The sequence below is a fragment of the Pseudomonas hygromyciniae genome (assembly GCF_016925675.1).
Taxonomy (GTDB): Bacteria; Pseudomonadota; Gammaproteobacteria; order Pseudomonadales; family Pseudomonadaceae; genus Aquipseudomonas; species Aquipseudomonas hygromyciniae.
In genome coordinates this window covers 3,910,913-4,021,621 of the sequence record NZ_CP070506.1, presented here as the reverse complement: position 1 = coordinate 4,021,621, position 110,709 = coordinate 3,910,913, and the positions used below count along the sequence as shown (strand labels likewise).

Annotated in this window: 109 protein-coding genes, 10 tRNA genes and 9 pseudogenes (1 of these 128 running past the window's edge); 78 read left to right on the top strand and 50 right to left on the bottom strand. The window is 59.5% G+C overall.

The features are described from left to right. Nucleotides 1-1,136, top strand: the 3' portion of a protein-coding gene (locus JTY93_RS17860; protein WP_205478237.1) for a CaiB/BaiF CoA transferase family protein. The gene continues 97 nt to the left of window position 1, outside the view; only the last 1,136 of its 1,233 coding nucleotides appear in the window; its start codon lies off the left edge, out of view; the stop codon is at nt 1,134-1,136. 15 nt (nt 1,137-1,151) lie between these two features. Here the strand turns inward: JTY93_RS17860 and JTY93_RS17855 are convergent, their stop codons facing one another. Next, on the bottom strand, nt 1,152-1,820 hold the full coding sequence (locus JTY93_RS17855; protein WP_205478238.1) for a hypothetical protein: 669 nt from the start codon (nt 1,818-1,820) through the stop codon (nt 1,152-1,154). Nucleotides 1,821-1,857: 37 nt separating this feature from the next. Then, a tRNA-Asn gene (locus JTY93_RS17850) sits at nt 1,858-1,933 on the bottom strand. Nucleotides 1,934-2,065: 132 nt separating this feature from the next. Between JTY93_RS17850 and JTY93_RS17845 the strand changes: the two genes are divergently transcribed. Further along, nucleotides 2,066-2,560, top strand: coding sequence for a hypothetical protein (locus JTY93_RS17845; RefSeq protein WP_205478239.1), 495 nt, complete (start codon nt 2,066-2,068; stop codon nt 2,558-2,560). Here JTY93_RS17845 and mug read toward each other — a convergent pair. Beyond that, the gene (mug, locus tag JTY93_RS17840) at nt 2,476-3,048 is read right to left on the bottom strand and encodes a G/U mismatch-specific DNA glycosylase (RefSeq protein ID WP_205478240.1); all 573 of its coding nucleotides are present in this window, start codon (nt 3,046-3,048) and stop codon (nt 2,476-2,478) included. The two genes, JTY93_RS17845 and mug, sit on opposite strands and share 85 nt — an antisense overlap. 87 nt (nt 3,049-3,135) lie before the next feature. Here mug and JTY93_RS17835 point away from each other — a divergent pair. Beyond that, nucleotides 3,136-3,222: pseudogene (locus JTY93_RS17835) on the top strand (agmatine deiminase family protein); the annotation flags it as partial. Here the strand turns inward: JTY93_RS17835 and JTY93_RS17830 are convergent. From JTY93_RS17830 to JTY93_RS17820, 3 genes are all read right to left on the bottom strand, one after another. Beyond that, entirely contained in the window at nt 3,219-4,280 is a 1,062-nt protein-coding gene (locus JTY93_RS17830) for a YkvI family membrane protein (RefSeq protein ID WP_205478241.1), read from the bottom strand. The pseudogene JTY93_RS17835 and the gene JTY93_RS17830 sit on opposite strands and share 4 nt — an antisense overlap. 101 nt (nt 4,281-4,381) lie before the next feature. Next, nucleotides 4,382-4,768 carry a RidA family protein gene (locus JTY93_RS17825; RefSeq protein WP_205478242.1) on the bottom strand — a complete coding sequence of 129 codons (387 nt, stop codon included), beginning with the start codon at nt 4,766-4,768 and terminating at the stop codon, nt 4,382-4,384. Between the two features lie 27 nt (nt 4,769-4,795). After that, nucleotides 4,796-5,932 (bottom strand): NAD(P)/FAD-dependent oxidoreductase, encoded by a 1,137-nt coding sequence (locus JTY93_RS17820; RefSeq protein ID WP_205478243.1) that lies wholly within the window; start codon nt 5,930-5,932, stop codon nt 4,796-4,798. A 159-nt stretch (nt 5,933-6,091) separates the two neighbouring features. Here JTY93_RS17820 and JTY93_RS17815 point away from each other — a divergent pair, with 159 nt between their 5' ends. Beyond that, nucleotides 6,092-6,709 carry a helix-turn-helix domain-containing protein gene (locus JTY93_RS17815; protein WP_169992400.1) on the top strand — a complete coding sequence of 206 codons (618 nt, stop codon included), beginning with the start codon at nt 6,092-6,094 and terminating at the stop codon, nt 6,707-6,709. Here JTY93_RS17815 and JTY93_RS17810 read toward each other — a convergent pair. Then, nucleotides 6,703-7,140 carry an N-acetyltransferase gene (locus tag JTY93_RS17810; RefSeq protein ID WP_205478244.1) on the bottom strand — a complete coding sequence of 146 codons (438 nt, stop codon included), beginning with the start codon at nt 7,138-7,140 and terminating at the stop codon, nt 6,703-6,705. The genes JTY93_RS17815 and JTY93_RS17810 overlap by 7 nt on opposite strands. 20 nt (nt 7,141-7,160) lie before the next feature. Next, a complete protein-coding gene (locus JTY93_RS17805; protein WP_205478245.1) occupies nt 7,161-7,823 on the bottom strand; it encodes an ArsR/SmtB family transcription factor in 663 nt (220 codons plus the stop codon). Between the two features lie 164 nt (nt 7,824-7,987). Between JTY93_RS17805 and JTY93_RS17800 the strand changes: the two genes are divergently transcribed. After that, nucleotides 7,988-8,434: a DUF2938 domain-containing protein gene (locus tag JTY93_RS17800; protein ID WP_205478259.1), complete on the top strand. Its 447-nt coding sequence runs from the start codon at nt 7,988-7,990 to the stop codon at nt 8,432-8,434. On the opposite strand, the gene JTY93_RS17795 is transcribed toward JTY93_RS17800, so the two are convergent. From JTY93_RS17795 to soxR, 4 genes are all read right to left on the bottom strand, one after another. Continuing rightward, nucleotides 8,415-10,274: a DUF3857 domain-containing transglutaminase family protein gene (locus JTY93_RS17795; RefSeq protein WP_205478246.1), complete on the bottom strand. Its 1,860-nt coding sequence runs from the start codon at nt 10,272-10,274 to the stop codon at nt 8,415-8,417. The genes JTY93_RS17800 and JTY93_RS17795 overlap by 20 nt on opposite strands. A gap of 137 nt (nt 10,275-10,411) precedes the next feature. Then, nucleotides 10,412-11,302: a bestrophin family protein gene (locus JTY93_RS17790; protein ID WP_205478247.1), complete on the bottom strand. Its 891-nt coding sequence runs from the start codon at nt 11,300-11,302 to the stop codon at nt 10,412-10,414. Nucleotides 11,303-11,447: 145 nt separating this feature from the next. Next, the gene (locus JTY93_RS17785; RefSeq protein WP_205478248.1) at nt 11,448-12,746 is read right to left on the bottom strand and encodes an MFS transporter; all 1,299 of its coding nucleotides are present in this window, start codon (nt 12,744-12,746) and stop codon (nt 11,448-11,450) included. A 248-nt stretch (nt 12,747-12,994) separates the two neighbouring features. Further along, on the bottom strand, nt 12,995-13,468 hold the full coding sequence (gene soxR, locus JTY93_RS17780) for a redox-sensitive transcriptional activator SoxR (RefSeq protein ID WP_205478249.1): 474 nt from the start codon (nt 13,466-13,468) through the stop codon (nt 12,995-12,997). Between the two features lie 122 nt (nt 13,469-13,590). Between soxR and JTY93_RS17775 the strand changes: the two genes are divergently transcribed. The 5 genes from JTY93_RS17775 to JTY93_RS17755 are packed head-to-tail and all read left to right on the top strand — an operon-like array spanning nt 13,591 to nt 20,298. After that, nucleotides 13,591-14,685: an efflux RND transporter periplasmic adaptor subunit gene (locus tag JTY93_RS17775; protein ID WP_205478250.1), complete on the top strand. Its 1,095-nt coding sequence runs from the start codon at nt 13,591-13,593 to the stop codon at nt 14,683-14,685. Continuing rightward, on the top strand, nt 14,682-17,783 hold the full coding sequence (locus tag JTY93_RS17770) for a MexW/MexI family multidrug efflux RND transporter permease subunit (RefSeq protein ID WP_205478251.1): 3,102 nt from the start codon (nt 14,682-14,684) through the stop codon (nt 17,781-17,783). Before JTY93_RS17775 ends, JTY93_RS17770 begins: the two co-directional genes overlap by 4 nt. After that, nucleotides 17,780-19,237, top strand: coding sequence for an efflux transporter outer membrane subunit (locus JTY93_RS17765; RefSeq protein WP_205478252.1), 1,458 nt, complete (start codon nt 17,780-17,782; stop codon nt 19,235-19,237). Before JTY93_RS17770 ends, JTY93_RS17765 begins: the two co-directional genes overlap by 4 nt. Continuing rightward, a complete protein-coding gene (locus tag JTY93_RS17760) occupies nt 19,234-19,944 on the top strand; it encodes a tRNA (adenine(22)-N(1))-methyltransferase (RefSeq protein WP_240344490.1) in 711 nt (236 codons plus the stop codon). The genes JTY93_RS17765 and JTY93_RS17760 overlap by 4 nt, the downstream gene beginning before the upstream one ends. Before the next feature lie 57 nt (nt 19,945-20,001). Then, the gene (locus JTY93_RS17755) at nt 20,002-20,298 is read left to right on the top strand and encodes a DUF3144 domain-containing protein (RefSeq protein ID WP_205478253.1); all 297 of its coding nucleotides are present in this window, start codon (nt 20,002-20,004) and stop codon (nt 20,296-20,298) included. A 40-nt stretch (nt 20,299-20,338) separates the two neighbouring features. Here JTY93_RS17755 and JTY93_RS17750 read toward each other — a convergent pair whose 3' ends face one another. From JTY93_RS17750 to JTY93_RS17730, 6 genes and pseudogenes are all read right to left on the bottom strand, one after another. Further along, nucleotides 20,339-20,965, bottom strand: a complete 627-nt coding sequence (locus tag JTY93_RS17750; RefSeq protein WP_205478254.1) for a glutathione S-transferase family protein — start codon at nt 20,963-20,965, stop codon at nt 20,339-20,341. A gap of 69 nt (nt 20,966-21,034) precedes the next feature. Then, on the bottom strand, nt 21,035-21,202 hold the full coding sequence (locus JTY93_RS17745; protein WP_205478255.1) for a DUF2986 domain-containing protein: 168 nt from the start codon (nt 21,200-21,202) through the stop codon (nt 21,035-21,037). Nucleotides 21,203-21,537: 335 nt separating this feature from the next. Beyond that, on the bottom strand, nt 21,538-22,797 hold the full coding sequence (locus JTY93_RS17740) for a hypothetical protein (protein ID WP_205478256.1): 1,260 nt from the start codon (nt 22,795-22,797) through the stop codon (nt 21,538-21,540). A gap of 59 nt (nt 22,798-22,856) precedes the next feature. Then, nucleotides 22,857-23,213, bottom strand: a pseudogene (locus tag JTY93_RS17735) (MOSC domain-containing protein); the annotation flags it as partial. Nucleotides 23,214-23,341: 128 nt separating this feature from the next. Beyond that, nucleotides 23,342-23,500: pseudogene (locus JTY93_RS29175) on the bottom strand (FAD-binding oxidoreductase); the annotation flags it as partial. 127 nt (nt 23,501-23,627) lie between these two features. Then, entirely contained in the window at nt 23,628-24,512 is an 885-nt protein-coding gene (locus JTY93_RS17730; protein WP_205478258.1) for a LysR family transcriptional regulator, read from the bottom strand. A gap of 114 nt (nt 24,513-24,626) precedes the next feature. Here JTY93_RS17730 and argC point away from each other — a divergent pair, with 114 nt between their 5' ends. Then, nucleotides 24,627-25,556, top strand: coding sequence for an N-acetyl-gamma-glutamyl-phosphate reductase (gene argC, locus JTY93_RS17725; protein WP_169992361.1), 930 nt, complete (start codon nt 24,627-24,629; stop codon nt 25,554-25,556). A 260-nt stretch (nt 25,557-25,816) separates the two neighbouring features. Here the strand turns inward: argC and JTY93_RS17720 are convergent, their stop codons facing one another. Then, entirely contained in the window at nt 25,817-26,473 is a 657-nt protein-coding gene (locus JTY93_RS17720; RefSeq protein ID WP_240357224.1) for a hypothetical protein, read from the bottom strand. A 1-nt stretch (nt 26,474) separates the two neighbouring features. Between JTY93_RS17720 and JTY93_RS17715 the strand changes: the two genes are divergently transcribed. Then, complete coding sequence (locus JTY93_RS17715; protein ID WP_011711660.1) at nt 26,475-27,503, top strand: IS30-like element ISShes10 family transposase; 1,029 nt, start codon at nt 26,475-26,477, stop codon at nt 27,501-27,503. Nucleotides 27,504-27,514: 11 nt separating this feature from the next. Here the strand turns inward: JTY93_RS17715 and JTY93_RS17710 are convergent, their stop codons facing one another. The 4 genes from JTY93_RS17710 to JTY93_RS17695 form a co-directional block, all read right to left on the bottom strand. Beyond that, complete coding sequence (locus tag JTY93_RS17710; protein ID WP_205480954.1) at nt 27,515-27,748, bottom strand: hypothetical protein; 234 nt, start codon at nt 27,746-27,748, stop codon at nt 27,515-27,517. Between the two features lie 69 nt (nt 27,749-27,817). Beyond that, nucleotides 27,818-28,267 (bottom strand): hypothetical protein, encoded by a 450-nt coding sequence (locus tag JTY93_RS17705; protein ID WP_205480952.1) that lies wholly within the window; start codon nt 28,265-28,267, stop codon nt 27,818-27,820. Nucleotides 28,268-28,795: 528 nt separating this feature from the next. Continuing rightward, nucleotides 28,796-29,365, bottom strand: coding sequence for a DJ-1/PfpI family protein (locus JTY93_RS17700; protein ID WP_205518890.1), 570 nt, complete (start codon nt 29,363-29,365; stop codon nt 28,796-28,798). 348 nt (nt 29,366-29,713) lie between these two features. Next, on the bottom strand, nt 29,714-30,322 hold the full coding sequence (locus JTY93_RS17695; protein WP_205477111.1) for a hypothetical protein: 609 nt from the start codon (nt 30,320-30,322) through the stop codon (nt 29,714-29,716). A 304-nt stretch (nt 30,323-30,626) separates the two neighbouring features. Between JTY93_RS17695 and JTY93_RS17690 the strand changes: the two genes are divergently transcribed. Continuing rightward, nucleotides 30,627-30,860 (top strand): hypothetical protein, encoded by a 234-nt coding sequence (locus tag JTY93_RS17690; protein WP_169877465.1) that lies wholly within the window; start codon nt 30,627-30,629, stop codon nt 30,858-30,860. Between the two features lie 15 nt (nt 30,861-30,875). On the opposite strand, the gene chrA is transcribed toward JTY93_RS17690, so the two are convergent. From chrA to JTY93_RS17675, 3 genes are all read right to left on the bottom strand, one after another. After that, the gene (gene chrA / locus JTY93_RS17685) at nt 30,876-32,066 is read right to left on the bottom strand and encodes a chromate efflux transporter (protein WP_205477110.1); all 1,191 of its coding nucleotides are present in this window, start codon (nt 32,064-32,066) and stop codon (nt 30,876-30,878) included. Between the two features lie 52 nt (nt 32,067-32,118). After that, nucleotides 32,119-32,982, bottom strand: coding sequence for a sensor domain-containing diguanylate cyclase (locus tag JTY93_RS17680; RefSeq protein ID WP_205477109.1), 864 nt, complete (start codon nt 32,980-32,982; stop codon nt 32,119-32,121). Nucleotides 32,983-33,064: 82 nt separating this feature from the next. After that, nucleotides 33,065-34,456 (bottom strand): aldehyde dehydrogenase family protein, encoded by a 1,392-nt coding sequence (locus JTY93_RS17675; protein ID WP_205477108.1) that lies wholly within the window; start codon nt 34,454-34,456, stop codon nt 33,065-33,067. Nucleotides 34,457-34,560: 104 nt separating this feature from the next. Between JTY93_RS17675 and ptrR the strand changes: the two genes are divergently transcribed. Then, nucleotides 34,561-35,475 carry a putrescine utilization regulator PtrR gene (ptrR, locus tag JTY93_RS17670; protein ID WP_205477107.1) on the top strand — a complete coding sequence of 305 codons (915 nt, stop codon included), beginning with the start codon at nt 34,561-34,563 and terminating at the stop codon, nt 35,473-35,475. Nucleotides 35,476-35,776: 301 nt separating this feature from the next. Here ptrR and JTY93_RS17665 read toward each other — a convergent pair whose 3' ends face one another. Continuing rightward, nucleotides 35,777-35,986 (bottom strand): hypothetical protein, encoded by a 210-nt coding sequence (locus tag JTY93_RS17665; RefSeq protein ID WP_038442076.1) that lies wholly within the window; start codon nt 35,984-35,986, stop codon nt 35,777-35,779. Between the two features lie 148 nt (nt 35,987-36,134). After that, entirely contained in the window at nt 36,135-37,331 is a 1,197-nt protein-coding gene (locus JTY93_RS17660) for an amino acid aminotransferase (protein WP_205477106.1), read from the bottom strand. A 343-nt stretch (nt 37,332-37,674) separates the two neighbouring features. Between JTY93_RS17660 and uvrB the strand changes: the two genes are divergently transcribed. Further along, nucleotides 37,675-39,690, top strand: a complete 2,016-nt coding sequence (gene uvrB, locus JTY93_RS17655; RefSeq protein ID WP_205477105.1) for an excinuclease ABC subunit UvrB — start codon at nt 37,675-37,677, stop codon at nt 39,688-39,690. 268 nt (nt 39,691-39,958) lie between these two features. On the opposite strand, the gene JTY93_RS17650 is transcribed toward uvrB, so the two are convergent. Together JTY93_RS17650 and JTY93_RS17645 are read right to left on the bottom strand one after the other, a co-directional pair. Further along, nucleotides 39,959-41,509, bottom strand: a complete 1,551-nt coding sequence (locus JTY93_RS17650; protein ID WP_240344674.1) for an MDR family MFS transporter — start codon at nt 41,507-41,509, stop codon at nt 39,959-39,961. Beyond that, entirely contained in the window at nt 41,499-42,545 is a 1,047-nt protein-coding gene (locus JTY93_RS17645; RefSeq protein ID WP_205480843.1) for an HlyD family secretion protein, read from the bottom strand. Before JTY93_RS17645 ends, JTY93_RS17650 begins: the two co-directional genes overlap by 11 nt. 198 nt (nt 42,546-42,743) lie before the next feature. Here JTY93_RS17645 and gltX point away from each other — a divergent pair, with 198 nt between their 5' ends. From gltX to JTY93_RS17580, 13 genes are all read left to right on the top strand, one after another. Beyond that, complete coding sequence (gene gltX / locus JTY93_RS17640) at nt 42,744-44,225, top strand: glutamate--tRNA ligase (RefSeq protein ID WP_205480845.1); 1,482 nt, start codon at nt 42,744-42,746, stop codon at nt 44,223-44,225. 147 nt (nt 44,226-44,372) lie between these two features. After that, a tRNA-Ala gene (locus tag JTY93_RS17635) sits at nt 44,373-44,448 on the top strand. Between the two features lie 78 nt (nt 44,449-44,526). Further along, nucleotides 44,527-44,602 (top strand) — tRNA-Glu (locus JTY93_RS17630). A gap of 50 nt (nt 44,603-44,652) precedes the next feature. After that, nucleotides 44,653-44,728, top strand: a tRNA-Ala gene (locus JTY93_RS17625). A gap of 78 nt (nt 44,729-44,806) precedes the next feature. Next, nucleotides 44,807-44,882 (top strand) — tRNA-Glu (locus tag JTY93_RS17620). Between the two features lie 181 nt (nt 44,883-45,063). Continuing rightward, the gene (locus JTY93_RS17615; protein ID WP_205476630.1) at nt 45,064-45,603 is read left to right on the top strand and encodes a TetR/AcrR family transcriptional regulator; all 540 of its coding nucleotides are present in this window, start codon (nt 45,064-45,066) and stop codon (nt 45,601-45,603) included. A 30-nt stretch (nt 45,604-45,633) separates the two neighbouring features. Continuing rightward, the gene (locus tag JTY93_RS17610) at nt 45,634-46,467 is read left to right on the top strand and encodes an alpha/beta hydrolase (RefSeq protein WP_205476631.1); all 834 of its coding nucleotides are present in this window, start codon (nt 45,634-45,636) and stop codon (nt 46,465-46,467) included. Nucleotides 46,468-46,522: 55 nt separating this feature from the next. After that, nucleotides 46,523-46,963, top strand: coding sequence for an acyl-CoA thioesterase (locus JTY93_RS17605; protein WP_205476632.1), 441 nt, complete (start codon nt 46,523-46,525; stop codon nt 46,961-46,963). A gap of 166 nt (nt 46,964-47,129) precedes the next feature. Beyond that, complete coding sequence (locus JTY93_RS17600) at nt 47,130-48,089, top strand: tRNA dihydrouridine synthase (protein ID WP_205518889.1); 960 nt, start codon at nt 47,130-47,132, stop codon at nt 48,087-48,089. A gap of 117 nt (nt 48,090-48,206) precedes the next feature. Next, nucleotides 48,207-48,656, top strand: a complete 450-nt coding sequence (locus tag JTY93_RS17595) for an Hsp20 family protein (protein WP_169992325.1) — start codon at nt 48,207-48,209, stop codon at nt 48,654-48,656. A 567-nt stretch (nt 48,657-49,223) separates the two neighbouring features. Continuing rightward, entirely contained in the window at nt 49,224-50,123 is a 900-nt protein-coding gene (locus JTY93_RS17590; RefSeq protein ID WP_169992323.1) for a hypothetical protein, read from the top strand. A 338-nt stretch (nt 50,124-50,461) separates the two neighbouring features. Further along, the gene (locus JTY93_RS17585; RefSeq protein ID WP_311136318.1) at nt 50,462-51,178 is read left to right on the top strand and encodes a hypothetical protein; all 717 of its coding nucleotides are present in this window, start codon (nt 50,462-50,464) and stop codon (nt 51,176-51,178) included. 178 nt (nt 51,179-51,356) lie between these two features. Further along, nucleotides 51,357-52,676, top strand: coding sequence for a hypothetical protein (locus JTY93_RS17580; protein ID WP_205476634.1), 1,320 nt, complete (start codon nt 51,357-51,359; stop codon nt 52,674-52,676). Nucleotides 52,677-52,689: 13 nt separating this feature from the next. Here the strand turns inward: JTY93_RS17580 and JTY93_RS17575 are convergent. Both JTY93_RS17575 and JTY93_RS17570 read right to left on the bottom strand, forming a co-directional pair. Continuing rightward, nucleotides 52,690-55,985 (bottom strand): annotated as a pseudogene (locus JTY93_RS17575) (EAL domain-containing protein). 63 nt (nt 55,986-56,048) lie between these two features. Further along, nucleotides 56,049-56,939, bottom strand: coding sequence for a LysR family transcriptional regulator (locus JTY93_RS17570; protein WP_169992317.1), 891 nt, complete (start codon nt 56,937-56,939; stop codon nt 56,049-56,051). A gap of 147 nt (nt 56,940-57,086) precedes the next feature. Here JTY93_RS17570 and leuC point away from each other — a divergent pair, with 147 nt between their 5' ends. The 19 genes from leuC to JTY93_RS17475 all read left to right on the top strand — a co-directional run bounded on the left by leuC (nt 57,087) and on the right by JTY93_RS17475 (nt 76,099). After that, nucleotides 57,087-58,505, top strand: coding sequence for a 3-isopropylmalate dehydratase large subunit (gene leuC / locus JTY93_RS17565; RefSeq protein WP_029294130.1), 1,419 nt, complete (start codon nt 57,087-57,089; stop codon nt 58,503-58,505). 10 nt (nt 58,506-58,515) lie between these two features. Continuing rightward, on the top strand, nt 58,516-59,160 hold the full coding sequence (gene leuD / locus JTY93_RS17560; RefSeq protein ID WP_003192559.1) for a 3-isopropylmalate dehydratase small subunit: 645 nt from the start codon (nt 58,516-58,518) through the stop codon (nt 59,158-59,160). A gap of 146 nt (nt 59,161-59,306) precedes the next feature. Next, nucleotides 59,307-60,071: a class I SAM-dependent methyltransferase gene (locus tag JTY93_RS17555; protein ID WP_205476636.1), complete on the top strand. Its 765-nt coding sequence runs from the start codon at nt 59,307-59,309 to the stop codon at nt 60,069-60,071. 50 nt (nt 60,072-60,121) lie between these two features. Continuing rightward, nucleotides 60,122-61,204: a 3-isopropylmalate dehydrogenase gene (gene leuB, locus JTY93_RS17550; protein WP_021491199.1), complete on the top strand. Its 1,083-nt coding sequence runs from the start codon at nt 60,122-60,124 to the stop codon at nt 61,202-61,204. 64 nt (nt 61,205-61,268) lie between these two features. After that, nucleotides 61,269-62,381, top strand: coding sequence for an aspartate-semialdehyde dehydrogenase (gene asd / locus JTY93_RS17545; RefSeq protein WP_029294136.1), 1,113 nt, complete (start codon nt 61,269-61,271; stop codon nt 62,379-62,381). Between the two features lie 239 nt (nt 62,382-62,620). Then, complete coding sequence (locus JTY93_RS17540) at nt 62,621-63,631, top strand: aspartate-semialdehyde dehydrogenase (RefSeq protein ID WP_205476637.1); 1,011 nt, start codon at nt 62,621-62,623, stop codon at nt 63,629-63,631. A gap of 162 nt (nt 63,632-63,793) precedes the next feature. After that, nucleotides 63,794-66,358 carry a FimV/HubP family polar landmark protein gene (locus JTY93_RS17535; protein WP_205476638.1) on the top strand — a complete coding sequence of 855 codons (2,565 nt, stop codon included), beginning with the start codon at nt 63,794-63,796 and terminating at the stop codon, nt 66,356-66,358. Between the two features lie 205 nt (nt 66,359-66,563). Further along, nucleotides 66,564-67,388: a tRNA pseudouridine(38-40) synthase TruA gene (gene truA, locus JTY93_RS17530; protein WP_205476672.1), complete on the top strand. Its 825-nt coding sequence runs from the start codon at nt 66,564-66,566 to the stop codon at nt 67,386-67,388. A gap of 64 nt (nt 67,389-67,452) precedes the next feature. Then, on the top strand, nt 67,453-68,085 hold the full coding sequence (locus JTY93_RS17525) for a phosphoribosylanthranilate isomerase (protein WP_169992302.1): 633 nt from the start codon (nt 67,453-67,455) through the stop codon (nt 68,083-68,085). 244 nt (nt 68,086-68,329) lie between these two features. Further along, nucleotides 68,330-69,250: an acetyl-CoA carboxylase, carboxyltransferase subunit beta gene (gene accD / locus JTY93_RS17520; RefSeq protein WP_169992300.1), complete on the top strand. Its 921-nt coding sequence runs from the start codon at nt 68,330-68,332 to the stop codon at nt 69,248-69,250. Beyond that, complete coding sequence (gene folC, locus JTY93_RS17515) at nt 69,247-70,554, top strand: bifunctional tetrahydrofolate synthase/dihydrofolate synthase (RefSeq protein ID WP_205476639.1); 1,308 nt, start codon at nt 69,247-69,249, stop codon at nt 70,552-70,554. The genes accD and folC overlap by 4 nt, the downstream gene beginning before the upstream one ends. Further along, a complete protein-coding gene (locus JTY93_RS17510; RefSeq protein ID WP_169992295.1) occupies nt 70,538-71,191 on the top strand; it encodes an SPOR domain-containing protein in 654 nt (217 codons plus the stop codon). The genes folC and JTY93_RS17510 overlap by 17 nt, the downstream gene beginning before the upstream one ends. 252 nt (nt 71,192-71,443) lie before the next feature. Next, nucleotides 71,444-72,001 carry a CvpA family protein gene (locus tag JTY93_RS17505; protein ID WP_070995080.1) on the top strand — a complete coding sequence of 186 codons (558 nt, stop codon included), beginning with the start codon at nt 71,444-71,446 and terminating at the stop codon, nt 71,999-72,001. 41 nt (nt 72,002-72,042) lie between these two features. Next, nucleotides 72,043-73,548 (top strand): amidophosphoribosyltransferase, encoded by a 1,506-nt coding sequence (gene purF, locus JTY93_RS17500; protein WP_169874346.1) that lies wholly within the window; start codon nt 72,043-72,045, stop codon nt 73,546-73,548. A gap of 66 nt (nt 73,549-73,614) precedes the next feature. Beyond that, on the top strand, nt 73,615-74,826 hold the full coding sequence (locus tag JTY93_RS17495) for an O-succinylhomoserine sulfhydrylase (protein WP_205476640.1): 1,212 nt from the start codon (nt 73,615-73,617) through the stop codon (nt 74,824-74,826). 11 nt (nt 74,827-74,837) lie between these two features. Beyond that, complete coding sequence (locus JTY93_RS17490; RefSeq protein WP_205476673.1) at nt 74,838-75,602, top strand: SDR family oxidoreductase; 765 nt, start codon at nt 74,838-74,840, stop codon at nt 75,600-75,602. 107 nt (nt 75,603-75,709) lie between these two features. Next, a tRNA-Val gene (locus JTY93_RS17485) sits at nt 75,710-75,785 on the top strand. A 55-nt stretch (nt 75,786-75,840) separates the two neighbouring features. Further along, nucleotides 75,841-75,917, top strand: a tRNA-Asp gene (locus tag JTY93_RS17480). Nucleotides 75,918-76,022: 105 nt separating this feature from the next. Beyond that, a tRNA-Asp gene (locus tag JTY93_RS17475) sits at nt 76,023-76,099 on the top strand. A gap of 202 nt (nt 76,100-76,301) precedes the next feature. On the opposite strand, the pseudogene JTY93_RS17470 reads toward JTY93_RS17475, so the two are convergent. Beyond that, a pseudogene (locus JTY93_RS17470) lies at nt 76,302-77,586 on the bottom strand (NAD(P)/FAD-dependent oxidoreductase). A 186-nt stretch (nt 77,587-77,772) separates the two neighbouring features. Between JTY93_RS17470 and JTY93_RS17465 the strand changes: the two are divergent. Next, nucleotides 77,773-77,850 (top strand) — tRNA-Val (locus JTY93_RS17465). Nucleotides 77,851-77,937: 87 nt separating this feature from the next. Here the strand turns inward: JTY93_RS17465 and JTY93_RS30010 are convergent. Continuing rightward, nucleotides 77,938-78,099, bottom strand: coding sequence for a hypothetical protein (locus JTY93_RS30010; protein WP_205476642.1), 162 nt, complete (start codon nt 78,097-78,099; stop codon nt 77,938-77,940). Nucleotides 78,100-78,284: 185 nt separating this feature from the next. Here JTY93_RS30010 and JTY93_RS17455 point away from each other — a divergent pair, with 185 nt between their 5' ends. The 4 genes from JTY93_RS17455 to JTY93_RS17440 all read left to right on the top strand — a co-directional run bounded on the left by JTY93_RS17455 (nt 78,285) and on the right by JTY93_RS17440 (nt 81,382). Continuing rightward, the gene (locus JTY93_RS17455; protein ID WP_169998022.1) at nt 78,285-79,010 is read left to right on the top strand and encodes a DUF969 domain-containing protein; all 726 of its coding nucleotides are present in this window, start codon (nt 78,285-78,287) and stop codon (nt 79,008-79,010) included. Next, nucleotides 79,007-79,957 carry a DUF979 domain-containing protein gene (locus JTY93_RS17450; protein WP_092231387.1) on the top strand — a complete coding sequence of 317 codons (951 nt, stop codon included), beginning with the start codon at nt 79,007-79,009 and terminating at the stop codon, nt 79,955-79,957. Before JTY93_RS17455 ends, JTY93_RS17450 begins: the two co-directional genes overlap by 4 nt. Nucleotides 79,958-79,964: 7 nt before the next feature. Next, complete coding sequence (gene pcp / locus JTY93_RS17445) at nt 79,965-80,603, top strand: pyroglutamyl-peptidase I (protein WP_205476643.1); 639 nt, start codon at nt 79,965-79,967, stop codon at nt 80,601-80,603. Between the two features lie 155 nt (nt 80,604-80,758). Then, entirely contained in the window at nt 80,759-81,382 is a 624-nt protein-coding gene (locus JTY93_RS17440; RefSeq protein WP_240344271.1) for an HAD-IA family hydrolase, read from the top strand. Here the strand turns inward: JTY93_RS17440 and JTY93_RS17435 are convergent. From JTY93_RS17435 to csrA, 3 genes are all read right to left on the bottom strand, one after another. Then, nucleotides 81,369-81,620 (bottom strand): hypothetical protein, encoded by a 252-nt coding sequence (locus JTY93_RS17435; protein ID WP_169998028.1) that lies wholly within the window; start codon nt 81,618-81,620, stop codon nt 81,369-81,371. The two genes, JTY93_RS17440 and JTY93_RS17435, sit on opposite strands and share 14 nt — an antisense overlap. 90 nt (nt 81,621-81,710) lie before the next feature. Then, complete coding sequence (locus tag JTY93_RS17430) at nt 81,711-81,977, bottom strand: hypothetical protein (RefSeq protein ID WP_205476645.1); 267 nt, start codon at nt 81,975-81,977, stop codon at nt 81,711-81,713. Between the two features lie 208 nt (nt 81,978-82,185). Continuing rightward, the gene (gene csrA / locus JTY93_RS17425) at nt 82,186-82,380 is read right to left on the bottom strand and encodes a carbon storage regulator CsrA (RefSeq protein WP_007920550.1); all 195 of its coding nucleotides are present in this window, start codon (nt 82,378-82,380) and stop codon (nt 82,186-82,188) included. Between the two features lie 247 nt (nt 82,381-82,627). Between csrA and JTY93_RS17420 the strand changes: the two genes are divergently transcribed. Beyond that, a complete protein-coding gene (locus JTY93_RS17420) occupies nt 82,628-83,002 on the top strand; it encodes an SPOR domain-containing protein (RefSeq protein ID WP_240357223.1) in 375 nt (124 codons plus the stop codon). Between the two features lie 37 nt (nt 83,003-83,039). Here JTY93_RS17420 and JTY93_RS17415 read toward each other — a convergent pair whose 3' ends face one another. From JTY93_RS17415 to JTY93_RS17405, 3 genes and pseudogenes are all read right to left on the bottom strand, one after another. Continuing rightward, the gene (locus JTY93_RS17415) at nt 83,040-83,729 is read right to left on the bottom strand and encodes an endonuclease (RefSeq protein ID WP_169905322.1); all 690 of its coding nucleotides are present in this window, start codon (nt 83,727-83,729) and stop codon (nt 83,040-83,042) included. A gap of 4 nt (nt 83,730-83,733) precedes the next feature. Then, a complete protein-coding gene (locus JTY93_RS17410; protein ID WP_169998034.1) occupies nt 83,734-83,985 on the bottom strand; it encodes a DUF1654 domain-containing protein in 252 nt (83 codons plus the stop codon). A 206-nt stretch (nt 83,986-84,191) separates the two neighbouring features. Further along, nucleotides 84,192-85,281 (bottom strand): annotated as a pseudogene (locus JTY93_RS17405) (asparaginase). Between the two features lie 517 nt (nt 85,282-85,798). On the opposite strand from JTY93_RS17405, the gene JTY93_RS17400 reads away from it, so the two are divergent. The 7 genes from JTY93_RS17400 to JTY93_RS17370 are packed head-to-tail and all read left to right on the top strand — an operon-like array spanning nt 85,799 to nt 92,765. Continuing rightward, on the top strand, nt 85,799-86,758 hold the full coding sequence (locus JTY93_RS17400) for a sugar ABC transporter substrate-binding protein (protein ID WP_205476647.1): 960 nt from the start codon (nt 85,799-85,801) through the stop codon (nt 86,756-86,758). A 58-nt stretch (nt 86,759-86,816) separates the two neighbouring features. Then, nucleotides 86,817-88,370 carry a sugar ABC transporter ATP-binding protein gene (locus JTY93_RS17395; protein ID WP_205476648.1) on the top strand — a complete coding sequence of 518 codons (1,554 nt, stop codon included), beginning with the start codon at nt 86,817-86,819 and terminating at the stop codon, nt 88,368-88,370. Then, entirely contained in the window at nt 88,367-89,344 is a 978-nt protein-coding gene (locus tag JTY93_RS17390; RefSeq protein WP_205476649.1) for an ABC transporter permease, read from the top strand. The genes JTY93_RS17395 and JTY93_RS17390 overlap by 4 nt, the downstream gene beginning before the upstream one ends. Before the next feature lie 3 nt (nt 89,345-89,347). Then, a complete protein-coding gene (locus tag JTY93_RS17385) occupies nt 89,348-90,370 on the top strand; it encodes a LacI family DNA-binding transcriptional regulator (protein ID WP_205476650.1) in 1,023 nt (340 codons plus the stop codon). 22 nt (nt 90,371-90,392) lie between these two features. Further along, a complete protein-coding gene (gene rbsK / locus JTY93_RS17380; RefSeq protein WP_205476651.1) occupies nt 90,393-91,310 on the top strand; it encodes a ribokinase in 918 nt (305 codons plus the stop codon). Continuing rightward, a complete protein-coding gene (gene rbsD, locus JTY93_RS17375) occupies nt 91,307-91,708 on the top strand; it encodes a D-ribose pyranase (RefSeq protein WP_169998051.1) in 402 nt (133 codons plus the stop codon). The genes rbsK and rbsD overlap by 4 nt, the downstream gene beginning before the upstream one ends. A 28-nt stretch (nt 91,709-91,736) precedes the next feature. After that, nucleotides 91,737-92,765: a nucleoside hydrolase gene (locus JTY93_RS17370; RefSeq protein WP_205476652.1), complete on the top strand. Its 1,029-nt coding sequence runs from the start codon at nt 91,737-91,739 to the stop codon at nt 92,763-92,765. Nucleotides 92,766-92,784: 19 nt separating this feature from the next. Here the strand turns inward: JTY93_RS17370 and JTY93_RS17365 are convergent, their stop codons facing one another. Beyond that, nucleotides 92,785-92,997, bottom strand: coding sequence for a hypothetical protein (locus tag JTY93_RS17365; RefSeq protein ID WP_205476653.1), 213 nt, complete (start codon nt 92,995-92,997; stop codon nt 92,785-92,787). Between the two features lie 136 nt (nt 92,998-93,133). Here JTY93_RS17365 and JTY93_RS17360 point away from each other — a divergent pair, with 136 nt between their 5' ends. Further along, complete coding sequence (locus JTY93_RS17360) at nt 93,134-93,439, top strand: hypothetical protein (RefSeq protein ID WP_205476654.1); 306 nt, start codon at nt 93,134-93,136, stop codon at nt 93,437-93,439. Between the two features lie 149 nt (nt 93,440-93,588). Then, the gene (locus JTY93_RS17355) at nt 93,589-93,909 is read left to right on the top strand and encodes an I78 family peptidase inhibitor (protein ID WP_169998057.1); all 321 of its coding nucleotides are present in this window, start codon (nt 93,589-93,591) and stop codon (nt 93,907-93,909) included. A gap of 72 nt (nt 93,910-93,981) precedes the next feature. On the opposite strand, the gene JTY93_RS17350 is transcribed toward JTY93_RS17355, so the two are convergent. Further along, nucleotides 93,982-94,194 (bottom strand): cold-shock protein, encoded by a 213-nt coding sequence (locus JTY93_RS17350; RefSeq protein ID WP_007905882.1) that lies wholly within the window; start codon nt 94,192-94,194, stop codon nt 93,982-93,984. A 289-nt stretch (nt 94,195-94,483) separates the two neighbouring features. Continuing rightward, nucleotides 94,484-94,795, bottom strand: a complete 312-nt coding sequence (locus JTY93_RS17345) for a hypothetical protein (protein WP_205476655.1) — start codon at nt 94,793-94,795, stop codon at nt 94,484-94,486. Between the two features lie 351 nt (nt 94,796-95,146). Here JTY93_RS17345 and thrS point away from each other — a divergent pair, with 351 nt between their 5' ends. The 9 genes from thrS to JTY93_RS17300 all read left to right on the top strand — a co-directional run bounded on the left by thrS (nt 95,147) and on the right by JTY93_RS17300 (nt 102,601). Beyond that, nucleotides 95,147-97,069, top strand: coding sequence for a threonine--tRNA ligase (gene thrS / locus JTY93_RS17340; protein WP_205476656.1), 1,923 nt, complete (start codon nt 95,147-95,149; stop codon nt 97,067-97,069). Further along, nucleotides 97,069-97,620: a translation initiation factor IF-3 gene (gene infC, locus JTY93_RS17335; RefSeq protein ID WP_169960276.1), complete on the top strand. Its 552-nt coding sequence runs from the start codon at nt 97,069-97,071 to the stop codon at nt 97,618-97,620. Before thrS ends, infC begins: the two co-directional genes overlap by 1 nt. Before the next feature lie 60 nt (nt 97,621-97,680). Further along, complete coding sequence (gene rpmI, locus JTY93_RS17330) at nt 97,681-97,875, top strand: 50S ribosomal protein L35 (RefSeq protein WP_002553160.1); 195 nt, start codon at nt 97,681-97,683, stop codon at nt 97,873-97,875. Between the two features lie 29 nt (nt 97,876-97,904). Beyond that, nucleotides 97,905-98,261 (top strand): 50S ribosomal protein L20, encoded by a 357-nt coding sequence (gene rplT, locus JTY93_RS17325; protein ID WP_003174975.1) that lies wholly within the window; start codon nt 97,905-97,907, stop codon nt 98,259-98,261. 108 nt (nt 98,262-98,369) lie between these two features. Further along, a complete protein-coding gene (gene pheS, locus JTY93_RS17320) occupies nt 98,370-99,386 on the top strand; it encodes a phenylalanine--tRNA ligase subunit alpha (protein WP_003203624.1) in 1,017 nt (338 codons plus the stop codon). A 26-nt stretch (nt 99,387-99,412) separates the two neighbouring features. After that, nucleotides 99,413-101,791 (top strand): phenylalanine--tRNA ligase subunit beta, encoded by a 2,379-nt coding sequence (gene pheT, locus JTY93_RS17315; protein WP_205476657.1) that lies wholly within the window; start codon nt 99,413-99,415, stop codon nt 101,789-101,791. A 3-nt stretch (nt 101,792-101,794) separates the two neighbouring features. Continuing rightward, nucleotides 101,795-102,097 carry an integration host factor subunit alpha gene (gene ihfA, locus JTY93_RS17310; RefSeq protein WP_002553164.1) on the top strand — a complete coding sequence of 101 codons (303 nt, stop codon included), beginning with the start codon at nt 101,795-101,797 and terminating at the stop codon, nt 102,095-102,097. After that, nucleotides 102,078-102,434, top strand: coding sequence for a MerR family transcriptional regulator (locus JTY93_RS17305; protein ID WP_003174972.1), 357 nt, complete (start codon nt 102,078-102,080; stop codon nt 102,432-102,434). Before ihfA ends, JTY93_RS17305 begins: the two co-directional genes overlap by 20 nt. Before the next feature lie 90 nt (nt 102,435-102,524). Continuing rightward, nucleotides 102,525-102,601, top strand: a tRNA-Pro gene (locus JTY93_RS17300). 78 nt (nt 102,602-102,679) lie between these two features. Here the strand turns inward: JTY93_RS17300 and JTY93_RS17295 are convergent. The 3 genes and pseudogenes from JTY93_RS17295 to JTY93_RS17285 form a co-directional block, all read right to left on the bottom strand. Continuing rightward, nucleotides 102,680-103,791: pseudogene (locus tag JTY93_RS17295) on the bottom strand (phage integrase Arm DNA-binding domain-containing protein). Then, entirely contained in the window at nt 103,791-104,003 is a 213-nt protein-coding gene (locus JTY93_RS17290; RefSeq protein ID WP_205476658.1) for a hypothetical protein, read from the bottom strand. The pseudogene JTY93_RS17295 and the gene JTY93_RS17290 overlap by 1 nt, the downstream one beginning before the upstream one ends. Nucleotides 104,004-104,268: 265 nt before the next feature. Further along, nucleotides 104,269-104,532 carry a hypothetical protein gene (locus JTY93_RS17285; protein ID WP_205476659.1) on the bottom strand — a complete coding sequence of 88 codons (264 nt, stop codon included), beginning with the start codon at nt 104,530-104,532 and terminating at the stop codon, nt 104,269-104,271. Nucleotides 104,533-104,656: 124 nt separating this feature from the next. Between JTY93_RS17285 and JTY93_RS17280 the strand changes: the two are divergent. Continuing rightward, nucleotides 104,657-104,779, top strand: a pseudogene (locus JTY93_RS17280) (DUF2514 family protein); the annotation flags it as partial. Between the two features lie 57 nt (nt 104,780-104,836). On the opposite strand, the gene JTY93_RS29625 reads toward JTY93_RS17280, so the two are convergent. Further along, the gene (locus JTY93_RS29625) at nt 104,837-104,962 is read right to left on the bottom strand and encodes a hypothetical protein (RefSeq protein ID WP_275899054.1); all 126 of its coding nucleotides are present in this window, start codon (nt 104,960-104,962) and stop codon (nt 104,837-104,839) included. A 608-nt stretch (nt 104,963-105,570) separates the two neighbouring features. Here JTY93_RS29625 and JTY93_RS17275 point away from each other — a divergent pair. Further along, the gene (locus JTY93_RS17275; RefSeq protein WP_205476660.1) at nt 105,571-106,416 is read left to right on the top strand and encodes an MrpH family fimbial adhesin; all 846 of its coding nucleotides are present in this window, start codon (nt 105,571-105,573) and stop codon (nt 106,414-106,416) included. Between the two features lie 283 nt (nt 106,417-106,699). Here the strand turns inward: JTY93_RS17275 and JTY93_RS17270 are convergent. Together JTY93_RS17270 and JTY93_RS17265 are read right to left on the bottom strand one after the other, a co-directional pair. After that, a pseudogene (locus JTY93_RS17270) lies at nt 106,700-106,945 on the bottom strand (type II toxin-antitoxin system Phd/YefM family antitoxin); the annotation flags it as partial. Nucleotides 106,946-107,097: 152 nt separating this feature from the next. Further along, nucleotides 107,098-107,556, bottom strand: coding sequence for a hypothetical protein (locus JTY93_RS17265; RefSeq protein ID WP_205476661.1), 459 nt, complete (start codon nt 107,554-107,556; stop codon nt 107,098-107,100). A gap of 243 nt (nt 107,557-107,799) precedes the next feature. Here JTY93_RS17265 and JTY93_RS29160 point away from each other — a divergent pair, with 243 nt between their 5' ends. The 5 genes from JTY93_RS29160 (at nt 107,800) to JTY93_RS17245 (ending at nt 109,245) form a co-directional block, all read left to right on the top strand. After that, nucleotides 107,800-108,000 carry a hypothetical protein gene (locus JTY93_RS29160; protein ID WP_240344269.1) on the top strand — a complete coding sequence of 67 codons (201 nt, stop codon included), beginning with the start codon at nt 107,800-107,802 and terminating at the stop codon, nt 107,998-108,000. 70 nt (nt 108,001-108,070) lie between these two features. Then, nucleotides 108,071-108,397 carry a DUF2388 domain-containing protein gene (locus tag JTY93_RS17260; RefSeq protein WP_205476662.1) on the top strand — a complete coding sequence of 109 codons (327 nt, stop codon included), beginning with the start codon at nt 108,071-108,073 and terminating at the stop codon, nt 108,395-108,397. Nucleotides 108,398-108,422: 25 nt separating this feature from the next. Then, nucleotides 108,423-108,749: an oxidoreductase dimerization domain-containing protein gene (locus JTY93_RS30005; protein ID WP_375373141.1), complete on the top strand. Its 327-nt coding sequence runs from the start codon at nt 108,423-108,425 to the stop codon at nt 108,747-108,749. A gap of 11 nt (nt 108,750-108,760) precedes the next feature. Then, the gene (locus JTY93_RS17250; protein WP_167362655.1) at nt 108,761-108,922 is read left to right on the top strand and encodes a hypothetical protein; all 162 of its coding nucleotides are present in this window, start codon (nt 108,761-108,763) and stop codon (nt 108,920-108,922) included. 5 nt (nt 108,923-108,927) lie between these two features. Continuing rightward, a complete protein-coding gene (locus JTY93_RS17245) occupies nt 108,928-109,245 on the top strand; it encodes a hypothetical protein (RefSeq protein ID WP_205476674.1) in 318 nt (105 codons plus the stop codon). Nucleotides 109,246-109,445: 200 nt separating this feature from the next. On the opposite strand, the gene JTY93_RS17240 is transcribed toward JTY93_RS17245, so the two are convergent. Then, nucleotides 109,446-110,519, bottom strand: a complete 1,074-nt coding sequence (locus JTY93_RS17240) for an L-dopachrome tautomerase-related protein (protein ID WP_240344270.1) — start codon at nt 110,517-110,519, stop codon at nt 109,446-109,448. Nucleotides 110,520-110,709 lie beyond the last annotated feature (190 nt).

Here is a 110,709-nt window from a genome sequence, read left to right as displayed (position 1 = left end):
TCAAGATCGAGCGCCCGCACAGTGGCGATGACACGCGCGGCTGGGGGCCGCCGTGGATGCAGACCGCCGCTGGCGAGTCATCCGGGCAGGCTTCGTATTACCAGTCCACCAACCGCGGCAAGTTGTCGGTGGCCATCGATCTGGCCAGCGCCGAAGGCCAGGAACTGGTGCGGGCGCTGGCGGCCAGTTCCGATGTGCTGATCGAGAACTACAAGGCCGGTTCCTTGGCACGTTACGGCCTGGATTACGCGACCCTGGCCGAGATCAACCCGCGTTTGGTGTATTGCTCCATCACCGGCTTCGGCCAGACCGGCCCGCGTGCCGAAGAGCCTGGCTACGACTTCATCATCCAGGGCATTGGCGGCCTGATGAGCATCACCGGCGAGCGCGATGACTTACCAGGGGGCGGCCCGCAGAAAGTCGGCGTGGCCTTTTCCGACCTGATGACCGGGCTGTATTCCACCGTGGCGATCCAGGCCGCGCTGCTCAGCCGTGAACGCACGGGCGTCGGCCAGCATATCGATATGGCCCTGCTGGATGTGCAAGTCGCGACCCTGGCCAACCAGAGCATGAACTACCTAGCTTCCGGCAAAGTGCCCCAGCGCTTTGGCAATGCCCACGCCAATATCGTGCCGTACCAGGTGTTCCGTGCGGCAGACCGCGACTTCATCATCGCCTGCGGCAACGACAGCCAGTTCATCGCCTTATGCCAGAGCATTGGCCTGCCACATCTGCCGGACGACCCGCGTTTTCGGCGCAATGCCGACCGCGTTGCGCATCGGGCTGAAATCGTCGAGTTGCTGTCGGCGCATTTCCTCGGCCGCACGGCAGACGAATGGGTCAGCTGCATCCACGCCTCGAAAGTGCCAGTGGGCGCGATCAACAACATCGCGCAATCACTGGAAGAACCACAGGTAATCGCCCGCGAACTGATGGTGAAGATTCCCCACCCGCAAAACCCGGATTTCGCCATGGTCGGCAGCCCGATCAAGATGTCCGGTACCCCGGTGGAGTATGTGCGGCCGGCGCCCATGTTGGGCGAGCATACGGATCAGGTATTGGCTGGGCGGTTGGGGTTGTCCAGTGAGCAGTTGGGGCAGTTGAAGCGTAGTGGGGTGATTGAGCAGTTGCCGTAACGAGGGGCCTTTTGGTCAGCGCTGTAATATTTTGCCCAACGCGCCCATGTTCATGGCCTCATTCATGCTCAACGGGCCGGAAAAGGTGAAGGGTTCCTTGTAGAGCGATTCATAGTGCATCTCTACAAATACGTCATTCCTTTGCAGGAAAAAGCTCATTTGCAGCAGGCACAAGGGGCCGAACTGTGTGCTTTTAGTCGGCTCCAGAATCGCGATGTCATTACCAGGCCTGACCGCAGCGCCTTCGGTGGGCCAGCCTTTGGCGAAGCACTCGGGATTCAATCGCGCCTTCTCCAGCACGGCGGGCCAGCGGCTGTCCCCAAGCCCGTTGAACTGCTCGTCGCCGACGCGAACAGTGAACGAGGTGATGATGCCCGGCCCGATCCCTTCGTTGGACAAATACAGCCCGCTTTTTTCCGCCGTCAAATGCGGTGTAATCCCCAGGTAGGGCCGTACGGAGAGGCGGTTGTGCTCGCGCATCAGGTCCAGTTGCCAGAAGGAAATCGACGCGGCGGCAATGGAAATCACCACCGCTGCCAGTGACAGGAGCGTACCGGAGGAAAACCTGGGCTTTTTCGGTGTCAGTGTGGCGGTGGGGCGGCGTGGTTTGAAAAAGGGATGATCATGCTGTTTTTTCACGGGTCGACTCCCTGTCGATAGGGTTGCACGGGAAATTTCGGGCAAAAAAAAGCCTGCATTTCTGCAGGCTTCTTCTAGTGTCTGGCTCCACGACCTGGACTCGAACCAGGGACCCAATGATTAACAGTCATTTGCTCTACCAACTGAGCTATCGCGGAATGCGGCGTATCTTACTGATTGAAAAGGATAAGTCAATCGCTTTGTGTGATTTTCAGCCGGCGTGTGGCAGGGTGTGGCGTTGTTTACCCTTCACCGTAATGCCGGGCCTAGCGGGCGTTTAAGGAAAAACCATGAATATCAATTGGGTGGAGCTAGCGTTCGGTGCAATGGTGGTTATCGCCCAGGGCCTGTCGTTTTGGTTTATGTACTGGCTGTTCAAGAAGCTGCGCACACCCAAGTCGGTTGCCCCCGCCTATGCGCCCGGCACGGGCCTTGAAGGCCGTGCGATTCCAGTCCTGGCCACCTTTACCGGGTTGCGCAGGGTGCCGTGGGCGGCATTGGCCACCAATAGTCTGAACCCGGTGTTTCGTCTTGATGGTCAGCAGATGATTTACCGGGTTTTACGCCAGAAACAAAGACCGTTAGGCGATGTGTCACGGGTGGATATGCGCAGCGCTTATGGCAACTTCAATCTGGTGTTTGAGTTCTCTGACTCGCCATTCACATTGATCGTGAACCTGGGGAGTGCTTCGCGCAGGGCTTATGTGCTGTCGTTGCTGCCTCCCGACATGCAGCTGTCCGAGCGGGCACAAACCGCGCGACTGGCGGGGAATGCTGCGCAATAAAGTTGGCCGTAGACCTTCACCAATTGCTCCTGCGTAAACGCCAGATTGCGCCCGCTGGGGTTGGGCAGGACCCACACCGTGGCATCCCCCAGTGTCTGCGGCTGCAGCCCCCATGCCACCTCCCGTTGGCCCGATAGCGCGCAATAACCCGCCTTGCCCAAAAACGCCACATAGCGCGGAGCATAACGGCGGATCTTGTTTTCAAAACCCTCAGCCGCAGCCTTGAATTCCTCCTGTGACAATTGATCCGCCCGCGCCGTCGGCCGCTCTACGACCGTTGTCAGCCCGCAGTGGTGCTGCAAGAGCGTCCGGTCATCCTCGGGCGGCACTTGATGCGGGGTAAACCCGGCCAGGTGCAAGGTGCGCCAGAAGCGGTTGCCGCGCCCAGCAAAGTGATGGCCCTGGGCGGCGGCGAGCAGGCCCGGATTGATCCCGCAAAAAATCACTGCCAGCCGCTCGGCCAGGATGTCTTCAAGTCCTTCATTCATACAGGGCACCCTGCGCCAGGTTGTCCCGATGATACCGAAGAACTGGCTGGGCTTGCGCAAGATCATCTGGTTGCTGGGCATCAGGGACGCAAGGTGGTGCCACTGGATATCGACGCCATCGCCGCAGGCGGCGGTGGCATTCACTGCGTGACCAGCCACCAGCCCTGGATTTAGCCCGTTGCCCCGGCAAGGCGCCCGAGGCGCAACCAGCCAATCAACACGGCGGCGATCAGCAAGAAACCCAGGTAGCCAAACAGCGGGTATACCTGGCCGACCAGGCTGATAAAGCCGATCAGGCTGCCGGCAAAAGCCAGCGCAGCAAAGGCCGCCGACCCCACACGGAATTTACGGGTGCCGGGTGGCAGCAGGCGCGCCGAGAAGGAGTACAAGGTGCCGACGGCGGTGTTGAGGATCATCAGGAAGATAATCACTGCCATCAGCAGCCCGAGGGCGGGCGAGACTTCGCTGGCGATGGACAGCATTGGCATCGGCAGGTCTGCCACGCTGTCCAGGCGAGACAACAGTCCCAGGCTCATGACCAGCATCAGCAGGCCTAATAGGGCTCCGCCGAGAATCCCGCCCCAGACCGCCTGTTTTTCGCTTTTCGCCGCGCCGCCCATGATCGCCAGGATCGGTACGCCGGCCACGATGTTATAGGACACGTACAGCAATGCACCGAGCAGCCAATGGCTGGCGCCGGCACTCTGGCGGCTGGCCAGTTGATCCAGTTCAGCGAAGCTCAGGCCCCGGGTGGCAGCGCCGTAGAGCGCGACGCCGACGGCAGTGAGGATCAAAAACGGCGTGACCGAGCCGATCAGGCCGATGACTTTGTGTACGTCCAGGCACACGATAACGATCACCACCAGGGTGACCACCACGCTGCCCAGTGTGGCCGGGATACCGAACTGCTGCTCCAGCAACGCACCGCCGCCCGCCAGCATGACCACGGTGACCGCAAACATGAAAAAGGTGATCATCAGGTCGACCAACACCCCCAGGTGCCGCCCGCACAATGCGTACACCACGTCTTTATGGGAGGTGGCGCGCAGGCGGTTGCCCATGCCCGCCAGCGCCATGCCGAGGAAGGTGAACAGTGCGGCGCTGAGCACCGCACCGAGCAACCCCCATACGCCGAAATCGACGAACATCAGCAACAGTTCCCGGCCCGAGGCGAACCCCGCACCGACGATCACACCGACAAATGCACCGGCAATCTTCAGACTTTCTTTCATGACGACTTCCCTTGAATTGTTGTTGTTAAGGGGCGTGCGAGCGTGTTTGCGAAAAACCGCAACGATAACGCGCTGTCCTTGAACGAACGCGTTGCTTCGAATCAGCGGGTTGGCGGGCCAACCCAAGCCTGGACTTCGATTTCTACATCGACCCCCAGCGCCAGTTGCGTGCCACCGACGGTGGAGCGCACCGGAAAGCCCTGCTTGAAGTAGCGTGCGTACACTTCGTTGAAACCGGCGAAGTGCTGCATGTCCGACAGCCACACAGTGGCCTTGACCACGTGGTCAAACCCCACGCCGCATTCGGCCAGGGTTTCGCCGATGCGGCTCATGACAGCTTCGGTTTGCTGCTGGATATCACCGCGTACCACTTCGCCTTTTGGGTCCATGGGCACTTGCCCGGAGAGGTACAGCAAATCGCCCACCCGAATGGCTTTGGAGAACGGGTAGGGCAGGTGGCTGGGATAACGCTGGATACTTTCTGACATGACAGGGAACCTCGGCAGAGTGAAGGGTCAGCGCAAACGGGCGGGAGCCAGGCGCTGTGGTTCGACGCCCTGGCGCTGCAGCGCTTGGGGCAAGGGTTGATCGAGCAATAGGGCACAGGCCAGCTGCGAGACACCGGCCGCCGACTGGATGCCATAACCGCCTTGGGCGGCGAGCCAGAAGAAGCCGTCACACTGTTCGTCCCAACCGACCACCAGGTCGCCATCGGCCACGAACGAGCGCAGGCCGGCCCAGCTGTGGCGTGGCCGCCGAATGCTCAGGGAGGTGGCGGCTTCGATGTGATAAATCCCCGTGGCGATGTCCAGCTCTTCGGGCATCACGTCCTGTGGCGGAACCGGATCGGCGTTGGCCGGTGAGCCCAGCAGTTGGCCGGCATCGGGTTTGAAGTAAAAGCTTTCATCGATGCCGATAACGGCGGGCCAGTTTGCAAAGTCCAGGCCTTCGGGACCGTCGAAGGTAAAGGCGGTACGCCGACAGGGTTGCAGGCCGATCGGTGCTACGCCGCATTGCTGTGCCACCTCATCGGCCCAGGCGCCAGCGGCGTTGACCAGGTTGCGCGCGCGCAGTTGTCGGCCGTTGGCCAGTGTCAGTAGCCAATGACGGTCTTGGCGCAGGGCAGTGCTCAACTGCGCGTCACACTGCAAGACCCCTCCGGCACGACGCATGGCCCGTAGGAAACCCTGGTGCAGCGCATGTACATCGAGGTCGCGGGCCTCGGTTTCAAGCATGGCGCCGGCGATGACTTCCGGGCGCAGGCAAGGCACCAATGCCAACGCCTGTTCGCGATCAATCAGCGCGACATTGGCCGCGCTGGCCTGATGGCTGTCGAAGGTTTTGTGTAGCAACGCTTGCTGCTCGTGACTGGCCACATACAGGCAGCCGCGTGGCTCGAGCAGCGCGTGCTCGGTAAAGCCTGCCGGTGGTTGCTCGTAGAAGGCCCGACTGGCGCGGGTCAGCGCTTGAATCTGCGACGTGCCGTAGGTTTCCATGAACATGGCGGCAGAGCGTCCGGTGGCGTGATACCCCGGCTGGCTCTCACGTTCGAGCACCACCACACGGGCTTCGCCGGCCAGGCGATAGGCCAGGGACGCCCCCGCAATGCCGCCGCCGATGATGGCGAAATCGAAACAGTCACTGTCCTGCATGCCGAAGTCCTTTCTGTGTGCGAATGAGGTTTTTCTCGTTTTTGATAATTCTCACATAAGAGAAATGTAGGATATGAGAATTTCCCAGTCAAGCCTTCGTCGTGGGTTAATATTCCGGCCCTAGCCCTCACCCCGTTTTTTGTGCGACAGAGAGTCCGTATGAGTTCCGATCAGACAGCGTCAGCTTCGTGTTCCACGACCCATCCGCTGATAGATCGCAGCCAGGTAGGCGCCCGCTTACGGGGTATCCGCAAAAACCAGCAACTGACGCTCAAGCAGCTGTCCGAGCGTTCGGGTGTGGCACTGTCGACCCTGTCGAAGATGGAGCTGGCACAGGTCTCGGTGAGCTACGAAAAACTGGCGGCGGCGGCGCGGGCGCTGGGCGTGGATATTGCGCAGTTATTCAGCCCCGTGAAGACCGCGCCGAACCTGGTCCAGCCCACGGTGGTCAGCACCGCCATTGATAGTGCGGCGGGCTACAGCACGGGCAATTACGATTACCACCCGATGGCCGGGGATTTCCCTGGGCGGCGCATGACACCGATGTATGCGCGCATTTTCGCCCGGGAGCTGACCCAGTTTGACGACTACATCCGCCACCCCGGCCAGGAGTTTGCGGTGGTGCTGTCCGGGCGGGTGCGGATTCAATTCGAGACGGGCGAGTCCATCAGCATTGGCTGCCGCGAAACCGCCTATTTCAACAGCGGCATCGGTCATATCTACCTGGCCGAAAGCGAGGCGGACGCTGAAGTGATGGTGGTGATGACGGATTACTGAGGCGCGCTGGCGTCACTGCTCATCCAGTACTCCGCCTGGCCGCTGTGTTCATCGACCTGTTCATGGGTCACCACAAACCCTTGCGACAGATAGAACTGGCAACTGGCGGTGTTTTTTTTATACACCGCCAGGGTCAGCACGGGCCGCTGCGCCCTGGCATGAGCCATCAAGCGTTTACCGATGCCCTGGCCCTGGCAATCGGGGGCGACAAACAGCGCGGCCATCTGGTTGTCGAGCAACGAGTAGAAACCCACGACCCTTGAGTCGCGTTCCATGACGTAGGTTTCCGAGGCCGGTATATACCGGTTGCGCATGTTCTCGACCTGCGACTGCCAGAAGGCGGCGTCGATAAAGTTGTGGGCGATGAGCGAGGCATCCAGCCAGATCTGCAGGACGCAATCGAGGTCTTTGGGTTCCAGGAGTCTGATCATTTTTCCAGTCTTGTGATGGTTTATTCGACGCTCAGGCCAGCCGCTTTCCAGTCGTCAAACCCGGCGCGCAGCCGGCGAGCAGGCAAGCCATGGGCGTGCAATGTGTTGATGGCGTCGGTGGACAGCACGCAATAAGGTCCACGGCAGTAGGCGATCACTTGCTTGCCTTTGGGCAGCTCGGCCAAGCGCTGCTGCAGTGCATCGGCCGGGATATTGAGCGCGCCGGGCAAGTGCCCTGAAGCGAACTCATCTTCGGGGCGCACATCGAGCAGCACCACGCTCTGGCTTTGCATCTGCAGCAACAGTTCCTCGATGGATATGCCTTCCAACCGCTCACGTCGCGAGAGGCTATCGAGGGCGACCTCGCGTATCTCGGCGTGCTGGTACGCCAGATAACCGCGCAATGCCTCCAGCAAGGGCGCCAGCGGGCCCGCTCCCAGGCTGTACAGCACGCGTTTGCCATCGCGGCGCGTTTGCACGATGCCCGCACGCTTGAGTTGCTGCAAATGCTGCGAAGCATTGGCGACAGACACCCCGGACAGTTGCGCCAGTTGTTCGACAGAGCGTTCTTCCTGGGCAATGTGTTCAAGCAGGGCCAGGCGATGGGCATGGCCCAGGGTCCGGGCAATGTCGGCCAGGGCGGTGAAATGATCGGCGGGGAATACGGGGCTTGACGTTTTCATGGCAAAGATCCTAGCATCGGCCAAACATTCAATCAATTAATTGAATGTTTTCTTGGGGCGCCTAAGCCTCTGTGTTGCTGTCACCGCCAACGATCAAAAGGAGTAGGGACGTGCTTGAGTTTCTTGGGTATTCGTTGGTTATCGGGGCCGGTGCGACCTTGGTGATGGACCTTTGGGCGTTGTTGCTCAAGCGCTGCCTGGGCGTGCCCTCCCTGGATTTCACTATGGTGGGCCGTTGGATCGGCCATCTGCCACGTGGGCGCTGGATGCATGCCGGTATCGCCAAATCGCCTCCCGTGCCGGGGGAGCGTCTGTTGGGGTGGGTCACCCATTACCTGATCGGGATGTTCTTTGCGGCCTTGCTACTGCTGATGGTGGGAATTGAGTGGGCGCGGCAGCCGACGTTGCTGCCGGCCTTGAGCTTTGGCGTGCTGTCTGTGGTCGCCCCGTTCTTTGTCTTGCAACCGGCGATGGGGGCAGGCATTGCCGCGTCCAGAACGCCCCAGCCCAACACTGCGCGGTTGCGCAGCATTGTGGCCCATGGGGTGTTTGGGATAGGGCTGTACCTGGCCGCTTGGGCGTTGCTTCTGATTACAGGGTCTGCACGATGATCTGGCTCTTCAGGTCGCTGACCATGCTTTCGATCACCGGCTTCATCGCCTTGAAGTCCTCGGGGCTACACACGGTGTTGGCATGGGCAAACTTGAAGTAGCGGGTGATCAGGACCGTATTGCCTTCCTTGGCGTAGGTGGCCTGGTAGTCAAAGCCGGCCTGTTGCAGGGACTGCGGCTTGGGCACGGCGAGGATCGTGACTTCCTTGGGGAACTCGAAGCGGGCCTGCTCCTGGGTTTCTCCCGAGAGGCAACCGAAGCCTTGGGTGCGGTCTTTTTCCGAGGCGAAGGCAAATACGTTCTGCGCAATGCCGCCCACTAGGCTGCTGAGCGCCGGCACGCCGGTGGGGCCTGGCAGGTTGACCAGGTTGTCGGTGCGCCCTTCAAGGGTGTTCTTGAACGGGTTGACTTCATCCTGCAGGGAATCGCTTTTGAACGTGCCCTGGCCCGTTTGCCCGTACCAGCCGAGGACATTGCGGACCATCGAGTCGCGGTCCGCTGGTTTCATGGCATTGAGCAGGTAGCGATTGAACTCCGAGCCCCAGCCTTGCACGGTGGTGGCATGTACAAAGTCCGCCGCACCGTTGCTGTCGACCTTGAACAGCAAGTCGTTGCTGACCTTGCCGGTTTGCGCGGCCGGGGTCTTGGCCAGTTCGCCGGACTGCGTCAACAGCACCGGTTTGCCCAGCACCGGAATCGGCAGGTAGCCCGCAGCGATGGCCGCGGCAGTCGAGTCCAGGTACAGATCCAGGGCCGGCACGTAGGTGATCGCATGGTTGAGCACACCCAGGGTAGGCACTTTGGCCAGGGTGTAGCTGTTGCCCTGGTTGACCAGCACCGGTGAGCTTTCGATCGCCACCGCGCGCAGCATGGCTTCAAGCAGGGCCACGTGGTCCTTGCAGTCGCCATAGCGGTTATCCAGCACGGCCTGGGCCGGATGCGGCACGACGCCGCCCGCGCCGACATACACCGCTACATAACGAATGTTCTTGCGCACCCAGTCGCTCAGGGCCAGGGCTTTGCTGCGCGGGGTGGTCAGGTTGGCCGTGAGTTGCTTGGCCAGGGCGGCAATGGCCGGTGTCACTTCTACCTGGGCCCTGGCCTCATAGGCCTGGGCAAAGTCCTTGTAGCTGGCGAAGGTCGAGACCGCGAGGAATTGCCCGTAATCGACATAGGACACGGCGCCGTTTTCAATGCGCGCCTTGGCCTGCGGTACGTAGTCCCAACGGTACACCTTGCGCCCAGCGGCGGCGGCCGGGGTACTGGCCTTGAAGCCCCGGGCGTCGACAAACAGCGGCTTGTCGGCCGGCAAGTCGTAGCTCAGGCTCAACTGCTCGGCGTCATAGAAGTCCGGCACGAAGAAGTCTTCGAATTGCTCGGGGAACAGCGCCGTGGTGCGCTGGCGCTGGTAACGCAGGACCAGTCGGTCACCGGTCGCCACCTCCGGGAAAATCACTACCTTGACCCGCGAGTCCTGGAACATCGGCGCCTCTGAAGAGGCTGTCTCCTGCTGCTCCTTGATCTGCTCGGTGCCCACCTTGACCTTGCGGCCATCGGGTTTCTGGGTGAAGGCTTCAAGTACGTCGAGGGTTTCCAGAGAGCGGTTGTAGCTCAATGAACGTTGCGCGTTGCTCTTGATCGCCCGCTCTTCATTGATCCGCGTAACCAGTTCAATGGTCTGGACGAAACTGCCATCGGCATTGATCACGTAGGACTGTTGATTTTTTTCGAAGGTGGCCGAGTGGTCGGTTTCATCGGTGGCGGCCTGGGCCGTCAGTGAACAAGCCGCCAAAAACAGTACGCCCAGCAGGCGCAGGGAGGGCAGGTAAAAGCCTTGCATAGAGATCCTTCTGACTAATGCGACGCTCACCCGGCGAGGGCGAGCGCATTGCGATAAACAAAGTGTTTAATGCGACGCATTATTATATAGATGCTCGGACAATGCAGGCTTTTTAATGGCAACCACGTGGCAGCGGGTCAGCGGTTGTGCACATCCCCTAACGAATCACGCTGCATCGATTGCAGGTTTTTCTCGATGGTTTCGCAGATGGCTTCGGTCTGGATCTGGTGTTCGCTGGAGCGAAACGGGCTTTGCAGGTCGGTGCCGATCCGTTCGATGGCCAGCAGCATAAAGCCCACCACCGTCGATGCCAGCGGGGTAAACCAACCCAGGGACTCCACCAGTCCCACCGGCACAATCAGGCAGAACAACGAAATAAACAGCCGTGGAAAATACACATAGGGGTAGGGTAGTGGCGTATTGGCGATGCGTTCCATGCCGCCTTGGCTGTTGGACAGGTCGACCATGGTGGATTCGAGCCGCGCCAGGCGAATGCTGTCCAGGCGCCCGGCCTTGTACTCCCGGGCTAGCAGGGCGGCGGAGCCAGTAAGGATGTCGTTGGCAAAGTTGTTGGTGGCACCGTTGCGTGCGAACTCGTCCGTGGGAATAAACGCCCGTACTTCCTCAGGGCACGGCTCGCCCCGCAGGTGCGCCGCCAGGCAATTCACATACGCCACATGACGGCGCAGCAGGGTCGATTTGATCGGGTTGACCTCGTTGTCGGGGTCATCCAGCAACGTCAGCACCTGGCGTGCAAAGCTGCGCGAATTATTCACCATCGCGCCCCACAGCGTGCGTGCTTCCCACCAGCGGTTATAGGCGCTGGTGTTACGAAAACTGATCAGCACCACCAGCGCCGAACCGAGCAGCGTCAGGGGCATCAGCGGCAGGTTGATCTTGGCGTTGAGGAACAGCATGAAGTCCACGGTGACCGCAATATCCCAAAGCAGCAGCCAGAACAATGCCCAGCCTACATAACCCATGGTCTTGATAATCAGGCGGTACTTTTTGACGATGGCAGCTTTCAAACACAAACCTCCGAGCGGGCGAAAAGCATCAATGCCCTAGCTCGGACGGTATATGTGCAAGAAAGGTTCGCTGGGGGCTGCCTTAGTGAGCACAGCGTTGCTGTGCCACTACCCGCTCTTTTACGGCCGCTCTCTACAGCCAAACTCAGGCGTCGTGCAGGGAGATGCGCGAGGTTTCCGGCAGGGCCAGGCCACCGGCCAGGGCCAGCAAGGCCACGGCAATCAGGTAAAACGCTGGCGACAGGTTGCTGCCGGTGGTGCTGATCAACCACGTGGCCACCAGTGGCGCAGTGCCGCCAAAGATCGTGTAGGCCATGTTGTAGGTAATCGCCGAAGCCGTGTAACGCGTGCGGGTCGGGAAGGTTTCCGAGAGCAGGGCCGCCGTGACCACGCCACACAACACCGCACCCACCGCCAGCAGCATCACGCCAACGATGGATGCGGCGAACGAGCCGGAACTGGCCATCAAAAACGATGGATACACCACCACCATCAACAGCCCGCAGGCGGTCATCACCGTGACGCGTCGTCCGACGCGGTCGGAGTACCAGCCCGCCGCCGGGCACATCGCCGCGGCGAAGATCAGCGCAATCAGCGACACCAGCAATGCCGTCGCCCGGCTCAGGCCGCCGGCCACTTGCAGGTACGTCGCAAAGTAGGTGGTGAACATATAAAACGACAGCGCCGTCAGCGACACAAAGGCGCCCAGGCAGCAGATCGCCGCGCCATGGTTGCGTAGGGTTTCCTTGAGCGGCGAGTGGGCCACGGTGTGCTCTTGCTTTACCGCCTGGAACGCCGGGGTTTCATCCAGCCGCCAGCGCAGGTACAGCCCCACCAAACCCAGCGGCGCGGCGATCAGGAACGGTAGGCGCCAGCCCCAACTGCCCATGGCCTCGGCTGACAGCGAGGCTTCCAGCGCATAGGCCACCACCGCCGCCGAGGCGAAGGCGGCAAAGGTCGACACGGGGATAAAGCTGCCGTACCACGCCCGTTTGTCGCTGGGCGCATGCTCCATCAGATAGGCACAGGCCCCGGCGTATTCACCGCCGGCGGAAAAGCCCTGGGCGCAGCGGATCAGCGACAACAGGATCGGCGCCGTAACGCCAATCGCAGCATAGGTGGGCAACAAGCCGATCAACGTAGTCGCACCCGCCATCAGCAAAATCGTCATTGCCAGGGTGCGCTTGCGGCCGATGCGATCGCCCAGCATGCCGAAAAAAATCCCGCCCAGGGGCCGAAAGGCAAAGGCCACGGCAAACACCGCGAACGTCTTGAGCAAAGCCGCGCTGGCATCGCCACTGGGGAAAAACTGCTGGGCGATGGTGGTCGCGAGAAAGCCATACACGGCGAAGTCGAACCACTCGACAAAATTGCCGATACCGGCGGCGACGATGACTTTTCTCAGGGTTTGCGGCGGGACCTGTTCGGTGGATGCTCGCGTCATGGCGGGGCCTCGGCATTTCGTCAGTAAGTCCTCGATTATCGGGAAAGCGTCCGAGGCGGCTTACTTCAAAAGTGTCATCGGCGTAGTCAGCACCGACCTGCCAAGGCAATGAAGATCAAATGTGGGAGCTGGCTTGCCGGCGATAGCGACAGGTCAGCCAACATCAATCCCAGCAATGCCGCCGCCATCGCAGCCTCGCAGGGCGAGACAGCTCCCACCTTGATCTTCAGGGATTGGAAGATTGCATTTCAGATCCGCTGGCTGGCGCGTTCGAGGATCCTCGGCCCCGGTCCTTCCTGGCCCAGGCTGTCGCCGGGGTTGCGCAACGGACAGTCGTTGAGTGACAGACAGCCACAGCCAATGCAGTTGTCCAGGCTGTCACGCAGGGCTTCCAGGGTGCGGATGCGTTCGTTGAGGTTGTCGCGCCAGGCTGAGGACATTTCTCCCCATTGCGCGGCCGTCAGTTTGCTGTTCGGTGGATAGCGGCCCATGGCGCGCTTGATCTCTTCGAGGGGGATGCCGGTGCGTTGCGCCACCTTGATGATCGCGATGCTGCGCAGCACCAGCGACGGGAAGCGCCGTTGGTTGCCAGCGTTGCGCGTGCTGGCGATCAAGCCCTTGGATTCGTAGAAGTGCAGGGTGGAGATCGGTACGCCGCTGCGCCTGGCAACCTCGCCGATGGTGAGGGAGCGCACACCGTCGGGGTTCTTTTCTGCTGCCATGGGTGTTGCCCTCAAGTTAAGTTGAGGTTTTATAGTCCTGCCCGATCTTTGCTGCAACCGCTTTCCATCGCCAGTGCGGGGTGGGGCGGTAGCGAACACACCACAAATGAGCGGAGCAGGGCATGGGCACAAGGATGCTAGTGGGCGGGGGCGTGGCAGCGGTAGCTGCGCTGGCCCTGGTTATCACGTTGTTGGGCAATCAACCCTCGACCCAGGCCGCAGCGGCGTGGCCGGTGGCCAAGGTGGCGCTGGCCAAGGTGCGCCAGGGTGAGGCACCTCGCCAGGCCTTTGCCGCCGGGGAACTGGAGGCGGCCAACCAGGTACAGGTGGCGGCGGAAACCGCTGGGCGTGTCACGCGGATCGCCTTCGAATCCGGGCAAGCGGTCAAGGCCGGGCAGTTGTTGGTCCAACTCAATGACGCCCCCGAACAGGCCGACCGTTTGCGCCTGCGCGCCCAACTGCGCAATGCCCAGACGCTGTTCCTGCGCATTCAAAAGCTTGCGGCCGTGAATGTCGCGACCCAGGAGCAACTGGACAACGCTACCGCCGCCCTGGACATGGCCAAGGGCGAGCTGCAACAGGTCGACGCGCGGATCGCGCAAAAGGCCATCCGTGCGCCGTTCGCCGGGCAGGTGGGTATCCGCCGTGTGCATCAAGGCCAGTACCTGCAGACCGGCGAAACCATCGCCAGCCTGGTGGATGCCCAGCGCCTGCGTGTGAATTTCGCCTTGAGTGAACAGGCGTCCCCTGGCTTGCGCGTCGGCCAGATCGCCCAGCTCACGGTGGATGCCTTGCCGGGCGAGCATTTCTCGGCGCAGATCAACGCTATCGACCCGCTGATCGGCCAGTCGCGCTCGGTGCGGGTGCAAGCCACCCTGGCCAATCCGGGCGGGCAGTTGCAGGCCGGCATGTACGCCAGCGTGCGTCTGTCGGCGGTGCAGTCACCCACGGTGCTGGTGGTGCCGGAAACCGCCATTACCTACACCGCCTACGGGCAGACCGTGTTTATCGCCAGCGCCGATCCCGCCGGTGCCTTGAGTGTGCGCCGCGTCCAGGTGACTACCGGGGAGCGCTGGCAGGGCCTGGTGGAAATTACCTCGGGCCTGGCACTGGGCGACCAGGTGGTGGTTTCCGGGCAGCTCAAGCTCAGCGACGGCATGCCCGTCGAAGCGGTCGAGCAAAACACGTTGGACGTTGAAGGGAATCGCGCCTCATGAGCTTCACCGACAGTTTTGTGCGGCGCCCGGTACTGGCTCTGGTCGTCAGCAGCCTGATCGTCCTCGCCGGCCTGTTTGCCCTCGGCAAATTACCGGTGCGCCAGTACCCGTTGCTGGAAAGCTCGACCATCACCGTCAGCACCCAATACCCCGGTGCCTCGGCCGAATTGATGCAAGGTTTTGTCACCCAACCGCTCACCCAGGCCGTGTCGTCGGTGGAGGGTATCGATTACCTGGCGTCGTCGTCGGTCCAGGGCCGTAGCGTGATCACCCTGCGCATGACCCTCAACCGCGACTCGACCCAGGCATTGGCCGAGACCATGGCCAAGGTCAATCAAGTGCGTTACCGCTTACCCGACGATGCCTACGACCCGGTGGTCGAACTGTCGGCCGGCGACTCCACCGCCGTGGCGTACGTAGGGTTTGCCAGTGACACGCTGTCGATTCCCGAGCTTAGCGACTACCTGTCGCGGGTGGTCGAACCGCAGTTGTCCGGGATCGACGGGGTCGCCAAGGTGCAAACCTTCGGCGGCCAGAATCTGGCAATGCGCCTGTGGCTGGACAGCGATCGCATGGCCGGGCGCGGGGTGACCGCCGCCGATGTGGCACAAGCGGTGCGCCGCAATAACTACCAGGCCACCCCGGGGCAGATCCGTGGCCAGTTCGTGCTGGCCGATATCCATATCGACACCGACCTGACCAGCGTCGAGGCCTTCCGCGACCTAGTGATCCGCAATGACGGCACGGCCCTGGTGCGCCTGCGCGATGTGGGCACCGTGGAGCTGGGCGCAGCGGCGACCCAGACCAGCGCCACCATGAATGGCCGTCCGGCCGTGCATCTGGGGCTGTTTCCCACACCGTCGGGCAACCCCCTGGTGATCGTCGATGGGATTCGCCAACTGCTGCCGCAAATCCAGCAGACGCTGCCACCTGGGGTCAACGTCGCCCTGGCCTACGAAACCGCACGGTTTATCGAGGCGTCCATCGAGGAAGTGCTGCACACCCTGCTGGAGGCCATGCTGATCGTGGTGCTGGTGATCTGGCTGTGCCTGGGTTCACTGCGCAGCGTGGCGATTCCGGTGCTGGCGATTCCGTTGTCGATGCTCGGGGCGGCGGCCTTGATGCTGTTCTTCGGCTTCAGCCTCAACCTGCTGACCCTGCTGGCGATGGTGTTGGCCATCGGCCTGGTGGTGGACGACGCCATTGTGGTGGTGGAAAACGTCCACCGGCATATCGAAGAAGGCCTGACCCCGGTGGCCGCGGCGTTGGTTGGCGCCCGCGAAATCGCCGGGCCGGTGATTGCCATGACCCTGACGCTGGCGGCGGTGTATGCGCCCATCGGCCTGATCGGCGGCCTGACCGGCACGTTGTTCCGCGAATTCGCCCTGACCCTGGCGGGAGCGGTGATGGTCTCGGGCGTGGTCGCCTTGACCTTGTCGCCGGTGATGAGCTCGCTGCTGCTCAAGCCTGGGCAACAAGAAGGGCGCATGGCCAAGTGGGCGGAACGAGTGTTTGGCGGGCTGGCCGCGACCTATGGCCGGGTGCTGGGTTACTCCCTGGCGCGGCGCTGGATCAGCGGCGGCGTTGCCTTGCTGGTGTGCCTGAGCCTGCCGTGGTTGTACACGTTGCCGCAACGCGAGCTGGCGCCTCCCGAGGACCAGGCGGCGATCTTGACCGCCATCAAGGCCCCGCAATACGCCAGCCTCGACTACGCGGAACGTTTTGCGAGCAAGCTCAACCGCATCATGGAGAGCCTGCCAGAAACCACCGACACCTGGATCATCAATGGCACCGACGGGCCGGCGGCCAGTTTCGGCGGGATCAACCTCAGTGCCTGGCAGGCCCGCGAGCGTTCGGCCGAGCAGGTCCAGGCCCAGTTGCAGCAGGCCGTGGGCGAGGTCGAAGGCAGCAGCATCTTTGCCTTCCAGGTCGCTTCGCTACCCGGTTCCAGCGGTGGCCTGCCGGTGCAGATGGTGCTGCGCAGCGCCCAGGATTACCCGGTGCTGTACCAGACCATGGAAACCCTCAAGCAGCGCGCCCGTGACAGCGGCCTGTTTGCCGTGGTCGACAGCGACCTGGACTACAACAACCCGGTAGTCAAAGTCAGCGTCGATCGCGCCAAGGCGGCGAGCCTGGGCATTGGCATGCGCGATATCGGCGACTCGCTGGCGGTGCTGGTGGGCGAGCAGTACATCAACCGCTTCGCCTTGTATGGGCGCTCTTATGATGTGATTACGCAAAGCACTGAAGAACAGCGCCTGACTCCCCAGGCCCTGGCCCGCCAGTATGTGCGTACCGAAGGCGGCCAGTTGATCCCGCTGTCGACGCTGGTGCATCTGGATATCACGGTGGCGCCGAACCGCCTGTTGCAGTTCGATCAGCAGAACGCCAGCACCCTGCAGGCCATCCCGGCGCCCGGCGTTTCCCAGGGGCAGGCGGTGGCGCTGCTGGAGCAACTGGCCGCTGAACTGCCGCCGGGGTTCAGCCATGACTGGCAGTCCGAGTCACGCCAATACGTGCAGGAGGGCAGTGCACTGGTATGGGCGTTTCTCGCCGCCATGGTGGTGATCTATCTGGTGCTCGCGGCGCAGTACGAAAGCCTGGTCGATCCGTTGATCATTCTGGTCACCGTGCCGTTGTCCATTTGCGGTGCGCTGATCCCCCTGGCGCTGGGCTGGGCCACGTTGAATATCTACACGCAGATCGGGCTCGTGACCTTGATTGGCCTGATCAGCAAACACGGAATCCTGATGGTGGAGTTCGCCAATGAGATCCAGGTGCGCGAGCACCTCGACCGCGCCGAAGCAATCATCCGCGCCGCGCAGATCCGCTTGCGGCCGGTGCTGATGACCACGGCGGCGATGACCTTCGGCGTATTGCCGCTGCTGTTCGCCGACGGTGCTGGGGCCAATAGTCGCTTTGGCCTGGGCGTGGTGATCGTCTGCGGGATGCTGGTTGGCACGCTGTTTACGCTGTTTGTCCTTCCCACTGTCTATGCCTGGCTGGCACGCGATCATCGGGTGCAGGGCCTGCGTCAGCAGCAACTGGCCGACGCCGAGCACTACCTGGCGCCGGGGCATGTCGAGGTGCAGCCATGAACACATTTATCCATTACCCGCTGTTACTGGGTGCGCTGGCCAGCCTCGGCGCTTGCTCGGTGGGGCCGCAATACCACGCGCCTGAGATCGCGCCGATTCACTTGGCCAGCCCGCAGGTCGAGGACTTCGCCCAGCGGACGGCGCAGCCGGTGGACGCCTGGTGGACCTTCTTTGACGACGTCCAATTGGCGCGCTTGATCGACACCGCTGTGGCCCACAACCACGATGTGCGCCAGGCGCGTTCGAGCTTGCTGCTGGCGCGGGCGTTTGTCGATGAGCAAGCGTTGCAGCGCCTGCCGATTGTCAGCAGTACGGCGGCGTACCAGCGCAGCCTGGAGCAGCAGGCGGTGACGGGCGCGCGGCCGAGCCGCAGCTTGTCCGAGTCCTGGCGCACCGGCCTGGACCTGCAATGGGAGCTGGACCTGTTTGGCCGTCTCGACCATTTGAATCGCGCCGCGCAATCACGGGCCGAGGCCTCGCAGGCCGACCTTGAACAGGTGCAACTGAGCATCGCCGCACAAGTGGCCCATGCCTATTACGCGGCGCAGGGCCAGCACCAGCAACTGCAACTGGCACAAGATGCGGTGCGCAGTTGGCAAGTGACCGTGGGCCTGACCGAGGCGCAAAACCAGGCCGGTAGTGGCCTGCCTGAAGCGTTGGAGAGCGCCCGGGGCAATGCGCTGCGCGCCCAGGCGGCGATTGCGCCGTTGCAGGGGCAGTTGCAACGCAGCCTTTACCGGCTGCAAGTGTTGTCGGGGCAACGTCCGGGCAGTTTCAGCGTCGACCTCGACCCCTTGGCGCCGGGTCCACTGGCGCGGCAATTGCCGTTGGGGGATGTCGACCGGTTGATCCGCAATCGACCGGATGTGCTGCAGGCCGAGCGGCTGCTGGCGGCCCGCGTCGAGGACGTGGGCGCGGCCACCGCCGACTTGTATCCGCGCTTGAACCTGGGTGGGTTTATCGGCTTCTTCGCCTTGCGTGACGGGGATCTGGGCAGCGCGTCCCGGGCATTCGAATTGACCCCGGGCTTGACCTGGCCGGCACTCAACCTGGGCACCGTGCGCGCACGCCTGCGCGGCGCCCAAGCCCTATCGCAACGAGAGACCGCGCACTTCGAACAGGTGCTGTTGGTGGCCGTGGAAGAAGTGGAGGGCGCCATTACCCAACTGGCCGAGCATCAGCGGCATCTGCTCAACCTGGTGCAATCGGCACGGCATGCCGAGGCGGCGCTGGATATCGCGCAGCGGCGTTACAGCGCAGGTTCCGGTAGTTACTTGTCGGTGCAGCAGAGCCAGCGCGATCTGCTCAGCCTGCGTCAGGAGATTGCCCAGGCGCAGGCTGCGTCCTATGGCAATGCGGTGGACCTGTACAAGGCGCTGGCCTGGCGGGCGCCGAGGCTTTACCCTGCGGCCCTCAATGAGGCCAACGGTGCCTTGAAAAGGAACAGCAGTTGAACCCAAACACATTGTCCATGCGCCTGGAATGCGTGGCAGCGCAAGTACCGGCCGGCGCGCGTCTGGCCGATATCGGTTCGGATCACGCCTACCTGCCGGTGGCGTTGATCAACCGTGGCGCGATTGTCGCGGCAGTCGCCGGCGAAGTGGCGTTGACCCCGTTCCGCGCCGCCTACCGCACGGTGTGCGACAACGGTCAGCAGTTGCAGATCCAGGTGCGCCTGGCTGATGGCCTGGCGGCCATCGAGCCGGCAGACCGGATCGATACCGTCAGTATCTGCGGCATGGGCGGCGAGACCATCCGCGACATCCTCGAGCGCGGCAAGCTGTACCTCAGAGGCCAGGAGCGCCTTATCCTGCAACCCAACGGCGGCGAACAACCGCTGCGCCTGTGGCTGATGGACAACGGCTACCGCATCCTCAGCGAGGAGCTGCTACGGGAAAATCGCTTCGACTATGAAATCATCGTCGCCGAGCGCAGCGGGCCGGTGAGCTACAGCGCCGAGCAACTGTACTTCGGCCCGTTGCAGATGCAGGCCCGCAGCGAGGCGTTCCTGGCCAAGTGGCAGCGCCTGCTGCGCTACAAGCAACGGACCCTGGACCAATTGGCCGAGGCGCGACAGGCGCTACCTGAGCAGAAGGTTGTGGAGCTGACGCAGGAGGTGCGCTGGATTACCCAGTTGCTGGAGGCAACGAACGTGATCTAGGGCCTTGCCTGCCGCGAATGCTTCAATGACTCCCTTATCCAACCCAGGTGTTCCACCATGCCAGACGCTACAGACCAAGCCTTCTACGACCGCGCCGACGCGCATATCGAGCTGTCGAACGAGCAACTGAAAACCCTCGAGAACCTTGGCCAGGTCAGCGCCTCGATGATGTTCGGCACGACACGTTTCAATGCCTGGGCGAGTGCGCGCAACTTCAAGACCGGCGCCGAAATGGCCGAGTCGCGCGAAGCGCTGCTGAAGTACTTCTGTGAGCAGTACCGGATGATGCTCGAAGACAATCTGGATGATCACATCAACAACTTCAGCCAGTACATGACGGCCCCCGGCGGCTGACCGTCATTTAAGGGTGGGCGTTTACTCAATTCCCGTCTGCTTACTTGGCAAACGCATATTCCCCACCCTGTTCCAGCGCCTTGCGATAGGCAGGCCGGGCCTGGAACCGCTGGACCCACGCCGCGAGGTTCGGGTACGCCTGCAACTTGCCCTGGGCCTTGGCGATTTCGCCAATAAAGCTCATCTGGATATCGGCGCCGCTCAGTTCCTCACCCAGCAGGTAGGGCGACTGCGCCAGGGCGTTGTTCAGGTAACCCAGGTAATTGGCCAGTTCCGACTCGATCCGCGGATGCAATGGCGCACCGGCTTCACCCAGGCGGCCGACATACAGGTTGAGCATCAGCGGCAGCATTGCCGAGCCTTCGGCGAAGTGCAGCCATTGTACGTAGGTGTCGTAGGCGTCTGTGCTGGGGTCTGGTTGCAGGCGACCCTGGCCATGGCGACGGATCAGGTAGTCGACAATGGCGCCGGACTCGATCACCACACGTGAGCCATCTTCAAGCACCGGCGATTTGCCCAGCGCATTGATCGCCTTGAGCTCGGGTGGTGCAAGGTTGGTTTTCGGGTCGCGCTGGTAGCACTTGAGCGCGTAGGGCAGGCCGAGTTCTTCTAGCAGCCAGAGAATGCGCTGCGAACGTGAGTTGTTGAGGTGGTGAACAATCATCATGGGAAGCTCCGCCGGGCGAGAATGGGGTGTCTGGGAACAGACTGCTGCGCTGGCGTAGAGTGCCCTGAATCAGCTTGGCGTGTCAGGGGAAATCGGTGTGTCCTGGGCAGGTTCGGCTTCCAGTTTCAAACGGTCGGCCTTGCTGATGTACTTGTCCTTGCTCTTGGGGGCCAATTTGGCATTGGCCTTTTTGGCGTTGGCTTTCAAAATCTGATTGAGTTTCTTACGACGGTTCATGCTTTCTACTCAGCGCGTTAATGCCTGGATGATATCAGTATGGCGAGCGGGCTCGCGCTGCCATTTATCAGGCTCTGTGGCGAGCGGGCTTGCCCTAATGCCGTTCAGTTAAGCGGATTCTGCTTTCTGTAGGAGCGAGGGGGACGCCTAGTTCTGCTCGCGAAGGACGTCAACGATAACGCGTGTTTGCTAGGTAAACGCGGCGCTCTCAAGTTCTTCGCGAGCAAGAACTAGGCGTCCCCCTCGCTCCTACAAAAAGGCTTAACTGAACGGCATTAGGGCAAGCCCGCTCGCCACAGGTCATCACCCTAGCTACAGATCGGTTGGGCTCTGGGTTAACGCACGACATCCAGCGCGGTGTATTCATACACGTAATGGATTTTGTCCGACGTTGACTCCAAGGTCATGGCAAGCCCCAAGTCCTCGATAAACGCGCGCGTGGTTTTATAGTCGCCCTGGTCGCACTCCAGTTTGATCGCGTCGCCCGTCAAGCTGGCAAACACCTGCCGCGCTGGAAAGCGTTGGCCCACCACGCAGTTCAAGGGCGTGATGCGGGATGTGTCGGTCGGCTTGGCCGGCACATCAGCCATGGTCATGCGTGCGCTCAGCGTTTGGCCTGGGGTCCAGGTTGGCGGAATATCCAGTGCGATTTCGTGGGTCAGCAGTACGCGCCCATCGCCTATGCCATTCATCTTCGACTTCAACTGGATCAGGTCGGCCTGGGTGAGGCGGTCGACGTTGAAGCGCTCGCTGTAGATCTCCTTCTTCTTCAGCAAGCCACCCTGGGCGGTGAACGTCTCGGAAACCGGGCTATCCTTGCTGCCGTCATCCTTGGTGGACTGGGACGTGTAGGTCAGCGTCTTGAACTTCGGTTGCAGCAGCGGCGAATCAAGGCGTTGGAGCACGCTGGTCGGCACCTGGACATCGTCGATATGAGTTTCGGCCACGGTTCGAGGATAGTCAGCCGGCGCGATGTCCGGACGCAAACGGGCGAGCAATGCTCCGTCCACGCCACCCTGCAGCGAACAACTGACCCGCGACTGCGTGCCTTGCTTGCCTTCCGGCTCGACCAGCAGCACCCGCTCTACCCGCCGCGTGCCGGGCGCGGAGCCGGGTTGGGGCGCCATGGCCTGCCACTGGTCGCCGACCTTGAGCTCGCTGCGAACATACACTGGGCTGTTTTTTTGCAACGCCCCAGGTTGTTCCAGCAGCGGCGCGATGTGCTTGGCCACCTCCTCGACACCGCCTTCAACCACAAAGCCCCAGTAATAGTAGAGCCCCAATTTGCCGAGGTCGGTGCTCTCGTCGAAGTAGGACAACAGCTTCAAGCCGGCAATCGGCGGTGCGCTGACGAGCACTGAATTTTCCTCGCCGCTGGCGCGATTTTTAACCGCGATCCACGTGCTGTTCTTCTCCCGCACCAGCGGCGCATAGGCCTGCCAGGCGTCGCCGTGGGCGTGCAAGCTATTGAAGAAACGGGCGTCACAGTGGGTGAACGCCTTGAGCGTGTCGGTCAAGGCGGCGTCGTTGGCATGGGCCAGTGACGGCAGCAGCAGGGTAGAGGCGAGCAGCAGCGTAGACGTGGGCAACTTCATTGGCAGGGATGTCCTTATCGGCGTAGGGGCGGGGCATTATCCAGATATTTATTGGCCAGGGACACCTCGAGCAATGCCGTACCGACCTGAATCCGATCGCCCAGGCAGACGTCATGCTCGCTCCAGCCGGTGGTCCTGAAGTTCTCGCCAAAGGCCCCTGGCTGCCTCAGCAAGGGATGAGCGCCCAATTCGTCGGCCCAACGGGCGTAGTGCTCAAGCGGGTAGTGGTGAATGGCTTTTTCCACCCCGCCATGCACGCGCAGGTCGCCCTGTTCGTCGCCGTGAAGGCCCAGGGTGGAGACCTTCAGTTGGCCCTGTTGCGGCTGTTTATCGATGGCGCTCTGGGAGCCTGGGCGGGTGAATGGCTGCACGCGACCGGTGAGCAAGGTGTCGAGGCGGATAGTGGGCAGACTCATGCAGGGACCTCCGGTGTTTGATGTTCACGACAGATCAACGCGGGTGGCGAGCGCCGGCTGCTTGAAAGCGGCCCGGAAGGCGTTCGCGTGCTGCACAGCGAACTGATCTTCAAGAATGCCGTGTTGCCCTAGGTGGCAGGGCAACGGACAAATCGATCAGGACGGCATGGACCAAGCGCAGAGGGTGCCTTGCCGTCGATGATCTCTTCGCTGGCAAGACGTCCCACCACCGCCGCCAACATCACCCCGGGGTGCATGGCACACACGTACACACCGCCCACCTGTGGGCGCCTGCAATGCCGAGCGCGGTCGCTGGGTTTCTCCGTCTAGCGTGCCGATGCCCGTGGGGTTTTACCCATCGGTCATAGTCAATACTTCACCAGCTCATACAACTGCCTGAGCGACAACATTGCTCTAGCCCGCACTCAACCCCCACAACACATCCAGCACATGTTGCGTCGGCCGCTCGACGTCCCCACCACGGTGGGCAATACCGAGTTCACGCCACAACAAGGGCTGTAATGGCCGCATGACGATCCTGGTATCGGGCAATGGCGTGGAGGCTTCATGGGGCAACAGCGTCGCGCCATAACCGGCCGCTACCAGGCTTTTGATCGCATCGTTGTAGTTCAGTTGGATGCGCGGCGTGGGCTGTCGTCCATCACTGGCGAACCACTCCGAGGTCAAGCGCGAAAGCCGAGTGGTGTTGTCATTCAGAATCAATGGCTGAGCGGCCAGCCAACCCGGGTTCACCACATCCGGGCAATCCCAGCGTGCCGGCAAGAAAGCCATGACCGGGTCCCGCCGCCAGGGCTCGATCCGCAATCCCTTCACCGGGGTCTGTGGCAGCGCGACCAGACCGATCTCCAAAGAGCCCTCGGCAAGCTTCTTCAATGTTTCCTGCGACGTGAGCACCGCGACCTGCACATCGATAGCGGGATGGCGTTGGCTCAATGTCTCCAACGCTTGCGGCATCAACTGTGCGATCGCCCCGGTGGAGGCACCCAGCCGCACACGCCCGGCCAAGCCCTGCACCTGACGCTCCACGTCCTCAAGTGCTTGCTCTGCATCCGCCAACAGGCGCCGCGCGCGCTCTACCAGTGTTTCTCCAATCGCCGACGGCTGAATGCGCCCACGCGTGCGCGACAACAGCTTGCCGCCAACCCGCGACTCGAGGTCGGCGATATGCAAACTGACCGTGGGCGGCGCGAGGTGTAGCACACGGGCCGCCTCGGCAAACGAACCCAGGTCGGCAATGGCCACCAATGTGCGCAGGCGGTCCAGGCTGATTTCGCGCATGAATCATTCCTTGTTCAGAAAAACTGAATTTCATCGTTTGGAAATTCAACTTTTCCTATCTTAGCCTCGGATGGAAGATCGGAGCTCCTGATTTCCTATGTGCGAGAGCATTCCATGGCAAGCCCCCTTGTATTCATCGACGGCGACCAAGGCACCACCGGGTTGCAAATCCATCAACGTTTAAGAGGCAGGACCGATCTGCGGCTCATCACGCTCAGCCCCGAACACCGCAAGGATCCGCAACGTCGTGCCGAAATCATCAACGCCTGCGACATCGCGATTCTCTGCTTGCCCGACCAAGCTGCACGCGACGCTGTAGCGAGCATCGAAAACCCCGCGGTTCGGGTGATCGATGCGAGTTCGGCGCACCGCACTCATCCAGACTGGACCTATGGTTTTGCCGAGATGGACGCGCAACAGGCCCAACGCATCGCCACGGCGCGGCGGGTCAGCAATCCCGGTTGCTATCCCACGGGGGCGATAGGGCTGCTGCGCCCATTGCTGGAAGCCGGGTTACTACCCAGGGATTTCCCGACGAACATTCATGCGGTGTCGGGCTATTCCGGAAAAGGGCGCGCTGGAGTGCAAGAGCATGAGGGCGAGGGCGCATCACAGGCACCGGCGTTTCAGGTGTACGGTCTGGGGCTGGCACACAAACATATTCCGGAGATTCAGCAGCAAAGCGGCTTGATGGAACGGCCGATGTTTGTGCCGGCCTATGGGGCTTTTCGGCAGGGGATCGTGCTGACCATACCGTTGCAACTTCGGTTATTGGCGCCGGGCGTGGATGCGGCGCGGCTGCATGCGTGCCTTTCGCAGCACTACATCGATGCAGACCATGTACAGGTGATGTCGATGCAGGAGGCGAAAGGGCTGACGCACCTTGATCCTCAGGCGCTTAACGGGACTGATAGTTTGCGATTGGTGGTGTGTGCAAATGATGAAACGGGGCAGGTTGTGTTGGCTGCAGTGTTTGACAATCTCGGGAAGGGAGCCGCTGGAGCGGCGGTGCAGAATCTGGATCTGATGGTTGCAGGAACATGACGCCGACTACCCACCGGTTCTCGAGTCTACGGCTCGAATGTTCGAGCGGTTGTTCCTCTCTGCCCAGGGGCTGGCATTGACGGCATTAAACCCATAGAAAAGCAGTGCGCAATCGAATCAAGCTAGGGGTTGAATGGTCGTTCATGACGGGTGGCAATCGGCCATTAGCCGACATTCACGAAAGACGGCTTTCGACCCAGAGTGTGTAAAAACGCTTCGTCATTGATCCGTGCAGCGACACATTGGTTGCTTTGGACTGGTCAGATCGTCGAAAGAGCAGTCGCTTTTTCTAAGACGGCTTGTAACATCTGCTCCGGTGATTGTTCCTTGTTGAAGAAGCTCGGGGACAATTTATCAGAGTCGTTTTCAGTCGATTGCCTGAGCAGGGCGAGCGGCCCCGATTGACCTAACTGCTCTTGGTAAAGACTTTTTATACTGTCCCTAAAGCCATCAGGGTATGCCGCTTTCTCGACCCCTGGAAGATCATCGAAATAGTCCATGATGCCTTTGAAGATTTCACTATTGTCACCGCCGTTCGTTATATTGGCGTACAACTTGGAAAAATATGTTTCATCCTGCTTACTAAGCTCCCCATAAGCGGCATATCGTTCTGCATCCGTATAGGTTCCTGAATCATCATAAACAATATTGCTTAGCCCGTTTCGGGCCATACCTTCAAATGGGTTTGGAAGTTTTTCTGGGGGGAGCTTAGACAGCCCAACTGCGTAATCTAGTGACTGCTGACCTAACGCCAAACGGGCAGAGTCGTCTGTTTTGGGAAGTAGATCCTCATTATTAAAATTTCCACCAGCAATCCGCTGCCCGAAATTGTACATATCGCTCTGACCTTTCGCATATTGTCCGGCGGCCGCAAAAACTGAGTGCAACACCTGACCTTTCCGGTACGGTGCTGCCACTATGTCCTATCACGAACTCAGTATCCCCGAACGTGCGACCCTTCAACTCGGCCTTGCCCAAGGTTTCAGCCAGCGGCGAATTGCCCGGATGCTCGGCCGCTCCCCCTCGACCATCAGCCGGGAGCTGCGCCGCAACCGGGCCCCTGGCACCCGCTACCAGGCCTGTGCTGCCCAGCAGCAGATGCAGGTCCGCCGCCAGGTCTGCAGGCCTCAGTGCAAGCTGCTGCCGGGCAGTGAGCGCTTCGAGCTGGTCGTCCATATGCTGCGTGAGGGTTTGTCTCCCGAGCAGATTGCCGGCAAGCTGCGCAGCATGAACATACCCAGCCTCAGAGAGGCCTACGTCTGCCGCGAGACGATCTATAACGCGATCTACGCCCTGCCGGTCGGTGGCCTGCGCAAGGAGCTGATCATCTGCCTGCGCCAGGGCAAGACGAGTCGCAGGCCGCGCTCTGGCGGCGTCGATCGGCGCGGCCAGATCCCTGAAATGCTCAGCATCCACGTGCGCCCGCCGGAGGTCGAAGACCGGCTGATGCCAGGCCATTGGGAGGGCGACCTGATCAAGGGCAAGGCCAATGCCTCGGCGGTGGGCACCTTGGTGGAGCGTACCAGCGGCTACCTGATGCTGATCAAGATGGCCGACGCGACGGCGACCTCGGCGCTGGAGGGCTTCAGTGCGGCGCTCAATGGCATGCCGCTGGCGGTGCGCAAGAGCATGACCTACGACCAGGGCCGGGAGATGGCGCGGCACGCCGAGATCACCCAGCGGACCGGGGTGGCGATCTACTTCTGCGACCCGCACAGCCCCTGGCAACGCGGCAGCAATGAGAACATCAATGGACTGATCCGCCAGTACCTGCCCAAGGGCACGGACTTGTCGGTGCATAGTCAGGAAGCCCTGGACGCCATCGCTTTGCAACTGAATATGCGACCGCGCAAACGCTTCGACTTCAAATGCCCGATCGAGGTGATGGGCGAAGTGATGCAAGAAGCCGTGGTGATGCGGCATGATGCTCCCGCTTCAATTCAATAACCGTGTTGCACTCAGATCCTGCAACCGCCTCCTTTTAAATCCCTATTGGACATAGAGGCTTGTTTGTCATCAGCATTACTTAATGCGTACAGTGCCCGTGCAGAATCGGAGATTGTGACGGTCTCGGTCGTCTTGAGGGCGGCATCCCCTGAAGGTAAATGTACAGGGTTGGACGAAGGAAGCTTCTCTTGTGTAGAAAGCTTTGCCTGTGTACTTGCTTGATACGATTTGATCGAAATATCCATGGTGATACTCCATGCGCTGAAGATAGCTCGAGAGCTATCTTCAGCTAGGGTGCCTATACAAATGTCGGATTATTTTATTTCAAATTCGACAGTGTAGTTATAGGGAGGCGCCGATTGAATTGCTGTGATATTGGCATTGCAAGTAGCCTTATCGGAACCAGTGCTAGTGCCCATTTTAGTCCAGCTAGGAGCTTTAGTCGTTGGATTGACCTGGTGGCTTGCTGCAAAACGACATTTCTTATTACCTGAAGTATAGACGAATCGCATTCCTGAAACCGTATCCGCGACACTGGTCAGGGCAAATGTCGTCGTTGCAGAAGGCAGAATCGTACTTGGGGTGGGGGCTACACTCCCAGAAAAGTACTCGAAAGTGTACGCGGCTGGACCGGTCGTAGAGTTCTTCACCTTCACGGTGACGATTGTGCCTGCTTGGACAGATGCAATCATAGAGGCGAATAAAGTTGCTGCCCCGAACAGTTTAGCGAATCTCATAAATATCCATTTAATTTTGATAGTCACTATAACTCTTGTCCTTCCGCATCGTCTTGTATAGAAAAAACAGCAAGACTCAACCTTTATAGCGGCAGGTAACCAGAATTCTTTAAGCCGAGGGTTGCTGTTTTTAACACATCGGATGAGTAAAGATTTCACAACCTGCAGGAACTAACACATATCCAGCCTGCAACCCTTCAATTTCAATAGCTTGCGCAGTGGTCCTTGTTGCCGCTACCGGTTATCTACACAGGTTGAGTTACTAATTTTCGCCATTACCCGTCGGCACACTATGCTCGGCTCGTTTCGTTAGAAAGATGACCGCCTGTCGACGCGCAGAGGTTGCTGGCACGATTCAGCCAATGATTTCTATGTCTTCGGTCTCCCACCAGCGCTGACGTGCCTAAAACACTTTCCAATGTGTGATAGTGAGAAGAGGCCAGTCGGATAGGCCAGCGGTCTGGACCCAAAGCTGACGGCGGTGAAAGGCAGGAATCGGCCATGAGCGGCCACTCGAACACATCACCTAACCGGCTGTTTTGTAGGACGACGCAGTCACCGATGTTCCGCTGCCAACATTGTTCTGAATTGAGAAGTGGCCTCGGAAGATAGCCCGGCGGCTTCGAACACTGCGCAGGTGAAGCTAACGGGTGCAGGGCCTGGAGCAGTTATGATGCGGTCTGCAACCACAGCTACTGGGCTGCTTCGATAGAGCGTGCGCCCGTCATAACCCATGGCATTCTGTTGCAGGAAGTCGGCGCTGTTCGATGTATGAGGAACGGTGTCGAGAAGGCTGGCCCTGGCAAGTGCCAGCGTTCCCCCACAGATACCGGCAACTGTCGCTCCACTTGCACGACTAGCATGAAGAAACTCCCGAATATCAGGTGCTTCTGCACCTTCCCAGACCATTCCTCCAATCACGACTACAACGTCCGGTTTCCAGTCCAGACATTGTTGCAAACTGCTCTCGACCGTTACCGCCAATCCACCCTGCGAGCGAAACTGCCCCGTAGCAGAAGCGAAAAACCTGACATCGATCCCGTAAAACGGAGACGCAGTTCCAGCAATGAAAGCGTATTCCCAGTCCGCAAAACCGGGTGTCAGTATCAATCCCACACGTGCCATCAGTCAGAATCCTCCATGAATGCCAATAACATATGGCGACAACACACATACATCAAGGGCAGCTATGGGTCGATTGCTGCCGGTCAAGCGCAAGGTCAACGGCTTTATCGGTGATGGATTGGAACTACTAATCCTGCAGGCCTTGTATTGATTAACCTACAGAGCCAACCTGAAACCTGCGTACCACTTTCGTACCAACACTGCTCCATGCAGTGACGCCCCCGTCACGATAGGCGGCAATCGGCCAAAAACAGACGTTCAGACGAGGGCCGCCTCCAGCCAATAACCGTCATTGTGGAGGTCTTTAATCAACGCAAAGCTGACACCTCGTGCGGGGCCAAGATTTCGTTAAAGTTTCAATTTGCTTAGAGGCAGAATTTTCGTTTGATCATCGTTTAAGTCCCATAAAGTACAGAAAATGGCTTCGCCTTGGACTGAGATGATGTGGCGTTTCAAAAAGGTTTTCAAATCGTCTAGGTCTTTCCACAATATTGCGGTCTTTTCAGCACCGAAAGCCTCCGAACCGCCGTAAATATATGGATTCGCCTCATGAAGCCAAGCATGTAGCCGTTGGTAAACTTCAGCAATTTGATCGTGACTGAGGCGATTCACAGGTATGCCTTCGACGACAATCGCGAGCCCATCTGCGCGCTCTTGCTCGGTTGCCGAACGGATTTCGCTTGGGCTTGGAAGAGTATCAAATCCCTTAGATTTCAGATTCTTGAATATCTTTTCAGCGTTCCACTGTTTTTTGGCATCGCGAGGTATCTGCTGAGCGCCGTGCTCAATTGCGATAAGGCACGCATACGCAATCCCTTCGACTATTTTTCGTCCCTGGAACGCGGCTGATTCTGCGCGGGTGAAATACTCGCCTTCCGAGATACGAAGTAGATCTATAACGTCAAATCGAGCGCGTATCCGCTGCATCAGGTTGTGATACATCTGAACCGAGTTCATCTGTTCTCCGCATTTTTGATTAATCAGCCGATTTTGCTAGGTTATCACCGTGCCCGATAGGACCATGCTGCAGTAGTTCGTGCGACATTGAGATTTACCCCCCCTGCATGTCCGCTCCTGGCCGATTACTGCCGGTGACAACCAACTGAAAAATCACCAAAAGCTGCCCCCTCATCCCCATACCGGTCTACCATGCCACCCCGACAGTGGCCAAACACGCTATCGGCTCCCAAGCCCTCATGGTATCGCCAATGACCACGTTATCGCGCAACACCCCATCCCCAACCTTATTTGAGGTATCGCAATGAGCATCGACCAGATCAGCCTGCCCAAAGGCGTAGGCCCGCATGCAGCCAAGTTGCTGGATGCAATCACCGGTGCCAGCACCCTTGAAGACCTGAACCGCGCAGGCGGTAAGGCTGAGGGGTTTGTGTTGGGGCTGGAGTCCACCAAGGCTATTAAAAGCCCAATCGCCGAGTCGTTGTATGTGGCTTACGACGATGCGGCGAGTCATCGGGCGGGTGAGTTGAAGGGCTAACGGTGGCTGTGCTTTTTACATCGTCAGGCTAAATAGCCATCCCAGTACGCCGCTTCCTATCACCACCAGCCACGGCGGCAGCTTCCAGAGCATCAGCGCCAGCAGGGCAATCAACGCCAGGCCCAGGTCTTGTACGCTGAATATCGCACTGGTCCATACCGGTCGGTACAGCGCCGCCAGCAGCAACCCCACCACGGCAGCATTCACACCGGCCAGCGCGGCCTGTGTGCGTGGGCTTTGGCGTAGGTTTTCCCAGAAGGGCAAGACGCCCAATACCAGTAAAAACGACGGTGTGAAGATCGCCAGCAAGGCGATCAGGCCACCCCACCATGAGTTGATGGCGGCGCCGAGGAAGGCGGCGAAGGTGAACAGCGGGCCGGGCACGGCTTGAGCGGCGCCGTAGCCGGCGAGAAATACGTCGTTGCTCACCCATTGACGCGGCACCACTTCGGCCTGCAGCAACGGCAGTACCACGTGGCCTCCGCCGAATACCAGCGAGCCAGTGCGGTAGAACGCGTCTATCAGGGCCAGGTCGGGCAGTGCCTGGGCGAGGAGCGGTAGGCCTGCCAGTAATATCAGGAACAATGTCAGCCACATCGCGCCGGTGCTACGGCGGATCGGGATGGGCAGGGGGTCGTGGGCGCTGCCGCACACAGGTTTGAAGAGCAACAGGCCAACCACACCTGCGCAGGCAATGATGGCCACCTGGGCCCAGGCAAAGGGAAGCAGCAGGGTGGCGGCGGTCGCCAGTAGCATCAGGCTGATGCGGCCCGCGCTGCGGCACAGGTTGCGCGCCATGCCCCATACCGCCTGGGCGACCACGGCCACGGCCACCACTTTGAGGCCGTGCAGCGCGCCAGCCGGGATGGCTGAGCTGTGCTGGGTAAGGCCCAGGGCAAACAGAATCAAGAGCAAGGCCGACGGCAAGGTAAAACCGACCCAGGCCGCTACTGCGCCGCCGTAGCCCGCGCGTGCCAGGCCCAGGGCGATGCCGACCTGGCTGCTGGCCGGGCCGGGGAGGAATTGGCAGAGGGCGACCAGATCCCCATAGCTGCGCTCGCTCAGCCAGCGGCGTCGGGTGACGAACTCGTCGCGAAAGTAACCCAGGTGCGCAATAGGGCCGCCGAAGGAGGTTAGGCCCAGGCGCAGGAAGATCAGGAAAACTGACCAGATGCTGCTGCGATGATCACTTGGAGGGTGGGCCAAGGTTGCGTTCTCTGGGGCGGATGAGCGGGGGGCAAGGTTCGGGGCTTTCGCCTCAGCTCGCCGCGCGGTGGAGTTTTTTCACCCGGTACATATCGCCATCGGCATGGCTGAGCAGGGTGTCTGCATCTTCCCCGTCGACCGGGTACCGGGCCACGCCGATACTGCACGATGGCATCTTCACCGCGCCAAATTCGGCCCCCAGAGGCTCGGCCATGATGGCAAGGATCTGTTGCACTTTCTCGGCCACGGCATCTTCTGAATGAAGGTCGGTCAACAACACCGTGAACTCATCCCCGCCCATTCGCGCCACCGTGTCGGTCTCACGCACGCAGCTTTCCAGGCGTCGCGCAATGGTGCACAGCACGCGATCACCCGCGACGTGCCCGTGCACATCGTTGATGCCCTTGAAATCATTGATGTCCAGGAACAGCAAGGCCAGGGTGCTGTTCTGTCGGCGTGCATTACGCAGGGCCGAGTCCAGCCGATCATTGAACAGTAAGCGGTTGGTCAGGGCGGTCAGCGGGTCGTGATGGGCGAGAAAGCGCAGTTCCTCCTCGGCCTGGGTGAGGGCCGTTATATCCCGTGCTACGCCGATCCGCGCGCCGACGTCCTCGGACCAGAATGCTGCCCACAGAATATGGACGATGCCGCCATCCTTGCGGATATAGCGGTTGCGGAAGTCGACATGGGGCTGGCCGTTCATCACCCGGATAATCGAGGCTCGGGTGGTCGCCAGGTCGTCAGGGTGCATATAGTCGGTGATCACGGTCCCGGTCAGCTCGTCGGCACGGTAGCCGAGCAACGCCTCGCAGGCGTCGCTGACAAATGCAATCTGGCTGTCCCTGTCGACCACGAAAACCGTATCCAGCATCAGATGGATCAGTTTGGGATAGAGCGCTTGCAGGTCAACGGGCATAGGTCAACGCAGTCCAGTTCAAATAACGGCCTGATCATATCCTGAACCCGCATGCTGGCAATGAGGAATCTTGACGATTGGCCTACCGCCGATCTACCCATACCGTCTGTGCATTGCAGAACTCTCGTACGCCAAAATGTGACAATTCGCGGCCAAACCCACTCTTTTTCACCCCGCCAAACGCCACCCGAGGATCGGACACGCTGTAGGCGTTGATAAAGATCCCGCCGGTTTCCAGCTGGGTGGCGATTTCTCGGGCCTTGGCCGGATCGTTGCTGAAGATGCTCGCGGTCAGGCCGAACTCGCTGTCGTTGGCCAGGGCTACCGCATGGTCGGCGTCGCGGGCGCTGATGATCGAGGCGACGGGGCCAAACAGTTCCTGTTTGAAGGAGGTCATCTGGTCGGTGACATTGGCCAGTACGGTGGGGGCGTAGTAGTTGCCCGGCCCTTCGATGGGATGGCCGCCGAGCAACAGGGTGGCGCCTTCTTCCAGGGTGGCCTGGACCTGGCCGTGCAACTCGTCACGCAGGTCGAAACGGGCCATGGGGCCGATGTAGGTGTCGCTGGATGTCGGGTCGCCCATCACCAGTTGGCGGCTGGCTTCGAGGAACTTGGCGGTGAAGGCTTCGACCACGCCTTGCTCGATGATCAGGCGCTTGGCGGCGGCGCAGACCTGGCCGGAGTTCTGGAAACGGCCGATCACGGCGGCTTGTACGGCGGCGTCGAGGTCGGCGTCGTCGAGCACGATGAAGGGGTCGCTACCGCCCAGTTCCAACACGCACTTTTTCAACGCGGCGCCGGCCTGGGAGCCGATGGCGATACCCGCTCGCACGCTGCCGGTAAGGGTCACGGCGGCGATGCGTGGGTCAGCGATGGCCTTGGATACGCCGTCCGGGGTGACGTTGATCACTTCGAACAAGCCCTCGGCGAAGCCGGCTTTTTGGAAGGCTTGTTTCATCAGGTAGGCGCTGCCCATCACGTTGGGCGCATGCTTGAGCACGTAGGTATTGCCGCTGAGCATGGTCGGTACGGCGCCGCGCAGTACCTGCCAGACCGGGAAGTTCCACGGCATCACGGCGAGGATCGGGCCCAACGGGCGGTACTCGATCCGGGCGCTGCCGTTGTCCACCAGCGTCGGCTCCGGTGCAAGCATGGCCGGGCCATGGGCGGCGTACCACTCGGCCAGCAACGCGCACTTCTCGATTTCGCCACGGGCCTGGACGATGGGTTTGCCCATTTCCAGGGTGATCATTTGCGCCATCTCCTCAGCTTGCTCGCGCAGGGCGCCGGCCAGGGCCAGGAGCAATTGGGCGCGTTGCGCTACGGGCGTGTTGCGACCATTGGCAAAGGCGATGCTGGCGCGGGTGAGGGCGGCGTCCAGTTGCGCGGCGGATTCGTACGGGTAGCTGCCGACGGTTTCGCCATTGGCGGGATTGATCGACAAGGCATGGGTCTGGTGAGAGAGAGCGTTCATGGCACCGTCCTGCGCAGTATTTGGGAAGGTGCCCAGCGTACGGGGCTGCATCTTTTCCGGGAACTGAATAATATTAAGCGATACGTTCACGATTGGAGAATGACTTGGATCTGGTGCAACTGGAAATTTTCAAGGCCGTGGCCGAGCAGGGCAGCATCAGTGCCGCCGCGCAGTTGATTCACCGTGTGCCGTCGAACCTGACCACGCGCATCAAGCAACTGGAGCAGGACCTGGGCGTCGAGCTGTTTATCCGTGAGAAAAGTCGACTGCGCCTGTCGCCTGCCGGCTGGAATTTCCTGGGCTATGCGCGGCGGATTCTCGACTTGGTGCAAGAGGCCCGTGCCACCGTGGCGGGGGAGGAGCCCCAGGGGCCATTTGCCCTGGGTTCGCTGGAGAGCACCGCCGCCGTGCGTATCCCGGCGTTGCTCGCAGCCTATAACCAGAAACACGCCAAGGTCGAACTGGACCTGAGCACCGGGCCCTCGGGGACGATGATCGAAGGCGTGCTATCGGGCCGACTGGCGGCAGCGTTTGTTGATGGCCCGGTGCTGCATCCGACCCTGGAGGGGGTTGCGGTGTTTGAAGAAGAGATGGTGGTGATTGCGCCGTTGCATCATGGGCCGATCACCCGTGGGCAGGATGTGAACGGGGAGAGCATCTACACCTTCCGTTCCAACTGTTCGTACCGGCACCACTTTGAGCGCTGGTTTTCCCAGGACGGTGCAGTGCCGGGGAAGATTTTCGAGATGGAGTCGTACCACGGCATGCTCGCCTGCGTCAGCGCCGGCGCGGGTTTGGCGTTGATGCCACGCAGCATGCTGGAGAGCATGCCGGGCTTTACCACGGTGAGCGTGTGGCCGTTGGCGGACGAGTTTCGCCTGCTGAACACCTGGTTGATCTGGCGCCGGGGCACGGTGTCGCAGAGTCTGGACAGTTTTGTGCAACTGCTCGAGGAGCGGACCCATTGTGGCGAGCGGGCTAGCCCCGCGCTGGGCTGCGAAGCGGCCCTAAACCCCTAGCAATAAGTAGTGGGGCTGCTGCGCAGCCCAACGCGGGGCAAGCCCGCTCGCCACGGTGGGTTTTTGTCAGCTAGCGAATCGTCAATTTCGCCATCAGTGGCGTGGTGCCCAACTGCGCCAGACAAAGGCGTGTGGCCGTTGGAGGATGAATACTCGGGACCTCATGTGGCGAGCGGGCTTGTCCCGCGCTGGGCTGCGAAGCGGCCCTAAACCCCTAGCGCGGTGTTTTTGCCTGAATAAGTAGTGGGGCTGCTGCGCAGCCCAGCGCGGGGCAAGCCCGCTCGCCACAGGGTGGGGAGGGTCAGCCACCGAACTGCAGGGTGCCCATCGCCAATTTGGCCATCAGCGCTGTGGCGCCCAATTGCACCAGCCACAAGGCCAGGCCGCCGAGGAAGACGCCCAAGGCTACTTGCAGGACCAGGCTTTTTTGCCGCTTGGCTTGAGGTGCGCGCGGGGTGAAGTGGTCCAGTTCGTCGCGGTCGGCACGCAGGTCCAGGTCGTCGTTTCTCATAGAAAGTCTCATCGCAAAGGGCAGTCTTGCTTCAGTCTAAGGGGCTTGCCTTGCCAGCGCTGAGCTTTTTGTAGGAGCGGGCTCCTACAGGGGCAAGGCATAAAAAAGGGGAAGCCGCTGGCTTCCCCTTTGTACCTCGCGATCAGGCTTACAGCACCTGCACAATCGCCTTGGTCACCGCATCGATGTTCGCCTGGTTCAACGCGGCCACGCAGATGCGCCCGGTGTCGAGGGCGTAGATGCCGAACTCGCTGCGCAGGCGGGTGACTTGCTCTACGGTCAGGCCGGAGTAGGAGAACATCCCGCGCTGGCGACCGACGAAGCTGAAGTCATGGCCTGGAGCAGCCTTGGCCAGTTCGCTGACCATCTGCTCGCGCATGCCGCGGATGCGCAGGCGCATTTCGGCCAGTTCGGCTTCCCACTGCGCGCGCAGTTGCGGGTTGTTGAGCACCGCCGCCACGATCGCCGCGCCGTGGGTCGGCGGGTTGGAGTAGTTGGTGCGGATCACGCGCTTGACCTGGGACAGGATGCGCGCGCTTTCTTCTTTCGATTCGCTGACGATGGACAGTGCACCCACGCGCTCGCCGTACAGCGAGAACGATTTGGAGAACGAGCTGGACACAAAGAAGGTCAGGCCTGACTCGGCGAACAGGCGCACGGCGGCGGCATCTTCGTCGATACCGTCGCCAAAGCCCTGGTAGGCCATGTCGAGGAATGGCACCAGGTTCTTGGCCTTGACCACTTCCAGTACGTCTTTCCAGTCGGCCGGGCTCAGGTCGACGCCGGTCGGGTTGTGGCAGCAGGCGTGCAGCACGACGATGGACTGGGCGGGCAGGGCGTTGAGGTCTTCCAGCAGGCCGGCACGGTTCACATCGTGGGTGGCAGCGTCGTAGTAGCGGTAGGTCTGCACCGGGAAGCCGGCTTTTTCAAACAGTGCCTGGTGGTTTTCCCAGCTTGGGTCGCTGATGGCGACGACGGCGTTGGGCAACAGTTGCTTGAGGAAGTCGGCGCCGATCTTCAGCGCGCCGGTGCCGCCAACGGCTTGGGCGGTGATCACACGGCCAGCGCTCAGCAGCGGCGAGTCGGTACCAAACAGCAGCTTTTGCACGGCCAGGTCGTAGGCGGCAATGCCATCGATCGGCAAGTAGCCACGGGCGGCGTGTTGCGCCACGCGAATGGCTTCCGCTTCGGCAACGGCACGCAGGAGTGGAATTTTCCCCTCCTCGTTGCAGTAAACGCCTACGCCAAGGTTGACCTTGGTAGTACGGGTATCGGCGTTGAATGCTTCGTTGAGGCCCAGGATAGGATCGCGTGGTGCCATTTCGACAGCGGAGAACAGGCTCATTTTTGCGGCAGCTCTATGGGGGAATGGAGGGACGTGTCGCGCTCCAGCCGAATGCACTAGAGCGGTGCACAAACGGGGAGCTAGTATAGAGGCCAACACCGCTCGCGGCGACAGCCGAAATGGCTTTTCGGCCAAGTTTTTCGGTTTATTTATCGACCGTTAGTCTTATTGCAACATTGATGGCTGTGGGCGTGTAGGACTATTACCTTGAAACCCCTCACATTCGCCTCCACTTCTACAGCTATCATGGTTTTTTCCTATGGCCTGCTCTGAAGTTATGCGGGCTGTGGTCTTTTTCGTCCCCGACGGGTTTACAGTCTGGGGTGACTTCAAGAGGTACGTTATGTCGGATTTCCAACTAGTCACCCGCTTTGAACCTGCTGGCGACCAGCCCGAGGCCATTCGCCTGATGGTCGAAGGCATCGAGGCCGGCCTGGCGCACCAGACGCTGCTCGGGGTGACCGGTTCGGGCAAGACCTTCAGCATCGCCAACGTGATCGCACAGATCAACCGCCCAACCCTGGTGCTGGCGCCGAACAAGACCCTGGCCGCGCAGTTGTACGGTGAGTTCAAGGCGTTTTTCCCGAACAACGCGGTGGAGTACTTCGTTTCCTACTACGACTACTACCAGCCCGAAGCCTATGTGCCGTCTTCCGATACCTTTATCGAGAAGGATGCGTCGATCAACGACCATATCGAGCAGATGCGGCTGTCGGCGACCAAAGCGCTGCTGGAGCGCAAGGACGCGATCATCGTCACCACCGTGTCGTGCATCTACGGCCTGGGCAGCCCGGAAACTTATCTGAAGATGGTGCTGCACGTCGATCGCGGCGACAAACTCGACCAGCGCGCCTTGCTGCGGCGCCTGGCGGATTTGCAGTACACCCGCAACGACATGGACTTCGCCCGCGCGACTTTCCGCGTGCGTGGCGATGTGATCGATATTTACCCGGCTGAATCGGACCTGGAAGCGATTCGTATCGAGCTGTTCGATGATGAAGTCGAGAGCCTGTCGGCCTTCGACCCGTTGACCGGCGAAGTGATCCGCAAACTGCCGCGCTTCACCTTCTATCCAAAAAGCCACTACGTGACCCCGCGTGAAACCCTTTTGGATGCCATGGAAGGGATCAAGGCCGAGCTTGCCGAGCGCCTCGAGTACCTGCGCGCCAACAACAAACTGGTGGAAGCCCAGCGTCTGGAACAGCGCACGCGTTTTGACCTGGAGATGATCCTCGAGCTGGGTTACTGCAACGGCATCGAAAACTACTCGCGCTACCTGTCGGGTCGTGAGTCCGGTGCGCCGCCGCCTACCCTCTACGACTACCTGCCGGCAGATGCGTTGCTGGTGATCGACGAATCCCACGTTAGCGTTCCGCAAGTCGGCGCCATGTATAAAGGCGACCGCTCGCGCAAGGAAACCCTGGTGGAGTACGGCTTCCGCCTGCCTTCGGCGCTGGATAACCGTCCGATGCGCTTTGACGAATGGGAAAGCATCAGCCCGCAGACCATCTTTGTGTCCGCCACGCCGGGCAACTACGAGGCCGAGCATGCTGGGCGGGTGATCGAGCAACTGGTGCGCCCCACCGGCCTGGTGGACCCGCAAATCGAAATCCGCCCGGCCCTGACCCAGGTCGATGACCTGCTGTCGGAAATCACCAAGCGTGTCGCCCTGGAAGAGCGGGTGCTGGTCACCACGCTGACCAAGCGCATGTCCGAAGACCTTACCGATTACCTGGCCGACCACGGCGTGCGTGTACGTTACCTGCACTCGGACATCGATACCGTGGAACGTGTAGAGATCATCCGCGACCTGCGTCTGGGTACCTTCGATGTGCTGGTGGGGATCAACCTGCTGCGTGAAGGCCTGGACATGCCCGAGGTGTCGCTGGTGGCGATTCTGGACGCGGACAAGGAAGGGTTCCTGCGCTCCGAGCGCTCGCTGATCCAGACCATCGGCCGTGCGGCGCGTAACCTCAATGGCCGTGCGATCCTGTATGCCGACCGTATCACCGGCTCCATGGAGCGGGCCATCGGCGAGACCGAACGCCGTCGCGAGAAGCAGATTGCGTTCAACCTGGCCAATGGCATCACTCCCAAGGGCGTGTTCAAGGACGTGGCCGACATCATGGAAGGCGCCACCGTGCCCGGTTCGCGCAGCAAGAAGCGCAAGGGCATGGCCAAGGCTGCCGAAGAAAACGCCAAGTACGAAAACGAACTGCGCTCGCCGAGTGAAATCACCAAACGGATCCGCCAGTTGGAAGAGAAAATGTACCAGTTGGCGCGGGATCTGGAGTTTGAAGCGGCGGCGCAGATGCGCGATGAGATTGGCAAGTTGCGTGAGCGGTTGCTGACTGTCTGATTTGTGCTGACTGTTGGGGCCTCACCCCAGCAGCGGTATTACACAACACTCAGACACCAACGAACTTCCCTGTGGCGAGCGGGCTTGCCCCGCGTTGGGCTGCGAAGCAGCCCCCAAAAAGCCCGCCGCGTTTCTTCAGATAAACCGCGATAGGCGGGTTTAGGGCTGCTTCGCAGCCCAACGCGGGGCAAGCCCGCTCGCCACGGGGGAGTTCATTAGTTTGTGAAAGTTGTGTAGATATCGATGCTCATCGCAGGTAAGCCTCGGCCTAATGAGCTTCCCCCGCCTTGAGCCCCGCCGGCAACGCCTTGGTCAAAAAGATCGCCAGCATACTCACCGCCAACGCCAGCCCGACAAAGTGAAACGCATCGTTATAGGCCATGATTTGCGCCTGTTGATGGGCGATTTCACTGAGCTTGGCCAGCGCCGCCGTTTCATTGCCAAACGTCTGCGTCAGCGTCGCCATGCGTTCGGCCACCTGCGGGTTGGTGGGCACAATGGCCTCGCGCAGGTAGTCAAAGTAGGTCTTGGTCCGTGCATCCAGTAATGTCGCCAGCAGCGCAATGCCGATGGCCCCACCCAGGTTGCGCAGGATGTTGAACAGGCTCGACGCCGAGCCCGCGTCCTGGGGCAGGATGTACGCCGTGGCTATCAACGAAATCGTGACCATGATCAGCGGCTGGCCGAGGGCGCGGATGATCTGGATCTGGTTGAACTGGCTGCCGGCAAAGTCCGGGTTGAGCACGCCCGAGGAAAAACTCGCGAAGCCAAACAGGCCAAATCCTAGTGCGCAAAGCCACTTCGGTGACACGTACTTCATCAGTTTCGGCACCAGCGGGATCAGGAACAGCTGTGGCACGCCCATCCACATGATCACTTCGCCGATCTGCAGGGCGTTGTAGTCCTGGATCTGCGCCAGGTACAGCGGCAGCAGGTAGATCGAGCCATACAGCCCCACGCCCATGCCCAGGCTGGAAATGCTGGAAAGTCCAAAGTTGCGGTTGGCCAAGATGCCCAGGTTGATCAGCGGGTTGGGCTTGGACAGTTGCACGATAACGAAGGTGATCAGACTCAGCAGGGCGATGCTGCCCAGGCTGACGATCAGGCTCGACTCCAGCCAGTCCTTGCGATGCCCTTCTTCAAGAAACACTTGCAGACAACCGAGGCCCACGGCCAGGGTCAGGATGCCCATGTAATCGGTGCTTTTGAGTAGCTCCCAGTGCGCGGCCTTTTTCTCCAGGCCGTATAGCAGGCCGGCGATCATCAACAGGCCTGGCGGTACGTTGATATAGAAGATGTATTCCCAGCCCCAGTTTTCGGTGAGCCAGCCGCCGATGGTCGGGCCGATGGACGGGGCGAAAGTGGCGGTCATGGCGAACATCGCCATGCCCTTGGCGCGGTGGTGTTCGGGCAGTTTGATCAGGGTCAGGGTGAAGGCCAGCGGGATCAGCGCGCCGCCGGTAAAACCTTGCAGGGCGCGGAACACAATCATGCTTTCCAGGCTCCAGGCCATGGAGCACATCAGCGAGGCGATCAGGAAACCCACCGAAACCCACACCGCCAGGCGCCGTGCCGACAGCAACTGCACCAGCCAGGCGGTGAGGGGGATCATGATGATTTCGGCGACAAGGTAGGAGGTGGAAATCCACGAGCCTTCTTCCAAGGTGGCCGACAACGCGCCCTGGATATCCTTGAGCGAGGAGTTGGTGATCTGGATGTCGAGCACCGCCATAAAGGCGCCGAGCATCACGCTCATCACCGCGATCCAGTCGCGCCGGGTCGGTTCGCCGACCGGGCGCAGCAGTTGATCACCGGCCATGGTCAGGGTCTTGGATCTGCACTTTGACGGTCACCGACATGCCGGGGCGGATCTTGCCGTGCAGTGGGTTGTCGGCGGCGAAGGTGAGTTTTACCGGAATACGCTGTACGACTTTGGTGAAGTTGCCGGTGGCATTGTCTGGCGGCAATAGGCTGAACTGCGCACCGGAGGCGGCGAACAAACTGTCGACGCGGGCTTCGATAGGGGTGTCGCTATAGGCATCGAAGGTCAGTTCGGCTTTTTGCCCAGGGGCCATGTGGCCGATCTGGGTTTCCTTGAAGTTGGCCTGGATCCAGATGTCCTGGTCGGGAACGATGGACAGCAGATACGCGCCGGCCTGCACATATTGGCCGTTGCGCGCGGCGCGTTGACCGATCAGACCGCTGATGGGCGCGTGGATTTCGCTGCGGGTCAGGTTCAGCTCGGCCTGGGCGAGGTCGGCGCGGGCGTTGGCGATCTGCGCGTCGAGGCGCTTGATTTCGGCGTTCAGGGCGCTGACCTGCTGGCGCTGGCCTTGCAGGTCGGCCTGAGCCTTGGCGACCTGGGAGCGGGCGATATGGTTGTCGGCTGAGAGGGTGGTGACGCGTTCTTCCGAGACATAGCCGGGCTTGCGCAGGGTTTGCGCGCGGGACAAGTCGATCTGCGCGCGGCCCAGGGTCGCCTGGCTGGACGACACCTGGGCATCGGCGGCGGCGATCAGGCTGGCCTGCTGGGTCAGCTTGCTCGTGGCCTGCAAGCGTTCGGCTTCGCGGGTGGCGAGGGCGGCGTTGGCGCGATCGATGGCAAGCAGGAAGTCGTCCTGTTCCAGAATGACCAGCAACTGGCCTTTTTCCACGTGCTCGTTATCGCCGACCTTGACCTCGGCAATGCGTGCGCCGAGCTGGCTGGAGACCCGGGTGATCTCGCCCTGCACGTAGGCGTTGTCGGTGCTTTCATAAAAGCGCCCCTTGAAGAACCAATGGGCGAAGAAGCCCGCGGCGATCAGGGCGACGATGAACAGGAAGATAAACAGGCGGCGTTTGAGTTGAGCAGGCATGGCGGCGCAGTGTCAGTTACAAAAGGTAATGGAATATAGCCAGCTAACGATCTGGCAAATAGCTATGTCGAGGTTCCAGCCCCAACCTTGGCTTATATGCCCTTTGTTGATCGGCCCACGCTGGAGCCGGGGGGCTTGGGGCTGTTACCATTCGCCCCTTGTTTTATTTTCAGCTTTATTGCCCATTCGAGACCCGCCATGACCACCGTCCGCACGCGCATCGCGCCATCGCCTACTGGGGATCCCCACGTCGGTACTGCCTACATCGCCTTGTTCAACTACTGCTTTGCCAAGCAGCACGGCGGTGAATTCATCCTGCGGATCGAAGACACGGACCAAGTGCGTTCGACCCGTGAGTCGGAACAGCAGATTTTCGACGCCCTGCGCTGGCTGGGCATTACCTGGGCGGAAGGCCCGGATGTTGGCGGCCCACACGGTCCGTATCGCCAGAGCGAACGCAGCGACATCTACAAGAAGTACACCCAGCAACTGGTCGATATGGGCCACGCCTTCCCGTGCTTCTGCACCGCCGAAGAACTGGACCAGATGCGCGCCGAGCAACAGGCCCGTGGCGAAACCCCACGCTACGACGGCCGCGCGCTGCTGCTGTCCAAGGAAGAAGTAGCCCGGCGTCTTGCCGCGGGCGAGCCTCACGTGATCCGCATGAAAGTGCCGAGCGAAGGCGTGTGCGTGGTGCCTGACATGCTGCGTGGTGACGTGGAGATCCCTTGGGATCGCATGGACATGCAAGTGCTGATGAAGACCGACGGCCTGCCGACGTACTTCCTGGCCAACGTGGTCGATGACCACCTGATGGGCATCACCCACGTGCTGCGTGGCGAAGAATGGCTGCCGTCGGCACCCAAGTTGATCCTGCTCTACGAATACTTCGGCTGGGAGCAGCCGCAGTTGTGCTACATGCCGCTGCTGCGTAACCCGGACAAGAGCAAGCTGTCCAAGCGCAAGAACCCGACCTCGGTGACGTTCTACGAGCGCATGGGCTTTATGCCTGAAGCGATGCTCAACTACCTGGGCCGCATGGGCTGGTCGATGCCGGACGAGCGCGAGAAGTTCTCCCTGCAGGAAATGGTCGATAACTTTGACCTGTCCCGCGTCTCGCTGGGCGGGCCGATCTTCGATATCGAGAAGCTGTCGTGGCTCAACGGCCAATGGTTGCGTGACCTGCCAGTGGAGGAGTTTGCCAGCCGTGTGCAGCAGTGGGCGTTGAACCCTGAGTACATGATGAAGATCGCACCGCTGGTACAGGGCAGGGTGGAGACGTTCAGCCAGGTTGCACCGTTGGCCAACTTCTTCTTTGCCGGTGGCGTGAGCCCGGATGCCAAGCTGTTCGAGTCCAAGAAGCTCTCGGGTGACCAGGTTCGCCAGTTGATGCAGTTGATCCTGTGGAAGCTCGAAAGCCTGCGCCAGTGGGAAAAGGATGCCATCACCGCCACCATCCAAGCCGTGGTCGAATCCCTGGAATTGAAACTGCGCGATGCCATGCCGCTGATGTTTGCTGCGATTACCGGGCAAGCCAGTTCGGTGTCGGTACTGGATGCGATGGAAATCCTTGGTCCTGACCTGACCCGTTTCCGTCTGCGCCAAGCCCTTGATTTGCTTGGCGGTGTGTCGAAGAAAGAAAACAAGGAATGGGAAAAGCTGCTGGGCGCTATCGCTTAAGGAGCTTGTTGAAACGACGAAACCCAGGTTTTCCGGGGTTTCGTCGGTAAGTGATTGTTATCCCGGCAAAAAAGTTTGGAAATTGTTGAAAATAAATTTGACACGTTTCCAAACCACCATTAAGATTCGCCCCGTCCTCACCGATGAGGGGCTATAGCTCAGCTGGGAGAGCGCTTGCATGGCATGCAAGAGGTCAACGGTTCGATCCCGTTTAGCTCCACCAATTTACAGGTTCAAGGTCTGGCCACACCGTCCTTGAATCGATCAGAACTCAGCTCTGATCAGTTGTACAGAAGGTTTTGTCCCCTTCGTCTAGTGGCCTAGGACACCGCCCTTTCACGGCGGTAACAGGGGTTCGAGTCCCCTAGGGGACGCCAGTTTCAACAAGCAGTTCGCAAGGTCTGCTGCGTCGCGAGACGAAAAATCCGGGGCTATAGCTCAGCTGGGAGAGCGCTTGCATGGCATGCAAGAGGTCAACGGTTCGATCCCGTTTAGCTCCACCAATTTACAGGTTCAAGGTTCCGGCCACACCGTCCTTGGATCGATCAGTCTCAGCCTGATCATGTGTATAGAAGGTTTGTGTCCCCTTCGTCTAGTGGCCTAGGACACCGCCCTTTCACGGCGGTAACAGGGGTTCGAGTCCCCTAGGGGACGCCACGATTACCCGCTCTGCGGGATTTTTAAGGGTCATTCAATTATTGAATGACCCTTTTGTTTGTCTGGCGTTTGGGTTTCTCCCTCCCTCTTCAAAATACCTCTTCTGACCAACGGTCGAATTCACCGCTTGCTAAAAAGTATTATGCAGATAATATTTTAACCGTAATATTCGGAGGCCGTCATGAGCGATAAAAAAGCGCAAACCCGTGAACGTATTCTGCAGGCCGCCAGCTCCGCGCTGATCCAGCGTGGCCCGGCCGAACCGAGTGTGGGTGAAGTCATGGGGGCGGCGGGGCTGACCGTTGGTGGCTTCTACGCCCACTTTGAAAGCAAGGACGCCCTGATGCTGGAGGCGTTCGAGCAACTATTGGCGCGGCGTCGGGCATCTATCGACGATATGGACCCCAGCCTGACAGGCGAAGAGCGCCGAGCCCTGGTCGCTGCGTTCTACCTCTCGCGCAAGCATCGCGATTCTACCGCCCAAGCCTGTCCGATCCCGGCCACGGTTGGCGAGATGAACCGTCTGCCGGATGAGTTTCGCGACGTATTGAACCAGCATGTCGAGTTGATGGCCGCGCAACTGGCCGCCAGCCCGGAAGACACCGACAAGGCCCTGGCCGACATGGCCTTGATGATTGGTGGCCTGGCATTGGCCCGGGCCTTGGGGCCAGGCGAATTATCGGATCGTGTATTGCGCGCCTCCAAGTCGGCAGTGCGCTGAACAAGGCTTGTGAGCCTGGGGAGTGAATGGATGAGCACCTTAAGCTGGATTCGCCGCGTCAACGGCACCTTGGGCAGGCTGGCCCCGCAAACTATCGCCAATCAGATGCGTCGCGCCTTCATGACGCCGCGTGACTTGCCGCCGCGTGATTGGGAGTTGCCATTGCTGGCGCAGGCCGAGCGCGTCACCTTGCGCTTTGGCCTGTCGGCCTTGCGCTGGGGCCAGGGCCCGGCGGTGCTGATGATGCATGGCTGGGAAGGGCGACCGACCCAGTTCGCCAGCCTGATCGACGCACTGGTGGGCGCGGGTTACTCGGTGATAGCGCTCGACGGTCCGGCCCATGGTCGTTCGCCGGGCCGCGAAGCCCATGTGGTGCTGTTTGCCCGGGCGATGCTGGAAGCTGCTGCTGAGTTACCGCCCTTGCACGCGGTGGTGGGCCACTCCATGGGGGGGGCCAGTGCGATGCTGGCCATCCAGTTGGGCCTGCGCACCAATGCGCTGGTGAGCATTGCTGCCCCTTCACGCTTGCTCGATGTATTGCGTGGCTTTGCCGGGGTGGTCGGCATGCCGGAGCGAGCGCGCACGGCGTTTATCCAAGAGGTCGAGTACTCGCTGGGCATCCCGCTCAAGCATCTGGATGTCGCCCACTACCAAATGAACATTCCGGGGCTGATCGTGCATGCCGAAGATGACACCTTCGTTCCGGTCAAGGCCTCGCAGATGATCCATGAGGCCTGGTTCGACAGTCGCCTGTTGCGTCTGGAGCAGGGCGGGCACCAGAAAGTCCTGGCCGACCCAAGGGTGGTCGAAGGTGTGCTGGCGCTGCTCGCCGGCTGCCGTGAGCCGGCGCGGCAAACCGCTTGAGCCGAACGATGGGTTACACTGCTCCCCGCCGACATTAATCGACCGGGAGCAGGGCATGGGCTGGGACTTGGCAAAGCCGTTTATCATCGATCTGCAGGTGGCCCCTGAGGACATCGACGGCCTGGGGCATGCCAATAATGCCGTCTACGTGTCATGGCTGGAGCGTTGCGCCTGGCGCCACTCCCAGCGCCTGGGCCTGGACCTCACCGAGTACCGGCGCCTGGACCGGGCCATGGCGGTTGTGCGCCATGAGATCGACTACCTTGCGGCGGGCTACGAAGGCGACGAGTTGCAATTGGCCACGTGGATTGTCGACTGGGACCAGCGCCTGAAAATGACCCGGCGCTTTCAACTGATGCGCCCCAGCGATGGCACTACCTTGTTGCGTGCGCAAACCACCTTTGTCTGTATCGAGCTCTCCAGTGGCAAGCCCAAGCGCATGCCGGCGGAGTTTATCGAGGGCTATGGCGTGGCGCTTACGGCATCGTCCCTGTAGGGGCGAGCTTGCTCGCGAAGAGCGTCAACGATAACGCGGTCGATCAGTTTTACCGTGTTGTCTGGGCGTTTTTCGCGAGCAAGCTCGCTCCTACATGGGCGGTAGGGTTAACGGTTGCTGTGGGAAACCCAGTAAACTGCGCCACGTTTTTCGTTGAGTGTTTTCCATGCAAATTGCCTTGGCGCCCATGGAGGGGTTGGTCGACAACATCCTTCGGGACGTGCTGACCCAGGTTGGCGGTATCGATTGGTGCGTGACCGAATTTATCCGGGTCAACGACCGCCTGCTGACCCCGGCCTATTTCCACAAGCTTGCTCCTGAACTCCTGCACGGCGCCAAGACCGCTGCGGGCGTGCCGTTGCGCGTGCAGTTGCTCGGTTCCGACCCAGTGTGCCTGGCGGAAAACGCCGCGTTGGCCTGTGAGTTGGGTTCTGAGGTTATTGACCTGAACTTCGGCTGCCCGGCCAAGACCGTCAACAAATCCCGTGGCGGTGCGGTGCTGCTCAAGGAGCCGGAGCTGCTCAACCAGATCGTCGAACATGTGCGTCGCGCCGTGCCTGCGCATATTCCGGTGACCGCCAAGATGCGCCTGGGCTTCGACAGCCCGGATGGCGCACTGGTGTGCGCCACGGCCCTGGCTGAAGGCGGCGCAGCGCATATCGTGGTGCATGCGCGAACCAAGGCCGATGGCTACAAGCCGCCTGCGCACTGGGAATGGATCCCGCGGGTGCAGGACGTGGTCAAGGTGCCGGTATTTGCCAATGGTGATATCTGGAGTGTCGAGGATTGGCGGCGCTGCCGTGAGATCAGCGGGGTCGAAGACATCATGCTGGGTCGCGGCCTGGTAGCGCGTCCCGATCTGGCCCGACAGATCGCTGCTGCGCGCGCAGGTCACGAGGTGGTGCAAATGACCTGGGAGGACATGCAGCCCATGCTCCAGGAATTCTGGAGGCAGTCCGTGGCGCAATTGACTGAGCGCCAGGCACCGGGTCGCCTGAAGCAGTGGCTGGCCATGCTGACGCGTAACTACCCGCAAGCTGTGGAGCTGTTTACCGCGTTGCGCAGGGAAACCGACCTTCAGCAGGTCAGCCGTTTACTCGGAATGCCCCACCCGCAAGTGGCCTGAAATTTTTCCTACGGCCTCTCTTGAAATGTAATTGGCGGTCCTTATCTAGGGATTACACGATGCCGAATTCGGGTCGTGGAGATAAAGAACCTTGCTGATATTTCAGGAGATTTGACCATGAGTACTGCATTTTCCCTGGCGCCGCTGTTCCGCTCGTCCGTGGGTTTCGACCGTTTCAATGACCTGTTCGAGACTGCACTGCGCAATGAGCCGGGCAGCAGCTACCCGCCCTACAACGTCGAGAAGCACGGCGACGACGAGTACCGCATTGTCATCGCGGCTGCCGGCTTCCAGGAAGATGACCTAGAGCTGCAGGTAGAGAAGGGCGTATTGACCGTCAGTGGCGGCAAGCGCGATACCAAGGCTGAGAGTGTCACTTATCTGCATCAAGGCATTGCCCAGCGCGCCTTCAAATTGTCGTTCCGCTTGGCGGATCACATTGAAATCAAGGCGGCGGACCTGAGCAACGGCTTGCTGAGTATCGACCTGTTACGGGTGGTGCCGGAAGAAGCCAAGGCCAAGCGCATTCCAATCAATGGCGCGCAGAAGCCGGCTTTGCAACATTGAGTTCATGTTTTTAAGTTTTTCATTTCCTCTGAAAAGGGCGCCTCTGGCGCCCTTTTTTTGTTTAAGGCTTTGCTGGATGAGCACGTAATTCAGTCGCTCTCGGTGAAGTTCATGTTTGGTTTTGTTATTCAGTCTGGTTTATTAAGAGCAGGTATATGTAACGTAATTGTAGTGCCAGTCAGTTGAGGGTGTGAGTACGACTATTTGTTTTTCGATTTTTTATAGAGTGGCAACAGTATTAACGCGCGGTGAATAGCATGGGCGCTGTAAAGGAAGTTCAAGTAATCATATCGTTTTTTTTCATGGGCGCTGTTTATTAGCGGGTATGACATCGCTTTTTTCAGGGGAAGCCCTTGGGTAGCAGGTTTTTTGCAGATGTCCATGGGTAAAAGTCTGAAGTTTTCTTTTGATGTCCTTATGTTTTTCGCGATTTCTGGAACTAGAACGTTTTTTGCTCCACGAATCTAGGGACTTCGAAGCGATGACCGCCGTTTCAAGTTGTAAGTAACTAGTGTTCGTTAGGGGTGTTTGAACACCCTGGTGCTGTTCTGAGAAGAGGAATGAATAATGTCTTATCTGTCTTTTAATAATCCTCCAAGTGTTATTGTCCCCAATCGCCCACTTGACCTGCCGTCACCGATGCCAGTACCCATGCCCCTTGGGGAGGGGAATAAGTTACTGGGTAATAAACCAACGGTTTTGCCTGAAAATAATCGCCCTGTAGAGGTCGGCCGTAACGGCGTAGCCTTCAGTGCGGAAGCATTTTCAAAACTGTTTGATATGTTTGAGCTTGTTTTCAAAGCGATGCGAGACATGTTGTCTGGCAAGAAACCTTCACTTGAACCCACACTTTTTGACAAGGTGCTGACCACTGGACAGGACGCAAAAGTGCAGGTCGAAGCTGATAAGCGTCCGCAGAAGAATGGACTAATCGCGGACAAACCGGTGGCGCCCGGCAAGGACCTCAAGGTGCTGTCCGACAGCAAGCCTGCGATCCCAGGTGCGGATGCCAGAGTGAAGTTGGAAGGCGGCAAGCAATCTGTGGTGGTGCCCGATATCACGATTATGCCAAAGGTTGCGGGTACCGATTCCAAGGTGTCGTCTGACACCGTGGTGCGGGTGAACCTCGATCTCAACATAAACAATTGCCACTGCCCGGAGGACCCTCGACCTACGGTGCCAGTGCGACCCCATCCCCGGCCCTCGCCGATGATCGACACTCATATCAGGCCCGACCTGGTGCACAGGCCGACAGTATTCGTGAACGACAAACACATAAAGCCCGGTTTAGTGCCTGATCGGGCAGTACCGGAGCCTCACGTGCACGTACGTCCTGAGGTTCTCCCCCGGCCAACACCTGCGGTGCCGCAGCATAACCCTGTACCAGAACCTGATCTGACGTCCCCGGGCCCTGGTCGTGGCCCAGATGAAATAGGCAGGGCACGGGGTTTTTCTCGCCGGGTCTAGGGCATCCATTGCGGCAATAAGCACCAACTCCAGTTGTTGGTTTCAATCAGTTGCTTCTCCGGTCAAGTGACGGCCGGAGGGGCACTTTGTGGGAGAACAAATGATGTCTGTTTTAAGTGTTTACAGTACTTCAAATGCTATGTGCGATTGTTCAGCAAGGACGCAGGGTAGTTTAAAAACTGTGAGCCAAACACCCAGGCGGCATAACGCGAGTGTCATTGGCGTATCCCGCCATCTTGCTGAAAATAACAAATCAACGGGTTTCAGTAATTACTCGGAAAGCCTGGAGGCGGAATTAAAGGGGCTTGTCTCAATGTTCAGGGCTTTTTTTCAATCAGATGTCAGTCCTGTTGTCTGGCCGGAACAAAGAGAAGCTCGTTTTTGACGAGACCACCCCCGATCTGGCCTTACCCAAGGTGGAGCCTACACCCGCAGTAACTCCACCCACCCCGCCTCTTGATTGCCTCTCGAATAAACGTAATGGGGCGAAGGCCGATGATATCTGGAGCGGTTTTCGTCAAGGTCCCGATGGTAACTGCGTAACGGTATCGGCGATCAAGGCGGCCATGCATAAGTTTGGGCAAAGCCCGACGGACATTTATAAAAAAGTCAGTAAGACCGAGCGCGGCTATGCCATCACCATGCGAGATGACTTTCAGCTGACGCTTACCGAGCAAGAGTTGAAGCAAGCGGCAACGGGGGCGCGCTTTTTTGGACGAGACAGGGGAATGCTCAAGGATGCTCAATTCCTGTTTGCTGTCAGCGCCAAGCGCGCGCAGATGGAAAACAACGATGGCCGGGCGGCGAGAAGTTTTAGCGCGGCAATCCGTAGCCTGAATGACGGTGAAGATGAGAGAGGGGCGGGAGAAGGGTTTCTGCGCTTGGGCTTGAAGAAATACATGCGGCGCGTGGCTGTAAGTGTCCTGGCCAAGGGGCAAGTCGGTATGGTCAACCGGACTGGGCATTCAGTTGCGGTGATTGGCGGTAAGGAAGAGTGGTGGGGAAGAAAAGGAAAGACGCCAACCCATGGGCATGCAGTGGCGTTAGTTGATTGATGGGTATTGTTGGTAAGTAATCGTTTTTGCAGTAGATGTTGTTTTTAATAATAAAAATGGCTGTCTTTATCCTGCGCAGGTTTTTGCTTGTTAATGTTTTTTAAGTTGTGAAGTTTTTCGCTTATCGGCGATGTGTGCTTTGTCGCGTCTTTAATAATGGATTGGGTAGGAGGTTTTTATGAATGTAGGACTGTTGGGTCGAGCAGTATTTGATGGTTTCAGGGCGGATCATCAGCCCATCAAGCGTTTGTCTTCAGTGACCTTGTCGGCGGCGGAAGGGGAGAAACCCCATGATATTTTGAAAGCGTTTACCGCCACTCGAGGCAACTTTTGCGAGCGCTTTGATAACAGCACTCATGCTGCAGTCATCAAGTTGATGATGATGACGTTTGGTCAAAGTCCCCATGATATGTTCGAGAAGGTCGAGGCGGTGGGCGACGGTTATGAGATCACCATGAAGGATGAGTTTAAAGTTCATGTGTCTGCCGAGGAGCTGAGGCTGACCGCACAGGCGTCACGATTTTCCGGGAGTGATGGGACGGCTATTTCGCAGGCCAACGTTGTGCTTGCGGCTTTTATCAAGCGCAAGCAGCTCACCGGCAATCATGAACGTTTCGAGAGTGTCTTGCTCAAGAGTCTTGAAGGTGAAACCACGCAGAACTGCCTGCGTGGTATGGGGATGATGGGTTTTGCGCAGTTTGTGCCTACAACGTATATGGCGGCGGGTGGCGCATTGGGGATCGTAGAAACCCATAACTTTGGCTCTGCGTTCGTGATGGATAATACCCAGCATGTATATTCGGAGCAGCGCAAGGTCGACAGAAGTTACGGTTATATGTTGTTCAATGATAAGAAGGCGCCAGATGCGCCCGTTGAAACCACGGATACAAATGATCTGCTTATCTCAAATGCGCGTGTGGGTGTTCGTCCCGCTAATATCTGGAGTGGGTTTTACCAAGGCGTGGAAGGCAACTGCGTCACGGTGTCCGCGATCAAGGCCGCCATGATGAGGTTTGGGCAAAATCCGCAAGGCATCTATAAAAAAATCTCCGCCACCGCTGAAGGATACGAAGTGGCCATGCGAGATGGCTACAAACTGACTGTGACCCACGATGAGTTGAAAAAGGCCAAGGCGCACTCCGGTTTGAAGGGCAGCGACCAGGCACTTTTGGCCGATGCCAATTTCTTGTACGCCGTCAGTGCCAAGCGGGCGCAATTGGAGAACAACGACGGTCGTGCAAACCAGAGTTATGAGATCGCCATGCAAACCTTGAGTGACGGCGAGTATCCCGGGTCGGCGCTTCGCAGGCTGGGGCTGCATGCCTATGTCCGGGAAAGCACGGTTCAAGAACTGATTGACGGGGCCATTGGAACGCTGGCTGATACCAGTCACTCAGTGACGGTCGTTGACGGAATGTTCGACCTGTATGGGCAAAAGCGCAGTCTGGACGCCTCGGACTGGAAGGGCTACTTCGTGCGAGCGTTGAAATTGGTCTGACGTCCGGTTGTTTTCAGGTGTGCGCGCCGTCCCTCAACAGTTGCATGAACGTCTCCACGGGCAATGGTCGGCTGTGCAAGTAGCCTTGATACAGGTGGCAGCCCAAGCCTTGCAGGAATGCTAGTTGCTCGGGGGTTTCCACGCCCTCGGCAATCACTTCAAGGTTGAGGCTGCGCGCCATGGCTACGATTGCGCGGATGATCTCTGCATCGTTCGGGTCGTGGGTGGCGTCCCTGACAAAGGACTGATCGATTTTCAGGGCGTCGACCGGCAGGCGCTTGAGGTAGGTCAATGATGAGTAACCGGTGCCGAAGTCGTCCATGGCAAAGCTGACCCCGAGTTTTTTCAGGCGCCGCATTTTGTTGATGGTGTCGTCCAGGTTTTGAATCACGATGCCTTCGGTGATTTCCAGTTTCAGCAAGCTAAAGGGCAACTGGTGCCGCTTGAGGCTGTGTTCCACCCGTTCGACAAAATCGTTCTGGCGAAACTGCCGGGGGCTGATGTTCACGCACAGGCTGAAACTCTCGGGCTTCACCAGGCCCTCGGCAATCAGCCTGGCAAAGGTGGCACAGGCTTCATCGAGGATCCAGGTGCCCACCTCGAGGATCAGACCGCTGTCCTCCAGGACCTTGATGAACTCTGTCGGTGATTGTGCGCCCAACTGTGGATGTTGCCAGCGCACCAGGGCTTCGGCGCCGACAATGCGATTGCCTCGGGCATCGAACTGGGGTTGGTAGTGCACACTGAACTCGCCCCGCGACAACGCCAGGCGCAGGTCCGTCTCCATGCGCAGACGCTCGCTGGCGGTGCGTTGCATGCTGTTATGGAACATCTGCGTGGTGTTGCGCCCGGAATCCTTGGCCCGGTACAGGGCAATGTCCGCGCGCTTGAGCAGGTCCGCCGGGGTCGAGCCGTGGTCGGGAATCAGCGCAACACCGATACTGGGGGTGACCTGTAAGCGCTGGCCATCGAGGAACATCGGTTCCGACAGCAGTTCTCGCAGGGTGTTGGACAGCATCTGCACCTGTTTGCTGACCTCCATTCGCGAACCTTCCAGGCCGCTGAGCAGTACGACGAATTCATCACCGCCCAGGCGCGCCACGGTGTCCTCCATGCGTACGCTGGCTTCCAGGCGCGCGGTGACGATTTTCAGCACGGTATCGCCTACCGGGTGCCCGAGGGAATCGTTGATGTGTTTGAAATGATCCAGATCCAGAAACAGCAACGCGCCGCGCAGGTTGTGGCGTTTGAGCAAGGCGATCTGCTGGCTCAGGCGGTCCATCAGTAATGCGCGGTTGGGCAGGTTGGTCAGCGGGTCGTGATAGGCCAGGTGGCGGATCTGCGCCTGCGCGCTTTTCAACAGGCTGACATCCCGTGCCGTGAGCAATAGGCACGGCGTTTCATTGAGGGTAATGGGCTCGACCGACACTTCCACTGCCAGCAACTCGCCGCGCTTGTTGTGCCAGAGCATATCCAGGTGGTGGATACGACCCTTGATCTGCAGTTCGGCCAGCAGTGCGGCGCGCTGGTTGTCATCGGCCCAGATGCCGATCTGGTAAAGGGTCAGGCCAATGGCTTCCTCGGCGCGGTAGCCGGTCAGGCGACAGAAACCGTCATTGACCTCCACGTAGCGCCCGGTGTCACGCTCGGTAATGGATACCGCGTCGGGGCTTGAGTGGAAGGCCTTGGCGAATTTTTCCTCGCTGGCCTTGAGCGCCGCTTCCGAGCGCTGTTGCTGGGTGATATCGCGCAGGGTAGTGACCACGCAGGGCTGGTTGCCGACCGTGATCAGCCGGCTGGAAATCATGCAGGTCAGACGCTGGCCATTCTTGTGGTGGACGATGATCGCCACGTTGTTCAGCGCTTGTTCGCGGATCACCTGCTCGATGCGCTGCAGGCGTTGGGTCGGCTCATCCCACAAGCCGATCTGTTCGGCGGTGTGATTGATGACTTCGGCGGCCTTCCAGCCAAAGGTCTGGCTGAAGCTGGGATTGATTTCGATGAATTCGCCGCTGGCCAGGCGTGTGACGCAGATCGGGTCGGGACTGGCGAGGAACAGGCTGGCGAACTTCTCTTCCGAGGCACTCAGGCGCTGTTCACGCTCCACCTGGTCGGTGATATCCAGCAGCGTGCCGGCCATGCGCAGTGGCGCACCCTGCGCGTCACGGTAAAGGCGGGCGCGGCTTTCCAGGTAGCGCGAACTGCCGTCTTCCAGTTGCACGCGGTAGGTCAGTTGGTAATTGCCTGCCGGGCCTTCCCGCAAGGTGCGATAGGCGTCGCGCATACTGGCGCGCTCTTCATCGGGCATACCTTCAAAAAAGGCATCGAAGGACTCATGGAACGGGTGCGGATCCAAGCCGTGCAACTGTGCGGCCCGCGCGGAGCCATAGAGCATGCCGCTGGGGATATGCCAGTCCCAGGTGCCCAGTTGGGCCGAATCCAGGGCCAGGTCCAGGCGCTCCTGGCTGTCCTTGAGGGCCTGTTCGGCGTTCTTGCGCTCGGTGGTGTCGAGGAAGGTGCTGATCAGGTAGGCCTGGCCGTCGAGTTCGACCTTTTGCGCGCTCAGTGTGCCGTCATGAACCTGCCCATTACTGGCGCGAAACTGCACCTCCATGGTGATGGGTTCGCCCTTGCGCTGGGTGGCCTTGACCAGCAGGGCTCGTTGTTCCGGATGCACCCACAGCCCCAGGTCCAGGGTCGTGCGGCCAATGGCATCGGTTACCGGCCAGCCAAACAGGCTTTCAAAATACTCGTTGGCCTCACTGATCAGGCCGTCTTCCTGGCGGGTCAGCAGGACCATGTTCGGGCACAGGTGAAACAGCGTGGCGAAGCGTTTTTCGGAGTGGCTGAGGGCTTGTTCGCGCTCGCGCTGATGGGTGATTTCTCGAATAACCCCGATCATGCGGCGTCGCCCGGACGGGTCCGGCAGCAGGCTGCCGTTGATCTCCAGCCAGTGCAGGCTGCCGTCGGGCCATTGGATGCGATGGTGCATGGCCTGCCCGAAGGGTTCGCCTGTGAGTGCCGCATGGAACGCCCGGATCACCCGTCCGCGGTCCTCGGGGGGGCAGCAGGTCGAGGTAATCCAGGTCCTTGGGCAGCGGCTGGCGGGGGGTCGAAACCAAACAGCGCCTGGGTGCCGCGCGACCAACTGATCCGCCCGCTGTCGATATCCCAGCTCCAGGCGCCGAGCCGCGCGGCATTGAGCGCCGCCAGCAGCTGCGGGGCGCTTTCCCAGCTTTGTTCCGCCTGCTGGGGGTCCAGGGCGTGAATACGAGGCAGCGGCGGCATGGGATCGACGGGGTTGGGCATTATCAAGGGGCCTTGGCTCGATGGGCATTCGGCGCGGGAGCAGGGTCTACAGGCCGCACGGCCTCATGCCGGCATCCCAGCCGGATCGACCTGTGCATCCAATAGGCTCATGAAAGCCCGCGCAGCGTTCGACAGCGTCCTTTCGGTGTGCACGATATAGCCTAGCTGGCGACTGAGCTGTATGCCCGGCAAAGCGATACTGGCCACTTGATCATCAAGCATAGTGCGCGGCAACACGCTCCAGGCCAGGCCGATGGAGACCATCATCTTGATGGTTTCCAGGTAGTTGGTGCTCATGGCGATGTTCGGCGTCAGGCCCTGGGCCTCGAACAGCCGGTGCACGATATGGTGGGTAAAGGTATTGCCGCCGGGGAAAACCGCCGGATGGCGGGCGATGTCGGCAAGGCTGATAGTGCCGTTATTGGCCAGGCTATGCTCGGGCGCTACCACGAAATCCAGGGGGTCGTCCCAGACCGGGGTGGCCCGCACCAGGTTGTGCGGCTCCGGCGCCAGGGTGATGACGGCCACTTCGGCACGGCCATGGAGGATTTCCTCGTAGGCCACCTCCGAGTCCAGGAACTGAATATCCAGCGCCACGTTCGGGTATTCCCGGGTGAAAGTACGCAAAACCGGGGGCAGGCGGTGCAGGCCGATGTGATGGCTGGTCGCCAGGGTCAGGCGCCCGCTGACTTCGCCGGTCAGGTTGGTCAGGGCGCGACGGGTGTCATCCAGCACATTGAGGATCTGATAGGCGCGAGGCAGCAGAGCGCGCCCGGCCTCTGTCAGGCCAACTTCACGGCCCAGTCGATCAAACAGGCGCACCTTCAGTTGCTGCTCAAGGCCGGCGATGCGCTTGCTGATTGCCGGCTGCGTCAGGTGCAGGCGTTCCCCGGCCCCGGAGAAGCTGCCGGTTTCGGCGATAGCAATAAAGGCATTGAGGTTGGCCAGATCCATGGTGGTATTCCAGTGAGTTATCTAAAGCATGAAAAAATATGAATTTGAGTTATTTAATGTAACGCCATAGCATCAGCCTCACAAGCCAAAGGGTTATTGAATCGTTCAACGCCCAGGGCATGGAAAGACGCTGATGAGGACCGACTGATGGCCGGCAAAACGCTTTACGACAAACTCTGGGATTCCCATGAAGTGAAACGGCGCGATGATGGGTCATCGCTGATCTACATCGACCGTCACATCATCCATGAAGTGACCTCGCCCCAAGCGTTCGAAGGCCTGCGACTGGCCGGGCGCAAGCCTTGGCGCGTCGACTCGATCATCGCCACCCCGGACCACAACGTGCCGACCACCCCGGAGCGCAAAGGCGGCATCGAAGCCATTGCCGACCAGGTCTCGCGTTTGCAGGTCCAGACCCTCGACGACTATTGCGACGAGTACGGCATTACCGAGTTCAAGATGAATGACGTGCGCCAGGGCATCGTCCACGTTATCGGCCCGGAGCAGGGTGCAACCTTGCCGGGCATGACCGTGGTCTGCGGCGACTCCCATACCTCGACTCACGGTGCGTTCGGCGCCCTGGCCCACGGTATCGGCACCTCCGAGGTGGAGCATGTGTTCGCCACCCAGTGCCTGGTCGCGAAGAAAATGAAGAACATGCTGGTGTTGGTCGAAGGCACCTTGCCCTTTGGCGTGACCGCCAAGGACATCGTGCTGGCCGTGATCGGCAAGATCGGCACCGCCGGCGGTAACGGCCATGCCATCGAGTTCGCCGGCAGCGCGATTCGCGATTTGTCCATCGAAGGGCGCATGACCATCTGCAACATGTCCATCGAAGCCGGTGCCCGTGTGGGCATGGTGGCGGCGGATGAAAAAACCGTCGAATACGTCAAGGGCCGTCCATTCGCTCCGCAAGGCGCCGATTGGGATGCCGCTGTGGAGGCCTGGAAAGACCTGGTTTCCGATAAGGATGCGGTGTTCGACACCGTGGTCGAGCTCGACGCTGCCCAAATCAAGCCACAAGTCAGCTGGGGCACCTCGCCGGAAATGGTCCTGGCCGTTGACCAGAACGTGCCGGACCCGGCCAAGGAAGCTGACCTGGTCAAGCGCGGCTCCATTGAGCGTGCCTTGAAGTACATGGGCTTGAAAGCCAACCAGGCGATTACCGACATCCAGTTGGACCGCGTGTTTATCGGCTCCTGCACCAACTCGCGGATCGAAGACCTGCGCGCCGCGGCGGTGATCGCCAAGGGCCGTAAGGTGGCCGCGACCATCAAGCAAGCCATTGTGGTGCCAGGTTCGGGCCTGGTGAAGGCCCAGGCCGAAGCCGAAGGCCTGGACAAGATCTTCCTCGAAGCCGGTTTTGAATGGCGCGAGCCGGGCTGTTCGATGTGCCTGGCGATGAACCCGGACCGTTTGGAGTCCGGCGAGCATTGCGCGTCCACCTCCAACCGTAACTTCGAAGGGCGTCAGGGCGCCGGTGGCCGTACTCACCTGGTCAGCCCGGCCATGGCCGCTGCGGCTGCCGTCAACGGTCGTTTCATCGACGTTCGCGAATTGATCTGAGGAATACCCGATGAGAGCTTTTACCCAACACACAGGTCTTGTCGCACCGTTGGACCGTGCCAACGTGGACACCGACCAGATCATCCCCAAGCAGTTCTTGAAGTCGATCAAACGCACCGGTTTCGGCCCGAACCTGTTCGACGAGTGGCGCTACCTGGACGTGGGCTACGCCTATCAGGACAACTCCAAGCGCCCGCTGAACAAAGACTTCGTGCTCAATGCCGAGCGCTACCAGGGCGCCAGCGTATTGCTGGCCCGGGAAAACTTCGGCTGCGGTTCCAGCCGTGAGCATGCGCCCTGGGCCCTGGAAGAATATGGCTTTCGCAGCATCATCGCGCCGAGCTACGCCGATATCTTCTTCAACAACAGCTTCAAGAACGGCTTGCTGCCGATCATCTTGAGCGATGCCGAAGTGGACGAGTTGTTCCAGCAAGTGGAAGCCAATGTGGGCTACCAATTGACCGTCGACCTCGCGGCGCAAACCGTGACCCGTCCGGACGGCAAGGTGTATCACTTTGAAGTGGATGCGTTCCGTAAGCACTGCCTGATCAACGGCCTCGATGATATCGGCCTGACCTTGCAGGATGGCGATGCCATTGCGGCGTTTGAAGCCAAGCATCGGGCGAGCCAGCCTTGGTTGTTTCGTGATGCGTAATTCTATGTAGGCTGGACTGGCCCCTTCGCGAGCAAGCCCGCTCCCACATTTGATCGCATTTCAACTGAAGGAACTCGGTCGAGTGTGGGAGCGGGCTTGCTCGCGAAAGGGCCGGTATGAACAACACAAAAGCCAGGAGCATCACCATGACCAGCACCGCCCACACCCAAGTCGTGCAAAAACAATTCGGTGAACAGGCCTCGGCCTACCTGAGCAGTGCCGTGCACGCCCAGGGTACCGAATTCGCACTGCTGCAGGCCGAACTGGCCGGGCAGGGTGATGCGCGGCTGTTGGACCTGGGCTGTGGCGCCGGTCACGTGAGTTTTCACGTGGCACCGTTGGTCAAAGAAGTGGTGGCCTACGACCTGTCGCAGCAAATGCTCGACGTGGTCGCCGCTGCTGCCGCAGACCGTGGCCTGGACAATATCCGCACCCTGCACGGCGCCGCCGAGCGTCTGCCGTTTGCCGATGGCGAGTTCGACTTCGTGTTCAGCCGCTACTCGGCCCATCACTGGAGCGACCTGGGCCTGGCGCTGCGCGAAGTGCGCCGGGTGCTCAAGCCGGGCGGCGTGGCGGCATTTGTCGACGTCTTGTCACCGGGCAGCCCGCTGTTGGACACTTACCTGCAAACCGTCGAAGTGCTGCGCGACACCAGCCATGTGCGCGATTACTCCGCTGGCGAGTGGATGCGCCAGCTCAGCGAAGCCGGCTTGCATGTACGCAATAGCAGTCGTCAGCGCCTGCGCCTGGAATACACCTCGTGGGTCGAGCGCATGCGCACGCCAGAGGTATTGCGCGCCGCGATCCTGGAGCTGCAAAAGGCGATGGGCCAGGAAGTCCGCGATTATTTCGAGATTCAAGCCGACGGCACCTTCAGCACCGACGTGCTGGTGGTCTGGGCCGAACGCTAATATTTTCCCGACCTGCCCGAGGGCGGGTCGCTTGATGAAATGAGGAACGCATGAGCAAGCAGATTCTGATTCTCCCTGGCGACGGCATTGGTCCGGAAATCATGGCCGAAGCGGTCAAGGTCCTGGAATTGGCCAACAGCAAGTACAGCCTGGGTTTTGAGTTGAGCCACGACGTGATCGGCGGCGCGGCCATCGACAAGCATGGCGTGCCCCTGGCCGACGAAACCCTGGACCGTGCCCGTGCTGCCGACGCCGTGCTGCTCGGCGCCGTGGGTGGGCCGAAATGGGACAAGATCGAACGTGATATCCGCCCGGAGCGCGGCCTGCTGAAAATCCGCGCGCAACTGGGCCTGTTCGGCAACCTGCGCCCGGCGATCCTCTATCCGCAACTGGCCGACGCGTCGAGCCTCAAGCCGGAAGTGGTGGCGGGCCTGGATATCCTGATCGTGCGCGAGCTGACCGGCGGTATCTATTTCGGCTCGCCACGGGGTGTGCGCGAGCTGGAAAATGGCGAGCGCCAGGCCTATGACACCCTGCCGTACAGCGAGAGCGAAATCCGCCGTATCGCCCGTGTCGGTTTCGACATGGCCCGCGTGCGTGGCAAAAAGGTCTGCTCGGTGGACAAGGCCAACGTCCTGGCCTCCAGCCAGCTGTGGCGGGAAATCGTCGAAGAAGTGGCCAAGGACTACCCGGACGTCGAGCTGAGCCACATGTACGTCGATAACGCCGCCATGCAACTGGTGCGAGCGCCCAAGCAGTTCGACGTGATCGTCACCGACAACCTGTTCGGCGACATCCTTTCCGACCAGGCCTCGATGCTCACCGGTTCCATCGGCATGCTGCCGTCGGCGTCCCTGGACACCAACAACAAGGGCATGTACGAGCCGTGCCACGGGTCGGCGCCGGATATCGCGGGCCAGGGCATTGCCAACCCACTGGCAACCATCCTGTCGGTCTCGATGATGCTGCGTTACAGCTTCAACCTGAGCGAAGCGGCGGACGCGATCGAGAAAGCGGTGAGCCTGGTGCTGGACCAGGGCCTGCGTACCGGCGACATCTGGTCGCAGGGTTGCACCAAGGTCGGGACGCAGGAAATGGGCGACGCAGTAGTCGCCGCGCTGCGGAATCTGTAATCTCTCGGGCCCGCTTGCAGTTGTTGCTGCAAGGCGGCCCACTTTTTAACAAGGTGTAGTTGCGATGAAACGTGTAGGTCTGATCGGTTGGCGCGGTATGGTCGGTTCCGTGCTCATGCAGCGGATGCTGGAAGAGCAGGATTTCGATCTTATTGAGCCGGTGTTTTTCACCACTTCGAATGTCGGTGGCCAAGGGCCGTCCGTGGGCAAGGATATCGCCCCGCTCAAGGACGCCTACAACATTGAAGAGCTCAAGACCCTCGACGTCATTCTGACCTGCCAGGGCGGCGACTACACCAGTGAAGTCTTCCCTAAACTGCGCGAAGCCGGCTGGCAGGGCTACTGGATCGACGCGGCGTCCAGCCTGCGTATGCAGGACGACGCGGTGATCATCCTTGACCCGGTCAACCGCAAGGTCATCGACCAGCAGCTCGACGCTGGCACCAAGAACTATGTCGGCGGCAACTGCACCGTCAGCCTGATGCTGATGGGCCTGGGTGGCCTGTTCGAAGCGGGGCTGGTGGAGTGGATGAGTGCCATGACCTATCAGGCGGCCTCCGGTGCCGGTGCGCAGAACATGCGTGAGCTGATCAAGCAGATGGGCGCGACCCACGCGGCCGTCGCCGATCAACTGGCCGACCCGGCCAGCGCGATCCTCGACATCGACCGTCGTGTGGCCGAGGCCATGCGCAGCGACGCCTACCCGACCGAGAACTTCGGCGTGCCATTGGCCGGCAGCCTGATCCCGTGGATCGACAAAGAACTGCCGAACGGCCAGAGCCGCGAAGAGTGGAAGGCCCAGGCCGAGACCAACAAGATCCTCGGGCGCTTCAAGAACCCGATCCCGGTGGACGGTATCTGCGTGCGGATCGGCGCTATGCGCTGCCACAGCCAGGCGCTGACCATCAAGCTCAACAAAGACGTGCCGATCGCCGATATCGAAGGGCTGATCAGCCAGCACAACCCGTGGGTCAAGCTGGTGCCGAACAACCGTGATATCAGCATGCAGGAGCTGAGCCCGACCAAGGTTACTGGCACTCTGAATGTTCCGGTGGGGCGTCTGCGCAAGCTGAACATGGGTACCCAGTACCTGGGCGCTTTCACTGTAGGTGACCAACTGCTGTGGGGCGCGGCCGAGCCGTTGCGTCGGATGTTGCGGATCCTGCTGGAGCGTTGATCGCTTTTTGGTGTTGAACAAACCCGCGTTCTGGTGACAGGCGCGGGTTTTTCATTGCTCTTTAGGGCCCTTTCGCGAGCAAGCCCGCTCCCACATTTTGATGTGTGAATGCAATCAAATGTGGGAGCGGGCTTGCTCGCGAAAGGGTCATCAGCCACACCACAAAACCTGGGTTAATTGCCTCACCCCCAACCACCCGGTAAAGTGCCGCTCCCCCCGCAATGCCCGAGGCAGCCTCCATGACCCAGACCTTTGATATCGCCGTGATCGGCGCCACCGGGACCGTTGGCGAAACCCTGGTCCAGATCCTCGAAGAGTTGGATTTCCCGGTCGGCACCCTGCACCTGCTGGCCAGCAGTGAGTCGGCCGGCGCTTCGGTGCCATTTCGCGGCAAGAACGTGCGGGTGCGGGAAGTCGACGAGTTTGATTTCAGCAAGGTGCAACTGGCCTTTTTCGCGGCAGGCCCTGCGGTCACCTTGAGCTTCGCCCCGCGCGCCACGGCGGCAGGTTGCTCGTTGATCGACCTGTCTGGCGCCTTGCCGGCCGAGCAAGCACCTCAGGTGGTGCCGGAAGCCAACGCCCACGTCCTGGACGGCTTGAAAAAGCCCTTCCAGCTCGGTAGCCCAAGCCCGTGCGCCACTCATCTGGCGGTGGTTCTGGCGCCGTTGCGGGGCTTGTTGGACATTCAGCGCGTCAGCGTCACCGCCAACCTGGCAGTGTCTGCCCAGGGCCGCGAAGCCGTGAGCGAGTTGGCCCGGCAAACCGCCGAGTTATTGAATGTGCGCCCCCTGGAGCCAAAGTTCTTTGATCGCCAAATGGCCTTCAACCTGTTGGCCCAGGTCGGTACGCCGGACGCTCAGGGCCACACGGCCCTGGAAAAACGTCTGGTCCACGAACTGCGCGCCTTGCTTGATTTACCGTTGCTGAAGATTTCCGCGACCTGCGTTCAAGCTCCGGTGTTTTTTGGCGATAGCTTGAGCGTGTCCCTGCAACTGGCGAGCCCTGTGGACCTTGGCGCCGTCAATCGCCTGTTGGAGTCGGCACCGGGTATCGAGTTGGTGGACGAGGGCGATTACCCTACAGCTGTTGGGGATGCGGTCGGTCAGGATGTGGTCTACGTGGGGCGGGTGCGAGCCGGCATTGACGACCCGGCGGAACTAAACTTGTGGCTGACGTCAGATAACGTACGTAAAGGCGCGGCGCTTAACGCGGTGCAACTGGCACAGTTGTTGATAAAAGGCCTTGCGTAAAAGATACTTGGCGGCAATTTGTAGATTGATTCTAGCTAAGGGCTATGCTTGGCCCCATGCACGAAAAGTTGCGCGTCGGTGACCTATCGGCTCGCCATGCCGAATGGCAGCGGTACCCAACCTTCTCGCGGGCCGAGGAGTGTTCAAACAAAGGATGAGGCTATGGTTCAAGTTCGCAAACTGGTGTTAGCAATAGCGGCCGCCTCGGCGCTGTCCTCCGGTATGGCGCAAGCGCTGCAACTTGGGGAGATGACCCTCAAGTCGAAGTTGAACCAGCCGTTGTCGGTGGAGATCGAGCTGCTCGACGTGGGCGGGCTGAGCGCCTCCGACATCGTGCCCAGCCTCGCATCTTCCCAGGCCTTTGTGGATGCGGGTGTGGATCGCCAGGCGTTCCTTGATGAACTGAGCTTTACCCCGGTGCTCAACCCCAGCGGTCGCAGCGTGGTACGCGTTACCTCCAGCAAGCCATTGCCCGATTCCTACGTGCGTTTCCTGCTGCAAGTGCAATGGCCCAATGGCCGGTTGATGCGCGACTACAGCGTCTTGCTGGACCCGGCCAAGTTCGAGCAAAAGGCCCCGGAGGCCAGCGCCCCGGCGCCGCGCCTTGCCCCGCCTGCGACTAGAGGCATCAGCAAAGCGGCTGAACACACGACGACTGCCCGGGACACGCTGTGGGAAATCGCCGCGAAAAACCGCAATGGTGGCTCGATCCAGCAGACCATGCTGGCGATCCAGGCGCTTAACCCGGGGGCTTTTGTCGACGGTAATATCAACCGCATGAAAACCGGCCAGGTATTGCGCCTGCCGGACCCGGTACAAAGCACCAGCCTGCCGCAACCCCAGGCGATTGCCGAAGTGACTGCGCAGAATGCGGCCTGGCGCCAGGGGCGTCGCGGCGCCAACAATCAGGCGGCGGGGCGTCAGCAACTGGACGCCACCAAACGCACCCAGGCCGGTGCCGCGCCGTCGCAAACGGCTGCCAAGGACAATCTGAGCCTGGTCTCGGCCGAGGCCGCCAAGGCCGGAGTCAAAGGCGCCGCGGGCGATAGCAAGGCCCTGAACAACAAGCTGGCGGTGACCCAGGAAAGCCTGGATTCGACCCGCCGCGAAAATGAAGAGCTGAAAAGCCGCATGACTGATCTGCAAAGTCAGTTGGACAAGTTGCAGCGGCTGATTGAACTGAAGAACAACCAATTGGCCAAGTTGCAGGCCGAGGGCGGCGCACCGGCGCAGCCGGCGGCCATGCCTGCGGAGTTGGCGGCGGCGCCCGTTGCACCAGCACCTGCCGCCCCGGCGCCAGCCGCCGAAGCGCCGGTGGTTGCGCCGGTGGAAAGCCCGGTAGAGCCTGCGCCCGCGGCTAGCACCGAAGGCAAGTTCAATGACCTGCTGACCAATCCCATCGTTCTTGGGGTGATTGGCGGTGCTGCTGGGCTGTTGGTGTTGTTGCTCCTGCTGCTATGGGCGCGTCATCGCAATGCGCGCCTGGAAGAGGAAAAACACCTGCGCATGGCGCGGGCGCTGGCCGAGGAGCCGGCGTTCTCCCCAAGCATTGACCAGGACATGCCGTCGGACAGTTTCGAAGGCCTTGAAGTCCCCGCTGCAACCGTCAAGCTGGCTCCAGCTCCAGCTCCAGCTCCAGCTCCAGCTCCAGCTCCGGTTGCCGTGGCGCCTGTATCTGCACCTGCGACTAGTATGGCGCCGCCGAGCAAGCCGATTATCGAACCTGGCTCCTCCGACGCCCTGGCGCTGGCCCAGTCCCACCTGGATCGTGGCCACCTGAATCAGGCGGCCGCCGTGCTGGAAGAAGCGATCAAACTGGAGCCCGCGCGCAGTGATCTGCGTCTCAAACTCCTGGAGGTCTATGGTCAGCAGGGCGATAAGGATGGCTTCGTGACCCAGGAGCGCCAACTGGTCGCCAATGGCGAGAATCATGCCCAGGTCGAACTGTTGAAAAATCGCTATCCGGCCATGGCCGTGCTGGCTGCGGGTGTCAGTGCGGCAGTCGCCGCCGCCGCGCTGGATGCGCAGTATGTCAAGGATCTGCTCCAGGAAGAGTCGGCGCCTGCCGTCACGCCTGAAGCCGATGCGTTCGACACCGACTTCGACCTGAGCCTGGATGACCTGGAAGCTGCGTCGCCGGCCGTGGTCGAGCCCGAGGTTGATGACCTGAGCTTTGAGTCGGTGTTGCAACAACAGACCGAGGCCAAGGCCAGCCCGGATGATCTGTCCGATTTTGACCTCGACTTGCAGTTGGATGCGCCGGCCTCCCAGTCCGACGACGACTTCCTCTCGGGCCTGGAAGAACAGATGAAGGATCTACCGCCGGTAGATCCGCCCACCCTGACGCCGGCCGCGCTGGATGATTTTGACCTGCCGGAAGACTTTGACCTGTCCCTGGCGGACGAGCCCGCGCCATCGGCCAAGCCAGACGCATTCGCCACTGAGCTTGATGATGTCAACGCCGAGCTGGAGCGCCTGTCGCAGAGCCTGGAAAGCCCGTCGATCGAAGCGAGCTTCACTGCTGAAGATGCCGCCAAGGGCGACGATGAGCCGGAGTTCGACTTCCTGTCGGGCACCGACGAAGTCGCTACCAAGCTGGACCTGGCCCAGGCTTACATCGACATGGGTGATGCAGATGGTGCGCGTGACATCCTCGCCGAAGTCCTTACCGAAGGCGATGAAAAACAACAGGATGAAGCCAAGGAAATGCTCAGCAATCTGGCCTGAAGCCATTGCGCAACTCCTGTAGGAGCGAGCTTGCTCGCGAAAAACTCAAGGACGCTGCGTTCTTTCAGGATGAGCGCGTTATCGTTGACGATCTTCGCGAGCAAGCTCGCTCCTACAAAAAGCCTCAAGCCATATATAATGGCTGCCTTTGCGTAACTCATCAGGCTCTCAGCTCTTGGCAAATATAGATAACGCGGCCGCCGAAATGGCGGCCGCCGGCTTTTTCAGAATCGCCCTGGGCGTTGAATACAAAGGCTCGCGCTATCGCGGCTGGCAACGCCAGGCCTCTGGCGTGCCGACTGTGCAGGAAACCCTGGAGAAGGCCCTGTCGAAGGTCGCCGACTCCCCGGTTTCATTGATGTGCGCCGGGCGTACCGACGCGGGTGTGCATGCCTGCGGGCAAGTGGTGCATTTCGACACCCAGGCCGAGCGTTCTATGAAAGCCTGGGTCATGGGCGCCAATATCAATCTGCCCCACGATGTCAGCGTCAGTTGGGCCAAGGTCATGCCGGCGCATTTTCATGCAAGGTTCAAGGCTATTGCCCGGCGCTACCGCTATGTGATCTATAACGATCAGATCCGTCCGGCACACTTGAACGAAGAGATCACCTGGAACCACCGCCCGCTGGACGCCGAGCGCATGGCCGAAGCGGCCCAGCACCTGGTGGGGATCCACGATTTCAGCGCGTTCCGGGCCGGCCAGTGCCAGGCCAAGTCGCCGATCAAGGAAGTCCATCACCTGCGCGTGACGCGCCACGGCAAGATGATTGTCCTGGATATCCGCGCCGGTGCGTTCCTGCACCATATGGTGCGCAATATTGCCGGGGTGCTGATGACCATTGGTACTGGCGAGCGCCCGGTGGAGTGGGCCAAGGAAGTGCTGGAGAGTCGGGTGCGTCGTACCGGCGGGGTGACGGCACACCCATTCGGCCTGTATCTGGTGGATGTGGAGTACCGCGATGAGTTCGAACTGCCGCAGCGTTTCATCGGGCCACACTTCCTTACGGGTTTCGCTGAACTTGACGGCTGACGCCCGGAAAAGCATTTGTTACCATCCGGGACTTTCCTGGACAGCCCCCTGAGGTTTCGACGATATGTCAGGCGTTCGCAGCAAGATTTGCGGGATTACCCGCATGGAAGACGCGCTGGCGGCAGTCGAGGCGGGGGCTGACGCCATTGGTTTTGTGTTTTATGCCAAAAGCCCGCGCGCGGTGACCGTGCAGCAGGCCCGGGCGATCATTGCCGGCTTGCCGCCGTTCGTGACCACGGTCGGGCTGTTCGTCAACGCCAGCGCCTGCGAGCTCAATGAAACCCTGGATGCCGTGCCCCTGGACCTGCTGCAGTTCCATGGTGACGAAACCCCAGACGAGTGCGCCGGCTACCATCGTCCGTATATCAAGGCCTTGCGGGTCAAGGCCGGTGACGATATCGCCGCCAGTTGCGCCGCCTACGCCGGGGCCAGCGGGATTTTGCTCGATGCCTATGTGGAGGGCATTCCTGGCGGTACGGGGGAGGCGTTTGACTGGTCGCTGATTCCCCAGGGCTTGAGCAAGCCGATCATCCTGGCCGGCGGCCTGTGCGCCGACAACGTGGCGCAGGCCATTGCCCAGGTTCGCCCCTATGCGGTGGACGTCAGCGGCGGGGTGGAGCAGGGCAAGGGCATCAAGGACTCCGGCAAGATTCGCGCATTCATGCAGGCAGTGCGTAGCAGCAGTGGCGCGATGTGACGGCTGGGAGTCTGCCGCCGTCAGTAACTACCACTGTGTAAAACAGGCCGGCGTTGCCCTCGGGCGGCGCCAATGAAGTGGCAGCCACGCGTTGGCGGGTTGTCTGGAAGGCTGAGGGCAGGTGCAGGAAATGGCTGGTCGAACGTCTGACCCCGTCCTGCAGCTGTTATCGCCACATCAATGAATTTAGCTCAAGGGCATACGCGGGGCTGTGTTCAAGCCACCGGTACTGGAGAAAGAAAGCATGAGCAACTGGTTAGTAGACAAACTGATCCCCTCGATCATGCGTTCCGAGGTGAAGAAAAGCTCGGTCCCTGAAGGTCTGTGGCACAAGTGCCCATCCTGCGATGCGGTGTTGTACCGCCCAGAGCTGGAAAAGACCCTGGACGTTTGCCCCAAATGCAACCACCACATGCGTATCGGCGCCCGCGCCCGTATCGACATCTTCCTCGACGCCGATGGCCGTGCCGAGCTGGGCGCTGACCTGGAGCCGGTGGACCGCCTCAAGTTCCGCGATGGCAAGAAGTACAAGGACCGCCTGACCGCTGCACAAAAGCAGACTGGCGAGAAAGACGCGCTGATCTCGGTCAGCGGCAAGCTGCTGGGCATGCCAGTGGTCGTGTCGGCGTTTGAGTTCTCCTTCATGGGCGGCTCGATGGGCGCCATTGTCGGTGAGCGTTTTGTACGGGCTGCCAACTACGCCCTGGAAAACCGCTGCCCGATGATCTGCTTCGCCGCCTCCGGTGGTGCGCGGATGCAGGAAGCGCTGATCTCGCTGATGCAAATGGCCAAGACCTCTGCGGTACTGGCGCGTCTGCGTGAGGAAGGTATCCCGTTCATTTCCGTGCTGACCGACCCGGTCTACGGCGGCGTTTCCGCCAGCTTGGCGATGCTCGGCGACGTGATCGTCGGCGAGCCCAAGGCACTGATTGGCTTTGCCGGCCCGCGTGTGATCGAGCAGACCGTACGTGAAAAACTGCCGGAAGGCTTCCAGCGCAGCGAGTTCCTGTTGGAGCACGGGGCGATTGACATGATCATCGCCCGTTCCGAGCTGCGTCCACGTCTGGGTAGCCTGCTGGCGCAGATGATGGGCTTGCCGACACCGGAGTACGTCGCGCCTAAAGTCGAGCCCATCGTCGTTCCGCCGGTGCCTGCAAACCTATGACCCAACGAACCCTGGGCGAGTGGCTCGCCTACCTTGAGCAGTTGCATCCGTCAGCCATCGACATGGGCCTGGAGCGCTCGCAACAGGTAGCGGCCCGCCTTGGGTTGGGTCGGCCTGCGCCGCGAGTGATCACGGTCACTGGCACCAACGGCAAGGGTTCTACCTGCGCCTTTGTCGCGGCGTTGCTACAGGCCCAGGGTTTGAAGGTGGGTGTCTATAGCTCGCCGCACTTGCTGCGTTACAACGAGCGTGTGCAACTCAACGGTGTCGAAGCCACCGACGAGCAATTGTGCGAAGCCTTTGCGGCGCTGGATGCCGGGCGCGGCGAAACCTCCCTGACTTATTTCGAGATGGGCACCCTGGCGGCGTTCTGGTTGTTCGAGCGCGAACAGCTGGATGCGGTGGTGCTGGAAGTCGGCCTGGGTGGTCGCCTGGATACCGTCAATGTGGTGGACGCTGACCTCGCGTTGATCACTAGTATTGGCGTGGATCATACCGATTACCTGGGTGATACCCGTGAATCGGTGGCCTATGAAAAGGCTGGTATCTTGCGCCCAGGCAAGCCGGCGCTGTGTGGTGACCTGGATCCGCCGCACACCTTGCTGGACAAGGTGCGCGAGCTGGATTGCCCGTTCTTCCTGCGGGGGCGGGATTTCTCGCTGGACGTGGCGGACGATCATTGGTCGTGGCGCGGTATTGATGCGCGGGGCCAGGGCGTCGAGTTGCATGGCCTGCCGCTGCTGAACCTGCCCATGGAAAACGCCGCACTCGCCCTGCAGGCCTACCTGTTGCTGGATCTGCCATGGAATGCCGGGCAGATTGCCGATACCTTGCAGCGTACAAAGGTGGTCGGGCGTCTGGATCGTCGTTCGTTCCAATGGCAAGGCAAGCGTTTGAACCTGTTGCTGGACGTTGGTCATAACCCGCATGCTGCGCAATATCTGGCGCGCCGTTTGGTCTCCCATGTGCCGGAGGGTCGACGCCTGGCGGTGTTTGGCTTGCTGTCGGACAAGGACTTGGAGGGTGTGGTAGCGCCCTTGCTGAGCAATGTGCAAGCATGGGCGGTTGCGCCGCTGGACACACCTCGCAGTCGTTCGGCCGATGATGTACAGGTGCTGTTGCAGAACCTTGGTGCGACGGTGACGTCCCATACAAGCGTGACCGCTGCGCTAGAGGCTCAATGCGCGGTAGCGACGGCCGAGGACGAGATTCTGTTGTTCGGATCATTTTATTGTGTTGCCGAGGCGCTTGAGTGGTTGGCCCGGCGCTCCACGGAGGAAGCTGCACATGGCATTACTGGATAGCGCATACAAGCAGCGAATGGTTGGAGCCCTGGTGTTGGTGGCATTGGCGGTGATTTTCCTGCCGATGCTGTTTTCCCGTCAGGACGAGCAGCGCCAAGTGACGGTTGAAGCGCCGGCGGCGCCTCAGGCCCCGGTAATGCCGCAGGTTCAGGTCGAGCCAGTGGTCGTGCCTGAGCCGCAGGCGTTGCCCGAGGAAGAACCGGTGCCGACTGATGCTGAGATTGCCCAGCAACAGGCGCCCACAGCGCCGATTCAGCCCAGCGTTCCTGTGGTCAAACCTGCGCCAGTCGTGGCGGCCAAGCCGGCAGCGCCGGCCCCGGCACCCAAGCCGGTGGTTCCGCAGCCAGCGGCTCCCGGCAAGCCGGATGTGGGTCAAAGTCGGATCGACCCCAATGGCCTGCCGATCAGTTGGTCGGTGCAGCTTGCCAGCCTGTCCAATCGCGAAAGTGCCGAAGCCTTGCAGAAAACCCTGCGTAGCCAGGGCTATAACGCCTATATCCGTACCGCCGATGGCAAGAATCGGGTATTTGTCGGGCCGTTGATCGAGCGTGCCGAGGCTGACCGCTTGCGTGACCTGTTGGGGCGTCAGCAGAATCTGAAAGGCTTTGTGGTGCGTTTCCAGCCAGAGCGCGGCTGATTCTGGCAATACATGTATGTGCAGGCTTGTGTGGGAGCGGGCTTGCCCGCGATGACGGTGCATCAGTCGATATTACAGTTGGCTGGCACACCGCTATCGCGGGCAAGCCCGCTCCCACATTGGTTTCTGCCTGTATTGAGATGGCCGCAGCTTGCCACAACCCATTGATTTGCAATGGACCGCCAAACACCGCTTACCGATAGCCCATCGCTCTGCTAAAATGCGCCGCCTTATCCGTCTGTAGGCTGCACTGTGCCATTTACCTGGGTTGATTGGGCGATCGTAGCCATCATCGCCATCTCCGCATTGATCAGTCTAAGCCGCGGCTTCGTCAAAGAAGCATTGTCGCTGCTGACCTGGATCGTTGCAGGAGTCGTCGCCTGGATGTTTGGCGGATCCCTGGCCGTTTACCTGGCCGGCTATATCGAAACACCTTCGGCTCGCGTCATCGCGGGCTGCGCCATCATGTTCATCGCCACGCTGCTGGTGGGGGCAATGGTCAATTATCTTATCGGCGAATTGATACGTGTCACCGGCCTCTCCGGGACCGATCGATTTCTTGGCATGGCCTTCGGTGCCGCGCGTGGCGCGTTGCTGGTGGTCGTTGCGGTCGGGCTGTTGAGCCTGGGCCCGGTACAGCAGGATGCTTGGTGGCAGGAGTCGAGTCTCGTGCCAAAATTTCTATTGGTTGCAGACTGGTCCAAGAACCTCATATTGGGGTGGAGTAGTCAGTGGCTGGCCAGCGGTATCAGCGTACCCGCTGATATTCCGTTCAAGGAACACCTCTTGCCGGGCAACGCGCCGCAGTAAGTAGTGTTCAGTCAAGATTCATTAAGTAGGGGTTGCGTCGCATGTGTGGCATCGTCGGTATCGTCGGTAAGTCGAACGTCAATCAGGCGCTGTATGACGCGCTAACCGTCCTCCAGCACCGCGGCCAGGACGCTGCCGGTATTGTGACCAGCCACGACGGCCGGTTATTCCTGCGCAAGGACAATGGCCTGGTACGTGACGTGTTCCATCAGCGTCACATGCAGCGCCTGGTCGGGCACATGGGTATTGGCCATGTGCGTTATCCGACTGCCGGTAGCTCGACTTCGGCCGAAGCTCAACCGTTTTACGTCAACTCGCCCTACGGCATTACCTTGGCGCACAACGGTAACCTGACCAACGTTGAACAGTTGGCCAAGGAGATTTACGAATCCGACCTGCGCCACGTCAACACCAGTTCCGATTCGGAAGTGCTGCTTAACGTGTTTGCCCACGAGCTGGCCCAGCGCGGCAAGTTGCAGCCAACCGAAGAGGACGTGTTCGCCGCAGTGACTGACGTGCACAACCGCTGCGTGGGTGGCTACGCGGTCGTGGCAATGATCACCGGCTACGGTATCGTCGGTTTCCGTGACCCGCATGGCATCCGTCCTATCGTGTTCGGCCAGCGTCATACCGACGAAGGCGTCGAGTACATGATCGCCTCCGAGAGCGTATCCCTGGATGTACTGGGCTTCACCCTGGTGCGCGACCTGGCCCCGGGCGAAGCGGTGTACATCACCGAAGATGGCAAGCTGCACACTCGCCAGTGCGCGATCAATCCGACGCTCACCCCGTGTATCTTCGAGCACGTGTACCTGGCGCGTCCGGATTCGATCATTGACGGTGTCTCGGTGTACAAGGCGCGCCTGCGCATGGGCGAGAAGCTTGCCGAGAAGATCCTGCGCGAGCGTCCAGAGCACGACATCGACGTGGTGATCCCGATCCCGGACACCAGCCGCACCGCTGCGCTGGAACTGGCCACCCGCCTGGGCGTCAAGTTCCGCGAAGGCTTCGTCAAGAACCGCTACATCGGCCGCACCTTCATCATGCCGGGCCAGGCGGCTCGCAAGAAGTCGGTACGCCAGAAGCTCAATGCCATCGAGCTGGAGTTCCGCGGCAAGAACGTGATGTTGGTGGATGACTCCATCGTGCGTGGCACCACCTGCAAGCAGATCATCCAGATGGCCCGTGAAGCCGGGGCGAAGAACGTGTACTTCTGTTCCGCTGCGCCTGCCGTGCGTTATCCGAACGTGTACGGTATCGACATGCCGAGCGCCCATGAACTGATTGCGCACAATCGTTCGACCCAGGATGTGGCTGATCTGATTGGCGCTGATTGGCTGATCTATCAGGATCTTCCTGACTTGATCGAGGCGGTTGGTGGCGGCAAGATCAAGATCGAGCAGTTCGATTGCGCGGTCTTCGATGGCAAGTACGTGACCGGTGATGTCGATGAGGCTTACCTGAACAAGATCGAGCAGGCGCGCAACGACTCCTCGAAGATCAAGACCCAGGCGGTCAGCGCGATCATCGATTTGTACAACAACTGATTGACTACCGGCCCTGAGGGGCCGGTTTTGTATCTTAAATAAAGAATTGAGTGAAGGAGTGGCAGCATGAGTCAGGAATGGGATGCCGGTCGGTTGGACAGCGACCTCGATGGCGTGGCTTTCGATACCCTGGCTGTGCGCGCCGGCCAGCACCGCACGCCGGAAGGCGAGCACGGTGACCCGATGTTCTTCACTTCCAGCTACGTGTTCCGCACTGCGGCAGACGCGGCGGCGCGCTTTGCTGGCGAAGTGCCGGGTAACGTCTACTCCCGTTATACCAACCCGACGGTGCGCGCCTTTGAAGAGCGCATCGCGGCGCTGGAAGGGGCAGAGCAGGCCGTCGCCACGGCAACGGGCATGGCGGCCATCCTTGCGGTGGTCATGAGCCTGTGCAGTGCCGGTGACCATGTGCTGGTATCGCGTAGCGTGTTTGGTTCGACCATCAGCCTGTTCGAGAAGTACTTCAAGCGTTTCGGCATTGAAGTCGACTACGTACCGCTGGCGGATCTTTCTGGTTGGGATGCGGCCATCAAGGCCAATACCAAATTGCTGTTCGTCGAGTCGCCGTCCAATCCGTTGGCAGAGCTTGTAGATATCGCGGCCCTCGCCGGAGTAGCGCACGCCAAGGGGGCGATGCTGGTGGTGGACAACTGCTTCTGCACGCCCGCCCTGCAGCAGCCGCTGAAGCTGGGTGCAGATATCGTGGTGCATTCGGCCACCAAGTTCATCGACGGCCAGGGCCGTTGCATGGGCGGCGTAGTGGCCGGCCGTGGCGAACAGATGAAGGAAGTGGTGGGCTTCTTGCGCACTGCAGGCCCGACACTGAGCCCGTTCAATGCCTGGATTTTCCTCAAGGGCCTGGAAACCCTCAGCCTGCGGATGAAGGCCCATTGTGCCAACGCCCAGGCCCTGGCCGAGTGGCTGGAGCAGCAGGATGGCATCGAGAAAGTCCACTACGCCGGCTTGAAGAGTCACCCGCAACACGAACTGGCCCAGCGTCAGCAGCGCGGGTTCGGTGCGGTGGTCAGTTTTGAGGTCAAGGGCGGCAAAGAGGGTGCATGGCGCTTTATCGACGCTACGCGTCTGATTTCCATCACCGCCAACCTGGGTGACAGCAAAACCACCATTACCCATCCAAGCACCACCTCCCATGGGCGCCTGGCGCCGCAGGAGCGTGAAGCGGCCGGTATCCGCGACAGCCTGATCCGCGTTGCCGTGGGCCTGGAAGACGTGACTGACTTGCAGGCTGACCTGGCTCGCGGGCTGGCTGCCTTGTGATCGAGTGGTCCCTGGAAGCGGCTGGCGCCAGTAATGGACGAGTCGCGCTGGTAACGGGCGCGGCACGGGGTATCGGCCTGGGAATCGCTGCCTGGTTGGTCAGCGAAGGCTGGCAGGTGGTGCTGGCGGATCTGGATCGCGAGCGGGGCGCCAAAGTGTCCAAGGTGTTGGGCGATAATGCCTGGTTTATCACCATGGACGTGGCCGATGAGCAGCAGGTGGCCCGTGGGGTCGCTGAAGTGCTCGGTCAGTTCGGGCGCCTGGATGCCTTGGTGTGCAATGCCGCGGTGGCCGATCCGCGCAATATCACTTTGGATAGCCTGGACCTGGCTTATTGGAATCGGGTGTTGGCGGTGAATCTCAGTGGGCCGATGTTACTGGCCAAGCACTGTGCACCGTATCTGCGTGCCCATGGTGGTTCTATCGTCAACCTGGCCTCTACGCGGGCTCGGCAGTCGGAGCCGGACACCGAGGCCTATGCGGCGAGCAAGGGTGGCCTGCTGGCCCTGACCCATGCGCTGGCCATCAGTCTGGGGCCGGAGGTGCGGGTCAACGCTGTCAGTCCTGGTTGGATCGATGCCCGTGATCCTGCAGCGCGCCGCGCAGAACCGTTGAGTGATGCCGATCATGCGCAGCATCCTGCGGGCCGGGTGGGGACGGTTGAGGATGTGGCGGCCATGGTGGCGTGGCTGCTGTCGCGCAGCGCTGGGTTTGTGACGGGGCAAGAGTTCGTGGTGGATGGCGGCATGAGCAAGAAGATGATTTACAGCGAGTAGGGCGGGGAGCTGTCTTGACTTGATTTTGTCTTTTTCAGAAAAACTTCAAGCAGGCTATTGACTTAGGTCTGCTATCTGCGTAAATTTCGCGGCCTCAACGAAGCAAAGGGTGATTAGCTCAGCTGGGAGAGCATCTGCCTTACAAGCAGAGGGTCGGCGGTTCGATCCCGTCATCACCCACCAGTTCTTGAGAGTTTTGCCTTCGGGCAAGACGCAATGTTAAAGGTTGCACCGACGCGCAGCGGTAGTTCAGTCGGTTAGAATACCGGCCTGTCACGCCGGGGGTCGCGGGTTCGAGTCCCGTCCGCTGCGCCATATTTTCCAGGTCCGATTTTTCGGATTTGAGATTGAACAGCCAAGGCTACTCAGTCAGATGTTTGAAGGCGGTTGAAGGTGACACTTCAGCAGTCTGAGCGATACGCAGCGGTAGTTCAGTCGGTTAGAATACCGGCCTGTCACGCCGGGGGTCGCGGGTTCGAGTCCCGTCCGCTGCGCCATATCTGTTCCGGGGTCCACTGAACACCCCGAGAGCGCCAAGGCAAGCTTCATGCTTGATTGGATCGATAGCAAAGACCCTGGTCGAAAGACCGGGGTTTTTTGTGTCTGTAATTTGATCATGCGACTTGTAGGAACCGGCTTGCCGGCGATGGCGATCTTGATGGCGCCGTCGCCGGCAAACCGGCTCCTACAGCGTGTCGATCAGAAGCCCAGCTTGTCTCTTAGCCCGTAGTACCAAGCGCCCATCGCCGCAAATGGCGTGCGCAGCAGTTGCCCGCCTGGGAACGGGTAGTGCGGCAGGTCGGCAAACGCGTCAAAACGCTCCGCCTGGCCTCTGAGGGCTTCGGCCAGTACCTTGCCGGCCAGGTGCGTATACGTCACGCCATGGCCGCTACAGCCCTGGGAGTAGTAGATGTTATCGCCGATGCGCCCAACCTGGGGTAGGCGTGACAAGGTCAGCAGGAAGTTGCCGGTCCAGGCGTAGTCGATTTTTACATCCTTCAACTGCGGGAAGGCCTTGAGCATCTTCGGTCGGATGATTGCTTCGATATTCGCCGGATCCCGCGCGCCATACACCACGCCACCGCCGAAGATCAGGCGCTTGTCGCTGGTCAGTCGGTAGTAGTCGAGCAAGTAGTTGCAATCTTCGACGCAGAAGTCCTGTGGCAGCAGGGTTTCAGCCAGCTCATCCCCCAGAGGTGCCGTGGTAATCACTTGTGTACCGCATGGCATCGACTTGGCCGCCAGCTCGGGCACCAGGTTGCCCAGGTAGGCGTTGCCGGCGACGATGATGAATTTGGCCTTCACCTTGCCTTGGGCTGTATGGACGACAGGGTTGGCGCCACGCTCGATGCGCACGGCGGCGGACTGTTCATAGATGGTGCCGCCCAGGGACTCCACGGCTGCTGCTTCACCCAATGCCAGGTTGAGCGGATGGATATGCCCGCCACTCATGTCCAGCAGGCCGCCCACGTAGTTCTCACAGGCCACCACTTCGCGGATGCGTCGCTCGTCGAGTAGCTCCAGCTGTGTATGGCCGTAGCGCTCCCACAAACGCTTCTGTGACTCCAGATGGCCCATGTGCTTGCTATTGAGCGCAGCGAATACACCACCGTCCTTCAAGTCGCACTGAATCTGGTATTTGGCTACCCGCTCACGAATGATCCTGCCGCCTTCAAAGGCCATTTGTCCCAATAGCTGCGCCTGCTGAGGGCCGACGCTGCGTTCGATCACATCGATATCACGGCTGTAGCTGTTGACGATCTGGCCACCGTTGCGCCCCGATGCACCGAAACCTACCTTGGCGGCTTCCAGTACCGTCACGCGAAAGCCGTTCTCCAGCAGGAACAGCGCGCTCGACAACCCGGTATAGCCGGCGCCGATCACGCACACATCGGTTTCGACTTCACCTTGCAGCACTGGCCGGGGAGGAGCCGCATTGGCGGACGCGGCATAATACGACTGGGGGGTAGGGGGTGTTCGCCATACTGGAACCTCTGTTTTATATTTTTTACGAGTGCGCCGATCCTACCTCAGTTGAAAATGCCCTGCCAGCCACTCGGAAAAAAGCAGCATCGCCGGGAAAAAAATAAAAAATTCGCATATTCATAGGCTTAGCTGCAAAAAAGGTGTTGACACCCCTCGGGAATTCCGTAGAATGCCGCCTCACAGCAGGCACGTAGCTCAGTTGGTTAGAGCACCACCTTGACATGGTGGGGGGTCGTTGGTTCGAGTCCAATCGCGCCTACCAAACAAAATCCGCTCTGCTGGGCGGTCTAGAAGGGCTCACCGAAAGGTGGGCCCTTTTTTGTTGCGTGCGATTTGCAAAGCTCCCACCTCAAAACGCCAACCCTGCCGATGGACGCTGGCTTAAAGCCATTTTTGCTGATTCCGAGCCGCCAGCCACGTCGCAGAACAGCGCCAAATTCAAGGCCGCAGCCTCTTCCAAGGCTTGGCAGCCCTGATCAAGCAGGTTTACCCACAAGGTCATGCCTGCCATCCCTCACAAACTTTATTGATTTGCAGCAACAATTTTTCTTGTTGGACACCCTCCGCTCCAAGCAGCAAAGATGCCCGCCAATGACCCTCGACCTACCCGGTCAATAATAAAAATCCGCGTCGGGCTCCCCGCCATTGCTTATCAGCGATGCAGGCGTCGCAGCACGCAATCAAGGACTCAACGCCATGCAAACTGTTGTGAACCTTTGGCCGCTGATTGGCGTGCTCGTCATCGTGGTCGGCTTCGTGTTGCGCTTCAATCCGTTGCTGGTGGTGACGGCGGCGGCGATTGCCACCGGATTTGCCGCGCAATTCCCCTTGGAAAAAATCCTCGCCACCATGGGCGATGGCTTCCTGCAGACCCGCGCCTTGCAACTGATCCTGCTGCTGCCCCTGGCCGTTATCGGCCTGCTGGAGCGCCATGGCCTGCGACTGCACGCGCAGAACTGGATTGCGCGTTTCGAGCGCGCCACCGTCGGGCGTCTGTTGATCATCTATCTGTTTGTTCGCGAGTCCACAGCGGCCATGGGCCTGACCAGTCTTGGCGGGCACCCGCAAATGGTGCGCCCGTTGCTGGCGCCCATGGCGGAAGGCGCTGCCGAGAAACGTTTCGGCAAGCTGCCGGACAAGGTGCGGCACAAGGTCCTGGCGATGTGTGCCGCCACGGACAACGTCGGGCTGTTTTTTGGTGAAGATATCTTCGTGGCCTTTGGTGCGATTGCCTTGATGCACACCTTCCTGCTGGGCTCAGGCATCGATGTCGAACCGCTGCATATTGCGGTCTGGGGTATCCCCACGGCGATTTGTGCGTTCATTGTGCACGCGATACGTTTGCACCGCTTTGACCGAAGATTGACCCGCGAACTGACAGCCTCTGCGCCCGCCAGCGTTCAGCCGGAGGCCGCGCAATGATCATTTCTATCCAATATCTGTATTGGCTCGCCGGGGTTTTGTTGCTGATTACCGCGGGCATGATCCTGGCTGACCGCACGCACCCCAAACGCTGGTCAAGTGCGTTGTTCTGGCTGCTGTTCGCCATCCCGTTCCTGGTGGGCGAGCACTTGCCGTCGGTGGTCGTGGGCGTCGGTGTGGTGCTGATGGCGTTGATCGCCGGGCTCGGCGGTGTGGGGCGTGGCGCTCATGTCGAACTGCATGACAAGGCCTCCCGTGCCAGTGCCGGCCGGCTGGGTCATAAACTGTTTATTCCGGCCCTGGCCATTCCGTTGACCACCGTGATCGGCTCTGTGCTGCTCAAGAACGTCGAGATTGGCGGCGTGCCGCTGCTGGACCCGAAAAACACCACGTTCGTGTCCCTCGGCCTCGGCTGCCTTATCGCCCTGGGCCTGGCCTGCTGGCTGACCCGCGACACGCCGGTGCAGGCCTTGCGTGAATCGCGACGCCTGACCGAAGCCTTGGGCTGGGCCATGGTCTTGCCGCAGATGCTGGCGATGCTCGGCCTGCTGTTTAACGAGGCTGGTGTTGGTACGGCCGTGGCTCATGTCACCACCACCTACATCAATCTGGATTACAAGCTGGTGGCCGTGATGGTCTATGTGTTGGGCATGGCCCTGTTCACGGTGATCATGGGCAACGGTTTTGCCGCGTTCCCGGTGATGACCGGCGGAGTGGGTGTACCGGTGCTGGTGGGGATTTATGGCGGCAATCCAGCGGTAATGGCGGCCATCGGCATGTTTTCCGGCTACTGCGGCACGCTGATGACGCCGATGGCGGCGAACTTCAATATTGTGCCGGCAGCGCTGCTGGAGTTACCGGACAAAAACGCAGTGATCAAGGCACAGATGCCCACGGCGTTGATGATGTTGCTGGTCAATATCGTCCTTCTTTATGTGCTGATGTGAGGTGGTGATGGTTACGGTGCTGCTGACGGGATTCGAGCCCTTCGATCAAGACCTGATCAACCCGTCCTGGGAGGCTGTGCGTCTGTTGGACGGGGTGCAGTTGCAAGAAGGCGTGACAATCATCGCCCGACAATTGCCCTGTGCCTTTGCTACTGCCAGCGTCTGTTTGAATCAGTTGTTGGCCGAGCATCAGCCGCAACTGGTAATTGCCACCGGCCTGGGACCTGGACGCAGTGATATTTCCATCGAGCGAGTGGCGATCAACCTCAACGATGCACGAATCCCGGACAACCTGGGAGCCCAGCCTATCGATACGGCGGTGATCCCTGACGGGCCGGCGGCCTATTTCAGCACCCTGCCGGTCAAGGCTATGGTCAAGGCGGTGCGTGAGGCCGGATTCGCGGCTTCGGTCTCGAACACGGCGGGCACCTTTGTGTGTAATCAGGTGTTCTACAGCTTGCAGCATGCCTTGGCAGGGTCTGGCGTACGCAGTGGGTTTATCCATATTCCTTTTCTGCCAGGGCAGGGGGCTGGGTCTCAGCCCTCGATGGCGTTGGAGGCTACGGTTGAAGGGCTGAGGGTTGCGCTGCTGGCAGCTTGGAATACGCCGCGTGATATCCCCGAGAGCGGCGGCCAGGTTTGCTGAAGGCCTGACGCGTCATCCTTCGTTTACAAGGCCTGGGCCGATCCGTAGATTGCATCAGGGCCCGACAGCGGGCAACGAGCACAAGAGGAAACCCAGCAGTGTCCGTCAAACAACCGGCCGTATTTGATCGTCAGTACCGTGCATTTCTGTTTGATATGGACGGCACCCTACTCAACTCTATTGCTGCCGCAGAGCGGGTTTGGGCTGCTTGGGCGCGGCGCCACGGGCTGGATGTCGAGGCGTTTTTGGGCACCATCCATGGCGTCCGGGCTATCGATACGATCAGCCGCCAAGCCTTGCCAGGGGTCGACGCGCAGGCGGAGGCGCAGAGGATTACCGAGGCCGAGATCGAGGACGTAGAGGGTGTGGTGGCAATCCCTGGCGCCGTGGCATTTGTGCAGAGCTTGCCTGCGCACCGCTGGGCCGTGGTCACGTCTGCGCCCAAGGCCCTTGCCCTGCGCCGTATGCACGCGGCAGGCCTGGTGCCGCCGGCCGTCATGATTACGGCTGAGGATGTGGTCAGCGGCAAGCCGGATCCGGCCTGCTACCTGCTGGGCGCCCAGCGTCTGGGGGTGCCGATAGGTGAGTGCCTGGTGTTCGAGGATGCGCCGGTGGGGATCCGCGCCGGTGAGGCGGCGGGTGCAGACGTCATAGTGGTGGCCTCGACGCATGGCGTGCCGATGGTGACTGATCATCCGACGATTGCCAGTTATGACCGTGTACATGTCCAGTGCGACGCCGACGGCTTACTGCGCTTGCAGCCCTCTACACCGACTTGAATGCCTTGCCACGCTTGGTCAGCAGAATGTTTTCGGCGGCCGCCCACTGGTAGCCCAATGGATCGCTGATGCGTCCGTGGGTGATGGTGCCCGTGATCAGTCGCAGCAGATAAAGTTGGCGCAGACCCGCGAGGACTTCCTCGTGCTTGCCGTGCAATTGAGTGGAAGACTTTGGATGGTCTGCCGAGAGTTGTGCGATCAGGGACAGTAGGTTCTTGGCGTTATGTTCTATGTCCATATCGATAACGTTTTTTATGGAGGGTATGGGTATGGGTACTACCGACGCGGATAGTTCCTCCTGATTTACCTATAGGATCCAATCGCTGCTTTAAGAGGGGCTTTTCTGGCGCGCCTGGCGAAACGCTCGACGACTGAGTTTTCGCTGGATCGCCGCCTGGATGGGCTTGAGGCAGAAGCAGAACAGATAACCACCGAGAAACAGCGCCAGGTCTGGCCACGAATTGGCATCCTGGGCGGTGGTAGTGCCTTCCATGTAAACCCTGAGGCCATACCCGATCGTCACGAAGACCAGGGCAATCACTAGGGCGATCATCCAGGATTTACGGGTATAGGGCTCTTTGCGGGATCGCCTCATTAACGCGCTCCGAGGGCACTGTAAGGTTTTGTAACGTTCCTGGAGGGATTTGTCTGTTAAACGGCCAGCAAGTTCCGTGGATGAACTGGCGGGGATGGCAAATGGCTGGGCCTGGCGCGAATGCTGCGCTGATCACGGAATACCGTAGACAGGCCAAGGGGCTTTCGCCAGCCGTTACAGGGGACGAGCGGGCTGGCTACTGGGGGCTTCAAGGTGTTTCGCGTTTGTCCGGTGCAGTCAGGCCTGCCTGGATGCGCTGGTAAATCTCTTCGCGATGCACGGCAACATCTTTGGGAGCATTGATGCCGATTCTTACTTGCTGGCCGCTAACGCCCAGAATGGTGATCGTAATGTCATCACCGATATTTATGCTTTCACCGACTTTGCGGGTGAGTATCAGCATGGACTTCTCCTTGATTGCTTTGAAGGACGCATGTTCTAACAGGGCGGATGTCGGTTATGTATAGCTTACTGTGAAGCGCTTCCCTGTGGCTGCCTCTTTTAGGACGCATAGAGGCGGCATTAATTCCCATGGCGCCATCATACAGGTCTGGGAAACATCCTTCGCAATGTTTAAGCCAACGTTTATGACGGCCAGAATAGGCGGCGAATGATAAAGTTGCCTCTTTGATCATTAAAGGGGCAAGGCGGTGCGTAAAGTAGCGATGGCAATCGTGGTATTGGCGTTGGCAGGATGCGGTGACGGGCCCAATCTCGACACCCCCCGAGACAAAGCTGAAGCCGCCAAGGCCCAGGCGCCTGCGGTTGCCGCTGTGCAGTGGGACATCCTGGTGCGCTCGCCCGACAACAAATTGCAGGCGCTGACTGATCTGACCGCCTGGTTGTTGGAAAACGGCTTCACCTTCTATCTGGCCAAGGAAGATGGCAAGGATCTGGTGCTGTTGGGGCCATTCGCCAGCAAGGCTGAGGCCGAGGCTCGCCAGGTCCAGTTGCAGGAAAGGCTGGTGAAAAAGAAGAAGACCGACGCCGAGTCGCTGGTGATCGAGCACAAGGCCCGCCAGTAACAAGGTGGTTGGCGGGATCCGCGGATCCCGCTCGCGTTTATCCGCAGGCTTTCAGGTTAACCGGGCCGACGAACTCGTTGCCGCGCCCCATCACGCATGCCACGGTTTGATTGCGCTGGCGCTCCCAAGGCTGCACGGGATAGGTCCGGTTCCAGGCTTCATACAATTGGCGGTCCTGTTTCGACAGGCGCAGGCCGTATTGTTTACTCATGTAAAAGTAAGTCCGGGCAATCATGCCGCGGATGGATGGCCTGGGCATGACCTTCTTGGCCTTGAAGTCCACTTGAGTCAGGCACGAACCGTATTGCCCGCTCTGCACTGGCAACCAGCCAAAGCTGAAGTTGTTGCGATCGCCATTGACCTCGCCGATGCTCGGTACCAGGTTGTGCAGGTCGGCTTCCGCGCGCTTGAAGACAGTATCGGTACGCGTGCAGTTTTTGCGTCCGCCGTCTTGCCAGCACTGGCGTTGATGCCCGATCTGCCAAGCCGGGACAATATGCTCCCACTCGATGCGCGCGGCCCGGTTCGCGTTTTTACGTGGGATGTAGCCGCAGGCTTTCAGGTCTACCCGGTTACCCGTGTATTTGCAGCCGCAATAAAACTCCGTGGATTGCGGAGCGTAGAGTTTCCAGGCGATTTTCTTGGCTTCACTGAAGGTGCGTGGGGCTTGGGCGTGGGTGGCGGTGGCAAAAAAAACACAGAACAGGGCGATAAAACGGACACTCATTGACTCAATCTTCCTTCGGCACGACCCAGAAAATCTGCACCCCACCATCATCGCGATAGGCGAGGGTGACGTTGTCGTTTTCTGCGATTTCCTCCAGTAGTCGTGCCCACTCGTCCTCTGGTTCCTCGGGTAGGCGAAAAATCAACGCGGCTTTGTTTTTTTGGGCGTTGGTGGAATTGATGACTTTTTGCACGCGGATCGCCAGGCGCTGGTAGGCGTCGGGAGGTGTAGGTGCTGCGGAGGAGGGCTTGGCCACGGAGGAGTCCTTAATTAGCTGTACGAACATACAGTATTTAACTGTGAGAAAATTCGCAACTGCTTAAAATTCAAGAAGTCCGTGTGACAACGGTTTAAGCGGATTGGTGTACAGCGAGGATTTTGTGCGAGCCGATTTGCCAGCGATGGCGGTCTCAGGGACGCCACCGTTGGCAAGCCGGCTCCTATAAGGGTTGTATCAGTGACTCAGTATTCCCAGAACATCCGTTGCAGTTCCTTGCTGTCCTGGGTCTTGGTCAAGGCGACCATGGCCAGGATGCGGGCTTTCTGCGGGTTCAGGTCATGGGCCACGACCCAGTCGTACTTGTCGTCAGGCTGCTCAGCGTTGCGCAGAACGAAACCACCGGCATTGACGTGGGAAGAACGGATGATCTGTACGCCTTCCTTGCGCAGTTCCTGCAGGGCAGGCACTACCTTGGATGATACCGAGCCATTGCCAGTGCCCGCATGGATGATGGCTTTGGCGCCAGCTTGCGCCAGGGCTTTGTAGGCGGTGTCGCTGACGTTGCCATAGCCGTAGGCAATTTCAACATCCGGCAGGCTCTTGATGTTCTTGATATCGAACTCCGAGCTCATGGTGTGACGCTTGGCCGGCTGGCGGAACCAGTAGGATTTGCCTTCTACAACCATGCCCAGTGGGCCCCAGGCGCTTTTGAAGGCTTCGGTCTTGATGTTGATCATCTTGCTCACGTCGCGACCCGACTGGATCTCGTCGTTCATGGTCACCAGCACGCCTTTGCCGCGTGCGTCCTTGCTACCGGCGACTGCCACGGCGTTGTACAGGTTCAGCATGCCGTCGGCGGACATGGCAGTGCCTGGGCGCATGGAACCCACGACGACGATTGGCTTGTCGGTTTTTTCCACCAGGTTGAGGAAGTAGGCGGTTTCTTCGAGGGTGTCGGTGCCGTGGGTGATCACGATGCCGTCCACGTCCTTGCTGTCGGCAAGTTCGGCGACACGACGACCCAGTTGCAGCAGGTTTTCGTTGGTGATGCTCTCGGAAGCTATCTGCATCACTTGCTCGCCACGCACGTTGGCGATCTGGCTGAGCTCGGGAATGCCGGCGATCAATTGTTCGATACCGACCTTGGCCGCCTGGTAGGTGGCGCTGTTGGCCGCGCTGGCGCCAGCGCCGGCGATGGTGCCGCCAGTGGCCAGTACGACCACGTTGGACAGCTTGGTCTTGGATTCAACTTCCCTTGGCCTGGGCGGCAACCGGGAAGAGCAGCAGCAGGGCTAAAGCGCCCGGAACAAAGTTCTTGAGTGCAGATTTCATTATTTTTTCTCTATTTTTGATGAGTGCGTGTGCAGGTTCATCCAGAACACCCCCGGGCTGCGCTGAGCGCCACAAGGTGCTGATTAAGAGCAGGATTTGTACCAGTCGGATTTTGTTTGGGGTTTGATTTTAACTTGTTGATTTAAAACATGATTTTGTATTCTTTGAATTTGTCGCTTTCAACTCGCGTCCGAATTTCCGAACGCTGGCGGCTTCAGCGTTCGGTTGTCCGAAAAATCACTCTGGAAAAATCAGCATGACGCTTGCGAAATGCTGCACCAGATCTGTCGTTTTAGAGAACGATCGCCCGGCCCGGATGTTTAGTCATGAGGTGGTCGAGCTGTAGGGCAGGAAGTAGAGCTTGCGAGGAAAAAGCCTGTTTCTTTCGTTGACAAAATTCAGCTGTCTTCGCATAGTTTGTTTAGCCCAAACGTTTGCGAGATGTTTCACGGGCACTCCATGAGTGAGGTGAAGGTGCAAGCGTTGCTCAAAATAATCATAAGATCGGAGTGAACCCATGAAGCTGCCATTCGCTGGACGTTTGCTTGCTGCCGCTGTCCTGGCTGCCGCATCCGCTGCCCTGCCTCTTTCCTCTGCATTCGCTGATGACACCGCCGCCAAACCCAAGGTCGGCCTGGTGATGAAATCCCTGGCCAATGAGTTTTTTGTCACCATGCAAGACGGTGCCAAGGACTATCAGAAAGCCCATGCCGCTGATTTCGACATGATCACCAACGGGATCAAGAACGAAACCGACACTTCGGCCCAGATTGATATCGTCAACCAAATGATTCTTGCCAAAGTCAACGCAATCGTCATCGCGCCCGCCGACTCCAAGGCCCTGGTCAGCGTACTGAAGAAAGCCGCCGATGCCGGGATCAAGGTGGTCAACATTGATAACCGCCTCGACCCCGAAGTGCTGAAAAGCAAAAACCTCGAGGTTCCCTTCGTAGGCCCGGATAACCGCAAGGGTTCGCGTCTGGTCGGCGAGTACCTGGCCAAGCAAATGGCGAGCGGCGACAAGGTCGGGATTATCGAAGGTGTGCCGACCACCACCAACGCCCAGCAACGCACCGCCGGGTTCAAGGATGCGATGGAGGGGGCGGGCATGAAGATTGTCTCCGTGCAGTCCGGTAACTGGGAAATCGACCAGGGCAACAAGGTCGCAGCCGCCATGCTGAGCGAATACCCAGACCTCAAGGCGCTGCTGGCCGGTAATGACAATATGGCCCTGGGTGCCGTTTCTGCGGTGCGTGCAGCGGGCAAGGCCGGCAAGGTCCAGGTGGTTGGCTACGACAACATCGCCGCGATCAAGCCGATGCTCGAAGACGGTCGCGTCTTGGCCACCGCCGACCAGGCGGCTGCGCAGCAAGCGGTGTTTGGTATCCAGAACGCACTGAAGCTGGTCAAGGGTGAAAAAGTCGAGTCCGTGGATGGTGTGATCGAAACGCCCGTAGAGCTCGTCCTCAAGCAATAATCCCTGGCTGCGCACTACAGCGCCCGTTCACGTCGAGCGGGCGCCTGGAGATTTTCCTATGTCATCTTCCGCACCGACCACTGTCCTCTCGGTCAGCGGTATCGGTAAGACCTATGCCCAGCCCGTCCTGTCTGACATCACCCTGACGCTCAATCGCGGCGAGGTGTTGGCCCTGACCGGTGAGAATGGCGCGGGCAAAAGCACCCTGTCGAAGATCATCGGTGGGCTGGTTACACCCACCACCGGGCAGATGCAGTTCAACGGCCAGGACTATGCCCCGGCCAGCCGCACCCAGGCGGAAAAGCAGGGGATCCGCATGGTGATGCAGGAGCTCAACCTGCTGCCGACCCTGACCGTAGCCGAAAACCTGTTCCTCGATAACCTGCCCAGTCGTGGTGGCTGGATCAGCCGCAAGCAACTGCGCAAGGCCGCGATCGAGGCCATGGCGCAAGTGGGGCTGGATGCCATCGACCCGGACACCCTGGTCGGCAGCCTGGGTATCGGCCATCAACAGATGGTCGAGATTGCCCGCAACCTGATCGGCGACTGCCATGTGCTGATCCTCGACGAACCGACGGCGATGCTCACTGCCCGTGAAGTCGAGATGCTGTTTGAGCAAATCACCCGTCTGCAGGCGCGGGGCGTGGCAATTATCTATATTTCCCATCGTCTGGAAGAGCTGGCCCGTGTGGCCCAGCGCATTGCGGTGCTGCGTGACGGCCAACTGGTGTGTGTCGAGCCGATGGCCAATTACAACAGCGAGCAACTGGTCACGTTGATGGTCGGTCGCGAGTTGGGCGAGCACATCGATCTCGGCCCGCGCACCATTGGCGCGCCTGCCTTGACGGTCACGGGCCTGACCCGTTCGGACAAGGTCCGTGATGTGTCCTTTGAAGTGCGCGCCGGTGAAATCTACGGCATCTCCGGATTGATCGGCGCTGGCCGCACTGAGTTGCTGCGCCTGATCTTTGGTGCTGACCTGGCCGACAGTGGCACGGTCGCCCTCGGCTCGCCGGCCCGGGTGGTGAGCATTCGCTCGCCGGTGGATGCGGTAGGTCACGGCATTGCGCTGATTACCGAGGATCGCAAGGGCGAGGGCCTGTTGCTCAGCCAGTCCATCAGCGCCAACACGGCCCTGGGCAATATGGCCAAGGTGTCCAGCGCCGGTCTGGTCAATGGGCGCGATGAGGCGGCGCTGGCCAAGCGGCAGATCGACGCCATGCGTATCCGCAGTTCCAGCCCCGCGCAATTGGTGTCCGAGCTCTCGGGCGGCAATCAGCAAAAGGTGGTGATCGGTCGCTGGCTGGAGCGCGATTGCGCGGTGATGCTGTTCGACGAGCCGACCCGTGGCATCGATGTCGGCGCCAAATTTGATATCTATGCGCTGCTTGGCGACTTGACCCGCCAGGGCAAGGCGCTGGTGGTGGTGTCCAGCGACCTGCGCGAACTGATGCTGATCTGCGACCGTATCGGCGTGCTGTCTGCCGGACGCTTGATCCAGACCTTCGAGCGGGACAGCTGGACCCAGGATGAATTGCTTGCCGCCGCATTTGCCGGCTATCAGAAACGTGACGCGCTGCTCAACGAAGCGGCGCCCAGGACAACCCCATGAAAACAGCAACTCCACCCGCAAAAGCCGGCGGCAATTTCTACGGCCTGGGCACTTATCTGGGCCTGGCCGGCGCGTTGCTGGCCATGATTGCGCTGTTCTCGGCCCTGAGCAGCCACTTTTGGTCCTATGACACCTTCAGCACCATCGCCAACCAGATTCCCGACCTGATGGTGCTGGCGGTGGGCATGACGTTCATCCTGATCATTGGCGGCATCGACCTGTCGGTGGGCTCGGTACTGGCCCTGGCCGCGTCTGCGGTCAGCGTGGCGATCCTCGGCTGGGGCTGGAGCGTAGTCCCGGCGGCGTTGCTCGGCATGGGCTGTGCAGCCCTGGCCGGGACCATCACCGGTTCCATCACCGTGGCCTGGCGTATTCCGTCGTTCATCGTGTCCCTCGGCGTGCTGGAAATGGCCCGTGGTGCCGCGTACCAGATGACAGGGTCGCGCACTGCCTATATCGGCGACTCCTTCGCCTGGCTGTCCAACCCGGTGGCCTTCGGTATCTCGCCATCATTCATCATTGCCTTGCTGGTGATTATCGTTGCCCAGGCGGTCCTGACGCGGACTGTGTTCGGTCGCTACCTGATTGGTATCGGCACCAATGAAGAAGCGGTGCGTCTGGCGGGGATCAATCCAAAACCCTACAAGATCCTGGTGTTCAGCCTGATGGGGCTGTTGGCCGGGGTGGCGGCACTGTTCCAGATTTCGCGCCTGGAGGCGGCTGACCCGAATGCCGGTTCCGGCCTGGAGTTGCAGGTGATTGCCGCAGTGGTGATTGGCGGCACCAGCCTGATGGGCGGGCGTGGCTCGGTGATCAGCACGTTCTTCGGGGTGCTGATCATTTCGGTACTAGCGGCCGGCCTGGCGCAGATCGGCGCGACCGAGCCGACCAAGCGCATCATTACCGGCGCCGTTATTGTGATTGCCGTGGTGCTGGACACCTACCGCAGTCAACGTGCAAGCCGGCGGGGTTAAGACATGGCAACCATCAAGGATGTGGCGGCGCTTGCGGGTATTTCCTACACCACGGTCTCCCATGTGGTGAACAGAACGCGCCCGGTCAGCGAACCGGTGCGGCTCAAGGTCGAAGCCGCGATCAAGCAGCTGGACTATGTGCCCAGCGCGGTCGCCCGTTCGCTGAAGGCCAAGACCACCGCGACCATCGGCTTGCTGGTGCCCAACAGCCTCAACCCGTATTTCGCGGAGCTGGCCAGGGGCATCGAGGATTACTGTGAGCGCAATGGCTACTGCGTGATCCTGTGCAATTCCGATGATAACGCCGATAAACAGCGCAACTATTTGCGAGTGTTGCTGGAAAAACGTGTCGACGGCTTGATCGTCACCTCGGTCGGTGGCGATGACAGTGGCCTGGCCACCGGCCTCAAGGCGTTGCGCACGCCCATGGTCATTGTCGATCGGGGCCTGGAGGGCGTTGATGTGGACCTGGTGCGCATCGACCATGAGCAGGGCGCGTACCTGGCAACCCGGCATTTGCTGGAGCTAGGGCACCGGGATATCGCCTGTATCGGCGGGCCGGCGCACACGCGTGTGGCACAGATGCGTCTGGCCGGTTACCAGCGGGCGCTGCAAGAGGCCGGGGTTGCCGTACCCGCCAGTCGGGTATTGGAAAGCGATTTCACCAGTACCGGTGGCTATGCGGCAGCGGTGCAATTGCTGGTGGATAATCCGCCCAGCGCGATATTCGCCGGCAACGACATGATCGGTTTCGGTGTGTTGCGCGCGGCGGCCGAACGCAACCTGCTGGTGCCTGCCGAGCTGTCGGTGATTGGTTTTGATGACATTCAAATGAGCCGTTATGTCTACCCCGCGTTGACTACCGTGGGCCAGTCGATCCTGCAGTTGGGGGAAATGGCGGCGGAGTTGTTATTGCGACGGATTGCGACACCGCAATTGCCGGCTGACCAGCGCATTGTCACGCCGAGCATTGTCTTGCGTGAGTCAACGGCGCCATTGGCTGCCGTGTTTGCCTCAAACCGCTGAACAAATTGATGAGTATTGATGTATGCCAGCAAAAGTAGTGGTAGTAGGCAGCCTGAACATGGACCTGGTGACCCGCGCCAGTCGACTGCCTCGCGGTGGTGAAACCCTGGTCGGCCAGTCGTTTGCCACCGTGCCGGGCGGCAAGGGCGCCAATCAGGCGGTGGCTGCGGCGCGTCTGGGGGCTGACGTGGCGATGATCGGCTGCGTGGGCAGCGATGCCTATGGCGCCCAGTTGCGTGACGCGTTGTTGGTGGAGGGAATCGACTGCCAGGCCGTCAGCGAGGTAGAGGGCTCCAGCGGTGTTGCGCTGATTGTCGTGGATGACAGCAGTCAGAATGCGATCGTGATTGTCGCTGGCAGCAACGGCCAACTGACACCCGCGTCACTGCTGGCATTCGACGCTGTGCTGCAGGCGGCCGAGGTGGTTGTCTGCCAGCTCGAAGTGCCCATGGACACCGTAGGGTATGTGCTCAAGCGCGCTCGCGCACTGGGCAAGACGGTGATCCTCAACCCTGCGCCTGCCAGCGGGCCGTTGCCGGCAGACTGGTACGCAGCGATCGACTACCTGATCCCCAACGAAAGCGAAGCATCGGCCTTGAGCGGTGTGCCGGTTGACTCGCTGGACTCGGCCAAGGTTGCGGCTACGCATCTGCTAAACGCCGGTGCGGGCAAGGTGATTGTGACCCTGGGCTCGCAAGGCGCGCTGTTCGCCAACGGCCAGGGTTTCGAGCATCTGCTGGCGCCCAAGGTCCAGGCAGTGGATACCACGGCGGCGGGCGATACCTTTGTCGGCGGCTTTGCCGCAGCACTTGCCAACGGGCAGGGCGAGGCCGAGGCCATCCGTTTTGGCCAGGTCGCGGCGGCGCTGTCGGTCACCCGTGCCGGGGCGCAACCCTCCATTCCCATGTTGCATGACGTTCAAGGCTTTGCTCGCCCATGAAAAAGACCCCATTGCTCAATATTGCCCTGTCGCGGTTGATCGCCTCCCTCGGCCATGGCGACATCCTGGTGATCGGCGATGCCGGCCTGCCGGTGCCGCCGGGTGTGGAGTTGATCGATCTGGCGCTGACCCAGGGCATTCCTGATTTCATTAGCACCCTGCGCATTGTGCTCACGGAGATGCAGGTTGAAAGCCACGTATTGGCCGAAGAAATCCTGCACAAGCAGCCGCCGGCGCTGGCTGATCTCAATGCGCTGGACCCGGGCGACCTGGGTGAGCGGCGCCTGCTCAGCCATGAAGCATTCAAACTGCTCAGTCACAAGGCGCGCGCGGTGGTGCGTACTGGCGAGTGTCAGCCCTACTGTAATATCGCGCTGGTGTCTGGCGTGACTTTCTAGCATTTCCCACAATGACAAGGAGTGCGTCATGCAACGTAGAACCCCAACCCTGCGACACCTGTTTCGGAGTGTGCTGCTTTTGTCCGTGCTAACTGCTGCAAGCGCCCAGGCGGCGGAAAAAATCGACCTGATCATTGATACCGATCCGGGCGCCGACGACGTGGTGGCGTTGCTGTTTGCAATGGCCTCGCCAGAGGAGCTGAACATTCGTGCGTTGACCACGGTGGCCGGCAACGTGCGCCTGGACAAGACCTCGCGCAATGCGCGATTGGCTCGCGAGTGGGCAGGGCGTGAAGAGATTCCTGTGTATGCCGGTGCGCCGAAGCCGCTGCTGCGCACGCCGATCTATGCCGAGAATATTCACGGCAAGGAAGGCATTTCCGGTGTCACCGTACACGAACCGAAAAAAGGCCTGGCCGACGGCAATGCGGTCGACTACCTAATCAACACCCTGAGCACCGCCAAGCCCCATAGCATCACCATTGCCATGCTCGGCCCACAGACTAACCTGGCACTGGCGCTGACCCAGGCGCCGGAAATCACCCAGGGCATCAAGGAAGTGGTGGTCATGGGCGGCGCGCATTTCAATGGCGGCAACATTACGCCGGTGGCCGAGTTCAATCTGTTTGCCGATCCGGCCGCCGCTGAAATTGTCCTTAAAAGTGGCATCAAGCTGACCTACCTGCCGCTGGACGTGACCCACAAAATACTGACCAGTGAGGCGCGTCTGAAGAAGATCGCCGACCTGAACAACAACGCCAGCAAGGTGGTGGGCGATATTCTTAATGAATACGTCAAGGGCGATATGGAGCACTACGGTCTGAAGGGCGGCCCGGTGCATGACGCCACCGTAATCGGTTATCTGCTCAAGCCTGAGCTGTTCTCCGGGCGCCAGGTCAACATGGTGGTCGATAGCCGCGAAGGCCCAACGTTCGGCCAGACCATCGTCGACTGGTACGACGGCCTCAAGCACGACAAGAACGTGTTTTGGGTTGAAAACGGTGATGCCCAGGGCTTTTTCGACCTGCTCACTGAGCGCCTGGCGCGCCTGAAGTAAGACGCCTGCCGGTTGGTTTCTATTCGCGCAGCGGGTCTCCGACCCCCATATGGTCGGCCGGGTATTTCTCGAATATCTGGCCGATAAAGGCCTGTGCGGCCTGGGTGCCCAGTTCCTTGACCAGCAGGTCTATGCCGATGATTGCCAATTCTTCCGGGCTGCCTGGGCTGTAGGAACTTTGCCCTTGAGGCCATTTGGCTTTGATATCGGCATTGATGGTAACGATGGTCATCGGGTTCTCGCGGCTCGCTTAGGGCTGGACTGGCATGGGGAGTTAACCATTTTGCGCAGTGTTTGGCACTGCTACTTAGGCATGAGGGGAGCGCTGTGCGACACTGGCGCTCTGTTTAATTGCCAGGACAAGCCGCGTGCACATCGATTTGAACAACCCCAACAGCCTCACATTGGAAGCCGTTCGCCAAATGATTGCCAGTGCCAGCGACGACCAGCACACGCAACTGCGGGTCACCCAGGGTGGCCTGGCCTACATCTCTTCTGGGGTGGTAGGCGGGAGTGATATCGAAGGGTTGCTGTTTCGCTTGGAGACCTGGGCGGCAGGGTCCGGTTATGTCGGTAGCGTGGCGGCCAGCGACGAGGTGTGGGTCATGCAGATTTACAATGCGCTGAAGCAGAACTGGCCGAACCCGCCCTTTGACTACATCGATATCTACTGACGCTCATTCATATCTGGTGACGATTGATTCGTCAGGCCATGACGCCGAGTCAGGCAGACTCGCCTACGGCCAATTGTGACAATTCTGAAACCAATTGGCCAAATCACGGTCGCACGATCTCTGTCCATTTTTTTATCAAAGGAGGCTTCATGCCTTGGAAGCTCGCATCATTCGGTACCTTGTTGGCGGCAGCCGTCCTGGCGGGCTGCAGCACTGCGGGTACCTCTGAGCCGGCCAAAGACACGGCTGCGGCTGAGCCTGTTCATACACGCTGTGAATCGAAGGCTGCGGCGTTTGCAGTCGGCCAGAAAGCCTCGCCGCAATTGCTGGAGCAGGCCCGTACCCGTGCTGGTGCGCAGAATGCACGCATTCTCAAGCCCAACGATATGATCACCCTCGAATACCGCTCAGATCGCCTGAACCTCAATACCGATGACAACCTGGTGATCACCCGCGTCAATTGCGGCTGATAACACAGCGCTTTTGCATCACCCATAAAAAACCCCGTCACATGGACGGGGTTTTTTTGATTGGCGTAGAGATTACTCTGCGCGAACCTGTGCAGCTTGCATACCCTTTTGGCCTTTCTCAGCCACGAAGGAAACGGTTTGGCCTTCTTTCAGGCTTTTGAAACCGTCGCTTTCGATAGCTTTGAAGTGTACGAACAGGTCGTCACCGCCACCTTGAGGAGTGATGAAGCCGAAGCCTTTTTCATCGTTGAACCATTTAACGGTGCCGGTTTGGCGATTAGACATGGTGTATCTCCAAGAAACATATATTTTCAGTAGTGCTGTGCTGCTCAGGCCAACTGGGCACACTGGGCTATCATAGTCGAAATGTTCGGCTTGGGAGCCCCCCCAAGGCACCGTTTGCTAATCAATCGCGTTTTCTTCAGTGCCTTGGCTGGCTGTAAGCCCCGGTTTACGGGGCTTTTGCACGAAATATCAGCTAGTAAAAAAAGCCGTAAAAGCTGTGTAAATTGTGCGAAATAGCAGTTTTCAAAGGGTTTTCAGGCCATTTTGGTGGGCTGATTTCTCGCCGCGCTTACTTTTTCTTCACGACCTTGCAGGACGAAATAGCCGCGACTGCTTTGTTTTTAAGCTCCGGGCTGGCGTTCTGATTGGTCATCAGTTCCTTGATTTCCGCAGTGCTCAATTCCGCGTTGATTTTGTCCGCGCCGCATTCGCAATGAGCTTTGGCGGTTTTGGCATCAACGTTCTGGCTGGCGGCTGCGCTGCAGTCGTTAATGAAGGCATCGCGAGCCCCCGCAGGCCAGTTGGAGGACGCGGCGGCGTGTGCACCAATGGAGAAGAGGGTCAGGGAAGCGGCTAGGGCGAAGATCGAGGTGCTGCGCATGGTGAGATGCTCCTTGAGTCGATAGGACGGACGGCGATTTTCAGTGTGTTTGAGGCCTGCCGTACAGCCCAAGTTCATTTTTGGCTGCAAAAGCCTAGGGTTTGTTGCTACCAGGCTGCAGGGCCGCGCCATGACCGTTCATCTGTGCTAGCATCCTCGACCTGGCTTTTTTCTTGCCAGGTTCCTTTTTGTTTAACTCCAGTCACTCTGGTTCGATTATCGGTTGGCCGAAAGGCTCCTGCCGCTGTAAGGCAGGCGTTCAGCAATGAGCGGCCTGGTGTTGGATCTTGTACTGGCTCATCCCAACCCACGTGACCTTTGGTAGGGGTCACCACTAGGAGAGGAGGCGCCATGCCAACTATTACTCTTCCCGACGGCAGTCAACGTACATTCGAACATTCGGTTTCCGTAGCCGAGGTCGCCGCATCCATCGGTGCAGGCCTGGCCAAGGCCACCGTAGCCGGCAAGGTCGACGGCAAGCTGGTTGACGCCAGCGACCTGATCACCTCCGATGCCAGCCTGCAAATCATCACGCCCAAGGATCAAGAGGGGTTGGAGATCATTCGCCACTCTTGCGCGCACTTGATTGGCCATGCGGTCAAGCAACTGTATCCAACCGCGAAGATGGTGATCGGCCCGGTCATCGAAGAAGGCTTCTATTACGATATCGCCTACGAGCGTCCTTTTACTCCGGACGACCTGGCAGCCATCGAACAGCGCATGCATGCACTGATCGAGAAAGATTACGACGTCATCAAGAAAGTCACGCCGCGCGCCGAAGTGATCGACGTGTTTACCGCCCGTGGCGAGGACTACAAGCTGCGTCTGGTAGAAGACATGCCGGACGAGCAGGCCATGGGCCTGTATTACCACGAAGAATATGTCGATATGTGCCGTGGTCCGCACGTGCCGAACACGCGCTTCCTCAAGTCGTTCAAGCTGACCAAGTTGTCCGGTGCCTACTGGCGCGGTGACGCGAAGAACGAGCAGTTGCAACGGATCTACGGCACCGCCTGGGCTGACAAGAAGCAGTTGGCCGCCTACATACAGCGCATCGAAGAGGCCGAAAAGCGCGACCACCGCAAAATCGGTAAACGCTTGAACCTGTTTCACCTCCAGGAAGAAGCGCCGGGCATGGTGTTCTGGCACCCGAACGGCTGGACCCTGTACCAGGTACTTGAGCAGTACATGCGTAAGGTTCAGCGCGACAACGGTTACCTGGAGATCAAGACTCCCCAGGTTGTTGACCGCAGCCTGTGGGAGAAATCCGGGCATTGGGCCAACTACGCCGACAACATGTTCACCACCCAGTCGGAAAACCGCGACTACGCGATCAAGCCGATGAACTGTCCGTGCCATGTGCAGGTGTTCAACCAAGGCCTGAAGAGCTACCGCGAGTTGCCGATGCGCCTGGCCGAGTTCGGTGCTTGCCACCGTAACGAGCCATCGGGTGCGCTGCACGGCATCATGCGCGTGCGCGGCTTCACTCAGGATGACGCCCACATCTTCTGCACCGAAGAGCAGATGCAGGCTGAATCCGCCGCGTTCATCAAGTTGACCATGGACGTTTATCGCGATTTCGGCTTTACCGAAGTGGAAATGAAGTTGTCCACTCGTCCGGAAAAACGCGTCGGCTCCGACGAGTTGTGGGATCGCGCCGAAGCCGCACTGGCCGCAGCGCTAGACAGTGCGGGCCTTGCGTACGATCTGCAGCCGGGCGAAGGCGCCTTCTACGGTCCTAAGATCGAGTTCTCGCTGAAAGATTGCCTCGGTCGCGTCTGGCAGTGTGGTACCCTGCAGCTCGATTTTAACCTGCCGATCCGTCTGGGAGCCGAATACGTCTCCGAAGACAACAGCCGTAAACACCCGGTTATGTTGCACCGGGCGATCCTCGGCTCGTTCGAACGGTTCGTCGGGATCCTGATCGAGCACTACGAGGGCGCGTTCCCTGCGTGGCTGGCTCCGACCCAGGCAGTGATCATGAATATCACTGATAAACAGGCCGAATTTGCCGCTGAAGTGGAAAAAACACTCAACGAAAGCGGGTTTCGTGCCAAGTCCGACTTGAGAAATGAAAAGATCGGCTTTAAAATCCGCGAGCATACTTTGCTCAAGGTTCCCTATCTTTTGGTTATCGGAGATCGGGAAGTCGAGATGCAGACTGTCGCTGTGCGTACTCGTGAAGGTGCTGACCTGGGCTCGATGCCCGTCGCCCAGTTCGCTGAGTTCCTCGCGCAAGCGGTTTCCCGGCGTGGTCGCCCAGATTCGGAGTAATTACTATTAAGCGTGAAATGAGACAAGATAAACGAGCTGCACCGAAAGCCCCGATCAACGAGAATATCTCGGCACGCGAGGTTCGGTTAATTGGGGCTGAGGGTGAGCAGCTTGGGATTGTGTCAATTGAAGACGCGCTTCTTAAGGCTGAAGAAGCCAAGCTCGATTTGGTGGAAATTTCCGCCGATGCTGTACCGCCTGTCTGCAAGCTGATGGACTACGGCAAATCGATCTTCGAAAAGAAGAAGCAGATTGCCGCAGCCAAGAAAAACCAGAAGCAGATCCAGGTTAAAGAAATCAAGTTTCGTCCAGGGACGGAGGAAGGGGATTACCAGGTAAAACTGCGCAACCTGGTACGTTTCCTGAGTGATGGGGACAGGGCCAAGGTATCCTTGCGATTCCGCGGCCGTGAGATGGCCCACCAGGAGCTGGGTATGGAACTCCTCAAGCGGGTTGAAGCTGACCTGCTGGAGTACGGTTCCGTCGAACAGCATCCTAAGATGGAAGGACGCCAGCTGATCATGGTCATCGCCCCGAAAAAGAAGAAGTAATCAATAGGGCACGGCAGGCCTTCTGATTATGTTTATCAACTGAATGCGGAGTATCCGAACATGCCAAAGATGAAGACTAAAAGTGGTGCTGCTAAGCGGTTTCTGAAAACTGCTAACGGTATCAAGCACAAGCACGCTTTCAAGAGCCACATCCTGACCAAAATGTCGACCAAGCGTAAGCGTCAACTGCGCGGTAGCAGCTTGCTGCATCCGTCTGACGTGGCAAAAGTCGAGCGCATGCTGCGCCTTCGTTAATTTTGGATCAAGAATAGAGGAAGTAACTCATGGCTCGTGTAAAGCGTGGCGTCATTGCCCGTAAGCGTCACAAAAAAATTCTGAAACTCGCTAAAGGCTACTACGGCGCGCGTTCACGCGTATTCCGTGTTGCCAAGCAAGCGGTAATCAAGGCAGGCCAATACGCCTACCGTGACCGTCGTCAGAAAAAACGTCAGTTCCGCGCTCTGTGGATCGCCCGTATCAATGCTGGTGCTCGTGTTAACGGTCTGTCCTACAGCCGTTTCATCGCTGGCCTGAAAAAAGCGTCCATCGAAATCGACCGTAAGGTTCTGGCTGAACTGGCCGTGAACGAAAAAGCGGTGTTTGCTGCGATTGTCGAGAAAGCTAAAGCCACCTTGGCTTAAGTACCCCCGACAGTCACCCTGGGCTACTCCGTAGTCCAAGGTGGTAAACGTCATAAATAGGGGAAGAGCCTTCAAGCTCTTCCCCTATTTTGTATCTGGAGTCTGTACATGGAAAACCTGGACGCGCTGGTCGCTCAAGCTCTTGAGGCTGTGCAAAGCGCTGAAGATATCAATGCCCTGGAGCAAATCCGGGTTCACTACCTTGGCAAAAAAGGTGAATTGACTCAGGTGATGAAGACCCTGGGCAATCTGCCGGCAGAAGAGCGCCCGCAAGTCGGTGCGCTGATCAACGTTGCCAAGGAGCGTGTCACAGAGGTTCTCAATGCGCGCAAGGCGTTGTTCGAGGAGGCCGATCTTGCGGCCAAGCTCGCCGCCGAGTCCATTGACGTGACCCTGCCTGGCCGCGGCCAGACCTCTGGCGGTCTGCATCCGGTTACCCGGACTCTGGAACGTATCGAGCAGTTCTTTACCCACATCGGCTACGGCATTGCCGAAGGCCCTGAGGTTGAAGACGACTATCACAACTTCGAGGCGCTCAACATCCCAGGCCATCACCCGGCCCGGTCGATGCACGACACCTTCTATTTCAATGCGAACATGTTGTTGCGCACCCATACCTCGCCGGTACAGGTCCGCACCATGGAATCGCAGCAGCCGCCGATCCGCATCGTCTGCCCTGGCCGTGTGTACCGTAGCGACTCCGATATCACCCACTCGCCGATGTTCCACCAGGTCGAAGGCCTGCTGGTTGATCGCGACATCAATTTCGCCGACCTCAAAGGCACCATCGAAGAATTCCTGCGGGTGTTCTTCGAAAAAGAGCTGGCGGTACGTTTCCGTCCGTCGTACTTCCCGTTCACCGAGCCTTCCGCTGAAGTCGACATGGAATGCGTGATGTGCAGCGGTAAAGGCTGCCGTGTCTGCAAGCAGACTGGCTGGCTGGAAGTCATGGGTTGCGGCATGGTTCACCCCAACGTGCTGCGCATGTCCGGGATCGACCCGGAAGAGTTCTCGGGCTTTGCCTTCGGCATGGGCGTTGAGCGTCTGGCCATGCTGCGTTACGGCGTGAACGACTTGCGCCTGTTCTTCGACAACGACTTGCGGTTCCTCGCGCAATTTCGCTAGTCGTAACGAACCTTTAGGAGAGCAGGATGAAATTCAGTGAACAATGGCTGCGTGGCTGGGTAAGCCCGCAGGTAAATCGCGATGAGCTGGTTGCTCGTTTGTCGATGGCCGGCCTTGAGGTCGATAGCGTTACGCCGGCCGCCGGTGTTTTCAGTGGCGTGGTGGTGGGCGAGGTGCTGAGCACCGAGCAGCATCCGGACGCCGACAAGTTGCGTGTGTGCCAGGTCAGCAATGGGGCGGAAACCTTCCAGGTCGTGTGCGGAGCGCCAAACGTGCGCCCGGGCCTGAAGATTCCGTTCGCGATGATCGGTGCCGAGCTGCCCGGTGATTTCAAAATCAAGAAAGCCAAGCTGCGGGGTGTCGAGTCCAACGGCATGCTGTGCTCCCAGGCGGAGTTGCAGGTTGGCGAAGGCAATGATGGCCTGATGGAACTGCCGACCGATGCGCCAGTGGGCCAGGACATTCGTGTCTACCTGGACCTGGAAGACGCCAGCATCGAGGTCGACCTGACCCCGAACCGTGGCGACTGCCTGTCCCTGGCCGGCCTGGCCCGTGAAGTGGGCGCGTTGTACAACGCTCCGGTCACGCGTCCAGTGGTTGCCGCTGTGCCTGCGGTGCACGATGAAGTACGCCAGATCGAAGTGCTGGCACCGCATGCGTGCCCACGTTATCTGGGCCGTGTGATCCGTAATGTCGACCTGTCCAAGCCGACTCCGCTGTGGATGGTCGAGCGCCTGCGTCGCGGCGACGTGCGCAGCATCGATGCAGCCGTCGACATTACCAACTACGTGATGCTGGAGCTGGGTCAGCCGCTGCATGCCTTCGACCTTGCCGAAATCAACGGTGGGATTCGTGTGCGTATGGCCGAGGAGGGCGAAAAACTGGTCTTGCTCGACGGTCAGGAAGTCACCCTGCGTAGCGATACGCTGGTGATCGCCGACCACTCCCGCGCCCTGGCCATTGCCGGTGTGATGGGCGGTGAGCACAGTGGCGTATCCGCGACGACCCGTGATGTATTCCTGGAAAGCGCTTTCTTTGACCAGATCGCCGTGGCAGGCAAGGCTCGTTCCTACGGCCTGCACACCGATGCCTCGCACCGCTACGAGCGTGGCGTGGACTGGCAACTGGCCCGTGAAGCCATGGAGCGGGCCACCGGGCTGTTGCTGGAAATCACCGGTGGCGAAGCTGGCCCGATCATCGAGGCCGTCAGCGAGCAACACTTGCCTTCGATTGCACCGGTGACACTGCGCGCCCAGCGCGTCGAGCAAATGCTTGGGCTGGTGATTGAAGAAGCGGAAATCGTGCGTCTGCTGACCGGCCTTGGCCTGGGCATCAGCGCTGATGGGGCAGGGCAGTGGCGTGTAGAAGTGCCAAGCCATCGCTTCGATATCAGCCTTGAAGTCGACCTGATCGAAGAGCTAGCCCGCCTGTACGGCTACAACCGCCTGCCGGTTCGTTACCCGCAAGCGCGCCTGGCCCCGCAACCCAAGGCTGAAGCTCGTGCGCACCTGCCAGAGCTGCGCCGTCTGCTGGTCGCCCGTGGTTATCAAGAAGCCGTGACCTACAGCTTCATCGACCCCAAGCAATTCGAGCTGTTCAACCCGGGTGTCGAGCCGCTGTTGCTGGCCAACCCGATCTCCAACGACATGGCGGCCATGCGTTCGTCCCTTTGGCCAGGCCTGGTGAAAGCGCTTTCCCACAACCTGAACCGTCAGCAGGATCGTGTGCGCATGTTTGAAAGCGGCCTGCGCTTTGTCGGCCAATTGGATGGCCTGAAGCAAGAGCCGATGCTGGCCGGTGTGGTCTGCGGCAGCCGTCTGCCGGAAGGTTGGGCACAAGGTCGCGACCCTGTGGACTTCTTTGACGTCAAGGCCGATGTGGAAGCGGTCCTGGGCTTTGCCGGCGCGCTGGATGCCTTCACGTTTGTTCCCGGCAGCCACCCAGCGTTGCATCCAGGCCAGACTGCGCGTATCGAGCGCGAAGGTCGCCTGGTCGGTTTCGTTGGTGCTATCCACCCTGAACTGTCGAAAACCCTCGGTCTCGACCGTCCGGTCTTCGTCTTCGAGTTGGTATTGGCTGAAGTCGCTTCTGGCAAGATGCCAAAATTCAGCGAGCTGTCGCGTTTCCCGGAAGTACGTCGTGACCTGGCCCTGGTGGCGGATCGTGATGTAGCGGCCAGCGCCGTGCTGGAAGTAATCCGAGAAAATGCAGGCGAATGGCTGACGGACCTCAGGCTATTTGACGTCTATCAGGGTAAAGGCATTGATCCGCATAGAAAAAGCCTTGCAGTTGGCTTGACCTGGCAGCATCCATCGCGCACTCTTAATGACGATGAGGTGAATACCACGACGCAAAATATCCTCACCTCGCTCGAACAAAGGTTGAACGCCACGTTAAGGAAGTGACGTATGGGGGCTTTGACGAAAGCTGAGATGGCGGAACGTCTGTACGAAGAGTTGGGTCTGAACAAGCGCGAGGCCAAGGAATTGGTCGAGCTGTTTTTTGAAGAAATCAGGCACGCTCTGGAAGACAACGAACAGGTCAAATTGTCCGGTTTCGGCAATTTTGACCTGCGGGACAAACGCCAGCGGCCTGGCCGCAATCCAAAAACGGGAGAAGAAATCCCGATCACGGCTCGCCGTGTGGTCACCTTTCGTCCAGGGCAGAAGTTGAAGGCCCGAGTTGAGGCTTATGCTGGAACCAAGTCATAACGACGAGCTACCCGTCATCCCAGGCAAACGCTACTTCACCATCGGTGAAGTCAGCGAGCTGTGTGCGGTAAAACCGCACGTGCTGCGCTATTGGGAGCAGGAGTTTCCTCAACTCAACCCCGTCAAACGTACTGGGAACCGTCGGTATTATCAGCGCCAGGATGTGCTGATGATCCGACAGATCCGCGCGTTGCTGTACGACCAAGGGTTCACCATCAGCGGCGCACGTCAGCGTATGTCCGGTGATGAAGCCAAAGACGACACCACCCAATACAAGCAACTGATCCGCCAGATGATCTCCGAACTGGAAGATGTGCTGGTTGTTTTGAAGAAGTGAAACAAGCCTTTAAAATACTTCCACATTTCAAATGCTTGCGGTATATTCCTGATCGCTTCGTTACGAAGCGAACCCAGTTTCACGCCTAGTCGGGGCGTAGCGCAGTCCGGTAGCGCACTAGCATGGGGTGCTAGGGGTCGAGTGTTCGAATCACTCCGTCCCGACCATATTTCCTGAGTAAAATCAGACACTTAAGCCGATCAGCTAAATCGGCTTTTTTGTGCCTGCGCAAAACCCGCGCAAAACTACCCGGTGATTTCGCTGATATTTAGATCTGGAATTGCTTCAGACCAGACGATTTCTGCGTGGTCCTTCTGGTAGTTCTTGGTCATCTTCTCGCTGGCTTGGCCTGCGATCTTCTGCCCGTCCTTTCCGACTTTCTGGTACAGGTGAAGCGATAGCGCTCGCACCTCATGGAAGCCTGGCATCTCTTCCTCCTTCCATCCCTTGTAACAGCCTGCTGCCTCCCGGGCCTCCTTGAAAGCCCGCGTCAAATATCTCTCTTCGACCTGGGTCCAGTGGTCCTTCGTCTGCGCTTGCTTTTGTTTCAGGCGATCTGGGCGACGGTGCACCAGGTAAGGCGAGGCGATATCATCCCGGCATCGACTGATCACCGCTTGCAGCTCTTCAGTTACCGTGAACCTGATCCATGCGGCATCGCTGGCCTTGGCTGTTTTTTGCTGCACCACATACAGGTACCCCTCCCGAACACCGTCAAATCGCATGTTAAGGATGTCGGTACGGCATTGGGCGGTGATCAAGGCCAAGTCGATTGCGTTTTGCAGCCACACTGGCGACTTCTCTCGGATGGCTTTCAAGCCTTCAATCGTGTGGCGCTTGCGCTGCTTCTTCTCGATCCGGTTGATGGTGCTCGCCGCCGGGTTGTCTGGGCACAACCCTTTAGCGGCGGCATGGTTGAAGATGTCGACCAGCAAGGCACGACACTGGTTTGCCGTCCTCGGGGTCAGTGCATCGAGCATCTCGGCGATCATGCGGATCGTGATCTGATCGACAGCTTTCCCTTCGAACTGCTTGCGGAAGCTTAGAAAATGCACTGCATAGAGCCCCAGGGTTCCCTTGGCCAGCTCGCGTGGCGGCAAGACATCGCGCTCGTAAGCATCGAGGAAGCCGGCGAAAGACTCGGATGAGTTCCCCATCACGGCGCCAATCAGGTCAGCCCCTTGCATGAACTCCAGGTTCAGTTGCTTAGCAGCGTCTATGGCTTTCAGGCGATCAGCGCCGAACGGGAAAACTTCCCCTAGGTAGGGCGCCGGTAGCGATATGTCCCGCGCGGCGCGTCGTAGTACAGGTTCTGCGGAAGGCTCTTGTTCGCAGTGTTGCGCGGCCGTGGGGACATCATGCAGCTCCTTTCATTACCATTGCGACAAGGTCGTTGTCGCTGGACGCGTTGAACCCCGCCCAGTCTACGTACCAGAGTTTCCCGATTTGCTCGCCCGGCACCCGGCCGTTGCGGATGTGGTTTCGAATAGCTTGTGGGCACTGCGGCGTGCCGTTTTCTCCCCAACGTCGGCGCTGAAATTCGCTGATCTTGATGAGTTCCTTTTTCATAGCTACCTCCCGGCGCCCGCTGTAGGCCGCGCTGTCTTGATGATGTGGATGATGAAACCGAAGGTGAGCAGCATCCAGGCGACGGTGCCTGCGAATGCTGCGACCAGGGTGGGCCGGTACCGGTGGAGAGCAGCTCCGGCACCTGCCAGAAAAACCAGAAGGTGGACCCTGCCACGTACAACACGATGGCCGTCAGGAGCAGGGTGAGTTTCGTTGCGTGCATGGGGGGGCTTGCCGCGCTGGGCGGCAGAAGGTGGGGGGTGGTTTAGGCGGCTTCAGACTTGGCCGATAGCTCTTCGGTTTCTTTCTCGATCTGCCAGGACTTCACCTCTTGCCAATCGGCAGGGGGCAGCCACAGCAGTGCGTCAAGCTCACCGTTGAAGCGCTTGCCTTCAGCCTTATCGGCTCTGTACTGCTCAAGTCTTGATGGGTCGATGTCTTTCCATGGGACGCTGACGCACCAGATGTTGCGTGGAGCGCCGAAACCCCGGAGGGTTGGCGCGTACCAGCGGCCGGTATCGGTGAGCATTGGCAGACCTGGCTCAAGCCCCACAAGGCGAAGGGCGTGCTCTACTGGTGACGGCGATGGCAGGGAGTTGATTTCTTCCCAGATCGCTTTCCCCGCAGGAACATTCTTACGAGGAATCCATACCCGCGCCGTCATGGTGTTCGCCGACGTGCTCAAGCGCGCGGATCAAAGAGCGGGAGACCTGGCGGCAGATGCTGATCAAAGCCGGAGCAGGGGAGTGACGTTCGAGCAGGCCTATGACGGAGTGGTGAGGAGCTCGACCAGCAGGCTTGATAGGCCTCGACCATTACGGCGCCACCTGCAATTACTGCTGTCGTTGCAGGCCAGCGTTATCGAGGGTGATATACAGGCTTTCCAGATCCCGGGGATTCAGGGCGCGCAGCACTTCCAGGGCTTCGCAAAAGCCCACGGCGCGACCGCTGGCGATCATCACCGCCTACAGGCTGGGTAACTGCAGGGCCTTGGCGCGGATGGCGTGGCTCGGGGCCAGTTGGCCCAGGGCGCTATCATTGGGGGCGCGGTCGTTTATGGAGTGTTGACCTTCAGGCGTTGAACTGCTTCTGCACACAATCGCTTCAGGGCGAAGCTCTACAGCCCTTCTTGTACGGGGCTGTAGAGCTTTTTTCCGTTAATTCTCAAGCACAATCGGCGTGTGCTACGAGATGATGAGTCAGAGCTCAGTGCTTGAACAATTGTGGACTTGGGGTTTGAACAGCGCAGTGGGCAGAGTATTTGGAAAGGTAGAGCTTAGAGATGTGGGTGCAGGTGTCGCTTCAGTTCAGTAATGGCTGAGCGAATACTTAGGTTGTATTTGTATTCTGGGGTGAGAGGGTATTGTCGCTCAGTCTTGCTGCGTCGACTGGTGATTGTGGTGTTGGGTTTCTGCATTGTTTGAAGAAGGCTTTCAGGAAGACGTTGTGCTGATGGATAGCTTGGTGTAACCAAGATTTATCTTGGATGGCGTCCGGCTTTTCTGTATCTGGAATTGCTCGGGCATAAATCAGTATCATTGAGGAATGAAATTTGTAGAGAAAAAACATGTATCAAATTGAAGAGATCAACACGCACGTACCGTTCAATAGCCGGCGCTCCACTCTAAAGATATTCAACAGACTTTTAGCTCTGTTGATCTTAATTATAGCGACCCCATACTGCCTGGCCGCAGCGTACATAGACGCGCTAACCGTACGGAAAGACAACTGGAATACAATTGCCTATGCGAAAGTAGTGTGGCCTAATGAGGATAACCAAAACATAATATGCCATCATGCTTCAGGCTGCTTACTTAAGCCTTGCATGCTTGACGATTTACTGGCGGGATGCCAATCCGACATGGACAGAAACTCTGTACAGATGTCTTACGGCGCCACTCTGAAAGAGGCCAGAGATATATGGGTGAAAAAATACGGCATTATAAGTAAGGAACTTAGATTCAAATTCGCTGATATTTCATTATGCGTCACACTTGGAGTGTCAGACACCAGAGATATAAATATGAAAGCTTTGCCACAAGTAACATGCCTTAATCTGCCCCCAGTAAATGTTTCCTGCACTATTACTCAGCAATTAGATATTTCATACAATACGTTAGTGTCAGATAAAGTCAATAATGCAGAGGCTTACGGAAACATAAATATTTTGTGTGATAACTGGGTTAACGTAAGACTACTACTAGCGGGCCCGAAAGTTATTGACTTAGGAAGAGCAGGCAGATTAACGGCCAGCCTGCATACTCAAGGCAAGAATCTGGCCGATGGTTATGAGTTCCGAGGATTTGGGCAAACGGCTACCCTAAAAATAACTTCAGTTCTACATTCCGGCCTGCAAGATGCTGAGCCGGGAAGCTTTGCAGGTCAAGGCGTCATCGTCATGCAGTTATTTTAGGTTCTACCCGCTTGGAGCATCCCGCAGTACGAACCGGTCCAGACACACGGCGCACTTGATGCTGCTGTTGAGCTTGCCTATGCGTGGGCCGCCAGTTCGCTGCATCAGGTCTTAGAGGCCCCAGGCGAGGAGTCCGGGTTCACAGTCGATTAGGGTTTCGACTGCATGCCAATACGCCGCGTTGGCCAGCTCGTCCATTTCCAGCTTTTCCATTTGAACGATAGCGCCGGCGGCGAGCATGTCGTCCGAGTTGGCGCGACAGATTGTTCTGTGGGCCTCTGGGTTCGTCGAGAGATACCCGAACAGGTGTTTCGCTGGCATCGAGCCGAGCTTTAACGATCTGTACCAGTTTCAGTTCGTCCAGGCGCTCAACCATTGCCTCGTAGACGTTTTCTGGGCCCATGTAGCCCATAACGAAGTTGTGGTTAAGCACAGCCATAGGCATACCGTTGGCGCCACTCAAGACGGAGGAGGGGTTTCTCTTGAGTTCGGAAACGCTGACAACCACATCAGCCAGAAGATTTTGTATAGATAAGATTCCTATATAGGTCTTTATTCTGGTCTTTTTGTGTGTGACAGGTGTCTAGCATATCTGCGCGAGCTTCTTCGTCCGCTACTTTCGGTGATTGCACGTCCTGTGTGAGACCATACTTTCGTATCAGCAGCCAGTTGGCAGAGCTGTCATTTGGCCTTGAAGTACATCATCGCATCGATGAAACGCTGTGCCTTTTGTTGGGTATCGACCCGGGATTGGTTCAGTGTGCCCCCAGCCTGGTTTCGGGTGATCACGACCCAGCGGTTGCGCTTGGTGTATAAAGTCGCTGAGCCGATCGAGTTGAAGTAGATCCTGGTCTGAACGGCTTTGGATGAGGTTACCGAGTTGCCGGCGGCAATCGCACCATTTCCGATAGGTACAGCGCTCGCAAAGCCGCTACTGGAGGAAACGACACCGCCCCCATAGGCGAGGTACTCATTGGTGAAGAAAACTTGCTCGGGCCTGGTCTTCTCAGGCTGTTCCATCAACACCTGCTCAATCACCGATCTGGCTTGTTCTGCAGTGATCGTAGCCGGTTGGTACTCGACGACCTTGGACGCGCATCCTGTGAGTAACAGCAGCGCTGCGATGGCGATAGCTTTCATCCCTGACTCCCTTAAATTAATGCCGAGCATTCTGCCATGGCACGGCTAGCCAATGCTCGCAACACGCTTGGGCATTTGTAGAGATTGATCGGTGAACTGTCCCGTACTACCGACCCCGTAAAGGGCGTTGAATTTGGCCTTATTAGCATATTTACCAATTAAAATCAGAGGCTTAAGCCAATTAGCCAGATCGGCTTTTTTGTGCCTGCGCAAAACCCGCGCCATAACCACAGGCATGGACACATGACCCAATGGCGAACACAAGGATTCTATATCCTGCTCGGGCTTCTCTTAGTATTTACCTGCTACACCGGTGCGATCTTGTCAGGGAATGGCCCATCCAAGCGCAAGCGGGTCTGCGGTCCTGGCTTCGTCATGCTCTGTGTTTTCGTAGCGGTACTCGAGCTGATAGCGCTAAACCATTTTTATAACAGGCGCGTATAAGGAGTGGAGTAGCGCGACCACCCAGCTCTGTTATCGTGGCACCCATCTGAACGCAAGGAATCAATCAATAATGGATTTGTGCAAACCCCTGGCAATCGCCTTCCTGGCGTCGGTTAGCAATCTGGCTTCGGCCGCCGAGAACAATAACCCGTTCCAGGGGGCGCTCATGCTCACCTCGGTAGCGCCTTTCGTAATCACCTCGGGAGCCACCGCAGGAACGTCCTACATTCCAGAGCTTTTCAAATCATCCAAAAGTGATGCGTTGGCGTTCATTGGTTCCGATGGCCAGATCCGTGGTGCGCAGTTCGAGCAGGCGTGCAGGTATTACCGCTCGACCTACAAGCCTGCGCTGATGTCTGACGCGCAACTGGCCCTGGCAATCGCAGCGGCAGGCTGACGGGGTTATTTAATCCCCCATTCACATGCAGCACTTTCCCGGTCATGCAGCTCGCGCCGTTGCTTCGCAGGAGTGCGATCACCGAGGCGATTGCCATGGGCACAGCGGCGAGTTACTGGGCGCGCACAGGGTTGGGGAGTCAGTCACCGAGATGATCCAGGGCTACACCATCGCTTGGGGTCTGGAGACTACAGATGCCGAACTGACTGACAGCATCCCGCCGCCCCCGATCCTGTCTGAACCATGCATGAGGCGGTGCTGGCGACCTAAAGATGCTGGTTGTCCAGCGCGGTTAACGGCACGTATGATCAGGCTCGGGCCCTTTTGGGCCGTGCCGACTCACACCCGTTGAAGGACATGAGCATGGAAAAGCACTTCGGTAATTCAGGCCTGTTCAAGGCTGCTTCGTATCACTGCAACAACTCCCTGGTGAGCGGCATCGCGCGCTGGGAGCTGAAAAACATTGCTCTGAATACGAAGGAGTTTTTGATATGTCCAAAGAACTACTCGGAGTTTTTGCTCTAGGGTTGATGGTGATCGGTGAGTTTTGTGCGATCTACAGCGAGGTAGTCACTGCTCGGCTGGCCCACGCTGGCGATGGTTCATGGCAGGCATTCGTCATGCCGGTGCTGCTGATGTGCTTTGCCGGCTTTTGTCTGCTGGGCGCCTATTGGCTGGGGTATGTGGCGGTCGGTGATATCTGGATCGTCACCGTGGTCTCCGTCACCTCCTTGTTGCTGCTGGAGCCTGTGGTGGTCTGGGCCCTGTTCCATGAGGCCCCTGGGCGCGGCGCACTGATCGGCTTTTGCCTGGGCGCGCTGGGGATGCTGGCCACGGTGTTGTTGTAGTTGCACTTTCCTGGCCTTGCGTGCAGATGTTGGGTCAAGCGTGTGGATAGGGGACCTCCAGCTTTCAGCCAAACCCCAGACAAAGAAAAGCCCGCGATGGGGAGTGCGGGCTTAAAGGTTTTCACTAGGAGCTGGGACCACCCTATGCGCCCGACTGTGAAAGGGATGTGAAAGCGCTAAGCAATTTGCATGGGCGCTGATCAGTGACGTGTCGACAAGCGATAAACCCCCACCGGCCACTGCACCAGGGATTGGCCCTTGTTGAACAGCGCGACCCGGTCCATCTGTGGTGTGGGTAGCCACAGTGTTCCTTCCTGGTCCAGGAAGGGGGCGTCAACCCAATGCAGGCGCTTGTCTTCGATCAGGGTTTCGATTTGCCCGTCAGTGCGGCGCACACGAATGGCATCGTGGGCCAGATCGGAAAAGTACAGGTTGCCCTGTGCATCCATGATCGACCCACCGGTTGCCGGGATATCGGCAAAAAATTCCACCCGGGCGGCCAGTTGCTCCGGGGTCAGGGCCAGGTTTGCCAGGTCTTGGATCCGCACCTTGGACCACGGGCCTTGCAGCGGGCCGTAATACAGCCAGACGCCGTCAACGCTGACTTCCAGCGGGTCGGCGTTGACGCGAAGGGGTTCGCCGTTAGGGGCTTTGACCACCTGGTTGCTGAGGATCAAGTCCCGGTCAGGCCGGGCGACGACTGAGGCGTGCTGGTTCAGCACGCGGCGGGCAGCGCCAGTTTGCAGATCCACGACAATAATCCCGGCATTTCCTGCATCGGTGAGGAAGGCCATGCCGGCGCTGAAGCGCACGTCATCCACGTAGCTGCCGGCGGTGGCGATATCCGCTCCGAAGAAGTAGGTCCGAACCACCTGATTGGTAAGCAGATCGATACACACCAGCTTCGCGCCCTGGTGGACGGGGTTGCCGCCGAACTCGGGCGAGCCGGTATCTACCACCCACAGTTTGTTGCCTTCCAGGCGCAAGGCATTGATGTTCACAAAGGCGTTGGCAGCATCCAACCCAGGCGTCCAGTTGTTCCAGGCATTGTTTGGGTAGGCGCTGCGCTGGCCATTCTGGTCAACTGCCGTTAATTGCGGCCCCTGGGTCCCGGTCCAGCGAGGCCCCGAGAGAAATGTACGACCGCTGTAGTGCGCCACGGCATTCCAGATCTGCCCGGAGCTTTGCACTGCGACGTCCAGCTCAGGCTGTTTGACGGTGGTGCAACCGGCAAGCAGTGCCAGCATGGCTGCGCCCAACAACAAGCGGGTCATGAGCGTGCGCCTCCTGCGCGGGCACAGGTTTCCCATAACTCGGTGAGACGTTTATGGAGGGTGTGCATGAACTGACTGACGGTGGCTTTGGACATGATGATTCTCCTGCATCCGGTGAAGTGACCTAACGAGGAGATAGCTTGATTGCTGGTGTTTAACTGAAAAAGCCCAGGTTCGATGCATTCAGTTT

Excerpts from the sequence above, each read along its gene's own strand:
- JTY93_RS17650 (WP_240344674.1), bottom strand. The coding sequence starts at position 41,509 with ATGGCCGGTGATCAACTGCTGCGCCCGGTCGGCGAACCGACCCGGCGC.
- JTY93_RS17245 (WP_205476674.1), top strand. The coding sequence starts at position 108,928 with ATGGTGATCGGTGAGTTTTGTGCGATCTACAGCGAGGTAGTCACTGCT.
- JTY93_RS17750 (WP_205478254.1), bottom strand. The coding sequence starts at position 20,965 with ATGATGATTGTTCACCACCTCAACAACTCACGTTCGCAGCGCATTCTC.
- JTY93_RS17265 (WP_205476661.1), bottom strand. The coding sequence starts at position 107,556 with ATGAAAGCTATCGCCATCGCAGCGCTGCTGTTACTCACAGGATGCGCG.
- JTY93_RS17770 (WP_205478251.1), top strand. The coding sequence starts at position 14,682 with ATGAGCTTCACCGACAGTTTTGTGCGGCGCCCGGTACTGGCTCTGGTC.
- JTY93_RS17590 (WP_169992323.1), top strand. The coding sequence starts at position 49,224 with ATGTCTTATCTGTCTTTTAATAATCCTCCAAGTGTTATTGTCCCCAAT.
- JTY93_RS17730 (WP_205478258.1), bottom strand. The coding sequence starts at position 24,512 with ATGCGCGAAATCAGCCTGGACCGCCTGCGCACATTGGTGGCCATTGCC.
- JTY93_RS17710 (WP_205480954.1), bottom strand. The coding sequence starts at position 27,748 with ATGGATATTTCGATCAAATCGTATCAAGCAAGTACACAGGCAAAGCTT.
- JTY93_RS17820 (WP_205478243.1), bottom strand. The coding sequence starts at position 5,932 with ATGCAGGACAGTGACTGTTTCGATTTCGCCATCATCGGCGGCGGCATT.
- accD (WP_169992300.1), top strand. The coding sequence starts at position 68,330 with ATGAGCAACTGGTTAGTAGACAAACTGATCCCCTCGATCATGCGTTCC.
- JTY93_RS17810 (WP_205478244.1), bottom strand. The coding sequence starts at position 7,140 with ATGATCAGACTCCTGGAACCCAAAGACCTCGATTGCGTCCTGCAGATC.
- uvrB (WP_205477105.1), top strand. The coding sequence starts at position 37,675 with ATGTCGGATTTCCAACTAGTCACCCGCTTTGAACCTGCTGGCGACCAG.
- JTY93_RS17555 (WP_205476636.1), top strand. The coding sequence starts at position 59,307 with ATGACCAGCACCGCCCACACCCAAGTCGTGCAAAAACAATTCGGTGAA.
- JTY93_RS17585 (WP_311136318.1), top strand. The coding sequence starts at position 50,462 with ATGTCAGTCCTGTTGTCTGGCCGGAACAAAGAGAAGCTCGTTTTTGAC.
- JTY93_RS29160 (WP_240344269.1), top strand. The coding sequence starts at position 107,800 with ATGACCCAATGGCGAACACAAGGATTCTATATCCTGCTCGGGCTTCTC.
- JTY93_RS17615 (WP_205476630.1), top strand. The coding sequence starts at position 45,064 with ATGAGCGATAAAAAAGCGCAAACCCGTGAACGTATTCTGCAGGCCGCC.
- JTY93_RS17440 (WP_240344271.1), top strand. The coding sequence starts at position 80,759 with ATGGACGGCACCCTACTCAACTCTATTGCTGCCGCAGAGCGGGTTTGG.
- JTY93_RS17260 (WP_205476662.1), top strand. The coding sequence starts at position 108,071 with ATGGATTTGTGCAAACCCCTGGCAATCGCCTTCCTGGCGTCGGTTAGC.
- JTY93_RS17755 (WP_205478253.1), top strand. The coding sequence starts at position 20,002 with ATGCCAGACGCTACAGACCAAGCCTTCTACGACCGCGCCGACGCGCAT.
- thrS (WP_205476656.1), top strand. The coding sequence starts at position 95,147 with ATGCCAACTATTACTCTTCCCGACGGCAGTCAACGTACATTCGAACAT.
- pcp (WP_205476643.1), top strand. The coding sequence starts at position 79,965 with ATGGTTACGGTGCTGCTGACGGGATTCGAGCCCTTCGATCAAGACCTG.
- JTY93_RS17350 (WP_007905882.1), bottom strand. The coding sequence starts at position 94,194 with ATGTCTAATCGCCAAACCGGCACCGTTAAATGGTTCAACGATGAAAAA.
- JTY93_RS17570 (WP_169992317.1), bottom strand. The coding sequence starts at position 56,939 with ATGGATCTGGCCAACCTCAATGCCTTTATTGCTATCGCCGAAACCGGC.
- JTY93_RS29625 (WP_275899054.1), bottom strand. The coding sequence starts at position 104,962 with ATGATCGCCAGCGGTCGCGCCGTGGGCTTTTGCGAAGCCCTGGAAGTG.
- JTY93_RS17395 (WP_205476648.1), top strand. The coding sequence starts at position 86,817 with ATGTCATCTTCCGCACCGACCACTGTCCTCTCGGTCAGCGGTATCGGT.
- JTY93_RS30010 (WP_205476642.1), bottom strand. The coding sequence starts at position 78,099 with ATGGCAGGCATGACCTTGTGGGTAAACCTGCTTGATCAGGGCTGCCAA.
- JTY93_RS17250 (WP_167362655.1), top strand. The coding sequence starts at position 108,761 with ATGGAAAAGCACTTCGGTAATTCAGGCCTGTTCAAGGCTGCTTCGTAT.
- JTY93_RS17390 (WP_205476649.1), top strand. The coding sequence starts at position 88,367 with ATGAAAACAGCAACTCCACCCGCAAAAGCCGGCGGCAATTTCTACGGC.
- JTY93_RS17510 (WP_169992295.1), top strand. The coding sequence starts at position 70,538 with ATGGCATTACTGGATAGCGCATACAAGCAGCGAATGGTTGGAGCCCTG.
- JTY93_RS17845 (WP_205478239.1), top strand. The coding sequence starts at position 2,066 with ATGAATATCAATTGGGTGGAGCTAGCGTTCGGTGCAATGGTGGTTATC.
- JTY93_RS17595 (WP_169992325.1), top strand. The coding sequence starts at position 48,207 with ATGAGTACTGCATTTTCCCTGGCGCCGCTGTTCCGCTCGTCCGTGGGT.
- rpmI (WP_002553160.1), top strand. The coding sequence starts at position 97,681 with ATGCCAAAGATGAAGACTAAAAGTGGTGCTGCTAAGCGGTTTCTGAAA.
- argC (WP_169992361.1), top strand. The coding sequence starts at position 24,627 with ATGGCAAGCCCCCTTGTATTCATCGACGGCGACCAAGGCACCACCGGG.
- pheS (WP_003203624.1), top strand. The coding sequence starts at position 98,370 with ATGGAAAACCTGGACGCGCTGGTCGCTCAAGCTCTTGAGGCTGTGCAA.
- leuC (WP_029294130.1), top strand. The coding sequence starts at position 57,087 with ATGGCCGGCAAAACGCTTTACGACAAACTCTGGGATTCCCATGAAGTG.
- JTY93_RS17785 (WP_205478248.1), bottom strand. The coding sequence starts at position 12,746 with ATGACGCGAGCATCCACCGAACAGGTCCCGCCGCAAACCCTGAGAAAA.
- rplT (WP_003174975.1), top strand. The coding sequence starts at position 97,905 with ATGGCTCGTGTAAAGCGTGGCGTCATTGCCCGTAAGCGTCACAAAAAA.
- JTY93_RS17240 (WP_240344270.1), bottom strand. The coding sequence starts at position 110,519 with ATGACCCGCTTGTTGTTGGGCGCAGCCATGCTGGCACTGCTTGCCGGT.
- JTY93_RS17715 (WP_011711660.1), top strand. The coding sequence starts at position 26,475 with ATGTCCTATCACGAACTCAGTATCCCCGAACGTGCGACCCTTCAACTC.
- mug (WP_205478240.1), bottom strand. The coding sequence starts at position 3,048 with ATGAATGAAGGACTTGAAGACATCCTGGCCGAGCGGCTGGCAGTGATT.
- csrA (WP_007920550.1), bottom strand. The coding sequence starts at position 82,380 with ATGCTGATACTCACCCGCAAAGTCGGTGAAAGCATAAATATCGGTGAT.
- JTY93_RS17660 (WP_205477106.1), bottom strand. The coding sequence starts at position 37,331 with ATGAGCCTGTTCTCCGCTGTCGAAATGGCACCACGCGATCCTATCCTG.
- leuB (WP_021491199.1), top strand. The coding sequence starts at position 60,122 with ATGAGCAAGCAGATTCTGATTCTCCCTGGCGACGGCATTGGTCCGGAA.
- asd (WP_029294136.1), top strand. The coding sequence starts at position 61,269 with ATGAAACGTGTAGGTCTGATCGGTTGGCGCGGTATGGTCGGTTCCGTG.
- JTY93_RS17345 (WP_205476655.1), bottom strand. The coding sequence starts at position 94,795 with ATGCGCAGCACCTCGATCTTCGCCCTAGCCGCTTCCCTGACCCTCTTC.
- JTY93_RS17580 (WP_205476634.1), top strand. The coding sequence starts at position 51,357 with ATGAATGTAGGACTGTTGGGTCGAGCAGTATTTGATGGTTTCAGGGCG.
- JTY93_RS17805 (WP_205478245.1), bottom strand. The coding sequence starts at position 7,823 with ATGAAAACGTCAAGCCCCGTATTCCCCGCCGATCATTTCACCGCCCTG.
- JTY93_RS17455 (WP_169998022.1), top strand. The coding sequence starts at position 78,285 with ATGCAAACTGTTGTGAACCTTTGGCCGCTGATTGGCGTGCTCGTCATC.
- rbsD (WP_169998051.1), top strand. The coding sequence starts at position 91,307 with ATGAAAAAGACCCCATTGCTCAATATTGCCCTGTCGCGGTTGATCGCC.
- truA (WP_205476672.1), top strand. The coding sequence starts at position 66,564 with ATGGCGGCCGCCGGCTTTTTCAGAATCGCCCTGGGCGTTGAATACAAA.
- JTY93_RS17830 (WP_205478241.1), bottom strand. The coding sequence starts at position 4,280 with ATGAAAGAAAGTCTGAAGATTGCCGGTGCATTTGTCGGTGTGATCGTC.
- JTY93_RS17305 (WP_003174972.1), top strand. The coding sequence starts at position 102,078 with ATGCTGGAACCAAGTCATAACGACGAGCTACCCGTCATCCCAGGCAAA.
- JTY93_RS17285 (WP_205476659.1), bottom strand. The coding sequence starts at position 104,532 with ATGCTCACCGATACCGGCCGCTGGTACGCGCCAACCCTCCGGGGTTTC.
- JTY93_RS17355 (WP_169998057.1), top strand. The coding sequence starts at position 93,589 with ATGCCTTGGAAGCTCGCATCATTCGGTACCTTGTTGGCGGCAGCCGTC.
- JTY93_RS17385 (WP_205476650.1), top strand. The coding sequence starts at position 89,348 with ATGGCAACCATCAAGGATGTGGCGGCGCTTGCGGGTATTTCCTACACC.
- JTY93_RS17415 (WP_169905322.1), bottom strand. The coding sequence starts at position 83,729 with ATGAGTGTCCGTTTTATCGCCCTGTTCTGTGTTTTTTTTGCCACCGCC.
- JTY93_RS30005 (WP_375373141.1), top strand. The coding sequence starts at position 108,423 with ATGCAGCACTTTCCCGGTCATGCAGCTCGCGCCGTTGCTTCGCAGGAG.
- JTY93_RS17765 (WP_205478252.1), top strand. The coding sequence starts at position 17,780 with ATGAACACATTTATCCATTACCCGCTGTTACTGGGTGCGCTGGCCAGC.
- JTY93_RS17815 (WP_169992400.1), top strand. The coding sequence starts at position 6,092 with ATGAGTTCCGATCAGACAGCGTCAGCTTCGTGTTCCACGACCCATCCG.
- JTY93_RS17430 (WP_205476645.1), bottom strand. The coding sequence starts at position 81,977 with ATGAGGCGATCCCGCAAAGAGCCCTATACCCGTAAATCCTGGATGATC.
- JTY93_RS17800 (WP_205478259.1), top strand. The coding sequence starts at position 7,988 with ATGGACCTTTGGGCGTTGTTGCTCAAGCGCTGCCTGGGCGTGCCCTCC.
- JTY93_RS17740 (WP_205478256.1), bottom strand. The coding sequence starts at position 22,797 with ATGAAGTTGCCCACGTCTACGCTGCTGCTCGCCTCTACCCTGCTGCTG.
- rbsK (WP_205476651.1), top strand. The coding sequence starts at position 90,393 with ATGCCAGCAAAAGTAGTGGTAGTAGGCAGCCTGAACATGGACCTGGTG.
- JTY93_RS17645 (WP_205480843.1), bottom strand. The coding sequence starts at position 42,545 with ATGCCTGCTCAACTCAAACGCCGCCTGTTTATCTTCCTGTTCATCGTC.
- JTY93_RS17690 (WP_169877465.1), top strand. The coding sequence starts at position 30,627 with ATGAGCATCGACCAGATCAGCCTGCCCAAAGGCGTAGGCCCGCATGCA.
- JTY93_RS17275 (WP_205476660.1), top strand. The coding sequence starts at position 105,571 with ATGTATCAAATTGAAGAGATCAACACGCACGTACCGTTCAATAGCCGG.
- JTY93_RS17675 (WP_205477108.1), bottom strand. The coding sequence starts at position 34,456 with ATGAACGCTCTCTCTCACCAGACCCATGCCTTGTCGATCAATCCCGCC.
- JTY93_RS17825 (WP_205478242.1), bottom strand. The coding sequence starts at position 4,768 with ATGTCAGAAAGTATCCAGCGTTATCCCAGCCACCTGCCCTACCCGTTC.
- gltX (WP_205480845.1), top strand. The coding sequence starts at position 42,744 with ATGACCACCGTCCGCACGCGCATCGCGCCATCGCCTACTGGGGATCCC.
- soxR (WP_205478249.1), bottom strand. The coding sequence starts at position 13,468 with ATGGCAGCAGAAAAGAACCCCGACGGTGTGCGCTCCCTCACCATCGGC.
- JTY93_RS17450 (WP_092231387.1), top strand. The coding sequence starts at position 79,007 with ATGATCATTTCTATCCAATATCTGTATTGGCTCGCCGGGGTTTTGTTG.
- JTY93_RS17365 (WP_205476653.1), bottom strand. The coding sequence starts at position 92,997 with ATGACCATCGTTACCATCAATGCCGATATCAAAGCCAAATGGCCTCAA.
- JTY93_RS17610 (WP_205476631.1), top strand. The coding sequence starts at position 45,634 with ATGAGCACCTTAAGCTGGATTCGCCGCGTCAACGGCACCTTGGGCAGG.
- JTY93_RS17290 (WP_205476658.1), bottom strand. The coding sequence starts at position 104,003 with ATGAAAAAGGAACTCATCAAGATCAGCGAATTTCAGCGCCGACGTTGG.
- JTY93_RS17665 (WP_038442076.1), bottom strand. The coding sequence starts at position 35,986 with ATGAGAAACGACGACCTGGACCTGCGTGCCGACCGCGACGAACTGGAC.
- JTY93_RS17435 (WP_169998028.1), bottom strand. The coding sequence starts at position 81,620 with ATGGACATAGAACATAACGCCAAGAACCTACTGTCCCTGATCGCACAA.
- JTY93_RS17495 (WP_205476640.1), top strand. The coding sequence starts at position 73,615 with ATGAGTCAGGAATGGGATGCCGGTCGGTTGGACAGCGACCTCGATGGC.
- pheT (WP_205476657.1), top strand. The coding sequence starts at position 99,413 with ATGAAATTCAGTGAACAATGGCTGCGTGGCTGGGTAAGCCCGCAGGTA.
- folC (WP_205476639.1), top strand. The coding sequence starts at position 69,247 with ATGACCCAACGAACCCTGGGCGAGTGGCTCGCCTACCTTGAGCAGTTG.
- JTY93_RS17400 (WP_205476647.1), top strand. The coding sequence starts at position 85,799 with ATGAAGCTGCCATTCGCTGGACGTTTGCTTGCTGCCGCTGTCCTGGCT.
- JTY93_RS17700 (WP_205518890.1), bottom strand. The coding sequence starts at position 29,365 with ATGGCACGTGTGGGATTGATACTGACACCCGGTTTTGCGGACTGGGAA.
- JTY93_RS17795 (WP_205478246.1), bottom strand. The coding sequence starts at position 10,274 with ATGCAAGGCTTTTACCTGCCCTCCCTGCGCCTGCTGGGCGTACTGTTT.
- JTY93_RS17540 (WP_205476637.1), top strand. The coding sequence starts at position 62,621 with ATGACCCAGACCTTTGATATCGCCGTGATCGGCGCCACCGGGACCGTT.
- ihfA (WP_002553164.1), top strand. The coding sequence starts at position 101,795 with ATGGGGGCTTTGACGAAAGCTGAGATGGCGGAACGTCTGTACGAAGAG.
- JTY93_RS17680 (WP_205477109.1), bottom strand. The coding sequence starts at position 32,982 with ATGCCCGTTGACCTGCAAGCGCTCTATCCCAAACTGATCCATCTGATG.
- JTY93_RS17775 (WP_205478250.1), top strand. The coding sequence starts at position 13,591 with ATGGGCACAAGGATGCTAGTGGGCGGGGGCGTGGCAGCGGTAGCTGCG.
- leuD (WP_003192559.1), top strand. The coding sequence starts at position 58,516 with ATGAGAGCTTTTACCCAACACACAGGTCTTGTCGCACCGTTGGACCGT.
- JTY93_RS17370 (WP_205476652.1), top strand. The coding sequence starts at position 91,737 with ATGCAACGTAGAACCCCAACCCTGCGACACCTGTTTCGGAGTGTGCTG.
- JTY93_RS17695 (WP_205477111.1), bottom strand. The coding sequence starts at position 30,322 with ATGAACTCGGTTCAGATGTATCACAACCTGATGCAGCGGATACGCGCT.
- JTY93_RS17525 (WP_169992302.1), top strand. The coding sequence starts at position 67,453 with ATGTCAGGCGTTCGCAGCAAGATTTGCGGGATTACCCGCATGGAAGAC.
- JTY93_RS17745 (WP_205478255.1), bottom strand. The coding sequence starts at position 21,202 with ATGAACCGTCGTAAGAAACTCAATCAGATTTTGAAAGCCAACGCCAAA.
- purF (WP_169874346.1), top strand. The coding sequence starts at position 72,043 with ATGTGTGGCATCGTCGGTATCGTCGGTAAGTCGAACGTCAATCAGGCG.
- JTY93_RS17535 (WP_205476638.1), top strand. The coding sequence starts at position 63,794 with ATGGTTCAAGTTCGCAAACTGGTGTTAGCAATAGCGGCCGCCTCGGCG.
- JTY93_RS17600 (WP_205518889.1), top strand. The coding sequence starts at position 47,130 with ATGCAAATTGCCTTGGCGCCCATGGAGGGGTTGGTCGACAACATCCTT.
- JTY93_RS17605 (WP_205476632.1), top strand. The coding sequence starts at position 46,523 with ATGGGCTGGGACTTGGCAAAGCCGTTTATCATCGATCTGCAGGTGGCC.